Origin of the sequence: Streptomyces caatingaensis (genome assembly GCF_001187435.1) — a bacterium.
Classification (GTDB): Bacteria; Actinomycetota; Actinomycetes; order Streptomycetales; family Streptomycetaceae; genus Streptomyces; species Streptomyces caatingaensis.
On sequence record NZ_LFXA01000017.1, the window covers coordinates 173015 to 288357 of the forward strand.

Annotated in this window: 95 protein-coding genes, 1 tRNA gene and 5 pseudogenes (2 of these 101 running past the window's edge); 60 read left to right on the plus strand and 41 right to left on the minus strand. The window is 72.4% G+C overall.

Annotated elements, in window-relative coordinates:
* From AC230_RS23140 to AC230_RS23155, 4 genes are all read right to left on the minus strand, one after another.
* On the minus strand, positions 1-119 hold the start of the coding sequence (locus AC230_RS23140; RefSeq protein WP_049718273.1) for an Hsp20/alpha crystallin family protein. It extends 304 nt beyond the left edge of the window; 119 of the gene's 423 nt are visible here — the first part of the coding sequence; its start codon is at positions 117-119; its stop codon lies off the left edge, out of view.
* Between the two features lie 113 nt (positions 120-232).
* Positions 233-1207, minus strand: a complete 975-nt coding sequence (locus AC230_RS23145; protein WP_049718274.1) for a hypothetical protein — start codon at positions 1205-1207, stop codon at positions 233-235.
* Positions 1208-1221: 14 nt separating this feature from the next.
* Positions 1222-2088 carry a siderophore-interacting protein gene (locus tag AC230_RS23150; RefSeq protein WP_049718275.1) on the minus strand — a complete coding sequence of 289 codons (867 nt, stop codon included), beginning with the start codon at positions 2086-2088 and terminating at the stop codon, positions 1222-1224.
* Positions 2089-2153: 65 nt separating this feature from the next.
* Complete coding sequence (locus AC230_RS23155; RefSeq protein WP_198535618.1) at positions 2154-3059, minus strand: 5'-3' exonuclease; 906 nt, start codon at positions 3057-3059, stop codon at positions 2154-2156.
* Positions 3060-3297: 238 nt separating this feature from the next.
* On the opposite strand from AC230_RS23155, the gene AC230_RS23160 reads away from it, so the two are divergent.
* Genes AC230_RS23160 through AC230_RS23170 form a run of 3 tightly spaced genes read left to right on the plus strand, consistent with a single transcriptional unit; the run spans position 3298 to position 6895 of the window.
* Positions 3298-4326: a quaternary amine ABC transporter ATP-binding protein gene (locus AC230_RS23160; RefSeq protein WP_049718276.1), complete on the plus strand. Its 1029-nt coding sequence runs from the start codon at positions 3298-3300 to the stop codon at positions 4324-4326.
* A complete protein-coding gene (locus tag AC230_RS23165; protein ID WP_049718277.1) occupies positions 4319-6121 on the plus strand; it encodes an ABC transporter permease/substrate binding protein in 1803 nt (600 codons plus the stop codon). The genes AC230_RS23160 and AC230_RS23165 overlap by 8 nt, the downstream gene beginning before the upstream one ends.
* 33 nt (positions 6122-6154) lie before the next feature.
* Positions 6155-6895: a helical backbone metal receptor gene (locus AC230_RS23170; RefSeq protein WP_049718278.1), complete on the plus strand. Its 741-nt coding sequence runs from the start codon at positions 6155-6157 to the stop codon at positions 6893-6895.
* Here AC230_RS23170 and AC230_RS23175 read toward each other — a convergent pair.
* A complete protein-coding gene (locus AC230_RS23175; protein ID WP_049718279.1) occupies positions 6822-7970 on the minus strand; it encodes a TDT family transporter in 1149 nt (382 codons plus the stop codon). The genes AC230_RS23170 and AC230_RS23175 overlap by 74 nt on opposite strands.
* A 70-nt stretch (positions 7971-8040) precedes the next feature.
* Between AC230_RS23175 and AC230_RS23180 the strand changes: the two genes are divergently transcribed.
* The 3 genes and pseudogenes from AC230_RS23180 to AC230_RS34030 all read left to right on the plus strand — a co-directional run.
* Positions 8041-8985, plus strand: coding sequence for a LysR family transcriptional regulator (locus AC230_RS23180; protein WP_049718280.1), 945 nt, complete (start codon positions 8041-8043; stop codon positions 8983-8985).
* 596 nt (positions 8986-9581) lie between these two features.
* The gene (locus tag AC230_RS23185; RefSeq protein ID WP_049718281.1) at positions 9582-10094 is read left to right on the plus strand and encodes an RICIN domain-containing protein; all 513 of its coding nucleotides are present in this window, start codon (positions 9582-9584) and stop codon (positions 10092-10094) included.
* Positions 10095-10594: 500 nt separating this feature from the next.
* Positions 10595-10933, plus strand: a pseudogene (locus AC230_RS34030) (GNAT family N-acetyltransferase); the annotation flags it as partial.
* Positions 10934-10955: 22 nt separating this feature from the next.
* Here AC230_RS34030 and AC230_RS23190 read toward each other — a convergent pair.
* Positions 10956-11702 (minus strand): gamma-glutamyl-gamma-aminobutyrate hydrolase family protein, encoded by a 747-nt coding sequence (locus AC230_RS23190; protein WP_049718282.1) that lies wholly within the window; start codon positions 11700-11702, stop codon positions 10956-10958.
* A 236-nt stretch (positions 11703-11938) separates the two neighbouring features.
* Positions 11939-12667, minus strand: a complete 729-nt coding sequence (locus tag AC230_RS23195) for a FadR/GntR family transcriptional regulator (RefSeq protein ID WP_049718283.1) — start codon at positions 12665-12667, stop codon at positions 11939-11941.
* A 108-nt stretch (positions 12668-12775) separates the two neighbouring features.
* Here AC230_RS23195 and AC230_RS23200 point away from each other — a divergent pair, with 108 nt between their 5' ends.
* From AC230_RS23200 to AC230_RS23225, 6 genes are all read left to right on the plus strand, one after another.
* Positions 12776-14143: a glutamine synthetase family protein gene (locus AC230_RS23200; RefSeq protein WP_049718284.1), complete on the plus strand. Its 1368-nt coding sequence runs from the start codon at positions 12776-12778 to the stop codon at positions 14141-14143.
* Positions 14144-14154: 11 nt separating this feature from the next.
* The gene (locus AC230_RS23205) at positions 14155-15525 is read left to right on the plus strand and encodes an aldehyde dehydrogenase family protein (protein WP_049718285.1); all 1371 of its coding nucleotides are present in this window, start codon (positions 14155-14157) and stop codon (positions 15523-15525) included.
* 57 nt (positions 15526-15582) lie between these two features.
* Positions 15583-16374 (plus strand): 3-oxoacyl-ACP reductase, encoded by a 792-nt coding sequence (locus AC230_RS23210; RefSeq protein WP_049718286.1) that lies wholly within the window; start codon positions 15583-15585, stop codon positions 16372-16374.
* A 104-nt stretch (positions 16375-16478) separates the two neighbouring features.
* Complete coding sequence (locus tag AC230_RS23215; RefSeq protein ID WP_049718287.1) at positions 16479-17762, plus strand: HAD family hydrolase; 1284 nt, start codon at positions 16479-16481, stop codon at positions 17760-17762.
* A gap of 124 nt (positions 17763-17886) precedes the next feature.
* Positions 17887-18300 carry a hypothetical protein gene (locus tag AC230_RS23220; protein WP_049718288.1) on the plus strand — a complete coding sequence of 138 codons (414 nt, stop codon included), beginning with the start codon at positions 17887-17889 and terminating at the stop codon, positions 18298-18300.
* A gap of 13 nt (positions 18301-18313) precedes the next feature.
* Positions 18314-21058, plus strand: coding sequence for a KGGVGR-motif variant AAA ATPase (locus AC230_RS23225; RefSeq protein WP_241833350.1), 2745 nt, complete (start codon positions 18314-18316; stop codon positions 21056-21058).
* Between the two features lie 78 nt (positions 21059-21136).
* Here AC230_RS23225 and AC230_RS23230 read toward each other — a convergent pair whose 3' ends face one another.
* Complete coding sequence (locus AC230_RS23230) at positions 21137-22354, minus strand: alanine racemase (RefSeq protein ID WP_049718289.1); 1218 nt, start codon at positions 22352-22354, stop codon at positions 21137-21139.
* Positions 22355-22535: 181 nt separating this feature from the next.
* Between AC230_RS23230 and AC230_RS34035 the strand changes: the two genes are divergently transcribed.
* The 4 genes from AC230_RS34035 to AC230_RS23250 all read left to right on the plus strand — a co-directional run bounded on the left by AC230_RS34035 (position 22536) and on the right by AC230_RS23250 (position 26580).
* Positions 22536-23345, plus strand: coding sequence for a hypothetical protein (locus tag AC230_RS34035; RefSeq protein ID WP_053161353.1), 810 nt, complete (start codon positions 22536-22538; stop codon positions 23343-23345).
* The gene (mycP, locus tag AC230_RS34040; RefSeq protein ID WP_049718290.1) at positions 23342-24487 is read left to right on the plus strand and encodes a type VII secretion-associated serine protease mycosin; all 1146 of its coding nucleotides are present in this window, start codon (positions 23342-23344) and stop codon (positions 24485-24487) included. Before AC230_RS34035 ends, mycP begins: the two co-directional genes overlap by 4 nt.
* Positions 24488-24917: 430 nt before the next feature.
* Complete coding sequence (locus AC230_RS23245) at positions 24918-25673, plus strand: SseB family protein (RefSeq protein WP_049718291.1); 756 nt, start codon at positions 24918-24920, stop codon at positions 25671-25673.
* 76 nt (positions 25674-25749) lie between these two features.
* On the plus strand, positions 25750-26580 hold the full coding sequence (locus tag AC230_RS23250; RefSeq protein ID WP_049718292.1) for an aquaporin: 831 nt from the start codon (positions 25750-25752) through the stop codon (positions 26578-26580).
* Here the strand turns inward: AC230_RS23250 and AC230_RS23255 are convergent.
* Positions 26577-26954, minus strand: coding sequence for a DUF1844 domain-containing protein (locus tag AC230_RS23255; RefSeq protein ID WP_049718293.1), 378 nt, complete (start codon positions 26952-26954; stop codon positions 26577-26579). The two genes, AC230_RS23250 and AC230_RS23255, sit on opposite strands and share 4 nt — an antisense overlap.
* Positions 26955-27323: 369 nt before the next feature.
* On the opposite strand from AC230_RS23255, the gene infC reads away from it, so the two are divergent.
* The 10 genes from infC to AC230_RS23305 all read left to right on the plus strand — a co-directional run bounded on the left by infC (position 27324) and on the right by AC230_RS23305 (position 38054).
* The gene (infC, locus tag AC230_RS23260) at positions 27324-27959 is read left to right on the plus strand and encodes a translation initiation factor IF-3 (protein WP_078871516.1); all 636 of its coding nucleotides are present in this window, start codon (positions 27324-27326) and stop codon (positions 27957-27959) included.
* 124 nt (positions 27960-28083) lie between these two features.
* On the plus strand, positions 28084-28278 hold the full coding sequence (rpmI, locus tag AC230_RS23265; RefSeq protein WP_030017691.1) for a 50S ribosomal protein L35: 195 nt from the start codon (positions 28084-28086) through the stop codon (positions 28276-28278).
* A gap of 96 nt (positions 28279-28374) precedes the next feature.
* A complete protein-coding gene (rplT, locus tag AC230_RS23270; protein WP_004944290.1) occupies positions 28375-28761 on the plus strand; it encodes a 50S ribosomal protein L20 in 387 nt (128 codons plus the stop codon).
* Positions 28762-28864: 103 nt separating this feature from the next.
* Positions 28865-29719: a TrmH family RNA methyltransferase gene (locus AC230_RS23275; RefSeq protein WP_049718295.1), complete on the plus strand. Its 855-nt coding sequence runs from the start codon at positions 28865-28867 to the stop codon at positions 29717-29719.
* 39 nt (positions 29720-29758) lie between these two features.
* Entirely contained in the window at positions 29759-30874 is a 1116-nt protein-coding gene (locus tag AC230_RS23280) for a sensor histidine kinase (RefSeq protein ID WP_049718296.1), read from the plus strand.
* 142 nt (positions 30875-31016) lie between these two features.
* On the plus strand, positions 31017-32135 hold the full coding sequence (gene pheS / locus AC230_RS23285) for a phenylalanine--tRNA ligase subunit alpha (RefSeq protein WP_049718297.1): 1119 nt from the start codon (positions 31017-31019) through the stop codon (positions 32133-32135).
* Complete coding sequence (pheT, locus tag AC230_RS23290) at positions 32135-34642, plus strand: phenylalanine--tRNA ligase subunit beta (RefSeq protein ID WP_049718298.1); 2508 nt, start codon at positions 32135-32137, stop codon at positions 34640-34642. The genes pheS and pheT overlap by 1 nt, the downstream gene beginning before the upstream one ends.
* 194 nt (positions 34643-34836) lie before the next feature.
* The gene (locus tag AC230_RS23295; protein ID WP_049718299.1) at positions 34837-35985 is read left to right on the plus strand and encodes a PP2C family protein-serine/threonine phosphatase; all 1149 of its coding nucleotides are present in this window, start codon (positions 34837-34839) and stop codon (positions 35983-35985) included.
* A 142-nt stretch (positions 35986-36127) separates the two neighbouring features.
* Positions 36128-37465 carry a tetratricopeptide repeat protein gene (locus AC230_RS23300; protein WP_049718300.1) on the plus strand — a complete coding sequence of 446 codons (1338 nt, stop codon included), beginning with the start codon at positions 36128-36130 and terminating at the stop codon, positions 37463-37465.
* Positions 37466-37523: 58 nt separating this feature from the next.
* Positions 37524-38054, plus strand: a complete 531-nt coding sequence (locus AC230_RS23305) for an NUDIX hydrolase (RefSeq protein ID WP_049718301.1) — start codon at positions 37524-37526, stop codon at positions 38052-38054.
* Between the two features lie 9 nt (positions 38055-38063).
* Here the strand turns inward: AC230_RS23305 and AC230_RS23310 are convergent, their stop codons facing one another.
* A complete protein-coding gene (locus AC230_RS23310; protein ID WP_049718302.1) occupies positions 38064-38321 on the minus strand; it encodes a hypothetical protein in 258 nt (85 codons plus the stop codon).
* Positions 38322-38478: 157 nt separating this feature from the next.
* Positions 38479-39336: a 3-hydroxybutyryl-CoA dehydrogenase gene (locus tag AC230_RS23315; protein WP_049718303.1), complete on the minus strand. Its 858-nt coding sequence runs from the start codon at positions 39334-39336 to the stop codon at positions 38479-38481.
* A 158-nt stretch (positions 39337-39494) separates the two neighbouring features.
* On the opposite strand from AC230_RS23315, the gene AC230_RS23320 reads away from it, so the two are divergent.
* A complete protein-coding gene (locus AC230_RS23320; RefSeq protein WP_049718304.1) occupies positions 39495-40739 on the plus strand; it encodes a glycoside hydrolase family 10-like protein in 1245 nt (414 codons plus the stop codon).
* A gap of 9 nt (positions 40740-40748) precedes the next feature.
* Here AC230_RS23320 and AC230_RS23325 read toward each other — a convergent pair whose 3' ends face one another.
* Together AC230_RS23325 and AC230_RS23330 are read right to left on the minus strand one after the other, a co-directional pair.
* Positions 40749-40949, minus strand: coding sequence for a DUF1918 domain-containing protein (locus AC230_RS23325; RefSeq protein ID WP_049718305.1), 201 nt, complete (start codon positions 40947-40949; stop codon positions 40749-40751).
* 27 nt (positions 40950-40976) lie between these two features.
* Positions 40977-41960 carry a DMT family transporter gene (locus tag AC230_RS23330; RefSeq protein WP_049718306.1) on the minus strand — a complete coding sequence of 328 codons (984 nt, stop codon included), beginning with the start codon at positions 41958-41960 and terminating at the stop codon, positions 40977-40979.
* Here AC230_RS23330 and AC230_RS23335 point away from each other — a divergent pair.
* The 3 genes from AC230_RS23335 to AC230_RS23345 all read left to right on the plus strand — a co-directional run bounded on the left by AC230_RS23335 (position 41959) and on the right by AC230_RS23345 (position 45537).
* A complete protein-coding gene (locus tag AC230_RS23335) occupies positions 41959-43401 on the plus strand; it encodes an aminotransferase-like domain-containing protein (RefSeq protein WP_049718307.1) in 1443 nt (480 codons plus the stop codon). The two genes, AC230_RS23330 and AC230_RS23335, sit on opposite strands and share 2 nt — an antisense overlap.
* 148 nt (positions 43402-43549) lie before the next feature.
* Positions 43550-44131 carry a TetR/AcrR family transcriptional regulator gene (locus AC230_RS23340; protein WP_049718308.1) on the plus strand — a complete coding sequence of 194 codons (582 nt, stop codon included), beginning with the start codon at positions 43550-43552 and terminating at the stop codon, positions 44129-44131.
* An 80-nt stretch (positions 44132-44211) separates the two neighbouring features.
* Entirely contained in the window at positions 44212-45537 is a 1326-nt protein-coding gene (locus AC230_RS23345; RefSeq protein ID WP_078871517.1) for an MFS transporter, read from the plus strand.
* A 207-nt stretch (positions 45538-45744) separates the two neighbouring features.
* Here AC230_RS23345 and AC230_RS23350 read toward each other — a convergent pair whose 3' ends face one another.
* The 3 genes from AC230_RS23350 to AC230_RS23360 form a co-directional block, all read right to left on the minus strand.
* Positions 45745-46185 (minus strand): GNAT family N-acetyltransferase, encoded by a 441-nt coding sequence (locus AC230_RS23350; protein ID WP_241833351.1) that lies wholly within the window; start codon positions 46183-46185, stop codon positions 45745-45747.
* Positions 46186-46271: 86 nt separating this feature from the next.
* Positions 46272-46766 (minus strand): GNAT family N-acetyltransferase, encoded by a 495-nt coding sequence (locus tag AC230_RS23355; protein ID WP_049718842.1) that lies wholly within the window; start codon positions 46764-46766, stop codon positions 46272-46274.
* Positions 46767-46799: 33 nt separating this feature from the next.
* Positions 46800-47000 (minus strand): hypothetical protein, encoded by a 201-nt coding sequence (locus AC230_RS23360; RefSeq protein WP_049718843.1) that lies wholly within the window; start codon positions 46998-47000, stop codon positions 46800-46802.
* Positions 47001-47157: 157 nt separating this feature from the next.
* On the opposite strand from AC230_RS23360, the gene AC230_RS23365 reads away from it, so the two are divergent.
* Positions 47158-48333: a sensor histidine kinase gene (locus tag AC230_RS23365; RefSeq protein WP_049718309.1), complete on the plus strand. Its 1176-nt coding sequence runs from the start codon at positions 47158-47160 to the stop codon at positions 48331-48333.
* Positions 48334-48478: 145 nt separating this feature from the next.
* Here the strand turns inward: AC230_RS23365 and AC230_RS23370 are convergent, their stop codons facing one another.
* Positions 48479-49726, minus strand: coding sequence for an IS110 family RNA-guided transposase (locus AC230_RS23370; protein ID WP_049718310.1), 1248 nt, complete (start codon positions 49724-49726; stop codon positions 48479-48481).
* Positions 49727-50327: 601 nt separating this feature from the next.
* On the opposite strand from AC230_RS23370, the gene AC230_RS23375 reads away from it, so the two are divergent.
* Complete coding sequence (locus AC230_RS23375) at positions 50328-50930, plus strand: response regulator (protein WP_241833376.1); 603 nt, start codon at positions 50328-50330, stop codon at positions 50928-50930.
* Positions 50931-50975: 45 nt separating this feature from the next.
* Here the strand turns inward: AC230_RS23375 and AC230_RS23380 are convergent, their stop codons facing one another.
* A complete protein-coding gene (locus tag AC230_RS23380) occupies positions 50976-52208 on the minus strand; it encodes a beta-ketoacyl-[acyl-carrier-protein] synthase family protein (RefSeq protein ID WP_078871520.1) in 1233 nt (410 codons plus the stop codon).
* Between the two features lie 181 nt (positions 52209-52389).
* On the opposite strand from AC230_RS23380, the gene AC230_RS23385 reads away from it, so the two are divergent.
* Positions 52390-52989 carry a TetR/AcrR family transcriptional regulator gene (locus AC230_RS23385; protein WP_049718313.1) on the plus strand — a complete coding sequence of 200 codons (600 nt, stop codon included), beginning with the start codon at positions 52390-52392 and terminating at the stop codon, positions 52987-52989.
* Here AC230_RS23385 and AC230_RS23390 read toward each other — a convergent pair.
* Entirely contained in the window at positions 52958-53353 is a 396-nt protein-coding gene (locus tag AC230_RS23390) for a hypothetical protein (protein ID WP_049718314.1), read from the minus strand. The two genes, AC230_RS23385 and AC230_RS23390, sit on opposite strands and share 32 nt — an antisense overlap.
* A gap of 207 nt (positions 53354-53560) precedes the next feature.
* On the opposite strand from AC230_RS23390, the gene AC230_RS23395 reads away from it, so the two are divergent.
* Complete coding sequence (locus tag AC230_RS23395; protein ID WP_049718315.1) at positions 53561-54595, plus strand: zinc-dependent alcohol dehydrogenase family protein; 1035 nt, start codon at positions 53561-53563, stop codon at positions 54593-54595.
* A 6-nt stretch (positions 54596-54601) separates the two neighbouring features.
* On the opposite strand, the gene AC230_RS34050 is transcribed toward AC230_RS23395, so the two are convergent.
* Positions 54602-54814: a monooxygenase family protein gene (locus tag AC230_RS34050; protein WP_422125626.1), complete on the minus strand. Its 213-nt coding sequence runs from the start codon at positions 54812-54814 to the stop codon at positions 54602-54604.
* Positions 54815-54824: 10 nt separating this feature from the next.
* On the opposite strand from AC230_RS34050, the pseudogene AC230_RS34055 reads away from it, so the two are divergent.
* Positions 54825-55331: pseudogene (locus tag AC230_RS34055) on the plus strand (MerR family transcriptional regulator); the annotation flags it as partial.
* A 48-nt stretch (positions 55332-55379) separates the two neighbouring features.
* Here AC230_RS34055 and AC230_RS23410 read toward each other — a convergent pair.
* Positions 55380-56036 (minus strand): TMEM175 family protein, encoded by a 657-nt coding sequence (locus AC230_RS23410; protein WP_049718316.1) that lies wholly within the window; start codon positions 56034-56036, stop codon positions 55380-55382.
* A gap of 136 nt (positions 56037-56172) precedes the next feature.
* On the opposite strand from AC230_RS23410, the gene argC reads away from it, so the two are divergent.
* The 6 genes from argC to AC230_RS23440 all read left to right on the plus strand — a co-directional run bounded on the left by argC (position 56173) and on the right by AC230_RS23440 (position 62169).
* Positions 56173-57201 carry an N-acetyl-gamma-glutamyl-phosphate reductase gene (gene argC, locus AC230_RS23415; RefSeq protein WP_049718317.1) on the plus strand — a complete coding sequence of 343 codons (1029 nt, stop codon included), beginning with the start codon at positions 56173-56175 and terminating at the stop codon, positions 57199-57201.
* Positions 57198-58349 (plus strand): bifunctional glutamate N-acetyltransferase/amino-acid acetyltransferase ArgJ, encoded by a 1152-nt coding sequence (gene argJ / locus AC230_RS23420; RefSeq protein WP_049718318.1) that lies wholly within the window; start codon positions 57198-57200, stop codon positions 58347-58349. Before argC ends, argJ begins: the two co-directional genes overlap by 4 nt.
* A complete protein-coding gene (gene argB / locus AC230_RS23425) occupies positions 58346-59254 on the plus strand; it encodes an acetylglutamate kinase (RefSeq protein ID WP_049718319.1) in 909 nt (302 codons plus the stop codon). Before argJ ends, argB begins: the two co-directional genes overlap by 4 nt.
* Positions 59251-60438, plus strand: a complete 1188-nt coding sequence (locus AC230_RS23430; protein ID WP_049718320.1) for an acetylornithine transaminase — start codon at positions 59251-59253, stop codon at positions 60436-60438. The genes argB and AC230_RS23430 overlap by 4 nt, the downstream gene beginning before the upstream one ends.
* 59 nt (positions 60439-60497) lie before the next feature.
* On the plus strand, positions 60498-61043 hold the full coding sequence (locus AC230_RS23435) for an arginine repressor (RefSeq protein ID WP_049718321.1): 546 nt from the start codon (positions 60498-60500) through the stop codon (positions 61041-61043).
* A gap of 79 nt (positions 61044-61122) precedes the next feature.
* Positions 61123-62169, plus strand: coding sequence for a hypothetical protein (locus AC230_RS23440; protein WP_049718322.1), 1047 nt, complete (start codon positions 61123-61125; stop codon positions 62167-62169).
* Here AC230_RS23440 and AC230_RS31435 read toward each other — a convergent pair.
* Together AC230_RS31435 and AC230_RS23445 are read right to left on the minus strand one after the other, a co-directional pair.
* The gene (locus tag AC230_RS31435) at positions 62108-62299 is read right to left on the minus strand and encodes a DUF397 domain-containing protein (protein ID WP_078871522.1); all 192 of its coding nucleotides are present in this window, start codon (positions 62297-62299) and stop codon (positions 62108-62110) included. The two genes, AC230_RS23440 and AC230_RS31435, sit on opposite strands and share 62 nt — an antisense overlap.
* On the minus strand, positions 62296-63117 hold the full coding sequence (locus tag AC230_RS23445; protein WP_049718323.1) for a helix-turn-helix domain-containing protein: 822 nt from the start codon (positions 63115-63117) through the stop codon (positions 62296-62298). Before AC230_RS23445 ends, AC230_RS31435 begins: the two co-directional genes overlap by 4 nt.
* Before the next feature lie 142 nt (positions 63118-63259).
* Here AC230_RS23445 and AC230_RS32730 point away from each other — a divergent pair, with 142 nt between their 5' ends.
* Together AC230_RS32730 and lepB are read left to right on the plus strand one after the other, a co-directional pair.
* A complete protein-coding gene (locus tag AC230_RS32730; protein WP_049718324.1) occupies positions 63260-63574 on the plus strand; it encodes a hypothetical protein in 315 nt (104 codons plus the stop codon).
* Positions 63575-63666: 92 nt separating this feature from the next.
* Positions 63667-64416 (plus strand): annotated as a pseudogene (gene lepB / locus AC230_RS23455) (signal peptidase I); the annotation flags it as partial.
* Positions 64417-64962: 546 nt separating this feature from the next.
* Here lepB and AC230_RS32735 read toward each other — a convergent pair.
* The 4 genes and pseudogenes from AC230_RS32735 to AC230_RS23475 all read right to left on the minus strand — a co-directional run bounded on the left by AC230_RS32735 (position 64963) and on the right by AC230_RS23475 (position 70067).
* On the minus strand, positions 64963-65367 hold the full coding sequence (locus tag AC230_RS32735) for a hypothetical protein (RefSeq protein WP_157868645.1): 405 nt from the start codon (positions 65365-65367) through the stop codon (positions 64963-64965).
* 521 nt (positions 65368-65888) lie between these two features.
* Positions 65889-66589, minus strand: a pseudogene (locus AC230_RS23465) (IS5 family transposase).
* An 84-nt stretch (positions 66590-66673) separates the two neighbouring features.
* A complete protein-coding gene (locus AC230_RS23470) occupies positions 66674-67189 on the minus strand; it encodes a DUF2247 family protein (protein WP_049718327.1) in 516 nt (171 codons plus the stop codon).
* A 16-nt stretch (positions 67190-67205) separates the two neighbouring features.
* Entirely contained in the window at positions 67206-70067 is a 2862-nt protein-coding gene (locus AC230_RS23475; protein WP_241833352.1) for a polymorphic toxin-type HINT domain-containing protein, read from the minus strand.
* A gap of 139 nt (positions 70068-70206) precedes the next feature.
* On the opposite strand from AC230_RS23475, the gene AC230_RS23480 reads away from it, so the two are divergent.
* Positions 70207-70590, plus strand: coding sequence for a hypothetical protein (locus AC230_RS23480; protein ID WP_049718328.1), 384 nt, complete (start codon positions 70207-70209; stop codon positions 70588-70590).
* Positions 70591-70596: 6 nt separating this feature from the next.
* Here AC230_RS23480 and AC230_RS23485 read toward each other — a convergent pair whose 3' ends face one another.
* The 4 genes from AC230_RS23485 to AC230_RS23500 all read right to left on the minus strand — a co-directional run bounded on the left by AC230_RS23485 (position 70597) and on the right by AC230_RS23500 (position 82959).
* Positions 70597-70857: a GNAT family N-acetyltransferase gene (locus AC230_RS23485; protein ID WP_241833353.1), complete on the minus strand. Its 261-nt coding sequence runs from the start codon at positions 70855-70857 to the stop codon at positions 70597-70599.
* Between the two features lie 362 nt (positions 70858-71219).
* A complete protein-coding gene (locus AC230_RS23490; RefSeq protein ID WP_049718329.1) occupies positions 71220-71612 on the minus strand; it encodes a hypothetical protein in 393 nt (130 codons plus the stop codon).
* Between the two features lie 21 nt (positions 71613-71633).
* Positions 71634-78512 carry a polymorphic toxin-type HINT domain-containing protein gene (locus tag AC230_RS23495; RefSeq protein WP_479683275.1) on the minus strand — a complete coding sequence of 2293 codons (6879 nt, stop codon included), beginning with the start codon at positions 78510-78512 and terminating at the stop codon, positions 71634-71636.
* Positions 78513-78648: 136 nt separating this feature from the next.
* Complete coding sequence (locus AC230_RS23500; protein WP_198535594.1) at positions 78649-82959, minus strand: LamG-like jellyroll fold domain-containing protein; 4311 nt, start codon at positions 82957-82959, stop codon at positions 78649-78651.
* Positions 82960-83187: 228 nt separating this feature from the next.
* On the opposite strand from AC230_RS23500, the gene AC230_RS23505 reads away from it, so the two are divergent.
* Complete coding sequence (locus AC230_RS23505; RefSeq protein ID WP_049718331.1) at positions 83188-83673, plus strand: MarR family winged helix-turn-helix transcriptional regulator; 486 nt, start codon at positions 83188-83190, stop codon at positions 83671-83673.
* 17 nt (positions 83674-83690) lie between these two features.
* Here AC230_RS23505 and narI read toward each other — a convergent pair whose 3' ends face one another.
* The 4 genes and pseudogenes from narI to AC230_RS23525 all read right to left on the minus strand — a co-directional run bounded on the left by narI (position 83691) and on the right by AC230_RS23525 (position 90248).
* Positions 83691-84377 (minus strand): respiratory nitrate reductase subunit gamma, encoded by a 687-nt coding sequence (gene narI, locus AC230_RS23510; RefSeq protein WP_049718332.1) that lies wholly within the window; start codon positions 84375-84377, stop codon positions 83691-83693.
* A 16-nt stretch (positions 84378-84393) separates the two neighbouring features.
* Positions 84394-84972: a nitrate reductase molybdenum cofactor assembly chaperone gene (gene narJ / locus AC230_RS23515; protein ID WP_049718333.1), complete on the minus strand. Its 579-nt coding sequence runs from the start codon at positions 84970-84972 to the stop codon at positions 84394-84396.
* A complete protein-coding gene (gene narH / locus AC230_RS23520) occupies positions 84969-86561 on the minus strand; it encodes a nitrate reductase subunit beta (protein WP_198535595.1) in 1593 nt (530 codons plus the stop codon). The genes narJ and narH overlap by 4 nt, the downstream gene beginning before the upstream one ends.
* A gap of 1 nt (position 86562) precedes the next feature.
* A pseudogene (locus AC230_RS23525) lies at positions 86563-90248 on the minus strand (nitrate reductase subunit alpha).
* Between the two features lie 1008 nt (positions 90249-91256).
* Here AC230_RS23525 and AC230_RS23530 point away from each other — a divergent pair.
* The 8 genes from AC230_RS23530 (at position 91257) to AC230_RS23565 (ending at position 103295) form a co-directional block, all read left to right on the plus strand.
* Positions 91257-93842: a M4 family metallopeptidase gene (locus AC230_RS23530; RefSeq protein ID WP_338399827.1), complete on the plus strand. Its 2586-nt coding sequence runs from the start codon at positions 91257-91259 to the stop codon at positions 93840-93842.
* A 174-nt stretch (positions 93843-94016) separates the two neighbouring features.
* Positions 94017-95297: a DegT/DnrJ/EryC1/StrS family aminotransferase gene (locus AC230_RS23535; protein WP_049718335.1), complete on the plus strand. Its 1281-nt coding sequence runs from the start codon at positions 94017-94019 to the stop codon at positions 95295-95297.
* The gene (locus AC230_RS30460) at positions 95294-96301 is read left to right on the plus strand and encodes a ParB N-terminal domain-containing protein (protein WP_053161355.1); all 1008 of its coding nucleotides are present in this window, start codon (positions 95294-95296) and stop codon (positions 96299-96301) included. The genes AC230_RS23535 and AC230_RS30460 overlap by 4 nt, the downstream gene beginning before the upstream one ends.
* A 34-nt stretch (positions 96302-96335) precedes the next feature.
* Entirely contained in the window at positions 96336-96623 is a 288-nt protein-coding gene (locus tag AC230_RS23545) for an acyl carrier protein (protein ID WP_241833354.1), read from the plus strand.
* Positions 96620-98275 carry a (2,3-dihydroxybenzoyl)adenylate synthase gene (locus AC230_RS23550; protein ID WP_049718336.1) on the plus strand — a complete coding sequence of 552 codons (1656 nt, stop codon included), beginning with the start codon at positions 96620-96622 and terminating at the stop codon, positions 98273-98275. The genes AC230_RS23545 and AC230_RS23550 overlap by 4 nt, the downstream gene beginning before the upstream one ends.
* Before the next feature lie 111 nt (positions 98276-98386).
* Entirely contained in the window at positions 98387-99178 is a 792-nt protein-coding gene (locus AC230_RS23555; RefSeq protein WP_049718337.1) for a thioesterase II family protein, read from the plus strand.
* On the plus strand, positions 99175-100368 hold the full coding sequence (locus AC230_RS23560) for an NAD(P)/FAD-dependent oxidoreductase (protein WP_049718338.1): 1194 nt from the start codon (positions 99175-99177) through the stop codon (positions 100366-100368). The genes AC230_RS23555 and AC230_RS23560 overlap by 4 nt, the downstream gene beginning before the upstream one ends.
* Positions 100365-103295, plus strand: a complete 2931-nt coding sequence (locus tag AC230_RS23565) for a type I polyketide synthase (protein WP_053161357.1) — start codon at positions 100365-100367, stop codon at positions 103293-103295. The genes AC230_RS23560 and AC230_RS23565 overlap by 4 nt, the downstream gene beginning before the upstream one ends.
* Positions 103296-103334: 39 nt before the next feature.
* Here the strand turns inward: AC230_RS23565 and AC230_RS23570 are convergent, their stop codons facing one another.
* Positions 103335-103850 carry a CGNR zinc finger domain-containing protein gene (locus AC230_RS23570; protein ID WP_049718853.1) on the minus strand — a complete coding sequence of 172 codons (516 nt, stop codon included), beginning with the start codon at positions 103848-103850 and terminating at the stop codon, positions 103335-103337.
* 25 nt (positions 103851-103875) lie between these two features.
* Between AC230_RS23570 and AC230_RS23575 the strand changes: the two genes are divergently transcribed.
* From AC230_RS23575 to AC230_RS23595, 5 genes are all read left to right on the plus strand, one after another.
* The gene (locus AC230_RS23575) at positions 103876-105318 is read left to right on the plus strand and encodes an MFS transporter (protein ID WP_049718339.1); all 1443 of its coding nucleotides are present in this window, start codon (positions 103876-103878) and stop codon (positions 105316-105318) included.
* 153 nt (positions 105319-105471) lie between these two features.
* Positions 105472-106500 carry a PLP-dependent cysteine synthase family protein gene (locus AC230_RS23580; protein ID WP_157868647.1) on the plus strand — a complete coding sequence of 343 codons (1029 nt, stop codon included), beginning with the start codon at positions 105472-105474 and terminating at the stop codon, positions 106498-106500.
* Positions 106501-106502: 2 nt separating this feature from the next.
* Entirely contained in the window at positions 106503-107156 is a 654-nt protein-coding gene (gene epsC, locus AC230_RS23585) for a serine O-acetyltransferase EpsC (RefSeq protein WP_078871528.1), read from the plus strand.
* 38 nt (positions 107157-107194) lie between these two features.
* Positions 107195-107722: an allene oxide cyclase barrel-like domain-containing protein gene (locus tag AC230_RS23590; RefSeq protein ID WP_049718340.1), complete on the plus strand. Its 528-nt coding sequence runs from the start codon at positions 107195-107197 to the stop codon at positions 107720-107722.
* A 516-nt stretch (positions 107723-108238) separates the two neighbouring features.
* Positions 108239-109546 carry an NsdA family TPR-like regulatory protein gene (locus AC230_RS23595; RefSeq protein ID WP_078871529.1) on the plus strand — a complete coding sequence of 436 codons (1308 nt, stop codon included), beginning with the start codon at positions 108239-108241 and terminating at the stop codon, positions 109544-109546.
* A gap of 28 nt (positions 109547-109574) precedes the next feature.
* Here AC230_RS23595 and AC230_RS23600 read toward each other — a convergent pair whose 3' ends face one another.
* Together AC230_RS23600 and AC230_RS23605 are read right to left on the minus strand one after the other, a co-directional pair.
* Positions 109575-110582, minus strand: coding sequence for a FecCD family ABC transporter permease (locus tag AC230_RS23600; protein ID WP_049718341.1), 1008 nt, complete (start codon positions 110580-110582; stop codon positions 109575-109577).
* Positions 110579-111613, minus strand: coding sequence for a FecCD family ABC transporter permease (locus AC230_RS23605; protein ID WP_049718342.1), 1035 nt, complete (start codon positions 111611-111613; stop codon positions 110579-110581). The genes AC230_RS23600 and AC230_RS23605 overlap by 4 nt, the downstream gene beginning before the upstream one ends.
* 119 nt (positions 111614-111732) lie before the next feature.
* Here AC230_RS23605 and AC230_RS23610 point away from each other — a divergent pair, with 119 nt between their 5' ends.
* Positions 111733-112725, plus strand: a complete 993-nt coding sequence (locus AC230_RS23610) for an ABC transporter substrate-binding protein (RefSeq protein WP_049718343.1) — start codon at positions 111733-111735, stop codon at positions 112723-112725.
* Positions 112726-112783: 58 nt separating this feature from the next.
* Here the strand turns inward: AC230_RS23610 and AC230_RS23615 are convergent.
* From AC230_RS23615 to AC230_RS32740, 3 genes are all read right to left on the minus strand, one after another.
* Positions 112784-112857: transfer RNA gene (locus AC230_RS23615), tRNA-Pro, on the minus strand.
* A gap of 84 nt (positions 112858-112941) precedes the next feature.
* A complete protein-coding gene (locus AC230_RS23620) occupies positions 112942-114309 on the minus strand; it encodes a hypothetical protein (protein WP_053161361.1) in 1368 nt (455 codons plus the stop codon).
* A gap of 85 nt (positions 114310-114394) precedes the next feature.
* Entirely contained in the window at positions 114395-114748 is a 354-nt protein-coding gene (locus tag AC230_RS32740; RefSeq protein ID WP_157868648.1) for a hypothetical protein, read from the minus strand.
* Between the two features lie 160 nt (positions 114749-114908).
* Here AC230_RS32740 and AC230_RS23630 point away from each other — a divergent pair, with 160 nt between their 5' ends.
* Positions 114909-115343, plus strand: partial view of an argininosuccinate synthase gene (locus tag AC230_RS23630; RefSeq protein ID WP_049718345.1) — the start only. Its footprint extends 759 nt past the window's final position; only the first 435 of its 1194 coding nucleotides appear in the window; its start codon is at positions 114909-114911; its stop codon lies off the right edge, out of view.

A 115343-nucleotide genomic window follows, 5' to 3' on the forward strand; every position in this document is an offset into this window, starting at 1 on the left:
ACGAACTCGTCACCGGAGCGGTAGGCGTCCATCGGCATGGCCGCGGGCCGTGCCGTCGTGCCGAACAGCTGCTGGGCCAGCCGGTCGAAGTCGCGGAACGGGTCGGTGCGCATGAGCATCACGGGTCATCTCCTTCCGTGCGTCCTTCTCTGGCGGATGCCCTCTCCTTCCTCGTGTATAGCTCGGCTGAGGAAAGTTGACAAGAGGGGGCTCAAGATTTCTCCGGAGAGGGTTACCAGGTGTCCGCCTCGCGCTCGCGCCTGCGGCGGCGGGCCACCAGGAAGTAGGTCACGGAGGCCGCCACCAGGGCGGCCGCGGAGGAGACGCCGATCACCGCGGCGGTGCCGAAGCCGGAGCCGCCGTCGTGGCCGGCGCCGGAGTCCTCGTCGGGGGCCGTCTCGCTGGTGCGGTCGACGACCTCCTTGTAGGAGCGGGGGCCCGCGCAGAAGTCGCGCTGGGCCGGGTCCATGGCCTTGGGGACGGTGAGCCGGACCGAGGCGAGGGGCGAGTCGGTGTCGTCGTCCGCCGTCAGGTCCACCGCGTAGGTGCCGGGCTGGATGTCGCAGCGCACCATGCCGGCGAGCCGGGTCCACCGGCCTTTGCCCTTGCCCTCCTTGAAGCGGTCGGTGGCGCGCTTGACGGGCGTCACGAAGGCGGGGGAGCGCAAGGTGAGGGCGTCGTGGGCGTCGAGCGTGGTGCGGTCGGCCGTGATGGTGAAGACGGCCTCGCTGCCGCGCTGCGGCGCGCGGCCGGGGTCGGGGGAGAGCTCCAGGCCGGGGACCTCGGCGGGCGGCGCAGCGTCGTCGCACGCGGCCGCCGCGGTGCCGGTCACCGTCAGCCGGGTCTCGGCGGCCGGCTTCTTCGCGCCGTCGAGGCGGACCGTCAGCGGATACGCCCCGGGCCGGGCCCCGCAGCGCACCCGCGCCTGGGTGTGGATGACCGCTTCGTCCGCCTTGTTGTGGCCGAAGTGCCGCTTGGTGATCTCGACCCCGCGGCTCAGGGCGGGCGACTCGACCAGGACGCGGGAGGTGTGGTCCGCGACCTCGTCGCGGAGGGAGACGGTGAGGTCGACGGTCCCGCCGGGCCGCGCGGGGTCGGGCTGGTTGACGACGGTGTCGTCGAAGTCGGCCGCGGCCGTGGCGGCGGAACCGAGCAGCAGCGCCGCCGCGGTCAGACCGGCGAGGGATATCCGTGCGGGTGAAGGCATGGGCCGACCCTATGTCAGCCCGCCTCGGCGGCCGCCCCCTCCTGCTCGGCCTCGATGCGCCGGTTCCACTCCCGCTTCGACGCCTGCCAGCCGTCCTCGTCGTGGCCCCGGCGCCAGTAGCCGGAGACCGACAGCCGCTCGCGCGGGATCCCGCGGTCCAGGCGCAGATGGCGGCGGAGCTCCTTGACGAACCCGGCCTCGCCGTGGACGAAGGCGTGCACGTCGCAGCCGGCCGGCAGGCCGAGCGCGCGCACCGCCGCCACCAGCTTCTCGCCGACCGGCGCGGTGCCCCGGTGCAGCCAGACCACCTCGATGCCGGGCGCGAGATCGAGCTTCTGCTCCTCGCCCGCGTCCGCGACCTCGACGAAGGCGTGGACGACCGCGTCCGGCGCCTCGGCCGAGAGCCGCTCCAGGGCCGCGGCGATCGCCGGCAGCGCGCTCTCGTCGCCCACGAGCAGATGCCGGTCGGCGGCCGGGTCGGGGGCGTAGGCGCCGCCCGGGCCCTGGAAGAGCAGCTCGGCGCCCGGCTCGGCGCGGGCCGCCCACGGCCCGGCCAGCCCCTCGTCGCCGTGCACGACGAAGTCGATCGCCAGCTCGCGGGCCGTCCGGTCGAAGGAGCGCACCGTGTAGGTGCGGGTGCGCGGCCACTGGTCGCGCGGCATCCCCGCGCGGACGGCGTCGATGTCGAACGGCTCCGGGTAGGCGACCCCCTCCAGCGGGAAGAGCAGCTTGACGTAGTGGTCCGTGTACGCGCCCGCCCCGAAGGCGTCCAGCCCCTCGCCACCGAGCACCACCCGCACCATGCGCGGGCTCAGCCACTCGGTGCGCACCACGTGCGCCCGGTGCAGCGGGCGCTTCTTCGGGACCGGACGGTCGGTCATGGAGTCTCCCCTGGGGCCCCGCGGGCCCACCGCATCTAGGACTTAGGTCTGCCTAACCTAACACCCTACCCAGGAAGGGCGGTCAGCAGCCGCTGCAAAGATCCACCCAACCCCCACCGCTCCGCGAGCACCTCCAGCGCCCGCGCGTCGCGCGGCACCCGCGGCAGCGCCGCGTCGAACGGCGGCAGCGGGACGTCGTCCGCCACCCGCACCACCTTCGGCGCCACCGCCAGATACGGCCCGGCCTCGGCCAGCCGCCGGCGCTGCGCCGGGGTCAGCTTCGCCGCCGGGTCGTCCACGGCGGCCAGGATCCCCGCCAGGTCGCCGAACGCGTCCAGCAGCTTCGCCGCCGTCTTCTCGCCGATGCCCGGCACGCCCGGCAGCCCGTCGCTCGGGTCGCCGCGCAGCAGCGCCAGGTCCGCGTAGCCCGGCCCGTCCACGCCGTACTTCTCCCGCAGCACCGCCCCGTCCACGAGCTGCAGCGTGCCGACGCCCTTGACCGGATAGAGCACCCGGATCCCGCGCGCGTCGTCCACGAGCTGGTAGAGGTCGCGGTCGCCGGTGACGATGTCCACCGGGCCCGCCGCCCGGGCGGCCAGCGTGCCGATCACGTCGTCCGCCTCGTACCCCGCCGCGCCCACGCGGGCGATCCCGACCGCGTCCAGCACCTGCTCGATCACCGGCACCTGCGGCGACAGCGTGTCCGGAACCTCCTCCTCGTCCGGGCCCTCCGGCACCTCCTCGGCCACCCGGTGCGCCTTGTACGACGGGATCAGGTCCACCCGCCACTGCGGGCGCCAGTCGGCGTCCATGCAGGCCACCAGGGCGTCCGGGCGGTGGTCCTGCACCAGGCGGGCGATGAAGTCGAGCAGGCCGCGCACCGCGTTCACGGGCGTGCCGTCGGGGGCGCGGACCGACTCCGGCACGCCGAAGTAGGCGCGGAAGTAGAGGGAGGCGGTGTCGAGGAGCATCAGGCGTCGTGGCGTCACGGCACCGATCATGCCCCACGCCACCGACACGTCCCGGCCACGGGTGTGAAGTGGGCCACTGTTCCGTTTGCCCCGAAGCATCCCGGGCAGGCGCGGCCCCGGAGCGAACCCGCCCGTGGTGTGCACGGTGTCCGGGGACGCGGGCCGGATGCCCGTACCGCTCCACGGCCGCCCGCCGGGGGGGAGGCGGGCGTCACCAGGTTCGACCCGTGAGGTGTATGTGTCCAGGCTGAAGGCCGAGCATCTGTACAAGGTGTTCGGCAGACGACCCGAAGCCGCGGTCAAGCGGCTCGAAGGCGGCGCGAGCCGCGACGAGCTGCGCGCCGACGGCACCACGGCCGCCGTCATCGACGCCTCGTTCGAGGTGCAGGCCGGCGAGATCTTCGTGGTGATGGGTCTCTCCGGCTCCGGCAAGTCCACGCTGCTGCGCATGCTCAACGGCCTGCTCGACCCCACCTCGGGCAGCGTCTGCTACGACGGCCGCGACCTGACCGCGCTCACCCCGCGCGAGCTGCGCGACGTGCGCTCCCGGAACATCAGCATGGTCTTCCAGCACTTCGCGCTCTTCCCCCACCGCAGCGTGCTCGAGAACGCCGCCTACGGCCTGGAGGTGCGCGGCGTGCCGCGCGTCGAGCGCGAGCGCCGCGCGGCCGAGGCCCTGGAGCTGGCCGGCCTCGCCGGCTGGGAGCGCTCCTGGCCCGACGAGCTCTCCGGCGGCATGCAGCAGCGCGTGGGCCTCGCCCGCGCGCTGGCCACCGACGCCGACCTGCTGCTGATGGACGAGTCCTTCAGCGCCCTCGACCCCCTGATCCGCCGCGACATGCAGGACCAGCTCCTGGACCTCCAGAAGCGGCTCAAGAAGACCATCGTGTTCATCACCCACGACCTCAACGAGGCCATGCGCCTGGGCGACCGCATCGCCGTCATGCGCGACGGCCGCATCGTCCAGAACGGCACCGCCGAGGACATCCTCGTCCGGCCCGCCAACGACTACGTCGCCTCCTTCATCCAGGACGTGGACCGCTCGCGGGTGCTCACCGCCGGTTCCGTCATGACCGAGGGCGCGGTGGACGCGGCCACCACCACGGTGGGCGCGGACACCCCGCTCGCCGACCTCTTCGGCCCGCTCGCGCAGGGCACCCCCGTCGCCGTCAGGGGCGACGACGGCGGCATCGCGGGGGTGGTCACCCGGGAACGGCTGCTGGCCGCGCTCGGCGAGCAGCCGGCGGAGGTGACCGCCGGTGCCTAGGATCAACCTCGGCTCCTGGGCCAAGAGCGCCGTGGACTGGCTCCAGTCCCACCTCTCCTGGCTCTTCGACGCCATCAGCACCGTCCTCACCGGGATGTACGACGGCGTCCACGCCGTCCTCTCCGCCCCCGACGCCCTCCTCATGGCGGGCATCCTCGCCGTCGTCGCCTGGTGGCTGCGCGGCCTGGCCGCCGCCGTCCTCGCCTTCGCCGGCCTCGCCCTGATCGACTCCTTCCGGCTGTGGGACCAGGCGACCTCCACGCTCTCCCTGATCCTCGTCGCCAGCGTGATCACGCTCGTCCTCGCCGTGCCGCTGGGCATCTGGGCCGCGCGCGACCGCCGGGTCAGCAAGGCGCTGCGCCCCGTCCTGGACGTCATGCAGACGATGCCCGCCTTCGTCTACCTGATCCCGGGCGTGATGTTCTTCTCGATCGGCCCCATGCCGGGCCTGATCGCCACCATCGTCTTCTCGATGCCGCCCGGCGTGCGGATGACCGAGCTGGGCATCCGGCAGGTGGACGGCGAACTCGTCGAGGCCGCGCGGGCGTTCGGCACCACGCCGCGCGACACCCTGCTGCGCGTCCAGCTCCCGCTGGCGCTGCCCACCATCATGGCGGGCGTCAACCAGGTCATCATGCTCGCCCTCTCGATGGTCGTCATCGCGAGCATGGCCGGCGCGGGCGGCCTGGGCGAGGCCGTGTACTCGGCCGTCACCCAGGTCGACATCGGCGCCGGCGTGGAGAGCGGCCTCGCCGTCGTCGTCCTCGCCATGTACCTGGACCGGATGACCGGCGCGCTGGGCACCCGCGTCTCGCCGCTGGGCCGCCGCGGCGCCGCCAAGGCGGCGTCCGCCGACCGCACCCCGGCCTTCCTGCGCTACCGGCCCGGCACCGCCGTCGCCACGGTCGGCGTCGTCGTCCTCGCGCTCGTCGCGGGCGGCATGCACCTGGTGCGCGGCGGCGACCGCGAGAGCGTCGCGGCCGGGAAGGACATCGGGCGGGGCAAGACCGTCAGGATCGGCTACTTCCCGTGGGACGAGGCCGTCGCCTCGACCTACCTGTGGCAGAACGTCCTGGAGGCGCGCGGCTACAAGCCCCAGGTCAAGCAGCTCGACCCGGGCCCGCTCTACACCGCGCTGGCGCAGGGGCAGATGGACGTCCAGTTCGACTCCTGGCTGCCCACGACCCACAAGCAGTACTGGGACCGCTACGGCGACAAGCTGAGCGACCTGGGCACCTGGTACGGCCCGACCTCGCTGGAGCTGACCGTCCCGTCGTACATGAAGGACGTCAACTCGCTGGAGGACCTCAAGGGCAGGTCCGGGGAGTTCGGCGGCAAGATCGTCGGCATCGAGGCGAGCGCCGGCATGATGGGCAAGCTCAACGGCAACGTCCTCAAGGACTACGGGCTCGACGGCGAGTACAAGGTCGTCTCGTCCTCCACGTCCACGATGCTCGCCGAGCTGGACCGGGCGCTGAAGAAGAAGGAGCCCATCGTCACGACCCTGTGGTCGCCGCACTGGGCCTACGGCACCTACGACCTCAAGAAGCTCAAGGACCCCAAGGGCGCCTGGGGCAAGGGCGAGGAGCTGCACTCCATCGGCAAGAAGGACTTCGCCAAGGAGTTCCCGCGCGTCGCGGAGTGGGTGAAGGGCTTCAAGATGTCCGAGAAGGACCTCGCCTCGCTGGAGGCCGAGATCCAGAAGGGCGGCAAGGGCCACGAGAAGGAGTCCGCGGGCCGCTGGCTGAACGCGCGGCCGGGGCTGCTGGACAAGATGGCGCCGGTGACCTCCTGAGGCACGGCTCATGACGCGGCGTACGGTGGGACGGTGAGCAGCCGTCGTACCGTACGCCGCGTCGTCTCCCTGGTGCCCTCGCTGACGGAGGCGGTGGCCGCCACCGCGCCCGGCCTGCTCGTCGGCGCCACGCGCTGGTGCGCGCACCCGCCCGGGCTGGACGTCGTCCGGGTCGGCGGCACCAAGAACCCCGACGTCGCGCGGATCGCCGCCCTCGCCCCCGACCTCGTCCTCGCCAACGAGGAGGAGAACCGCGCCCCGGACCTGGCCGCCCTGCGCGCGGCGGGGATCGAGGTCCTGGTGACCGAAGTCCGCTCCCTGGAGCAGGGGTTCGCCGAGCTGGCGCGGGTGCTGGCGGACGGGTGCGGGCTGGCGCCGCCGGGCTGGCTGGCGGACGCGCGGGAGGCCTGGCGGGACGTGCCCGCCGTACGGCCGGCCGTGCGGGCCGTGGTGCCGGTGTGGCGCAGGCCCTGGATGGTCCTCGGCCGCGACACCTTCGCGGGCGACCTGCTGGCCCGGCTGGGCGTCCTGAACGTGTACGAGGGGCACGCGGAGCGTTATCCCCGCGTGCCCCTCGGCGAGTTGACCGCCTGCGGCGCCGACCTGGTCGTCCTGCCCGACGAGCCGTACCGCTTCGGGCGCGACGACGGGCCCGAGGCGTTCCCCGCCCTGCCCGCCGCGCTGGTCGACGGGCGTCATCTCACGTGGTACGGGCCGTCGTTGACGGCGGCGCCGCGGGTGCTGGGCGAGGCGCTGCGAGCAGCCGTCCGCTGAACAGCCCGGCCAGCGTGCGCACTCCGGCGGCCGCCCAGGCGGCGGCCAGCAGCACGTACAGGGCCACCGCGAGCCAGGTGAAGGCGTGCAGTCCGGTGTGGCGGGCGAGCGCGGCGGTGCCCGTCACGCACGTGCCTATGGGGAACGTGAACGCCCACCACGTCATCGCGAAGCCCATGCCGCGGCGGGCGGCGCGGACCACCATCGCCGTGGCGAACGCCAGCCACAGCAGGGCGAATCCGGTCACCGGCACGCCGTAGAGGACCGCGAACGCGGCCATGCCCGCCGGGTACGGGGCCGGGAGCGCGTCCCCGACGGCGTCCGCCAGGTTGTTGACGGCCGTCGTCGACTGGCCGAGCGGGCCGAGGACGAGGAACAGGGTGGGGGTCAGGGCGAGCGGCAGCGGGCCGTGGTGGACCAGCCGGGAGAACACCAGCGGCAGCAGCACCATCGTCATCAGCAGGCTCAGGCCGAACATCGCGTAGCAGCCCAGGAGCAGGGCCTCCCTGGCCTGGCCGGCCGGCAGGTGACCGGCCAGCGCCGGGCCCAGCGCGGCCGACACCATCGGCGCGACGACGGGCAGCAGCCACACGGGGGAGGCCGTGCCCGGCTCGACGCGGTGCCGGGTCACCATCAGGTACGGGATGCCGGCGGCGGCGACCAGGCCGGTGACCGTGCCCGCCGTCCACAGCACGGCGTCCACGGCGACGGCCGCGCCCTCGCCGATCACGCCCGCCCCGACCGAGAGCGTCGTGCCGCCCACCGCGAGCAGGGCCATCGCCGGACAGCCGTAGAACGGGGCCACGGCCGGGTCGGCGAGGTGGCGCCGCGCCTGGTCGCGGTGGCGTGCCCAGTGCGCCGCCCGCGCGGCGAGCAGGGCCGCGAGGGCCACCGCCGACAGCGCCCACACCGCCCGCAGCGCCACGGCGGGCGGCGGCGACGGCAGCGCGGCGCCCGCGCTCGCGACGATGGCCGTGCCCATGACGGTGGCGTACCAGTTGGGGCCCAGGTGGCGCACGCCGGGGCGAGGGGTGCTCGTCGCCGGGCGCGCGCGGGGCGGGGTGAGGGTGCTCATGTGACCACTCTCGTCCGGCGGGACGCCTCTCACCAGGGACGATTCTGCTATGAGGCCATAAGCTGGACTGATGAGCGAGTCCCCTCCCGTCGCCGGCCGGGTGCCCGACCTCGGCTCGCTGGAGCTGCTGCTGGCCGTGGCCCGGCTCGGCAGCCTCGGCCGGGCCGCCCGCGAACTGGGCATCACCCAGCCCGCGGCGAGCGGCCGGCTCCGCGCCATGGAACGCCTCCTCGGCGTCGCCCTCGTCGAGCGCTCCCCGCGCGGCTCCCGGCTCACCCCCGCCGGGGTCCTCGTCACGGACTGGGCCCGGCGCGTCGTCGAGGCGGCGGAGGCCTTCGACGCGGGCGTGCAGGCGCTGCGCGGGCGCCGGGACTCGCGGCTGCGGGTGGCCGCGAGCATGACCATCGCGGAGTACCTGCTGCCCGGCTGGCTGATAGCGCTGCGCAGCGGGCGTCCCGACACGGCCGTGTCGCTCTTCGCCGGCAACACGGCGGCGGTCGCGGAGCGGGTGCTGGCCGGGGCGGCGGATCTCGGGTTCGTCGAGGGGCCGGAGGTGCCGGCCGGGCTCGACGGGGCCGTCATCGGGCGGGACCGGCTGGTGGTCGTCGCCGCGCCGGCCCACCCGTGGGCCCGCCGGCGGGAGCCCGTGGGGGCGGACGAACTGGCGGCCACGCCGCTGGTGCTGCGCGAGCGGGGGTCGGGCACCCGCGCCGTGCTCGACGCGGCGCTCCCCTCCCCGGCCCGCCCCCTCCTGGAGCTCGCCTCCACGACGGCCGTCAAGGCGGCGGTCGTCAGCGGAGCCGGCCCTTCCGTGCTCAGCGAACTGGCGGTGGGGGAGGAGCTGGCCGGGCGGCGCCTGGTCGAGATCCCGCTGCGCGGGGTTCCGCTCCGGCGCGACCTGCGCGCCGTCTGGCCCCGCGGCCACCGCCCCGCGGGCCCGGCCCGCGACCTCCTCACCCTGACCCGCCCCACCTCGACCCCACCGGGCGCCTCCGCCGACCCCGCTCAGCCTTGACGTGGCTCCTGGGGCGCCCCGGCCCGGCCTCGCGCGGGGGCGGGGCTGCTGCTTGCGACGACCTGGGGCCGGCCGTGAGCCTTGCCGGGGCTGCGCCCGGCTGGGCCTTGACGGGGACCGAGCCTCCTGCACCCCGCTGGGACAGCGCCCCTGGCCCCGACCGGGGCCCCCGCCCCGGACCCCTGCCCCGCCCCGGCGCACCCCGCGACCAATGGTCGGCCCCCCGGCCCCTCAGCCCGAGAGATCGCGCCACCGGAGCGGGCGGGCGGAATCGGACGAGGGGTGGGCGGGGGTGAGGGGGGAGGGTGTCCGGAAGGGGGTGGGCTTCGGGGCGGAAGGGGGGAGGGGCATCCGGGGCGGTGGAGGGCGGGCCGTCGTGCGCGGGAGCACATGGCCGTCGCGGAAGCGGAATTGTCGCCACCGGGAGAGTGGCCGCTTCGCGCACTTGCCAGGGGCCTGGCATGCGCGGGAATGCAAAAGGGTTTAATCCGGGACTTTCAAACCGTCGAGTGACCCGATTCCTTCTGGTTCGCCGGTAACGCGAGCGCCTAGCTTTGCTGCCGCGAGTCAACGACTCCCGAGAGAAAGGTCGAAACGTGTCGGCACCACGGAAGTTCGCACTCGTTCTCGCGACGGCCGGCCTGGCCGCGGGCGGATTCGCCGCCACCGCCGGTTCCGCGCATGCCGCACCGCAGGCGCACACGTTCAGAGCGTCGGTCCAGAACTACGCCGACGACACCAACCTCGACGAGTACTACGGCCACCAGCGGGGCGCCGTGGTGCTCACCCGCGACGCGCGGGAGGCCTACCAGGTCTTCACGTTCACGAGCGTGGGCAACCCGGCCTCGGGCAAGTACACGATCAAGGGGTCGCACTTCGGGCTCTGCCTGGCCGCCAAGGGCCCGGGCCAGCAGATCCAGCAGGAGGCCTGCGACGTCAACAAGCTGTCGCAGCAGTGGAAGGCCGGCACGGTCGAGCAGCCGACCAGGATCGAGAGCGTGAAGTTCCCGGGCCAGGTCCTCCAGGGGAACGGCCTCGACCGCTCCGTCGTGACCAACCAGTACACGGCCCGGTCCAGCCAGCTCTGGACCCTGTACACCAAGGACTGAGCCGGCCCGGCCTCCCCGTCCGGGGGCCCGGTGCGGAACGCCGCACCGGGCCCCTCCCGCGTCCCGCCGCCAGGGTCGGCCGCATGAAGGTGATCTCCCTCGGCTTCCGCACCGACCTGATGCTGCGGACCATGGCCGGCTCCGCCGTCGATGACCGCCCGGACCACCTGGTCGTCCGCACCCCGGACAACCCCGCCTTCCGCTGGGGGAACTTCGTGCTCTTCGACCGCCCGCCCGGCCCGGGGGACGGCCTCCGCCAACAGGCCGTGTTCGAGGCCGAGTTCCCCGGCGCGCCGTACGTCGCCCTCGGCGCGGACGGTACGGAGGGGGACGCGGGGGACCCCGCCGAGACGGCCCGGCTGGGCATCACCGCCGAGGTGAGCACCGTCCTCACGGCCGACCGCCTCGCGCCGCCCTCCCGTCCCCTCCCCGCCGGCGCGGAGATCCGCCCGCTGGCCGGCGACGACGACTGGGCGCAGGCGCTGGAGCTGCGCCGGGCCATGGACGAAGGCGCTCAACCACCCGCAGGGCACCGCGAGTTCACCGTGCGCCGCGTCGCGGAGGCGCGGCGGCTGTGCGAGGCGGGGCACGGCGCCTGGTTCGGGGCCTTCGTGGACGGGCGCCTGCGCGCCGGGGCCGGCGTCCTCGGGGACGGCGGCGGCACGGCCCGCTACCAGAACGTCGAGACGCACCCCGGCTTCCGCGGCCGCGGCCTGGCCTCGCACGTCGTCCACCGGGCCGGTGCGCGGGCCCTGTCCCGGCCCGGCACCCGCACCCTCGTGATCGTCGCCGACCCCGCGTACCACGCGATCCGCGTCTACCGGGCGCTCGGCTTCGCGGACGCGGAGCGCCAGGTGCACCTCACCCGCCTGCCGCGGGAGCAGCGGACCGGCCGCGCCGCCGCCCCGCCATCTCCACCAGCCCGCGCACCAGCCGCAGATCGTCCCGCATCTCGGGGTGCCACTGCACCCCCACCGCGAAACACCCCTGGCCCCAGGGGTATTCGAGCGCCTCGACGGTCCCGTCCTCGGCGTGGGCCGAGGCGATCAGGCCGGGGCCGACCTTGCCGACGCCCTGGTGGTGATGGGTCGCCACGTCGCACGGCGCCGGCATCAGGTGCGCGGTGACGGTCCCCGCGACCGGCTCGACGAGATGGTCGGCGAAGTCGCCCACCCGCGGGTTGTGACCCTTGTGGCCCACGGTCTCCGGGAGGTGCTGGTTGAGCGTCCCGCCCGCGTGGACGTTCATCAGCTGCATGCCCCGGCAGATGCCGAGCAGCGGGACGCCGCGCTCCAGGGCCGCCGCCAGCAGGGCCAGCTCCCAGCGGTCCCGCTCGGGGACGGGGGCGGCGGTACGGGGATGGGGCCGCTCGCCGTAGAGCGCCGGGTCCAGGTCCTCGCCGCCCGCCAGCACCAAGCCGTCCAGCCGCTCGGCCACCGCGCCGGCCAGGGCCGGGTTGTCGGGCGGCAGGAGGACCATCAGCCCCCCGGCGCGCTGGACATACCGCGCGTAGGCGGTCGGCAGCAGGGAGCAGTGCCGGTCCCAGACGCCTCCCCAGCGGGCCCGGGTGGAGTAGGTGGTGACCCCGATCAGCGGCTGGCCGGTCAATGTGCTCGCGTCCTCTCCTGGCGGCGGGGGCTCGGCCGGCCGCGCGGCGGCGGCCGGAGCGCGTGCGACCGTCGACGGCCGGTCAAAGGTCGCCCTCCATACCATTGCTGCCCGGCGGGCCGCGGCGCAACCCCCGCGCGCCACGCGCCCCTTGCTCACCCCGGGAAGCCCCGCGCACCACGCGGCCGGCCTGCGCGCCCCCTCCGTCGTCCAACGCGCCCCGGCCCGGCCCCCGTTCAGCCCAGGAACCCCCGCACCAGCGCCGCCGTCCCCGCGCAGTGCTCGCGCATCACCTCCCGCGCCCCGGGCGCGTTCCCGGCCAGCACCGCCGCCACCAGCGCCGCGTGCTGGCGCTGCGAGTGCTCCAGGTTGCGCACCAGCAGCGGCATGCAGTCCAGCAGACCGTTGACGGACGCCCGGACCGCCGCGTAGTGCGCGGCGAGCGAGGGCGAGCCCGACAGCTCGGCCAGCGTCAGGTGGAAGAGGGTGTCCTGGCGGCGGTAGCCCTCGGGCGGCGCGTCGCGGGTCGCGGCCAGCGCCGCACGCAGCCGCGCCGTCTGATCCGCCGTCAGGTCGCGGGAGGCGCACAGTTCGGCCGCGCCCAGCTCCAGGACCTCCCGGAAGCGCAGCGTGTCCTCGATGTCGATGCCCGACACGTCGGGCGCGGCCGGGCGCGGACACACGAACGTCCCGCCGTACCGGCCGCGCCGGCTCTCCACCAGGCCCTGCTCGTGCAGCACCTTCAGCACCTCGCGCAGCGTCACCCGGCTGATCCGCAGCCGCTCCGCCAACTCGCGCTCGGCGGGCAGGCGTTCCCCCTCCGCGACCAGGCCCAGCCGTATGACCTGGAGTATCCGCTCCAGCGCCGCCTCGAAGCCGTGGCCCGCGTGGACCGGCCGCAGCACCGGTGACAGCCGGTCGGCGGCCGCGCCGCCGTGCGAAGGCCCGTCCGTCCGCCCGCTCATCGGCCCCCTTCCCAACCAATGGTCTACCGGCATACCTTAAATCTCCGGTCGCACCACCAGGACCCGTACCGCCAGGACCGTCAGGGAAGCGCCGACAGGGAGGCCCCCGTGGCAGACCGCACGCCCCCGCTCACCGTCGGCGAACTGCGCCGCCTCGTCGACGCCGGGGAGATCGACACCGTCGTCCTCGCCTTCACCGACATGCAGGGACGGCTCCAGGGCAAGCGGTTCGCCGCCCCGTTCTTCCTCGACCACGTCCTCGAACACGGCGCGGAGGGCTGCAACTACCTGCTCGCCGTGGACGTCGACCTGCGCACCGTCGACGGCTACGCCATGGCCTCCTGGGAGCGCGGCTACGGCGACTTCGCCCTGCGCGGCGACCCGGCGACCCTGCGCCGCACCCCCTGGAACCCCGGCACCGCCCTGCTCACCGCCGACCTCGCCTGGCACGACGGCTCGCCCGTGGCCGCCTCGCCCCGGCAGATCCTGCGCCGCCAGCTCGACCGGCTCGGCGAGTACGGATGGACCGCCCTGGCCGGCACCGAGCTGGAGTTCATGCTCTTCAGGGACACCTACGAGCAGGCCTGGTCGGCCGGCTACCGCGGCCTCACCCCGGCCAACCAGTACAACGTCGACTACTCCGTCCTCGGCACCGGCCGCGTCGAGCCCCTCCTGCGCCGCATCCGCAACGAGATGGCCGCCGCGGGCCTCGTCGTCGAGTCCGCCAAGGGCGAGGCCAACCTCGGGCAGCACGAGATCGCCTTCCGCTACGACGAGGCGCTCGTCACCTGCGACCAGCACTCCGTCTACAAGACCGGGGCCAAGGAGATCGCCGCCCAGGAGGGTGTGGCCCTCACCTTCATGGCCAAGTTCGACGAACGCGAGGGCAACTCCTGCCACATCCACCTCTCGCTGCGCGACGAGGCGGGGCGGCCGGTCCTCGCCGACGACTCCGGGCCGTACGGGATGTCGTCCGTCATGCGGCACTTCCTCGCCGGACAGCTGGCCGTCCTGCGGGAGTTCACCCTCCTCTACGCCCCGAACATCAACTCCTACAAGCGCTTCCGCGCCGCGTCGTTCGCCCCCACCGCCGTCGCGTGGGGGCCGGACAACCGCACCTGCGCGCTGCGCGTCGTCGGCCGCGGCGCCGCCCACCGCTTCGAGAACCGGCTGCCCGGCGGGGACGTCAACCCCTACCTCGCCGTCGCCGGCATGATCGCCGCCGGGCTGCACGGCGTGGAGAACGAACTGGCGCTCCCCGACCCCGTCACCGGCAACGCCTACACCGGCGACGCGCCGCACGTGCCCGGGACGCTGCGCGAGGCCGCCGGACTGTGGGAGAACAGCGCCGTGGCGCGGGCCGCGTTCGGGGACGAAGTCGTCGAGCACTACCGGCACATGGCGCGCGTCGAGCAGGAGGCGTACGACACGGCCGTGACGGACTGGGAGCGGTTCCGCTCCTTCGAGCGCATGTGAGGACGTGAGTGGTGGATCAGGAGACCCTGGAGGTTCTGAACCCCGCGACCGAGGAGGTCGTCGCCACCGTGCCCGCCGCGACGCCGGACGACGCCGACGCCGCCGTCCGGCGGGCCGCGGCCGCGCAGCGCGGGTGGGCCGCGCTCGCGCCCGGCGACCGGGCGCGGCTGCTGCGCCGGTTCGCGGCCGTCGTGGACGAACACATCGAGGAGCTCGCGGCCCTGGAGGTGCGCGAGGCCGGACATCCCGTCGGCAGTGCCCGCTGGGAGGCGGGCAACGTCCGCGATCTGCTGGACTACGCGGCCGGCGGCGCGGAGCGGCTGCTCGGGCAGCAGATCCCCGTCGCCGGCGGCCTGGACGTCACCTTCCACGAGCCCATCGGCGTCGTCGCCGTCGTCGTCCCCTGGAACTTCCCCATGCCGATCGCCGCGTGGGGCTTCGCGCCGGCGCTCGCGGCGGGCAACGCGGTCGTCGTCAAACCGGCGGAGACGACTCCGCTGACCGCGCTGCGGCTGGCCGGACTGGCCCTGGAGGCCGGGCTCCCGGACGGGGTGCTCCAGGTCCTGCCCGGCACGGGGGCCGTGGCCGGGGACGCGCTCGTCGTCCATCCCGGGGTGGGGAAGGTCGTCTTCACCGGCTCCACGACGGTGGGCCGGCGCGTCATGGCGAAGTGCGCGGAGCGCGTGAAGCGGGTGACCCTCGAACTCGGCGGCAAGAGCGCGAACATCGTCTTCGCGGACGCGGACGTCGAGCGGGCCGCGGCCGCCGCGCCCGCCTCCTTCCTCGACAACGCCGGCCAGGACTGCTGCGCGCGCGGCCGCATCCTCGTGGAGCGGCCGGTGTACGACCGCTTCCTGTCGCTCCTGGAACCGGCCGTGCTCGGGGTCGTGGTCGGCGACCCCGCCGACCCCTCGACCGGGATGGGGCCGCTGATCTCCGCGGCGCAGCGGGAGCGGGTGCGGTCGTACGTCCCCGAGACCGCGCCCGCCGTCATCCGCGGCGCGGCGCCCTCCGGGAAGGGGTTCTGGTACCCCGCCACGGTCGTGGAGTGCTCCCCGGGCTCCCGGGCGGCCCGCGAGGAGATCTTCGGCCCCGTGGCCGTCGTCATCCCCTTCGCGGACGAGGCGGAGGCCGTCCGCCTGGCCAACGCGACCGACTACGGCCTCTCCGGCTCCCTCTGGACGCGGGACGTCTCCCGCGCCCTGCGCGTCTCCCGCGCCCTCCAGGCCGGCAACCTGTCCGTCAACTCCCACAGCAGCGTCCGCTACGCGACCCCGTTCGGCGGCTTCAAACAGTCGGGGCTGGGGCGGGAGTTGGGGCCCGGGGCGCTGGCCTCCTTCACGGAGCTGAAGAACGTCTTCGTGGCGGTGGAGGACGCCTGATCCCCCCGGTCCGGCAACCCCTCCCCGGTCCGGCAGTCCCGGCAGAAAGGGAACGACTTGAGCACCGAGACCCCCACCCCCTACAGCCGCCGCCTCCCCGGCCGCACCGCCGTCGTGACCGGCGCCGCCGGCGGCATCGGGCTCGCCACCGTCCGCCGCCTCGCCGCCGAAGGCGCGCACGTGGTCTGCGCGGACATCGACGAGAAGGCGGGCCGGGCGGCGGCCGACGAGGTCGGCGGGCTGTTCGTCCGGACGGACGTGACCGACCAGGAGCAGGTGGAAGCCCTCTTCAGGGCGGCGGACGACACCTACGGGTCGGTGGACGTCGCGTTCAACAACGCGGGCATCTCACCCCCCGAGGACGACTCCATCCTCACCACCGGCCTCGACGCCTGGCGCCGCGTCCAGGACGTCAACCTCACCTCCGTCTACCTCTGTTGCAAGGCCGCCCTGCCGTACATGCGCCGACAGGGCAAGGGCTCGATCATCAACACCGCCTCGTTCGTCGCCGTCCTCGGCTCGGCCACGTCCCAGATCAGCTACACCGCCTCCAAGGGCGGCGTGCTCGCGCTCTCCCGGGAGCTGGGGGTGCAGTTCGCCCGGGACGGGATCCGGGTGAACGCCCTGTGCCCGGGGCCGGTGAACACGCCCCTGCTGAAGGAGCTGTTCGCCAAGGACCCGGAGCGGGCGGCCCGCCGGCTGGTGCACGTGCCGGGCGGCCGGTTCGCCGACCCGGAGGAGATCGCCGCCGCCGTCGCGTTCCTCGCCAGCGACGACGCGTCGTTCGTGAACGCGGCCGACTTCCTCGTGGACGGCGGCATCTCGGGGGCCTATGTAACCCCCCGGTAAGTGCCCGGAGGTAGGGTCCGTGATCAGATGTCGGGGCCGGTGCGTGCACGAAGCGTCGGCCCCGCGATCAGAACCCGTCCCTACGAAGAGCACAAAGAGAACGCATGCGTAAGAAGTACGCCACCGCCGTCGGCTTCGTGATCACCGCAGCCCTCGCCGCCTCCGTCCCCGCCGCGTCCGCGGCCCCCGCCGCCGGGACGGCCCGCGCGGCCCGCGCGCACTGCCCCCAGCTCGACAAGAACATCAGTTGGTTCGGCACCAACCGCGCCAAGCTCCAGCGGATGATCGACGAGCGCGGCACCTGCTCCGGCCGGACCGGCGGGCCCCGCCCGGTCGCCGCCTTCGACTGGGACAACACCGTCGTCAAGAACGACATCACCGACGCCACCCTCGCCTGGGCCCTCAAGCACGACAAGATCCTCCGGCCCAGGAGCTGGAAGGACACCAGCAAGTGGCTGACCCCGGCCGCGGACCGCGCGCTGACCGAGGCGTGCGGCACGTCCGTCCCGGTGGGCAAGCCGCTGCGCACCTCGAAGAACGTCCGCTGCGCCGACGAGATCTTCGAGATCCGCGAGAAGTCGAGGACGATGGCCGGTGACGCCGCCTTCGCGGGCGACTGGAACCACCGCCGCACGGTCCCGGCGTACGCCTGGATCCCCCAGCTGTTCTCCGGCCACACCCCGGCCGCCCTCGGCTCGTTCGCGAGCAAGGCCCGCGCCGAGCAGCTCGCCGCCCCGGTCGGCAGCAAGCAGACCGTCGGCACCCACACCATCGCCGGCTACGTCCGCTACTACGACCAGCAGAAGGACCTCATCCGCACGCTCAAGGCGGCCGGCTTCGACGTCTACATCGTCTCCGCCTCCTCCGAGCCCATCGCCGAGGCCTGGTCCGGCGGCGTCGGCCTCGACAAGGCCCACACCATCGGCATCCGCAGCATCGTCAGGAAGGGCAAGCTCACCCCCGGCATCAAGGGCTGCGGCGACGTCAAGGACGGCATGGGCGAGGCCCTGCCGTACATGGACGGCAAGCGCTGCATGATCAACGAGCACATCTTCAAGATCAAGGGCGCCAAGGCCTGGAAGAAGCAGGACTTCGCCCACCGCATCGCCCTCGGCGCGGGCGACGCCGACACCGACGTCACCTTCGTCGACGACGCCACCGGCGCCCACCTGGCGATCAACCGCAACAAGGCCGAGCTGATGTGCCGCGCCTACGACAACGAGGACGGCCGCTGGGTCGCCAACCCCATGTTCATCGACCCGATGCCCCGCAAGTCGGGCACCTACGCCTGCTCCTCGACGGCCTACACCCGCCCCGACGGCACCTCCGCACCGCTGCGCCGCCACGACGGTTCCGTCATCCCGGACCAGGTGGACGCGGCCGCCTGAGGCCGTTCCCGCCCGGCCGCCTGTGCCTCCTGAGGGCGCAGGCGGCCCAATTCCCCCACGGCTTCTGCAAGTTGATTCGGCAATATCAACTGGTGATCCCATGCTCTGATGACATGATGGCAGCATGGTGCTTCAGGTAGGGGTGAGAGCGCTTCAGAGGAGGCGTGATCAGTTACGGGGCAGTGCGGAGGCGATCAACCCGGCCGAGGACATGGCTACGGTCTGTCTATTACTCTTCTATGCAGCCGAATGTGGCCTCAAGGAGAGGCTCCTTGCGCGGCGCGGGCTCAGGGACTCCTCAGGGATCGAACCCACACACGATTTGAGGCGGCTCGCCAAGGAGCTTCGCCTACCACGCTTCGTCGGCGAGCACCTCGACCGGCTCCAGAGCTGCCGTCTGCACCCGCACGTACGCGGCAGCGTTCCCATGGCTGATTTGCACCAGGCGTGGCGATATGGTGCCAAGCTGGATGCAGCGGACGAGAAGCACGCCCACGAGGCACTCCGTACTCTGATCACCTGGTGCGAGCAGGACTGAGGAGCCACGAGTTGTGACCGAGCTGATGGAGCCGGAGGGGCTGACGCCCCCTAAGCATCTGTTTACTTGGGTGGATGTGGATGAGCACTTGGCTCATCTGGCGGCTGCCGGTCAGTGGCCCAGGTGGCTCCTGGCGGCGGACGGCTGGTGGGACGGATTGGAGTTGGTCGTCCGCCCCGGCGTGGACACTGCGCAGGTAAAGGATTGGCTCGACCGGGCCTTCGGCGTAGGTTCGACGGAATGGCGCGATGATGGACTCATGCTGGGACTCGACGATCCCCGGACAGCGGAGTTCACGGGGATGCCGGTGGTGCTCAGCCTGGAGTCGTCAGGCGACAGCGGCCAGCCGCGACGTCTCCCCCTGCTCAGGGAAAAGCACATCACCCCGCAACTGGCGGACCCCCTGGAGAGGCCTTCTTCCGAGCGCTTCGCCGATGACGTGCAGCTGGTCGCCTTCCACTCTTTCAAAGGCGGTGTCGGGCGTACGGTCCACGCCGTCGCCATGGCCGACGCCGTCGCGCGGCGGGGTGGCAATGTCCTTTTGGTGGATGCCGATTTGGAGGCGCCAGGCATCACATGGATGCACCGGGCCCAGGGTGGTCAAGTCGAGTTCTGCTACGAAGACTTCCTTGCTCTCTTGCAAGGGGCGGAGGACTGCGGCTGGACAGCGGCCGTCAACATCGCGGCAGCATATCTCCCGAACCAGCAGGTAGGCCGTTACGCCGGCAACGGACGTATTACAGTCGTCCCTACGAGCCGCAGGTCTGTGCTCGGTCCTCCGGCGATCGAGCCCGCTGACCTTCTTACCCCCCATCGCTCGCCCTATTTCCTCACAGAGGCATTGGCCGCGCTCGCTGCACGCGTCGGCGCTGACACTGTTGTCGTCGACCTCCGCGCCGGTGCTTCCGAATTGTCCGCTCCGGTATTGCTCGACCCCCGCGTACAGCGGGTATTCGTCACTACGCTGAGCCATCAGTCACTTGCTGGCACAAAACGCCTAGTCGAGCAATTGGGGCGCCGAGCGCCGGCCTTCCAGGGTAGGGACCCGGCCAGTGCTGTGATCATTACGCAGTACCGACCGGATGTCCATGCCGCTCAGGCGGACAAGGCGCGAGAAGAACTCGGGGGTGCTCTCCTCGCGGCGTTGACTGCCTCTGGCGAACCCAGCCAGGCAGTCACCGATGAGGTGGCTTCGAGTGTCCTTTCTCAGCCGGTTCTGAGTCCGTTTCGTGAGGAGCTGCTGGCGCTGCCCTCGTCATGGGACGCCGTTCTACGCATACTGGACACATGCAAGGTGGGCGATGTTCTGGAGCCCCTTGTTCCGACCCCGGTATCGCTTGTGTCCGTTCCGTCCGGCACGGTGGCCCCGGAGCAGGTCGACTACGAAGTTCTTCGCAAGAGGCTTACCGATACCGCAACACGGTTCATCCACGCGGAGCGGGAAGGGCTGTCATCCGCCAGTGGCTTCCTCGTCACTGATCCGTTCCGCAGACTTTTGGGGGACCATCGTACGGAGGCTCCACTTGCCTTGGTAGTTGGTGCCAAAGGTGCGGGAAAGACCTTCATGTACGCCAAGGCCTGCGCGGCCCGCACATGGGCGCGGTTCGCTGATCAATCCCAGGTCGAAGGGGTCAGCTTGGACGCCCCGGTGATTCCTGTGCTCGAATCCGTCAACCTGGAATATCGCGATCACGACCTGACCCCACAAGACCTGAGGGATTCCTTTGTTCTGAGCCGCGGTGGTGCAGAGGCGAAGGCAGGGACCACCGATGGCATCCGTGACAGATTGAAGGGCGGGTTGTCGTCCCTGGACAGTCAGGATGAGCTCGGCTGGCGACGTCTATGGCTGGAGTGCCTGGCCGATGCAGCCGGTGTGTTCCCGGAGGACGGTTCAAGCGCGGAGAAGGCGCTGACCGAACTCGGTAGGCATGCCCGGGCGGTATTTGTCATCGACGGACTCGAGGATCTCCTCCAATCGCTGGACAGTGAAGTCAAGCGCACCGCGTTGCGCGTGCTCCTGATCGATGTGGTCGGCTGGCTGCGGTCCTTGCGGGGGCGTCCCCTCGGACTGGTCGTCTTCGTCCGCCAGGACTTGGTCACCCGGGCCGTGCGTCAGAACAGCGGTCAACTGTTGGGGCGGTACGATCCCTACGCACTGCGGTGGGACAAGGAAGAAGCGTTGCGACTGGCTCTGTGGGTCGCCTCGCACGCCAAGGCTCTTCCGGTGCCGATGCCCAAATCGGAGATCTCCGAGCTCTCTGAGGAAAAGGTTGTGGAGGCGCTCATCCAGCTCTGGGGCTGGAAAATGGGCACAGAAAAGTCCAAGGAGGCGCGATCTCATCTTTGGGTGCCAGCGGCTCTGGGTGATTTCCGGAACCAGGTCCAGGCCCGGGATGTGGTCAAGTTTCTCGCTGAGGCGGCACGCCTGTCCCTTCGGCAAACGACTTGGGAAGACCGCGTGCTGGTGCCCAGTGCGATGCGTAACGCACTACTGGAGTGCAGCAAGAACAAGATTGCCTCGATCCAGATGGAGAACCAGGAAGTCGGTGAACTGCTCGCCAGGTTGCAGGACAAGCAGGCGGTGAGTGTGCCCTTCGAGCTGGCGACGGTGGGACTGACTACGGAAGAGGCCGATTTTCTCGTGGACTCCGGGGTCTTTGCCCGGGGCAAGGACGGCCGCTACTGGGTGGCCGAGATCTACCGGCACGGTTTGGGCTTCAGCAGTGAACGCCGGGCGAGGGTGCTCTGGCGCCGCTGATTCAAGTACAGGTGGGTGCGGCGGCCTGCTGTGCTCCCATGGGGTACCGGCCGGCCTGGCCACTGAACTGACGAGCCGTCAGAGGAACGTACGTCCCTCGCCCCGGTACGTCGGCACCGTCGCCACCACCTCGTCCCCCTCGACCAGGTGCAACGCCGCGAAGCGCTCGCACAGTTCGCCCGCCTTCGCGTGGCGGAACCACACCTTGTCGCCGATGAGCAGGTCGTCCGCGGCATGGCCCAGGAGCGGGGTCTGGACCTCGCCGGCCCCCTCCCGGGCGGACAGGCGCAGGCCCTCGGGGAGGCAGGGCGCCGGCAGCCGGTCGGGGCCGGCGGCGCCGGAGGCGAGGTAGCCGCCGCCGAGGACGGTGACCACGCCCAGGCCCGGCCGGCGGACGACGGGCAGGGCGAAGAGGGCCGCGGGCCGGGCCCGGAAGGAGGTGTAGTGGTCGAAGAGGCGCGGGGCGAACAGCCCGGAGCCGGCCGCCACTTCCGTCACCGCCGCCTCCGCCGCGGTGTACTGCACGCTCCCCGTGCCGCCGCCGTTGACGAACTCCGGCTCCGCGACCTCCCGTACGGCCCGTACCGCCGCCGCCCGCCGCGCGGCCAGTTCGCGCCGGGCCACGCGCTGCATCGCGCGGACGGCCGCGGAGTACAGTGGCCGCCCCGCCACCGCGTCGGCCACGCCCGCCACATGGGCCTCGTACGCCATCAGCCCCACCAGGCGGAAACCCGGGCGGCGGACGACGGCGCGGGCCAGCGCGGCGAGGCGGTCCGGGTCGTGGACGGGGGAGCGGAGCGCCCCCAGGCGCACCCGGCCGCCCAGGAGGCGGAGTGAGACGTCCAACTCCAGACATATACGGATCTCCTGGCGTCCGGTGCGGGCGCGGTCGATGAGCGAGAGCTGCACGGGGTCGTCGACCGTGACCGTGACCGCCCGCGCGAGGCGGGCGTCCGACGACAGCTCCGCGAAGCCGGCCCGGTCGGCGGACGGATACGCGAGCAGCACGTCGTCGAAGCCCGAACGGGCCAGCCACAGCGACTCGGCGAGCGTGTGCGTCATCACCCCCGCGAAGCCGCCGTGCTCCAGCACCCGCTCCAACAGGGCCCGGGACCGCACCGACTTGGTCGCCACCCGGACCGGTTTGCCCCCCGCCCGCCGCACCAGGTCCGCGGCGTTGGCGTCGAAGGCCGGCAGATCCACCACCGCCAGCGGGGCGTCCAGCCGGGCGGTGGCCCGGTCGTAGCGGGCCCGGTCGGCCGAGGGGCCGGTGGCGTGTGCGAAGGCGGGAGTCATGGGGCGCAGCCTGCCAGAGCCGGTTACCCCTGGGTAGGGGTGTGCGCGCCGCGAATGGCCCCCGCGGGGCCGTCCCCCGTAGAGTGGGCGCGGCACTACGGGGGTGCCCGGACGCGACGGAACCGGCCTGCCCCGCAAGGCAGTCGGAGTCCAGGGCGCGAGCCGGGCGGGGGAGCAGAGGGTGACCACCGAAGTCGAGCGGGTGCGGACGGCGGTGCCCCCGCGCCCCACGTGCCCGCCGGCCACCGCCCCCGCCCCGCCGGCGCGCCGCACGGCGGCCGCCGCCGTCTGCGCCGTCCTCGGCCTGGGCCTCCTCGGCGGTGCCGCGGTGGGCGGATGGCTCACCGCCCCGCCGTCGCGGACGGCCGCCGAGGCCGCCTACGAGCGCGGCGGCACGCTCTGGTCGGAGGTGCCGGTGGACGACCTGTTCCCGCGCACCGTGCACGCCGCGGACGCCGGGCCCGGCGGCGCGAGCCGCGACTGGACGCGGCTGGGCGTCGCACCCGACGGCGACTGCGCCTCCGCCCTCGACCCCGCCCTGGCCCGCGCCCTCCAACCGGCCGGCTGCCGACGGATGTTGCGCGCCACCTACACCGACGCCACGTCCACCACCGTCACCACGGTCGGCCTCCTCGTCACCGCGGCGGACGGGGCCGGCATGCGCGCCCTGCGCTCCCGCGTCGCCGCCGGACGCCTCGACGAACGCACCGACATGCTGCCCCGTCCGTACGCCCCGCCCGGCACCGCCGCCGAACGCTTCGGCGACGCCCAGCGCGTGAGCTGGTGGCTCACCGTGCGCACCGACCTCCCCCTGGTCGCCTGGGCCGTCACCGGCTTCGCCGACGGCCGCACCGGCACGCCGGCCGAGCCCGCCCGCCGGGCGGTGGCCCCCGGCGCGGCGTCCGTCGCCGCCCAGGCCGGACTCGGCCACGAGGCACGGGAGTTGGGCACCCGCGTCGAGTCCGCCTACCGAGCGGCGGCGCGGCGGTGAGGCGCGCCCTGGCCGCCCTGCTGCTCGCCGCCGGCCTGGCCGCCGCCGGGGCCCGGCCCGCCTCCGCCGACATCATCCGCGCCCAGGAGTGGGGGCTCGACGCCCTGAACGTGCGGGAGGCGTGGCGCACCACCCGCGGCGCGGGCGTCACCGTCGCCGTCCTCGACACCGGCGTCGACGCCACCCACCCGGACCTGCGCGGTCGCGTCCTGCCCGGCAAGGACCTCGTCGGCTTCGGCGCCGAGCGCGGCGACCGCTCCTGGGCCCGGCACGGCACCGCCATGGCCGGGATCGTCGCCGGGCGCGGCCACGGGCCGGGGAACGGCGACGGGGTCGTCGGCGTCGCCCCCGAGGCCAGGATCCTCCCGGTGCGGGTGATCCTCGAGGAGGGCGACCCCGCCCGCTCCCGGGCCCGCGGCGGCCGCGGCAGCGCCCTCGCGGAGGGCATCCGCTGGGCGGCCGACCACGGCGCGGACGTCATCAACCTCTCCCTCGGCGACGACAGCGCCACCGCGCACCCCGATCCCGGGGAGGACGCCGCCGTGCGCCACGCGCTCGCCAAGGGCGCCGTCGTCGTCGCCTCCGCCGGCAACGGGGGCGAGCACGGGGACCGCGTCTCGTACCCCGCCGCGTACCCCGGTGTCATCGCCGTCACGGCCGTCGACCGGGCCGGCGGGCGGGCCGCCTTCTCCACGCGCCGGTGGTACTCGGCCGTCGCCGCGCCCGGCGTCGACGTCGTCATCGCCGACCCCGACCGGCGCTACTACGCGGGGTGGGGCACGAGCGCGGCCGCCGCCTTCGTCTCCGGGGCCGCCGCCCTGCTGCGCTCCGCGCACCCGGGGCTGAGCCCTTCGCGGGTGCGCGAGCTGCTGGTGTCGACGGCGCGGGGTGGGCCGCCGGGAGGACGTGACGACGCGGTCGGGGCCGGCGTCGTCGATCCCGCGGCGGCGATCGCGCGGGCCTCGACGCCGCAGACCCGGCTCCGCGCCGAGGACCCGCCCTTCTTCGGCCCCGGCCCCCACCGGCCGTCTCCCCCACCGGCCGGGCGGCGCCGCCCCCTGGCCTGGGGGGCGGGGGCGGCGGGCGCGGTCCTGCTGCTGGCAGCGGTCATCCTCCGCCCGCGCCGCCGCCCCACCCCCTGAGCCCGCCACCCCGCCCTTTCCCCTGTCCCCTGTCCCCTGTCCCCCGGGGCTGCGCCCCTCGGCCCCCTCCGCTCCGCCGCGCGCCGGGCGGGGGCTGCGCCCCCGCACCCCGCCCGGCGCCCGGCCCCCGGGCATCGGCACCCCGCTCCGCCCGGTGGGCGGGGCTTCGCCCCTCCACCCCACCGGGGGCTGCGCCCCCTGGACCCCGCTCCGGGACACCGCCCGGGCCTTGCGAGGTGGGCCCGGAACCCGGTCCCCGGGCGTCCGCACCGCACCCCGCGCTCGGCGGGGCTTCGCCCCTGCACCCCACCGGGGGCTGCGCCCCTGGACCCCGCTCCGGGGCTCCCCCCAGCCCCCGCTCCGCCAAGGAAGAACCGGGCGAACCAACCCCCCACCCACCCGCCACCCCCACCCCCGATACCCTCACCCCGTGGCCCTCAAGAACATCCCGGACCCCGGTTTCTCCGACGACGACGGCTCTGCCGACCCTGCGCTTGCCGAGGCGCTTGCCGTGTGGGCGGCGGAGGGGAGGGGCGAGGCCAAGGTGGCGGCCGAGGGGAGGGTTCTCGGGGCGCTCAAGGGGGCGCGGCTGCTGGTGCCCGTGGTCGCCGTGCTCGGGGAGGCCGAGACGGGGCCCGACGGGCTCAAGCGGGAGAAGACGAGCGATATGGCGGTGCCCACGCTCCAGGCTCCGGACGGGCGCCGGGCCCTGCCGGCGTTCACCTCGCTGGAGACGCTCGCGCGCTGGCGCGCGGACGCCCGCCCCGTGGCCGTCCCGCTGCACCAGGCGCTCCAGGCCGCCGCGCACGAGAAGGCGGACACGATCGTCCTGGACCTCGCGGGCCCGGTCACGTACGCGCTGACCGGCCCGGCCCTGCTCGCGCTCGCCGAGGGCCGCACGACCGCGGACCCGCTCGCGGACCCGTCCGTCACCGAGGCGCTGCGCGCCGTCCTGGCGGCCGAGGCGGGCGTCGTCCGGGCCCACCTGGTGCCCGGGCAGCAGGACGCCGACGGCACGCTCGCCCTGGCGCTCGCCGACGGCGCGCCGCCCGCCGAGGTGGCCCACCGCGTCGCCGGCGCCCTGGCCGCCGACGAGGTGCTGCGCGCCCGGCTCGTCCGCGGCCTGGACCTGGCCCTGCTGCCGACGGGCGCGCAGGTCCCGGGGGAGCCGCTCTTCAGCCGCTGAGGCAGGCTGAACAGGCGCCCGGGGGCGGACCGTCCGACAATGCGAGGAAGGTCCACGAGATCCCCGGGAGGACGCCATGGACGCCAGGCTGGACCCCCTGAAGCTCGACCCCGTGGAGATCCGGACGGTGGCGGCCGAGTTCATCGGCACGCTGCTGCTGGTCTTCTTCGCCGTGGGCTCCGCCGTCCTCGCGGCGGACTACATCGGCGCCCTCGGCATCTCCCTGGCCTTCGGCTTCACTCTTCTGGCCCTCACCTACACCCTGGGACCGATCTCGGGGTCGCACCTCAACCCCGCGGTGACGCTCGCGATGCTGCTGGAGGGCCGGGTCGCCCTGCGCACGGCGATCGAGTACTGGATCGCCCAGCTCGTCGGGGCCATCGCCGGCGCGGCGCTGCTGCTCCTGCTGGCCAAGCAGGTTCCGGGGCTGAACGTGGACGGCGCCTTCGGCACCAACGGCTACGGGGACCGTTCGGCGGTGCACATCAACACCGGCGGCGCGTTCCTCGCCGAGGTCGTCCTGACGTTCCTGCTGGTGTTCGTGTGGCTCGCCGTGACGCACAAGGTGGCCGTGGTGGGCTTCGGCCCGCTGGCCCTCGGGTTCGTCCTGGCGCTGGTCCACCTGGTCGGCGTCCCGCTGACGGGCGCGTCCGTCAACCCGTTCCGGAGCCTGGGACCGGCCCTCTTCGCGGGCGGCGGGGCCCTGTCCCAGCTGTGGCTGTTCATCGTCGCGCCGCTGATCGGCGCGGTGCTGGCCGCCTTCGCCCACCAGGTCGTCCAGCCGCACGGCGCGCCCGTGCTGATCGCGGACGAGCGCGCCCTGGGCGCCCACCGGGCGGCGGAGCACCCGCCGGCCCCGGGCGAGCCGACGGAGCCGACGGAGCCGCCGCGGTCGGCGGAGGGCTAGCCGAAGACCGGCCCGGTGTACTTCTCGCCGGGCCCCTGACCGGGTTCGTCCGGCACGACCGACGCCTCCCGGAAGGCCAGCTGGAGCGACTTGAGCCCGTCGCGCAGCGGACCGGCGTGGAAGTTGCTGATCTCGGTGGCGCTCGCGGTGACCAGACCGGCCAGCGCCGTGATCAGCTTGCGCGCCTCGTCCAGGTCCTTGTGCTGCTCGCCCTCCTCGGCCAGGCCGAGGTTGACGGCGGCCGAGCTCATCAGGTGGACCGCCACCGTGGTGATCACCTCGACCGCCGGCACGTCGGCGATGTCGCGGGTCATGCTGTCGAAGTCGGGGGCGGCCTGCTCGGCGGCCTGCTCGGGGGCCTTGGCGTCACTCATGGGCGACACGATACGTGCCGCCGGAGAACCGGTTCGGCGTGGGTGTTTGTCACGGGTTCGCACCCCTGCTCCCCGGCTGGTAAAGTGGTGAGTCGACCGGTCGGTCATTCACGTGCCCGACCCACAAGTGGAGGCTCCGCACTCCCACCTCGCTGGCTTCCGGTCGGCAGGTCTCCGGTCAGACGGTCCCCATCGTTCCGTACGGACGATGGAGCCGTCCGAGATGCGCCCCGCGGCTCACCGTGGTGGTGCTCCGGTTGTCAGGAGCCCCGCCTGTGTCCCGTCCGGGGCCTTTTTCATGCGGTCCATGAAAAGAGCCCGGCGCGGTTGGTCTTTACGAAACGTTACGCGGCAGCCCGCCAGGCGGCCGTGTGGTGCTACCGAGGAGGATCCATCAGCGCCGAGCCCCGCATCAACGACCGGATTCGCGTTCCCGAGGTGCGACTTGTCGGTCCCAGCGGCGAGCAGGTCGGCATCGTGCCGCTTGCCAAGGCCCTGGAGCTTGCGCAGGAGTACGACCTCGACCTGGTCGAGGTGGCGGCCAACGCCCGCCCGCCGGTCTGCAAGCTCATGGACTACGGGAAGTTCAAGTACGAGTCGGCCATGAAGGCCCGTGAGGCGCGCAAGAACCAGGCGCACACGGTCATCAAGGAGATGAAGCTCCGGCCGAAGATCGACCCGCACGACTACGACACCAAGAAGGGTCACGTCGTCCGGTTCCTCAAGCAGGGCGACAAGGTCAAGATCACGATCATGTTCCGGGGTCGCGAGCAGTCCCGGCCCGAGCTGGGCTACCGACTGCTGCAGCGCCTCGCGGAGGACGTCCAGGACCTGGGTTTCGTCGAGTCGAACCCCAAGCAGGACGGGCGCAACATGATCATGGTCCTCGGTCCGCACAAGAAGAAGACCGAGGCGATGGCCGAAGCCCGCGAGGCGCAGGCGGCCCGCAAGGCGGGACGCGCGGGCGCCTCCGGCGCGGACGCCGAGGAGTCCGCAGAGTCGTGACTCCGGGGCGCTCGCGCCCCGGTTCACCCGGGGCCGCCGGCCCCGGACACCTACGAACACAGCTGACGCTCCCGTACGCCCGCACCACGGGCGGGGAGCGCCACCGACGAGGAGAAATGGCGCGATGCCGAAGAACAAGACGCACAGCGGTGCCAGCAAGCGCTTCAAGGTCACTGGCTCCGGCAAGGTCATGCGCGAGCGCGCCGGCAAGCGCCACCTGCTCGAGCACAAGTCGTCCCGTGTGACGCGTCGCCTCACCGGCAACGCCGAGATGGCCCCGGGCGACGCCGCGAAGATCAAGAAGCTTCTCGGCAAGTGAGCCCGGGCGCGCACCGCGCCTGAGTTCGAGACCGGGACCCATTCGTTTCCGGGCCGTGTGGTGATCAACCACGGCCCCGCTACAAGGAGTTAACAAGTGGCACGCGTCAAGCGCGCAGTCAACGCGCACAAGAAGCGCCGGGCGATCCTGGAGCAGGCCAGCGGTTACCGCGGCCAGCGCTCGCGCCTGTACCGCAAGGCCAAGGAGCAGGTCACCCACTCGCTGGTCTACAACTACAACGACCGCAAGAAGCGCAAGGGCGACTTCCGTCAGCTGTGGATCCAGCGCATCAACGCCGCTGCCCGCCAGAACGGCATGACCTACAACCGCCTCATCCAGGGTCTGAAGGCCGCCAACATCGAGGTGGACCGCAAGATCCTGGCCGAGCTCGCGGTCAACGACATGAACGCGTTCGCCGCGCTCGTCGAGGTCGCCCAGAAGGCGCTGCCGGCCGACGTCAACGCGCCGAAGGCCGCCGCCTGAGCCACCGAGCCACCAGGCTCCCGCCCGGACCCGCAGGCCCCTCGGCCTGCGGGTCCGGCTGCTGTACGGACCGCTCCCAGGAAACGAATCGAGCCACCGCCACATGGGCACCCCCGAGCTGATCTCCCCCCGTTCCCCCCGCGTCGTCGCCGCCCGCCGGCTGGCCAAGCGGAGCTTCCGGGTCAAGGAGCGGCGCTTCCTGGCGGAGGGCCCGCAGGCCGTGCGCGAGGCGATCGAGCACCGCGGCGCCGGCGGCCCCACGCTGCTGGAGCTCTTCGCGACCGCGGACGCCGCCGAGCGGCACACGGAGATCGTCGGCGCGGCGCGGGCGGCCGGGATCCCGGTGCACCTGGCGGCGGACGCCGTCGTCGCCGACCTCTCGCAGACCGTGACCCCGCAGGGCCTGGTCGGTGTCTGCCGCTTCCTGGACAGCCCCTTCGAGGAGATCCTGGCCGCCCGGCCGCGGCTGGTCGCCGTCCTCGCCCACGTCCGCGACCCCGGCAACGCCGGCACCGTGCTGCGCTGTGCGGACGCCGCCGGCGCCGACGCCGTCGTCCTCACCGACGCCTCCGTCGACCTCTACAACCCCAAGTCCGTGCGGGCGTCGGTCGGTTCGCTCTTCCACCTGCCGGTGGCGGTCGGCGTGCCCGTCGAGCAGGCGGTGCGCGGGCTGGCGGGCGCCGGCGTGCGGATCCTGGCCGCCGACGGCGCCGGCGAGCGCGATCTGGACGCCGAGCTGGACCGCGGCGCCATGGGCGGCCCCACCGCCTGGGTCTTCGGCAACGAGGCGTGGGGGCTGCCGGAGGAGACCCGCGCGCTGGCGGACGAGGTGGTGCGCGTCCCCATCCACGGCAAGGCGGAGAGCCTCAACCTCGCCACGGCCGCCGCGGTGTGCCTGTACGCCTCGGCCCGTGCGCAGCGCGCGTCCGGAGGGTGCCGCTCTGTTACTTCCAGCTAGTAGGGTGACGCCCCTGGGGCTCGGGAGGGGGCGTCGGGTGTGAGTGGGACAACTGCCGTGGACCGTACGTCCGGAGCCGTCGCCTTCGGCGGCGCGGGTGCGCCGCTGCACCCCGACGACCTGCCCGACGGCCTGGTCGTCGCCGACGCGTCGGGCCGTGTGGTGTGCTTCAACGCCGCAGCCGCCCGCGTCACCGCCCTGCCGGCCGAGGAGGCCCTCGGGCGCCCGCTGGAGACCGCCCTCCCGCTGGAGGACCTGGACGGGCGCCGCTGGTGGCGGCTGACCGACCCCTACGGCGGGCTCTCCACCCGCACCGGCCAGCCCGAGCGCAACCTGCTGCTGCCCGGCGGCCGCGAGGTGCTGGTCTCCGCCCGCTACGTGCGCGAGCGGCCCGGCGGGCCCGTGGTGCGGCTCGTCGTCCAGCTGCGCGGCACCGAGGCGCGCCGCCGCACCGAGCGCAGCCACGCCGAACTGATCGCCACCGTCGCCCACGAGCTGCGCTCCCCGCTGACCTCCGTCAAGGGCTTCACAGCCACCCTGCTGGCCAAGTGGGAGCGGTTCACCGACGACCAGAAGCGGCTGATGCTGGAGACCGTGGACGCCGACGCGGACCGGGTCACCCGGCTGATCGCCGAGCTGCTGGACATCTCCCGCATCGACTCCGGCCGCCTGGAGGTGCGCCGCCAGCCCGTCGACATGGCCGCGGCCGTGCGCCGGCACGTCGCCGCGCAGACCGCCCGCGGCCAGCGGCCCGACCGCTTCCTGGTCAAGGTGGTGGAGCCGCTGCCGCCGCTGTGGGCCGACCCCGACAAGATCGACCAGGTGCTGGGCAACCTCCTGGAAAACGCGGTGCGGCACGGCGGCGGAACCGTCACCATGGAAGTGGCACCGGCCACCACGAGCGCCGGCGCGGAAGGAACGGCGGTCACCGTGAGCGATGAGGGCCCCGGCATCCCGGAGGGGGCGATGAGCCGCGTCTTCACCCGCTTCTGGCGGGGCAGCAAGCGCGGCGGCACCGGCCTGGGGCTGTACATCGTCAAGGGCATCGTCGAGGCCCACGGCGGGACGATCACCGTCGGCCGGGCCGAGCGCGGCGGCGCCCGGTTCCGATTTACCCTGCCCGTGGGCGCCCCGGCCTTCCTCGCGCAGAGCTGAGGCCCCGGCCCCTCGGGCTCATCAGGACCCCCACGCCCCTTAGACTCGACCTTTGGCACCTTTTTGGCACCAAGTCGTCCGGGCGAAACCGCGCGGCGTCACCGCCGCGGTCCATGCCAGCCAGTCGGAAGCACGGGAAGAGATGTCGGCACCCAACAAGTCGTACGACCCTGTCGAGGTCGAGGCACTGAAACCGGAAGAGATCGAGCGCATGCGGGACGAGGCGCTCGCCGCCTTCGCCGCCGCCGGTGACCTCGACGAACTGGCGCAGGCCAAGACCGCCCACACCGGGGGCACCTCGCCGCTCGCCCTCGCCAACCGCGAGATCGGCGCCCTGCCGCCGCAGGCCAAGGCCGACGCCGGCAAGCGCGTGGGCATGGCCCGCGGTGCCGTCAACAAGGCGCTGGCCGCCCGCCAGGCGGAGCTGGAGGCGGAGCGCGACGCCCGCGTGCTGGTCGAGGAGGCGGTGGACGTCACGCTGCCGTACGACCGCGTGCCGGCCGGCGCCCGCCACCCGCTGACCACCTTCATGGAGCGCGTCGAGGACGTCTTCGTGGCCATGGGCTACGAGGTCGCCGAGGGCCCCGAGGTCGAGGCCGAGTGGTTCAACTTCGACGCCCTCAACTTCGAGCCGGACCACCCGGCCCGCGCCATGCAGGACACCTTCTTCGTGGCCGGCCCCAAGAAGACCGAGTCCGGCGTCGTGCTGCGCACCCACACCTCCCCGGTGCAGGTCCGCTCCATGCTCGACCGCGAGCCGCCGCTGTACGTCGTGTGCCCCGGCCGCGTCTACCGCACGGACGAGCTGGACGCCACCCACACGCCGGTCTTCCACCAGATCGAGCTGCTCGCCATCGACGAGGGCCTGACGATGGCGGACCTCAAGGGCACCATTGAGCACATGGTGCACTCGCTCTTCGGCGAGGGCCTGACCACCCGGCTGCGGCCCAACTACTTCCCGTTCACCGAGCCGTCCGCCGAGCTGGACATGCAGTGCTACGTGTGCCGCGGGGAGTCCGTCGGGAACCCGGAGCGCCCCTGCCGCACCTGCTCCAGCGAGGGCTGGATCGAGCTGGGCGGCTGCGGCATGGTCAACCCGCGGGTGCTCGTCGCCGCGGGCATCGACCCGGAGAGGTACAGCGGATTCGCCTTCGGGTTCGGCATCGAGCGGATGCTGATGTTCCGCCACAACGTCGAGGACATGCGAGACATGGTCGAGGGTGACGTGCGCTTCACCCGGCCGTTCGGGATGGAGATCTGATGCGCGCCCCGCTTTCCTGGCTGCGGGAATACGTCGACCTGCCCGCCGGCGAGACCGGCCGTGACGTGCAGGCCAAGCTGGTGGCCGCCGGTCTGGAGGTCGAGCGCGTCGAGCAGCTCGGCGCCGACCTCACCGGCCCGCTGGCCGTCGGCAAGGTCCTCACCATCGAGGAGCTGGAGGGCTTCCGCAAGCCGATCCGCTTCTGCACCGTCGACGTCGGCACCGCCAACGGCACCGGCGAGCCGCAGGAGATCGTCTGCGGCGCCCGCAACTTCGCCGTCGGCGACAAGGTCGTCGTGGCCCTGCCCGGCGCCGTCCTCCCCGGCGACTTCGCCATCGCCGAGCGCAAGACCTACGGCCGGATGTCCCGCGGCATGATCTGCTCCGGCGACGAGCTGGGCATGGGCGACGACGGCTCGCACGGCATCATCGTCCTCCCGCCGGAGGCCGAGGTCGGCAGCGACGCCGTCGAGCTGCTGGAGCTGCGCGACGAGGTCCTCGACATCGCCGTCACCCCGGACCGCGGCTACTGCCTGTCCATGCGCGGCATCGCCCGCGAGACCGCCACCGCCTACGGGCTCCCGCTGCGCGACCCGGCCCTGCTGGACGTGCCCGCGCCCAACTCCTACGGCTACCCGGTCTCCGTCGCCGACCCGGCCGGCTGCGACCGCTTCACCGCCCGCACCGTCACCGGCCTCGACCCCGAGGCGCGCTCCCCGATCTGGCTCCAGCGCCGGCTCCAGAAGGCCGGCATGCGCCCGGTCTCCCTCGCCGTCGACGTCACCAACTACGTGATGCTCGAACTGGGCCAGCCGCTGCACGCCTACGACCGCTCCCGCGTCACCGGGACCATCGGCGTCCGCCGCGCCGAGCCCGGCGAGAAGCTGACCACCCTCGACGGCACCAAGCGCGTCCTGGACGCCGAGGACCTGGTCATCACCGACGACACCGGCCCCATCGGCCTGGCCGGCGTCATGGGCGGCGCGAACACCGAGATCGCCGACGCCGCCGAGGGGGGCAGCACCGAGGTCGTCATCGAGGCCGCGCACTTCGACGCCGTCTCCATCGCCCGCACCGCCCGCCGCCACAAGCTGTCCTCCGAGGCGTCCAAGCGCTTCGAGCGCGGTGTGGACCCGCAGGCGGCCTCCGCCGCCGCCCAGCGCACGGTGGACCTGCTGGTGCTGCTCGCCGGCGGCACCCCCGAGGCCGGCGTCACCGAGTTCGCCGCGCCCAGCGCCCCCCGCACCATCGCCGTGCGCGCCGACCACCCCGACAAGGTGGCCGGGGTCGAGTACGGCCGCGAGACCGTCGTCCGCCGCCTCCAGGAGGTCGGCTGCGACGTCTACGGGCAGGACGAGCTGATCGTCACCGTCCCCAGCTGGCGCCCCGACCTCACCGACCCCAACGACCTCGCCGAGGAGGTCATCCGGCTGGAGGGCTACGAGAGCCTGCCCTCCACCCTGCCCAAGCCGCCCGCCGGCCGCGGTCCGACCGCGCGCCAGCGGCTGCACCGCCGCGTCGGCCGCGCGCTGGCCGGCGCCGGCTACGTCGAGGCCCTCACCTACCCGTTCCTCGGCGACTGGGCCCTCGACCACCTGGGCCTGGAGGCCGACGACCCGCGCCGCCTGACCGTGCGCCTGCTCAACCCCCTCTCCGAGGCCGAGCCCGCGCTGCGCACCACCCTGCTGCCGGGGCTGTTCGCCGCGCTGCGCCGCAACGACAGCCGCGGCGAGCACGACCTGGCGCTCTTCGAGACCGGCCTCGTCTTCCGGCCGACCGGCGAGGAGCTCCCGGCCCACCGCCTGCCGGTGGACCGCCGTCCCACCGACGAGGAGATCGCCTCCCTGGACGCGGCCCTGCCGCACCAGCCGCGCCGCGCCGCCGTCGTCCTGGCCGGGGCGCGGGAGCGCGCCGGCTGGTGGGGCCCGGCCCGCCCGTCCTCCTGGGCGGACGCCGTCGAGGCCGGCCGTACCGTCGCCCGCGAGGCCGGCGTCGAGCTGATCGTCCGCCAGGACCAGCAGGCGCCCTTCCACCCGGGCCGCTGCGCCGCGCTGCTCGCCGTGGTCGACGGCGAGGAGGTGCTCGTCGGCAACGCCGGTGAGCTCCACCCGCGCGTCATCAAGGCGTTCGGGCTGCCCGAGCGCACCTGCGCCATGGAGATCGAGCTGGACCGCCTGGAGAAGGCCGCCACCGGCCCGGTCGAGGCCCCGCGCATCTCCACCTTCCCGGTGGCCACCCAGGACGTCGCGCTCGTCGTCGACGCCTCGGTGCCGGCCGGCCAGGTCGAGGCCGCCCTGCGCTCCGGCGCCGGCGAACTCCTCGAATCCCTGCGGCTGTTCGACGTCTTCACCGGCGAACAGCTCGGTGAGGGCAAGAAGTCGCTGGCCTACGCGCTGCGCTTCCGCGCCGCCGACCGGACGCTGACCGCCGACGAGGCGTCCGCCGCCCGCGACGCCGCGGTGGCCGCCGCCGTCGAGCGCACCGGCGCGGTGCTGCGCGGCGCGTAGCCGTGCGGCCGTGAACGGCAGTTGAGCCGAGGGGCGCCCCGGACCACCGGGGCGCCCCTCGCGCATCCCACGCCCCTGGGGCCCCTTCCCCGCCGAGGGTCACTCAATGGGGTGGAAAACCGGGCACGGGCCGTTGCCCACGGGGGCGCGCTCGCGAGAATCGAGCGCGTCATCGCGCTAGGGGGAGCCACGGAATGATCCGTACCAGGGCGGCGCGCCACCGGCACGGTGCGGTGCTCGTGCTGCCCGGGGTGTGGGTCGCCGCGGTGGTCACCTGGGAGCTGCTGAGCCCGCTCGGCACGCACTTCGTCCAGCTCCTCGCCGCCGCACCGGCCATCGCCTGCGCCGGCACCGGACGCCGCCAGTGCGTCCTGCTCGGCGGCGGCTGCGCGCTGTTCGCACTCGTCCCGCTGGGCCCCTCGGAACCGGGCGGCCCGGACGTACGCCTCGGCACCTGCTGCGCCATCCTCGTCGTCGTCGCCGCGTCCTACCTCACCAGCCGCCGCGGCCTGCGGCTGACCCGCGAGGTGGAGCGCCTGCGCGAGATCGCCACCGCCACCCAGCACGCGCTGCTGCGCCCGCTCCCCGCGCGGCTCGACGGGCTGGCCCTGGCCGGCGGCCATCTCTCCGCGAGCGAGGGCGCCCTCGTCGGCGGCGACCTCTACGAGGCGCTCGCCACCCGGCACGGCGTCCGCGTCGTCATGGGCGACGTCCGCGGCCACGGGCTGCCCGCCCTCGCCACCGTCGCCGCCCTCCTCGGCAGCTTCCGCGAGGCCGCCTACGACGAGCCGTCGCTGCCGGGGGTACTGCGGCGCCTGGAGCGGGCCTTCCAGCGGCACCTGGGCGCCGGGGAACCGCCGCCCTCCGGCGAGGACTTCGCGACCGTCCTGCTGCTGGAGATCCGGCCCGGGACGGAGGTCGTCGCCCTCAACTGCGGCCATCCCTGGCCGCATCGGGTCGTGCGGGAGCCGGGCGGGGGTGCGCGGGCGCAGCTCCTCTGCGGGGACGATCCCCTGCCGCCGCTGGGCCTCTTCCCCCTGCCCGCCGAGCCGCCGGTGCGGGCCCTGGCCCGGCTGCTGCCCGGGGAGTTCCTCGTGCTGCACACGGACGGGGCGGAGGACGCGCGGGACCGCACGGGGGTCTTCTTCCCGTTCGCCCGCGCCCTGGCCGAGGCGGCCCGGGGCGCGGCCACGGGGCCCGCCGTGCTGGTGGACCGCGTCCGCGCCGCCCTGCTCCGCCACACGGGCGGAGCGCTGACCGACGACTTCGCCCTCCTCGCCCTCCGCAACGACCGCCCCCGCGCCCCCTTGGCCCTCCCCCCGGGCGAGCTGGCCCGGACGTAGCGTGGCCCAACCCCTCCCCGGGAGGGGGCACCCCCACGGGCCCCACCGGGCCCCCACAAGCCAAGCCCCGCGCAGCGGTTCGCACCCCGTGCGAATCCGCTTCCGTTACGCTGAGTCCACCGAGCGCACACGGAGGGCGGCAATGGAGCCCAACACTCTGCTCGACGCGATCCTGGACGAGGCGGGGATATCCCACGCCGGCCTGGCGGCGCACGTCAACGCGGCCGGCCGCGCCCGAGGTCTCGCGTTGCGCTACGAACACACCGCCGTGGCCCGCTGGTTGAAGGGCCAGCGCCCGCGCGGCCAGGTGCCCGACCTCATCTGCGAGGTCCTCGGCGAGCGCCTGCACCGGCCCCTGACCCTCGACGACATCGGCCTGGGCACCCCCGGCACCCCGCGCGTCCCCGGCACCCCCCTGTCCGGCTTCGTCGAGCGGGCCACCGCCCTGTGGCGCTCCGACGAGCAGCAGCGCGAGCACGTCGTCGCCGCCCCGGCCGTCACCGGCACCCACGCCGTGATGCCCGTCTGGGAGTGGGAGAACCCGCCCGAGGACGCCGATGTCTCCCGGCGCGGCCTGACCCGCGTCTCGATGGAGGACATCGCCATGCTGCGCGCGGCCCGCACGCACTACGAGCAGATGTACCGGAAGGCCGGCGGCGTCGCCACCCGCGCCCGGGTCGTCGGCTTCCTCAACGCCGAGGCCGCCCCGCTGCTGCGCGGCAGCTACTCCGACGCCACCGGCCGCCAACTGCACCGCGCCACCGGCGGGTTGGTGGCGGTCGCCGGCATCTGCGCCTACGACTCGGACGCGCACGGGCTGGCCCAGCGCTACTTCCACCAGGCGCTGCGCCTGGCGAAGGCCAGCGGTGACCGCGGCCTGGGCGCCTATGTGATCGCCCTGCTCGTCAACCAGTCCCTGTTCCTGGGGGAGTACCGGCAGGCCGTCGCCTTCGCGGAGTCGGCGCTGCGCTCCGGCGGACCCCATCTGACCCCGGCGCTCACCGCCGACCTCTACGCGATGCAGGCCAAGGCGTACGCCCGGCTCGGGGACGGCGCCGGGGCGCTGGCCTGCATCCGCCGCGCGGAATCCGCCGCCGAGCGCATCCACCGGGGCCAGGAGCCCGCCGAGACCGGCTACGTCCAGCCGGGGCTGGTCAACGTCCAGGTGGCCGAGGCGCTGCTCAGCCTGGGGGACCTCGGACCCGCCCGTGAGCACGCCGACCGGGCCGTCGACACCCCGGCCCACGACCGGGGCCGTGTCCACCGGCTCGCCATGCTCACGCACATCGAGCTGCGTCAGGGAGACGCGGACAAGGCGGTGGCCACCGCTCAGGAGATGACCGAGCAGGCGAGGGGCATGGAATCGCAGCGCTTACGCGACCGGCTCCGGGCGGTGCGGGAGCACCTGATCGAAAGCGGGTGCGCGGCCACCGCCGAGGCCGCCGAGATGATCGACGGGGCGCTGCGCGTGCCTCTGTGAGGACCCTTGTGAGGGCGACGCCCGGGTAGGTGGCCACCTCGGCGGAAGGTGGCAACACGTGCGTTGGAAGAATCTCAAGGAACTGACCGTCTACGAGAACCGGTGGTTCCGGGTCAACCTCGCGGACGTCGAACTCCCCGACGGCCGGCATCTCGACCACTTCCTGATCCGGCTGCGCCCGGTCGCGGCCGCCACGGTGGTCAACGCGGCCAACGAGGTCCTGCTGCTGTGGCGGCACCGGTTCATCACCGACAACTGGGGCTGGGAGCTGGCCGCCGGGGTCGTCGAGGACGGCGAGGAGACCGCCCGGGCCGCCGCCCGGGAGATGGAGGAGGAGACCGGCTGGCGGCCGGGCCCGCTCAGGCACCTGATGTCCGTCGAGCCGTCCAACGGGCTCACCGACGCCCGGCACCACATCTACTGGTCGGACGAGGCGGAGTACATCGGTGACCCGGAGGACGGCTTCGAGTCGGACCGCCGCGAGTGGGTGCCCCTCAAGCTCGTCCCGGACCTGATCGCGCGGGGCGAGGTGCCGGCCGCCAACATGGCGGCGGCCCTGCTCCTGCTGCACCACATCCGGCTCGGCTGAACCCGGTGGTCACCGGCCGGCGGCCTGCCAGACGGCCAGCGCCAGGGCCGCCAGGCCGGTGAGCGCGGCGAGCGACGGCAGCGGCCACTTGTCGTGCTCCAACGCCCGTACCCGCTCGGTCATTTCGGTGATCTCGCGCTCCGTCTGATCACTGCGCTGGGTGAGCAGGGCGAGGTGCCCGTCGATGCGGACGACGCCGACATCGACCCTGCGCCGGAGCTCCGCGAGCTCCCCCGACTTGGCGGCGTGCTCGGGATGGCTGGTCACGGTCCGTACTCCTTCCGGGTCTTCCCCCGTGCTGGCTGACACGACGAGTCAACCGCGGGGAAGCCCGGGAAGGGAGCGTGTGCGGAGGGTGAGTTGGTGCCCTCCGCGCACACACCGTGTGAACGGGCCCGCGCGGCGGGGCCGTTCACCGCCGGGCTCAGTACGTGTAGAAGCCCGCCCCCGACTTGCGGCCCAGCCGGCCGGCGTCCACCATCCGCTGGAGCAGCGGGGGAGCGGCGTACAGCGGCTCCTTGTACTCGGCGTACATGCTGTCCGCGACCGAGGCGACGGTGTCGAGGCCGATGAGGTCGGAGAGCTTGAGCGGGCCCATGGGGTGGGCGCAGCCCATCTCCATGCCGTTGTCGATGTCCTCGCGGCTGGCGATGCCGGACTCGAACATCCGGATGGCGGAGAGCAGGTAGGGGATCAGCAGGGCGTTGACGATGAAGCCGGAGCGGTCCTGGGCGCGGATCGCGTGCTTGCCCAGTACCTTGCCGACGAGCTCCTCGGCGCGTGCCACGGTCTCCTGCGAGGTGGTGAGCGCGGGGATGAGCTCGACCAGCTTCTGCACCGGCGCCGGGTTGAAGAAGTGGATGCCGATGACCCGGTCCGGGCGCGAGGTGGCGACGGCCAGCCGGACGAGGGGGATGGAGGAGGTGTTGGAGGCCAGGATGGCGTCCTTGCGGGTGACGACCTGGTCGAGCACCTGGAAGATCTCGGTCTTGACCTGCTCGTTCTCCACGACGGCCTCGATGACCAGGTCGCGGTCGGCGAACTCGCCGAGGTCGGTGGTGAAGCTCAGCCGGCCGAGCGCCCCGTCGCGCTCCTCCTCGCTGATCTTGCCGCGCTCGGCGGCCTTGGCCAGGGAGTTGGTCAGCCGGGTGCGGCCCAGCTCCAGCCGGTCGCCGGTGGTCTCGGCGACCTTGACGTCCAGTCCGGACCGGGCACACACCTCCGCGATGCCCGCGCCCATCTGGCCGCAGCCGACCACTCCGACGCGTTCGATGTCGCTCACAAACGTGCCCTTTCTGATCCTCGCCGACCGGCGGCGCGCCGATGCCCCGCCTCGGGGAGACGTTACTCCGCGTCCTGCCGTAAAGGGCGCCCCGGGGAGGGCATGCTGGGCGCTCGGGGTGTGACACATCCGACAAGGAGTGACCAGCAATGGGACGTATGACGCGAAGACGGTTCACGGCGGCCGGCACCCTGGCGGCCGCGGCCTTCGCCCTGGACGTGCCGCGGGTGTCCGCGGACGGCCGGAGCGGCCGCGGCGAGCGGAAGGCCGCGGCCGGCACGGAGTTCCGCGGCATGTGGGCCGCGACCGTGGCCAACCTCGACTGGCCCTCGAAGCCGGGGCTCTCCCCGGACCGGCAGAAGCGCGAGCTGCGCGCGCTCTACGACGCGGCCCTCGCCCGGCGGCTCAACGTCGTCATCCTCCAGATCCGGCCGACCGCCGACGCCTTCTGGCCCTCGCGGTACGAGCCGTGGTCGGAGTACCTGACCGGCCGTCAGGGCCGCGACCCCGGCTGGGATCCGCTGGCGTTCGCCGTCCGCGAGGCCCACGACCGGGATCTCCAGCTGCACGGCTGGTTCAACCCGTACCGCATCGCCAACCACACCGACCCCGGACGCCTCGTCCGCTCGCACCCGGCCCGCGTCCACCCCTCCTGGGCCGTCCCGTACGGCGGCAAGCTCTACTACAACCCCGGCCTGCCGGAGGTGCGCCGCTTCGTCCAGGACGCGATGCTGGACGCGGTCTGGCGCTACGACCTCGACGGCGTCCACTTCGACGACTACTTCTACCCCTATCCCGTCGCGGGCAAGGAGTTCGACGACACGGCCGCCTGGCGCGAGCACGGCCGGGGCTTCCCCAGCCGGGCGGCCTGGCGGCGGGACAACATCGACCGGCTGGTGCGCGAGACGGGTGAGCGGATCAAGAGCCGCAGGAAACACGTGCGGTTCGGCGTCAGCCCGTTCGCCGTGTGGCGCAACAGGTCGACGGATTCCCGGGGTTCGGACACCCGGGCCGGGGTCCAGACCTACGACGACCTCTACGCGGACACCCGCACTTGGGTCCGCGAGGGGTGGATCGACTACATCGTCCCCCAGGTGTACTGGCACATCGGCAACTCCGCGGCCGACTACGCCAAGCTCGTCCCCTGGTGGGCGAAGACCGTGCGCGGCACGGGCGTCGACCTCTACGTCGGCGAGGCCCTCTACCGCCAGGGCGCCTCCGGTCAGCCCGCCCCCTGGCAGGACCCGGCCGAACTCTCCCGCCACCTCACGCTGGCCCGGCGCCACACCGAGGTGCGGGGGAACGTCTACTTCTCGGCCCGGCAGGTGGCCGACGACCCCGTCGGGGCGATGGCGCGCGTGGTGCGGGACCACTATCCGCGCCGCGCGCGCCCGCCTCGCTGAGCGTCGGTGTCAGGCGGTACCGGTCGCCTTGCGGTGGTCGACCACCGAGTCCGGGCCGGGGGACATGATCGTCTCGTGGCCGTTCTCCGCCCGGACCCGGTACGGCGGGTTCCCGTCGCGGCCCAGCACCTCGACGATCTCCACGACGTGGTCCTTCTGCCCGACGATCCTGCCGTGCACGACCAGTTTGTCGCCCTTGCTCGCATGCATCGGCGGTGCCCCTTTCATCAGGTCTCTTCAGGACTGACGGGGAACTGAACGGGATACGTCCAAGTCTAGGTTCGCGGACGCGGCCGGGCTCGGTCTACGGTCCGATCGGGTCGGCGACCCGGCCCGCTGCGTCACCGCGATGCACGCCAGCACGGCGACGGCGGCGAGCGGCGCCGCCGGGCCGATCCGCTCCCCGAGCAGGGTCACCGACCAGACCAGCGTCAGCAGCGGCTGGGCCAGCTGGAGCTGCCCGGCCCGGGCGACCCCGGTGAGGGCCATCGCCCGGTACCAGACCCACATGCTCACGAAGGTGGAGAAGCCCAGCCAGAGCATGCCGGCCGTGGCCTGGCCCGTGAGGCGGAAGGGCTCCAGGGCGAGCGCGACCGCCGCGCCGGCCAGCGCCAGGGGCAGGCTGAACACCAGCGCCCAGCCGATCACCTGCCACCCGGGCAGCTCCCGGGCCAGCAGACCGCCCTCCGCGTAGCCCGCGGCGCACACCAGCAGGGCGGCGAAGAGGTACAGATCGCCGGTGCCGGGACGGCCTCCGCTCTGGTACGCCGCGAAGGCGACGACCACGGCGGCGCCCGTCAGCGCGGCGGCCCAGAAGGCGGCGGAGTGCCGGGCTCCGGTCCGTACGGCCGCGTACGCGGCGGTGGTCACCGGCAGCAGGCCGACGACCACCGCCGCGTGCGAGGTCGTCGAGGAGCCCAGGGCGAGCGTCGTCAGCAGCGGGAAGCCGACGACGACGCCGGCCGCGACGACAGTCAGTGGGACGAGGTGGCGCCGGTCCGGCAGCCGCTCCCGGCGGGCCGCCAGGAAGCCGGCCGCGACCAGGCCGCCGAGCACCGCCCGGCAGGCCGTCACCGACCAGGGGCCGAGACCGTCCAGCGCCCAGACGGTCGCCGGAAAGGTCAGCGAGAACATGCCCACGCCGAGGAGGGCGAGGAGGGTGCCGCTGCCGCCGCGCACCGCTATCGCACCGCAGTGAGTAGCGCTATCTTGTGCTGTCATGCACGAGCGTAGCAGTGTGGCCGAACTCGCCGGGATCCTCCGTGGGGAGCTCGACCGCTACTCACCCGGTGAGAAGCTTCCGTCGAGCCGGTCCCTCGTGGACCGCTTCCGGGCGAGCCCCGTCACCGTCTCCCGCGCCCTGGCCGTCCTGGTCGCCGAAGGGCTGGTCACCACCCGGCCCGGGGCTGGCGCCTTCCGCGCGGAGCCGGCGGCGGCCGCCCTCGCGCCGCGTGGCGACACCTCCTGGCAGCAGGTCGCGCTGAGCGCCGAGCCGGGGGACCGGACGGTGCCCCGCTCCGTGGAGGCCGGCCGGGTGCTGGCCGCGTTCACCCCGGCCCCGCCGGGTGTCATCGACCTCTGCGGCGGCTATCTGCACCCCGCCCTCCAGCCCGAACGCGCCCTCGCCGCCGCGCTCGCCCGGGCCGGGCGCCGTCCCGGCGCCTGGGAGCGGCCGCCGCTGGAGGGCGTCGGCGCGCTGCGCGCCTGGTTCGCCCGCGAGATCGGCGGGCCCGGCGGTACGGTCACCGACGCCGATGTGCTGATCACCGCCGGCGGGCAGAGCGCCCTGACCACCGCCCTGCGCGCGCTCGCCCCGCCCGGGGCGCCGGTGCTCGTCGAGTCGCCGACCTACCCCGGCGTCCTGGCCGCCGCCCGGGCCTCCGGGCTGCGGCCGGTGCCGGTCCCCGTCGACGCCGACGGGGTGCGGACGGATCTGCTCGCCGACGCCTTCCGGGCCACCGGGGCGCGGGTGTTCTTCACCCAGCCGCTGTTCCAGAACCCGACCGGGGCCGTCCTCTCCGCCGCGCGGCGGCGCGAGGTGCTGCGGCTGGCGCGGGCGGCGGGCGCGTTCGTCGTCGAGGACGACTTCGCCCGGCGGCTCGCGCACGAGGACGCGCCGCCGCTGCCGCCGACGCTGGCCTCCGAGGACCCCGACGGGGTCGTCGTCCACCTCTGCTCGCTGACGAAGTTCACCTCGCCGAGCCTGCGGGTGGGCGCCCTGGCCGCGCGCGGCCCCGTCTTCGACCGGCTGCGCGCCGTCCAGATCGTCGACAGCTTCTTCGTGCCACGGCCGGTGCAGGAGGCGGCGCTGGAACTGATCGGCTCACCGGCGTGGGCGCGGCACGGGCGGGCGGTGGCGGGGGAGTTGCGGGTGCGGCGGGAGGCGCTGCTGGGTGCGATGCGCCGCGAACTCCCCTCCGCCGGAGTGGACTTCGCCCCACCCGGCGGATTCCATGTCTGGGCGCGGCTGCCCGACGGCATGGACGAGGCGGGGGTCGTCGCGGCGGCGCTGCGCGAGGGGGTGGCGGTGGCGCCGGGCCGCCTCTACTTCGCGGCCGAGCCGCCGGCGGCGTATGTGCGGTTGTGTATGGCGGGGGTGGGGGGAGTCGGGGAACTGGGGGAGGGTGTGAGGAGGTTGGGGGTGGCGATGCGGAGGTGTTGAGAGGGCAGGGCCTCACTCCCAACCTCGGCGTCGGCGGCGCGACGGACCTCGACGGGAAACTCGGCGAGGCGCTGCGCCACTGGTCCGGGAAGCCCGCAGGCGTGGGCGTTTCTTGAACGAACGGTTCGATTGGGGTAGCGTCCCCGGCATGGGCAGGACCAAGCAATTCGACCCGGACGCGGCGCTCCGCTCCGCGCTGGAGCTGTTCTGGCGCAAGGGCTACGAAGCCACGTCCCTGCAGGACCTGGTGGACCACCTCGGCGTCAACCGGGGCAGCATCTACGCCACCTTCGGCAGCAAGCACGCCCTCTACCTGCGGGCCCTCGACCGCTACTGCGAGACGAAGGGGGACGTGGCCATGGGGGTGCTGAGCCGGCCCGGGTCCGCCCTGTCCGCCGTGCGGGACCTGATCCGTCTGTACGCGGCCGAGTCGCTGGACGACCCCGACCGCAAGGGGTGTCTGGTCACCAACACCGCCGTCGAGCTGGGGCCGCACGACCCCCGGGCCGGGCGGCGCGTGGAGGCCGCGCTGACCGAGCTGGAGACCTCGCTCGCCGGGGCCCTGGTCCGGGCCCGTGAGCAGGGCGAGCTGGGGGAGGGCGCGGATCCCCGCGCCCTCGCCCGCTTCCTCGTCACCTTCCTCCAGGGTCTGCGCGTCGTCGGGAAGACCGCCGACGCGCGGCGCCGGCTGGACGACGCCGTGGAGTCGGCGCTGGCCCTGCTGCGCTGACCCGTCCGTGCCGGCACCGCCCCCGGAGCGCTCCGGGGGCTTTCTTCGGCCCCTTTACTGGAACGATCGGTTGGAAAAAAATGTCCTCAACGAAGGATGTCGTCCCCCGCCCCGTCCACGTCCTCGCCCTGGGCATCTTCGCCATGGTCACCAGCGAGTTCGTCGTCGCCGGGCTGATGCCGCAGATGGCCGAGGGGCTCGGCGTCTCCGTCCCCGAGATCGGCTACCTCATCACCGCCTACGCCGCCGCCATGGCCCTCGGCGGCCCGTTCCTCACCGTCGCCCTCCTGCGGCTCCCCCAGAAGACCGCGCTGTACGCGCTGTTCGCCGTCTTCCTCGCCGGCAACGTGCTGGCCGCCACGGCCACCGGCTACGGCGTGATGATGGCGGCCCGCGTCGTCACCGGCGTCGCCGCCCAGGCGTTCTTCGGCATCGCGCTCTCGATCGTGCCCCAGCTGACGGCACCGGCCGTGCGCGGCCGGGCGGTCGGCGTCGTCATGAACGGACTCATGCTCGGGACGCTCCTCGGCCTGCCGCTCTCCACCCTGATCGGCGAACACCTGGGCTGGCGCGCCGCGTTCTGGGCGATCGGCCTGCTGACGGCGGCCGCCGCCGTGGCCACCGCCGTCGGCGTGCCCGGCCTCGGCCGCTCCGAGGGCGGCGGCGACGTCCGCCGGGAGCTCACCGTCTTCCGCAACCCCCGGCTGTGGCTGGTGCTGTCCACCAGCACCCTGATCATCGGCGCCACCTTCGCCGCGTTCAGCTACTTCCACCCCGTCCTCACCGAGGTCACCGGCTTCGGCACCGGCGCCGTGGCGCCGCTGCTGATCGCCTACGGTGCCGCCACCGTGGTCGGCAACACCGTCGTCGCCCGCCTCGCCGACCGCCACACCCTGCCCGTCCTGGCCTGCGGACTCGCCCTCAACCTGGCCTTCCTCACCGGCTTCGCGCTGCTCGCCCACCTCGCCGTCCCCGCGGTGGCGTGCATGCTGGGCATCGGCCTCGTCGGCGTCACCATGAACCCCGCGATGATCGTCCGCGTCCAACGGACGGCCAACGCGCGCCCGTTGGTCAACACCGTCCACTCCTCCTTCATCACCTTCGGCATCATCATCGGCTCCTCCGCCGGCGGACTGGCCGTCGACCGCACCGGACTGCGCGGCCCCCTGTGGATCGGCGCCGCCATGGCCGCGCTGGGACTCCTCACCCTCGTCCCCGACCTCGCCCGCGGCCACGGGCGGCGCCGGGGCGTCCGGTCGACGGGGACGTCCGGCGCGCCGTCGGGGTCACCCGGCGCCACCTCGGCCGACACCGAGCAGAAGACCATGCTGCGCCCGCCCGCCGACACCGACCCCGACCCGGCCGTCGCCCTCTGCGCCACCACCGTGCGCTCCGCGTCCGAGTAGATCCCGCAGGTGCGGCATCGACGTGCCGTCCGCGGGCGGCAGAGACCGGCCGCCCGGGGCGATCACCGCGCCCCGGGCCCCGGCAGGCCGCCGCACACCGTCCCGCGGTGACGGACACGCGGTCCGACGGCGCGTCCCCCCGCGTGCCGTCGGCGGCCGTGCCGCTCCCGGGTCCGCGGAGGATCCGACCGCAGGGGCGGCGGACGGTCAACGCGACGTCGGCGCGAGCGACTTGACGAGGTGGACGTCCTCGTGGCCAGCGGGGCCCGGCGTCCGGCCGGTCTCGGTGTAGCCGTGGCGCCGGTAGAAGTCCGGGGCCTGGAAGGTGAACGAGGAGACGGTCACGCGGTCGCAGCCGCGCCGCGCCGCCTCCGCCTCGGCGGCCCGCAGCAACCGGCCGCCCCAGCCGCCCGCACGGCTGTCGGGGCGCACCCAGAGCAGCTCCACGAAGCACACCCCGCCCCAGGTCCGCGCGGTCAGCCCGCCGATCAGCTCCCCGTCCGCGTCCGTCACCTTGACGGACAACGTGCCGCGCCCGGCCGCGCCGGTGGCCGCGTCGTTGAAGGCCACCAGCTCGTCGGTGAGCCGGGCGGCCAGCTCCGGGTCGTGATCGCCGGTGATGAGGGCGAGGGCGTCGTGGGTCGTCACGCGGCGGAGTATGCCAGCCGGTCCCGGAGCCCAGCACCCCGTTTTTCCCGGTGAGTTGTACGGGAGCGGCAAGGGAGTGGCACGGGCTACAGCCCCCGGTACATCACATGCAGCCCCACGAACCCCGCCCGCGGATGCCGGAACGCGCCGGGAACTGTCCCCACCACCTCGAAGCCCAGCGACCGGTACAGCCCCACGGCCACCACGTTGCTCTCCACCACCGCGTTGAACTGCATCCCGCGGAACCCCTCCGCCCTCGCCCACCCCAGTGAGTCCTCCACCAGCGTCCGCCCCACGCCCCGGCCCGCCGCCGCCGGGGCGACCATGTAGCTCGCGCTCGCGATGTGGGAGCCGTTCTCCGGGCGGTTGGCGCCCATGCTCGCGGTGCCGAGGACGGCGCCCGACGCCTCGTCGACCGCGACGACCGCCCGGCCCGGCGGCCGGCGGAGCCACAGCTCCCGCGCGTCGTCCGGACCGAGGTCCAACGGGTACGGAAACGTCTCGCCCGCCGCGACGATCTCGCGGAAGAACGGCCAGACGGCGGGCCAGTCGTCCCCGCCCGCCTCTCGGATGCTCGGCATGCGCGGCATCATGCACGCCGGACACCCCGCCCGTCACCGGGATTTCGCCTCCGCCAGGGCGCCGGCCGCGACCCCGACCACGATGAACACCACGTTCGCGTACACCTCGTACCCCTCGGGCGTCACATACCGCAGGAACCCGAAGAGCCGGAACCCTCCGATCCATTCATGGACCAGCCCGGCCAGCCCGCCGACGATCAGAACAAAGCTCACGAAGCCCAGCACCTTCTGCATGGCGGAGACGCTAGGCGGCCGCCCGGGTGCCGCGCGTCGGACCATGGCAGCCGGCCGGGCGACCGGAGAACGAGAGCGGGGGCCGGGCTGTCGTCCGAAGGTATCGGTCTCCGGCGCAGGTCCCCGCACGCCCGCCACCGCGCCGTACATTGCGGACATGACCCGCTCCACCTCCCGCGACCGCGCCGCCGACCTCGGCTTCTTCCTCTTCGCCGCCGTCTTCTCGGTGCTCACCGCCGACAACGCGCTGGCCGGCCGGGAGCTCTCCCCGGGGGCGCTCCTCGCCGACCAGCTCACCGGCGGGCTCGCCTGCGCCGCGCTGTTCCTGCGGCGCCGGCTGCCGGTGCAGCTCGCCGCCGCGCTGCTCGTCGCGGGCAGCTTCTCCCACTTCGTCACCGGCCCGGCCCTCGTCGCGGTCTTCACCGTCGCCGCCCACCGGCCGCCGCGCGTCACCCGCTGGATCGCCGTCCTCGCCGCCGCGCCCGGCCCCCTCTTCCTCCTGCGGCAGTCCGAGCTGAGCACGACCGCCGTCGCCTCCGGGATCACCTACTACGCGCTGGTCACCTGCGCCTTCGGCTGGGGCCTCTACATCCGCTCCCGGCAGCGGCTCGTCGCCGAACTGCGCGAACGCGCCGAGCGGGCGGGCGAGGAGGCGCGGCGCCAGGCCCGCGAGGACATCGCGCGCGAGATGCACGACGTGCTCGCCCACCGGCTGTCGCTGCTGAGCGTCCACGCCGGGGCGCTGGAGTTCCGGCCGGACGCCCCGCCGGAGGACGTCCGCCGCGCCTCCGCGATCATCCGGGCCGGCGCCCACCAGGCCCTGGAGGACCTGCGCGAGATCATCGGCGTCCTGCGACTGCCGGCCGGGGAGGACGCCCCCGAGCGCCCCCAGCCGACCCTGGCCGACCTTCCGCGCCTCGCCGACGAGTCCCGCGCCGCGGGCACCGAGGTGGACCTCTCCCTCCGGGCCGACCGCTCCGCCGAGCCCCGCGCCGTCACCGGCCGCACCGTCTACCGCATCGTCCAGGAAGGCCTGACCAACGCCCGCAAGCACGCCCCCGGCGCACCCGTCTCCGTCACCGTCTCCGGCGCGCCCGGTACCGGCCTCACCGTCGAGGTCCGCAACCCCCTCGTCCCGCACGCCCCTTCCTCCCCCGTCCCCGGCGCGGGCCAGGGCCTCACCGGCCTCGCCGAACGCACCCACCTGGCCGGCGGCCGCCTCGAACACGGCCGTGGAGAGGGGCGGTTCGTCCTGCGGGCGTGGCTGCCGTGGGAGGCGGACGGAGACGCTCCGGCCGTGGCCCCGGCGGGGGGCGCGGCGGGGCGCGGCTGACGGGCGGGCCCCGCCGCGCCGGATCCCGGTGGAGTGAGCCCGGCGCAGTGAGCCCGGGGGAGTGAGCCCGGGGGGTGCGGGCCCGCGGCCACACCGCGGCCCACCGCCCCGGAACCCCCTATAGACACCTCGCGACGCTAAGGCGTCAAGCCGCGGCGGCGAGCTCGGTGGGGAAGGCGGTCTGCTCGTCGAACAGCACGCCGTTCTTGAGACAGTGGTAGAGCTGTCCGATCATGCGGTTGAAGAGATTGCGTTGGGCAGCAGCGTGCCAGTCTCCCTGCTCTTTGCGGCGCCGATAGTGGGCCATGGCCCCGGGCGATGCTCGTAGGGAGGCGAAGGCCCAGAGGTATCCGGCGTGGTTGAGGCGGTCGTTCTTCACCCACCGCCGGGTGATGCTGGACTTTTTCCCGGACGCGCGGGTGATGGGCGAGGCACCCGCGTATGCCTTGAGGCCGCGGGCGTCGGCGAAGCGTGCCCGGTCGTCCCCGATCTCGGCGAGCACCCGGGCGCCGAGCTGGATGCCGAGACCGGGGAAGCTAGTGATCACTTTGGCGTCCGGGTGCTGAGGGAAAGCCTCTTCGACTGCCTCGGCGAGGCCGTCGGCGGCGGTGCAGGTGGCGTCGAGCTGGACGAGGAGGGCGAGCATCTGCTTGCCGAGTGCGTCCTCGACCAGCTGTGGCTGGTGGGCCCAGTCGGCGCGGAAGACCTCGCGGAGCCACTCGGCTTCGGCGTCGATGCCGCGCTGGCGGCCAGCGCGCTTGAGAGCGGCGGTGATCTGCGGGCGCGTCAGCCGGGCCGCCCGGGCCGGGGTCGGGGCGGCCTTGAGGAGCTCGCGGGCCTCGGGACGGCACAGGCCGTTTTGCCAGACGCCGAACGCTTCGAGGGCGGCCGGGTAGTACTCGCGTAGGAGTGAGCGGAGCTGGTTGGCGAGCTGCTGGCGGTTCCAGGTCGCGTCCTGCTGGGCGCGGGCGAGCACGGCGACGGCGCGGGCCAGGTCGCTGTCGCCGGGCAGGGGGCGGTGGGCGTGCATGTCCGTGCGGAGGATGTTCGCGAGGACGAGGGCGTCGCCGGGGTCGGACTTCTTTCGGCTGACGCTGTGGCGGTCGCGGTAGCGGGCGGCGGCCATCGGGTTGATGGCGAAGACTTGCCGCTTGCCGGTCCGCAGCACGGCGACCAGCAGGCCGCGGGACGTCTCGATCGCGACAGGGATCGGGGTCTCCTCTGTGTCGCCGTACTCGGCGAGCAGGTCCAGCAGGATCCGGTAGCCGGCCGCGTCGTCGGTGATATGACGCTTGGCCAGCAGCTGTCCGCTGTCGTCGACCAAGGCGACGTCATGGGTGCGTTCGGCCCAGTCGATACCGCAGTAGATCAAGAGTGCTCCTCCCCTGAGCATGAGTGTTTGCGCTGGTCACGAGCGCATGCGGGCCACGCAGCGACCTAATTCCAGGACTCGGCCAGAGGACCGGTCCGCCACCTCGCTAGCCGTTCGTGGCACCAGCGCGCCACGCGGGCCTCGGTCTAGACGGGAGCTCGGTAGCGGCTCGGGCGAATTGAGAGGTCACCGCGCGGCGGGCTCGCACCACGAAGATCAACGAGCGAGCAGAGCAGGTGGTGGCAGCCGCGAGAACGCCGAGCGTTGCCGATCTGTACCGAGGCGTCGAGGGCCAGGCCATGCGAAGACATCCGCCCGGCGCCCACGCGACCGCCACCACCACGAGTGCCGGGGCTGCCCACACGGTCTATAGGTAGACCTCACAGGCCGGGCTCAAGAAAGGTGTCACAGCCCCAGCACTCGAACGACCGGGTGAAGCCCTCGGGCGTCACCGCGACCGCTAGAAACGAATTAGGCTGAAACCGCCCGAGGGCGAACCCCCGGCAGATCAGCCCGACTTCCTTCCCAGGCGGACCGAGTGACAGAGCACGCATCCGACCCCGAGCCCATCCGCGTCCTCCTCGTGGACGACGACCCCCTGGTGCGGGCCGGGCTCCGGCTGATGCTCGGCGGCGCGCCGGAGCTGGAGGTCGTCGCGGAGGCGTCCGACGGCGGCGAGGTGGCGGCGCTCGTGGAGGAGCACGCCCCGGACGTCGTCCTGATGGACATCCGCATGCCGACGGTGGACGGCCTGGCGGCGACGGAGGCGCTGCGGGCCCGCCCCCGCGCCCCGGAGGTGATCGTGCTGACCACGTTCCACACCGACGAGCACGTCCTGCGCGCCCTGCGGGCGGGCGCGGCCGGGTTCGTGCTCAAGCACACGCCGCCGGCGCAGATCGTGGACGCCGTACGGAAGGTCGCCGCGGGGGAGCCGGTGCTGTCGCCGGCCGTCACGCGGCAGCTCATCGAGCGGGTCTCGGGCGGCGGCCGCGACGCCCGCCGGGAGCGCGCCGCCCGGGCCCGCGACCGGCTCGCGGCGCTCGCGGAGCGGGAGCGGGAGGTGGCCCGGGCGGTCGGCCGGGGCGAGTCCAACGCGGAGATCGCGGCGGGGCTGTACATGAGCGTGCCCACGGTGAAGACCCACGTCTCCCGCATCCTCACCAAGCTGGGACTCAACAACCGGGTGCAGATCGCGCTCCTCGTCAACGACGCGGAGGACGTCTGAGCGCACCGCGCCGGCCCCGGCGACCGGGGCGTTCGAACGGGGCGCTCAGCGCACGGCGGTGAACACCAGCGACGCGTTGTGCCCGCCGAAGCCGAACGCGTTCGCCACCGCCGCCCGCGCCCGCACCGCCCGCGCTTCGCCCGCCACCACGTCGAGTGCCACCTCGGGATCGGGCGCGTCGAGGTTCGCCGTCGCCGGTACGACGCCCTCGCGCAGGGCCAGGACCGTGGCGACCGCGCCCAGCGCGCCCGCCGCGCCGAAGAGGTGTCCGGTCATCGACTTGGTGGCGGTCACCGCCGGGTGCGTGCCGATGGCCTCGGCCACCGACCGGGCCTCCGTCAGGTCGCCCAGGGGCGTGGACGTCGCGTGGGCGTGCACGAGGCCGACGTCCCGCGCGGACAGTCCCGCGTCCGCCAACGCGCCCCGCATCGCCCGCACTTGGCCCTCCGCGTGCGCGGCGGTGATGTGGTACGCGTCCGAGGTGACCGCCGCCCCGGCCAGCCCCGCGTGCGCCCGGGCCGAGCGCGCCGCCGCGAAGGAGGCGCGCTCCAGCACGACGACGGCCGCGCCCTCGCCGATGACGAACCCGTCCCGGTCGCGGTCGAACGGCCGCGAGGCGCGCGTGGGTTCGTCGTTGCGCGTGGAGTGCGCGCGGGCCTGGGCGAAGCCGGCCATCGGCAGCGGGCAGACGCACGCCTCCGTACCGCCCGCCACGACCACGTCCGCCCGGCCCAGCCGGATGAGGTCCAGGCCCTGCGCCAGGGCCTCGGCCCCGGACGCGCAGGCGCTCACCGGTGTGTGGGCGCCGCCCTTGGCGCCGAGCTCGATGCTCACCCAGGCGGCCGGGCCGTTCGCCATCAGCATCGGGACCGTGTGCGGGGAGACCTTGCGCACCCCGGACGCCTCCAGGACGTCGTCCTGCCCCAGCAGCGTCAGGGCGCCCCCGGTGCCCGTGCCGATGACCACGGCCAGCCGTTCCGGATCGACCTCGGGACGGCCCGCGTCCGCCCACGCCTCGCGCGCGGCGATCAGCGCGACCTGCTCGCAGCGGTCCATGCGGCGCGCCTGGACGCGGTCCAGGACGTCCGTCGGCTCGACCGCGAGCCGGCCGGCGATCCGCACCGGCAGGGACTCCGCCCAGTCCTCCTCGATCCGGCCGATGCCCGACCGCCCGGCCAGCATCGCGGACCAGGTCGAGGCCGTGTCCCCGCCCAGCGGCGTCGTGGCCCCCAGACCCGTGACGACCACGCCGTCCGCCTCCGCGCTCCCTGCGCTCACGCCTCGCACCCTTCTGCCCGTCGTTGGTGAAACAGCTGTTGCTGAAACAGTCGTACCATAAACCCCGCAAGGCACGGGGTCCGCAAGGCACGGAGTCCGTACGGCGAAGGGGCTGTGCAGCGAAGAGTCTGTGCAGCGAAGAGGCCGTGCAGCGAAGAGAAGCGAAGGAAGAGGGATCCGGATGGGACGACCCGCCGACCCCGGCCGGCGGAAGCGCACGCTCGCCCGCGCGGCCGACTACGTCCTGGCCAACGGCCTGGCCGGGCTGAGCCTGCGCCCGCTCGCCGCCGCGCTCGGCACCAGCCCGCGCATGCTGCTCTACGACTTCGGCAGCAAGCAGGAGCTGGTCGCGGCCGTCCTCGCCGAGGCCCGCCGCCGCGGCGCGGCACGCGTCGCAGAAGAGCTGCTGCCGGGGACGGCCACGCCCGAGGAGCGGCTGCGCGGCATCTGGGCCTGGATCAGCGCGCCCGAACGCGCCCCGTACGTCCGGCTGTTCTTCGAGGTCCACGCCGACGCCATCGCGCACCCGGAGAACTACGGGGAGCTGGGCGACGTGGTCGCCGAGTGGTGCGACACCCTCGGCGTCACCTTCCGCGACCTCGCCGACGGGCCCGCCGACACCGTCACGCCGACGATGGTCATGGCGCTGGTCCGGGGCCTGCTGCTCGACCTCGCCGTCACCGGCGACCGCGAGCGCGCCGACCGCGCCGTCGAGCGCTTCGCGGCGCTGCTGGCGGCGGGCGGCCCGCTCACATCCCCATCGGCGGGATCCGGGACTTGACCCGCTCCACGGCGATGAAGCCCCGTCCGGCCCGCGCGTCCCGGTCGACCGTGCACGCGTAGTCCCGGCCGCGCGCGCCCCGCACCGTCCCGCTCGGCCACACCGTCCCCGGCGGACCGCAGACGGCCGTCACCGCGACCGGCGCGTCCGTCATCCGGTACGAGAAGGACGCCGTGCCCGACTCCCCGGGCAGCCGGTCCGTCCCCACGCCGAACGTGTCGCTCTCCCCGGGCCGCAGCACGTGCCCCGTCTCCGGCGCCCGGTCGAAGCCGCCGGAGACGGACCGGGCGGTCAGTTCCAGCGAGTGACCGGTCCGGTTGGTGACGGTCACCTCGTAGTGCTCGTGGTGGTGGTGCGTGTCCATGCGTCCAGGGTCGGCGAACGCGGGCGCGCCCGCAGTCCGGCGGCCGGTGGAACGGCCGGTGGAACGCCGGGGAGAACGCCCGGGGGAACGCCGCGGGCACGCCCGGGGGAACGCCCGGTGCCTCCGGGGCCCGCGTGCGGCCCGGCACCGCCGGTGCGAAGGTGGAGGGACGGGCGATCACGCCACCGCCGACCACCGGACGAGCCCATGAAAGCCACCCTGATCTACGGGGCCGGCGACATCCGCGTCGAGGAGGTCCCCGACCCGCGCGTCCAGCACCCCACCGACGCCGTCGTCCGCGTCCTGCGCACCTGCATCTGCGGCAGCGACCTGTGGCCCTACGCGTCCCGCCCCGCGACCCGCGAGGGCGACCGGATCGGCCACGAGTTCCTCGGCGTCGTCGAGGAGACCGGCGCCGACGTCTCCCGGGTGAAGCGCGGCGACATCGTCGTCGCCCCCTTCGCCTACGCCGACAACACCTGCCGGTTCTGCGCCGAGGGCCTGCACACCTCCTGTCCCAGCGGCGGCTACTGGGCCACGGACGGCGTCGACGGAGGCCAGGGCGAGGCCGTCCGGACCCCCTTCGCCGACGGCACCCTCGCGAAACTCCCCGTCGGCGAGGACTCCGAGCTCCTGCCCTCCCTCCTCACCCTCTCCGACGTCTTCTGCACCGGCCACCACTGCGCGGTGACCGCCGGCGTCGGCCCCGGCACCTCCGTGACGGTCGTCGGCGACGGCGCCGTCGGCCTCTGCGCCGTCCTCGCCGCCCGCCGGCTCGGCGCCCGGCGCATCCTCCTCATGGGCCGCCACCGCTCCCGCACCGACCTCGGCCGCGACTTCGGCGCCACCGACGTCGTCCCCGAACGCGGCGAGGAAGGCATCGCCCGCGTACGGGAGTCGACCGACGGCGACGGCACCCGCGCGGTCCTCGAATGCGTCGGCACCCTGCCCGCCCTGGAGACGGCCTTCGGCGTCGTGCGGGACGGCGGCGTCGTCAGCCGCGTCGGCGTCCCCCAGTACGAGGACGGCCCCGTCGGCCCGTCCATGTTCCAGCGCAACCTCACCCTCACCGGCGGCGTCGCCCCGGCCCGCGCCTACATCGAGGAGCTCCTCCCCGACGTCCTCGACGGCACCGTCGACCCCGGCCGCGTCTTCGACCGCACGGCCGGCCTCGACGAAGTCCCGGACGGCTACCGGGCCATGGCGGACCGGGAGGCGCTGAAGGTGCTCGTCCGGCCGTGAGCCCGGTCAGCCGCCCAGGGCCTCTGCCGGCCGTCCCGCGCCGCCGGCCCCGCCCGCCAGCCGCTGCGCCGCCCGCTCCCCGCGCCGGCCCACGGGCTCGACCCCCCGCACCTCGGCCAGACCGGCCGGCGGCATGTCGACGTAGACGGACTCGTACGCACCGGCCGGGACGACGTACGTCTCGTGCCAGATCCCGACGGCGCCCCCGCTGCTCCGCACGCGGCGGTTTCTGCGGCGGCTGCGCCTCGTGCGGGCACTGATCCAGATCGGCGGGGTCCCGGTGGCCGCCGCGCGTGAGGTGATCGCCGCCGCGGAGGACGAGTCCCTGGACCACCACCTGCGGCTCGGCGCGGCGACCCGGGCGCTGCCCTGCCCCGAGGAGCCCGCCGAGGACGACCCGGCGGTCGAGACCGCCCGCCGCTCGGTCGCGGCCCTGCTGGAACGGCTCGGCTGGTCCGCCGACCCCGGCCCCGGCCTGCGCAGCCCCGCCCGCCGGCGGCTCGTCGACTCGGTCGCCGCCCTGGTCCGGCTCGGCTACCCCTGCGGCGTCGACCAACTCCTGCCCTACGGCCGCCTGGCGGCCCGACTGGCGGTCACCGACCTCGACCTGGTCGAGGCCCAGCCCACCCCCGCCGGCCAGATCGAGGCGGCCGTCGCGCTGACGGTGCTGTACGAACCGGTGCTGCTGAGCCTGCGGCGCATGGCCCACGCGGAGGAGTCGGCCCGGCGGTTCTGAGCCGCTGTGACCGGGCACGCGCGCTGCCCGGCCGGCCGGTCGCCCCGTTCAGATGCGGCGATGCGTTCGGATCCGCCCGCGGATCGCGTGCTTGAGAGGGATCGACACGAGCCAGGTCCACAGCCCTGCCCGGGAAGAGACGGCGAAGGCCATGACCACCGACGCCGCGCAGACCAGGAAGACCGCCCCCAGCTCGGTGACGGTGACGCGTCCGACGCGGTCGGGGACCGGCCGGGCCTGCAGGCCGCTGCGCCGCCAGACGGTCAGGAACACGGCCAGGTGCAACAGGCTGATCAGGGCGATGACGGCCGCGTAGGCGGACACGGCCAGGGGTTCCCGGCCGCCGTACTCGGACAGCAGCGCGGTGGGGAACGGGACCAGGGCCACCGCGCCGAGGCCGGCCAGCGTCAGGCGCACGGTGAGGATGTCCACCCGCCGCACCTGCTGGAGAAGCCACCGCTGATCGCGCCACAGGGCGGCGAGGACGGCGAAGCTGAGGGCGTAGGCACCGAGGTGGGGCCACACCTGGCGCATCGCGTGCCGGAAGCCGGGCTCGCTCAGCCCGCCGGGGACGGAGAGGTCGAGGACGAGGAGCGTCATGGCGATCGCATAGATCCCGTCGGACAGGGCGACCAGCCGCTCGGGGCTCTCCGCTCCCGCCGCCTCGCCGCGGTCCGCCACGCCACCCGCACCGGTCCCAGCCATGCCGGCCACGCTAGGACGCGCCCACGCCGACCGCCCGCGGCCACGCCTCGGCGTCACCCGATCTCGGGAGCCGTGCATTGCATAAAACTTCTTTGCTTCGTATAGTCATGCCATCACCGAGGAGGCGTGAGGCGAGATGGCAATACGAGCGGCAGTCGCCGGAGCCAGTGGGTACGCGGGCGGGGAGATCCTCCGTCTGCTGCTCGGGCATCCCGGGATCACCATCGGCGCCCTGACCGCGAACTCCAGCGCGGGCAGGCCGCTCGGCGAACTGCAGCCGCACCTGCCGGCGCTCGCCGGCCGGACGGTCGAGCCCACCACGCCCGAGGTGCTGGCCGGGCATGACGTCGTCTTCCTGGCGTTGCCGCACGGTGCTTCGGCGGCGCTCGCGGCCGAGCTGGGTCCGGATGTGCTGGTCGTGGACTGTGGGGCGGATTTCCGGTTGGTGGACGCGGGGGAGTGGGAGCGGTTCTACGGGTCCGCGCATGCGGGGACGTGGCCGTACGGTCTGCCTGAACTGCCGGGTGGGCGTGAGGTGTTGAGGGGGGCGCGGCGGATCGCGGTTCCCGGGTGCTATCCGACGGCGGTGTCACTGGCTCTGTGGCCCGTGTACGCGGCCGATCTGGCGGAGCCGGAGGCCGTGGTCGTCGCGGCTTCGGGGACCTCGGGGGCGGGCAAGGGGCTCAAGCCCCATCTGCTCGGCAGCGAGGTGATGGGGTCGATGACTCCGTACGGTGTCGGGGGTGCGCATCGGCATACCCCGGAGATCGTGCAGAACCTGTCGGCCGTCGCCGGGGAACGGGTCGGCGTCTCCTTCACCCCCGTGCTCGCGCCCATGCCACGCGGCATCCTCGCCACGTGCAGCGCCAAGGCGCGGGACGGGGTGACGGCCGGCGCCGTGCGGGACGCCTTCGAGAGGGCTTATGGCGACGAGGTGTTCGTGCGGTTGCTGCCGGAGGGGCGGTGGCCGTCGACGGGTGCGGTGGTGGGGTCGAACGCGGTGCAGGTGCAGGCCGTGCTGGACGAGTCCGCCGGGCGGATCGTGGTCGTCAGCGCGATCGACAATTTGACGAAGGGCACCGCGGGTGGCGCGGTGCAGAGCATGAACATCGCCCTCGGTCTTCCCGAGGGGCTGGGACTTTCCACCATGGGAGTGGCGCCATGAGCGTGACGGCAGCGCAGGGGTTCACGGCGGCGGGGATCGCCGCCGGGATCAAGGAGAGCGGCGGCCTTGACCTCGCCCTGGTGGTCAACCAGGGGCCCCGGCTGGCCGCCGCGGGTGTCTTCACCGCCAACCGCGTCAAGGCCGCCCCCGTCCTGTGGTCCCAACAGGTGCTCAGGGGTGGGCAGGTCGCCGCCGTCGTCCTCAACTCCGGTGGTGCCAACGCCTGCACCGGACCGGAGGGCTTCCGGGACACCCATGCCACCGCCGAGAAGGCCGGCGAGGTCCTGGGCGTGAGCGCGGGCGAGGTCGCCGTCGCGTCGACCGGGCTCATCGGCGTCCGGCTGCCGATGGACAGGCTCCTCCCGGGTATCGAGAAGGCCGCCTCCGAACTCTCCCCGCACAGCGGCGAGAAGGCCGCCATCGCCATCAAGACCACGGACACGGTGCACAAGACGGCCGTGGCGAAGGGTGACGGCTGGACGGTGGGCGGTATGGCGAAGGGGGCGGGGATGCTCGCCCCCGGGCTGGCCACGATGCTGGTGGTCCTGACCACCGACGCGGATGTGGACGCGGCCGGGCTGGACGAGGCGTTGCGCGGTGCGACGCGTACGACCTTCGACCGGGTCGACTCCGACGGCTGCATGTCCACCAACGACACGGTGCTGCTGCTGGCTTCGGGCGCGTCCGGGATCACTCCCGCCCCCGAGGCGTTCGCGGAGGCCGTCCGGGCGGTGTGCGACGACCTGGCCCGTCAGCTCATCGGTGACGCCGAGGGCGCGAGCAAGGACATCCGCATCGAGGTGATCAACGCCGCGAGCGAGGACGACGCCGTCGAGGTCGGCCGCTCCATCGCCCGCAACAACCTCCTCAAGTGCGCCATCCACGGCGAGGATCCCAACTGGGGCCGGGTGCTCTCCGCGATCGGCACGACCTCCGCCGCCTTCGACCCGGACCGGCTGAACGTCGCGATCAACGATGTCTGGGTCTGCCGCAACGGCTCCGTCGGCGACGACCGCGACCTCGTCGACATGCGCTACCGCGAGGTACGGATCACCGCCGACCTCGCCGAGGGCGACGCCTCCGCCGTCATCTGGGCCAACGACCTCACCGCCGACTACGTCCACGAGAACAGCGCCTACTCCTCATGAGCACTCCCACCCGGAAGCACACCGCCCTTCCCAAGGCGCAGATCCTCGTCGAGGCGCTGCCCTGGCTCACCCGGCACCACGGCAAGACGGTCGTCGTCAAGTTCGGCGGCAACGCGATGGTGGACGACGGGCTGAAGGCCGCCTTCGCCCAGGACGTCGTCTTCCTCCGGCACGCCGGACTGCGCCCGGTCGTCGTCCACGGCGGCGGCCCGCAGATCAGCGCCCAGCTCGAACGCCTCGGCATCGCCTCGGAGTTCAAGGCCGGATTGCGGGTCACCACGCCCGAGGCGATGGACGTCGTCCGCATGGTCCTCGCCGGACAGGTGCAGCGCGAACTCGTCGGCCTGCTCAACCGGCACGGCCCCCTCGCCGTCGGCCTGACCGGCGAGGACGCCCACACCATGAGCGCCGGCAAGCGCTACGCCCAGGTCGACGGCGAGCGCGTGGACATCGGCCGCGTCGGCGAGATCACCGCCATCGACACCGGCGCGATCGAGGCCCTGCTCGACGACGGGCGCATCCCCGTCGTCTCCTCCGTCGCCCGCAGCTCCGACGACGGTCACGTCTACAACGTCAACGCCGACACCGCCGCCGCCGCGCTCGCCGCCGCGCTGAACGCGGAGACGCTGATGGTCCTCACCGACGTCGAGGGCCTGTACGCGGACTGGCCGCACAGCGACGAGGTCATCAGCCGCCTCACCGCGAGCGAGCTGGAGGCACTGCTCCCCGAGCTGTCCAGCGGCATGGTCCCCAAGATGGAGGGCTGTCTGCACGCCGTCCGCAACGGCGTCGGCACGGCGCGGGTGATCGACGGCCGCGTCCAGCACTCGATCCTGCTGGAGATCTTCACCGACGAGGGCATAGGCACGATGGTCGTGCCGGACGGGCAGGGGGACACCCGATGACGAACAACACCGAACTGACCGAGCGCTGGCGGGGCGCCCTGATGGACAACTACGGCACCCCGCGCGTGCCCCTCGTCCGCGGCGAGGGCAGCACCGTCTGGGACGCGGACGGCACCCCGTACCTCGACCTCGTCGGCGGCATCGCCGTCAACGCGCTCGGTCACGCGCACCCGGCCGTCGTCCGCGCCGTCTCCGACCAGATCGCGACCCTCGGCCACGTCTCCAACCTCTTCGTCGCCGAACCGCCCGTGGCGCTCGCCGAGCGGCTGCTCGCCCTCGCCGGCCGCCCCGGCCGCGTCTACTTCTCCAACTCCGGTGCCGAGGCGGTCGAGGCCGCGTTCAAGATCGGACGGCGGACGGGGCGCACGCACATGGTCGCCGCGCAGGGCGGCTTCCACGGCCGCACGATGGGCGCCCTCGCCCTGACCGGACAGCCCGCCAAACAGGGACCGTTCCTTCCGCTCCCCGGCGAGGTGACCCACGTCCCGTACGGTGACACCGACGCCCTGCGCGCCGCCGTCACCACCGACACCGCCCTCGTCGTCCTCGAACCCGTCCAGGGCGAGAACGGCGTCGTCGTCCCGCCCGCCGGCTACCTCGCCGCCGCCCGCGAGATCACCCGCGCGACCGGGACGCTCCTCGTCCTGGACGAGATCCAGACAGGTATCGGCCGCACCGGCCACTGGTTCGACCACCTCGCCCAGGGCGTGGAACCGGACGTGATCACCTTGGCCAAGGGCCTCGGCGGGGGCCTCCCCATCGGCGCGACCCTGGCCTTCGGCGCCGCCGCCGGCCTGCTGACCCCCGGTCAGCACGGCTCCACCTTCGGCGGCAACCCCGTCTCCTGCGCCGCCGCCCTCGCCGTCCTCGACACCCTCGCCGCCGATGGCGTCCTCGACGGCGTCCCGCGGAAGGGAACACTCCTCCGTGACGGGATCGCTGCGCTCCGCCACCCCCTCGTCGACCACGTCCGTGGCGCGGGCCTGCTCCTGGGTATTGTCCTTTCCGAGCCCCTCGCACCGGACGTGCAGCGGGCGGCGCAGGAAGCCGGCCTCCTGGTGAACGCGGTCGCACCCGATGTGGTGCGGCTGGCTCCACCGCTGATCATCACGGAAGATGAGGTGGACGCGTTCCTCCGGGCACTGCCCGGCGTCCTCGACGCCGCCTCCGCCGTCACCGCGTGAGGGGCGCGGCGGGACGAAGACGTCCCCAGCAGAACGACGATCCGGAGACTGACGAGACGATGACCGAGGCGCCGCAGGAGACCGAGCCCGTTCACAGCGGACAGGCCGTGCCGCAGACCCGCACCGCGCGCCACCGCCGGATCGTGGACATCCTCAGCCGGCAGGCCGTCCGCTCCCAGAGCCAGCTCGCCCGGCTGCTCGCCGACGACGGCCTGACCGTCACCCAGGCCACCCTCTCCCGCGACCTCGACGAGCTCGGTGCCGTCAAGATCCGCAACACGGGCGGTGAGCTCATCTACGCCGTCCCCTCGGAGGGCGGCGACCGCACGCCGCGCGCGCCCCTCGGCGAGTCCGCCACGGAGGCGCGCATGGCGCGGCTGGCGGGCGAGCTGCTGATCTCGGCGGAGGCGTCCGCCAACCTGGTCGTGCTCCGCACCCCGCCGGGCGCGGCGCAGTTCTTCGCCTCGGCGATCGACCAGGCGGGCGTCCACGAGATCATCGGGACGATCGCGGGTGACGACACGGTCCTGCTGATCAGCCGTGACCCGGTGGGCGGCCAGGCGCTGGCCGACCACCTGCTGCGGCTCGCCCAGAAGGAACGCTGACCCTCGTCGACGGAAGTCGCACCGACCGTAGACCTTCGGCGCTTCCGCACGCCGGGGCCGCCCGGGAACCCTTGAGACCATGACGGCCCTCCGCGCAGCCCCGGCCGTGGGGCTCTTCCTCCTCGCCCCGCTGATCGGCGAATGCCTGCTGGGCAACCTGACCGTCCCCGAGATGGGCTTGCTCCTGCCGCTGCTCGCCCCGATGTACGGGGCGGGCGCGCTCCTCGTACGCGAATGCGCGCGCCGGGCGGGACGCGGCCACGGGGCGATGCTGCTCCTGGGCGTCGCCTACGGGCTGATCGAGGAGGGCCTCGTCGACCAGATGCTCTTCAACCGCCACTACGCCGGCCACGACCTGATGGGCGCCACCTGCATTCCCGGCCTCGGCGTGGGCGGTTGGCTGACGGTGTCCGTGGTGACCATGCACGCCGTGTGGAGCACGAACGTCGGCATCGTCATTGTGGAGTCGCTGCTTCCGGCGGAACGGGCGGACGGGCCGTGGCTCGGGCGGACCGGGCTCGCGGTGACGGGGCTCGTCTTCGCGGGCGGCTGCGCGCTGGTGTGGTACGGCAACTACACCGACGAGCGATTCGTCGCCTCCCCCTGGCAGTTGGGCGCCACGGCTGTGGCGGTCGTGACGCTGGTCCTCTACGCCCTGGCCCGTCCCCGGCCGCGCCCCCGCGCCGCCACTGTCTCCCCCTGGGTCCTCGGCACCGCGACCCTCATCGCCGGCAGCCTCTTCCTCTTCACGGACTCCCTCCCCGGCTGGTGGTCCGCCACCGCGGCCCTCGCCCTCGTCACCGCGGCCGCCGTCATCGGCCACCGGTGCGCGTGGAGCCCCTGCCATCGGCTCGCCCTGGCGGGCGGGGCGTTGCTCGCTTACGCGTGGACCGGGTTCTTCGAGGTGCCGGAGTCGGCGGCCGGAGGGAAGGGGGCGGTGGACTACGCGGCGAACGGGGTGCTGGCCGCGGGGGCGGTGGTGGTGCTGGCGGTTGCGGTGCGGCGGGTCGGCCGTCGGGGGGAGGGTGTGCCCCAGCCCCTCCCCCAGAGGGGGCACCCCCAGGTCACCGTTTCTTCGCCCGGAGGGCGTGGAGGAAGGTGGTCCAGGGGGACGGGGTCGCGGTGATGCAGGGGGAGGGGGTGGCGTGGTCCAGTTTGCTGTCGCGTATGCGGATCGGGCCGGGGCAGGTGTCGGCGATCTCCACGCATTCTTGTATGTTGTCGCTGTACGAACTCTTGCGCCAGGTTGCACTCATGAGTACTGATCCTGAATTACCTTGTGGATGAAGTCCATTGACGCATGGGTGCTCAAGGAGTCCGCATGCAGCTGGTCGTAGTAGTTGACCAGCTGTGAGACCTTCTTGGGGTTGGTGACGAAGCACCCGTCCTCGTAGTCGTCCCTGAATGCGGCGATGCGGCCGTCGGCAAGTGTCCACAGCAGGACTCTTCCTGCTTCCGATACGACGACGCGGTTCTCGCTGAACGGCAGCACCTGGAGTCGGATGCGAGGTTGCTCGGCCATCTTGAGCAGGTGCAGCAACTGGTTGCGCATGCCCTCCCGTGAGCAGACACGCCGGTACAGCGCGGATTCGTCCATGATGCACCACAGCCAAGGCTGAGTCTCGCTGCTGAGCACGGCTTGACGAGCCATACGCGCCGCGACCTTTTCGTTGAGGTCCCCGCCGAAGAAGGCGGTTCCACTGCCGAGAATCGCTGCGGCGTACTCTTCCGTCTGGAGCAGCCCCGGTGCGACGAACGAGAATTGCTGGATCTTCCGCGCCTGTGCCTCGACGTCGGCGATCTCCTCGGGCCACTTCTTGTACCAGGCGCGCTTGAGGAAGGGGTGCACCTCCAACAGGATGCCCCCGTCGGGCAGCACCTCCGCCAGCAACTCCACGATATCCCTGGGCGGAACGTCCTCCGCCCGCTCGAACTGGGCGATCCGGCTCCCCGAGAGCCGGACCTCCTCACCCAGCTTCGCCTGCGTCCAACCCAGCGCTTCGCGCAAGTCGCGGATCTTGCGCCCGAACCACTCGTTCAGATTCGTCGGTTCGGTCCGCTTTGGTGCGGGCACGTGCGTTCGCCCCTCCGTTGAAGCCGGGAAACCCTGCAACCGGCCCGGCTCTTCTACAGCAGTTACCACTGGTGACGCTACCGCTGCGCACAGATGCTTGGAAGGCGATCCGGAACGAACGACCCCCCGAGAGGTACGAACCATGACCATGCCCTCGCCACCCCAGCGCACCCCCGCCGTGGGCGAGTTGGTCCACGACGCGCGCCGCGACCGCATCGGCGAGGTCACCGCCACCACCGCCGGCCGCCTCCACCTCCGCGCCCTCTCCGGCGACGAAACCTGGGAGGCGCTCCCCTGCGACGTCCAGCCCACGGCCCCCGCCCCCTGGCCCTTCCGCTGCGAGCGGTGCCAGCAGATCCGCCGGGAGCGGTCGGCCGCCTTGCAGACGGGGGACCTGCGGCTGGCGGTGGTGCTGACCGAGACCATGGGCATCCACCTGCGCCAGGCGCACGCCTGATAGCAGCCCTGGACGTGCGGTCTGTCGGTCCGTCGGGAACTCCCGTTCGTTGTGGGGTCGAAGAGGTACGGTAATCGACCAGGGAGACGGGCGTGAGCAATGTGACGGAGGGGGCGCGGCCCAAGGGAGAGGGTGATCCAGGGGATCAGTGCCCACCGGATGCCCCCAAGTCCCGGAAGCGCTCGCGGTCTCGGCGGACTTCGCGGTCTTCGAAACGCCGCCCTCTGTGGAAGGAGCTCCCCGTCCTCGCGGTGGTGACCCTCGTGCTGGCGCTTGTCATCAAGACCTTCCTGGTGCAGGCGTTCTCCATCCCCTCCGGTTCGATGCAGAACACTCTGCAGGTGGGGGACCGTGTGCTGGTCGACAAGCTCACCCCGTGGTTCGGCTCGACACCGCAGCGTGGCGAGGTCGTGGTCTTCCACGACCCGGAGGGCTGGCTCAAGAACGAGCCGACACCGCATCCGAACGCCCTGCAGAAGGCTCTCGGGTACGTGGGGCTGATGCCGTCCGCCGATGAGAAGGATCTGATCAAGCGGGTGATCGGGGTGGCGGGAGACACGGTCGAGTGCCACGGCACCGGCCCGCTGAAGGTCAACGGCAAGCCGCTCGCGGAGCCGTATGTCTACGACGGCAATACCCCGTGCAGCGTCGACGAGCGGGGCGGCCAGTTCACCATCACGGTTCCTCCGGGAAAAGTGTGGGTGATGGGCGACCACCGTCAGGCTTCGGAGGACTCCCGCTACCACCAGGGTGACAAGAACCGGGGCATGGTCCCGGTGGGGGACGTGGTGGGCCGCGCCGTCACCGTAGCCTGGCCTCCCACCCACTGGAGCACCCTGCCGACCCATGCCGGCCGCTGACGCTCCAAGAGTTCAACCTGAGTAAGGGGTAGCGCATGGACTGGATCACTGCCGAAGAAGAGTGCGTCGTGGTCAACGCCTGTGAGTAGTCTCCGCTGTTCTCGATCCTGGCGGACTGGGCTCAGAGCGAAGATGAAGAGGAATGGCGACGCCACGTCCCGACGTTCACTGAGATCATTTCTTGCTGGTCCGAGAGAGGCTGGGTCATGGTGCATGTGGGACCGCAGATGCCGGCTTGGGACGAGGGTGAGGTGGTCGAAGGGCTTGAGCTTGACCAGCTGCTGCGAGACCCCGCGAGCTGGGAGTACAGGGAATCTCCCGTGATCGGTATCTCCCCCGGCAAGAACTTCCAAGAAGTCACCTCTCCTCCAAATGAAAGAGGTTCACTCCTGTGAGCGGTTCCGGCGATTCGCAACCCGCGCTGCGGGAAGCAGGTCACTGTCGATGAGTCGCGGAGCGATTCTGTTGCGCGACGGCTGAGCGGTAATTCCCCGTGGCAGACAGGGCGGCCGCTCAGTCGTTTCATGGTCAGCAACCATGATGCTGTAGGTCGAACACGTTCTGGTCTTCCAAATTTAAGTCCCAGGTTTTCTCCAGGCTTGCCTTTGCCGAGTTGGCTGCTGTCCGTAGGTTTCTCCACTCGGATGACGTTTCGAGGGCGGCGTCCGTGTAGACGGAACCTGGTGAACTGTCTAGAGAATCCGCAGCTTCAGCGACTTCCAGCAGTGATAGGTAGTCCTTCCTTGTAAGTGAGCCATCGCTCAACCTGGCACGAGCTACATGCAGTACGTCATCGAGTTGGAGTAAGAGCTCATCTGCTCCTACCCTTGTTTCCTGCAGATACTGCGCTTGATGGCCTGGAGTCGCGCCGAGCAGATTCAGAACGGCCAAGGTCCACAGATGAAACTCTGCCAGCTTTCGCTCATTGCTCATCCGATGCTCTCCTCTGCGTCATCAGGGTCTGCCTGACCTGCTCTCTGCATTGCTGCCAGCACGTTTCATGCTTACCCGGCTGCTGTAGATCGCCAGTCCCAAAGAGGTTCACGGAGAAAGCGTGCTAGAACTTCTTCGTACTCGACCAGTTCGCCGTAGTTGGTGTCCAGCAAGCCCGATGCCCCCTGGAGTATCGCGCGGAGGAGGCCGCGAATGCAACGCACTCCAGAATATTCGAGCAGGATCGCCTGAAAGCCTCCGTCGAATCTATGAGAGATTTCGTCTAGCTCATCCTTGTCGAACCCTCTAAGGACGCCCTCGGATGTGTCTACGCCGAATCTGTACTCCCCTCGATCGAGTCGATCGGAGGTCGCCCCCTGGGTGTAGATGCCGGCATTTTGGATCCGCATCGCAATCCGTTGGTGGTCCTGCGGGGGGCTGAGGAGGACGATAGTGGGTCGCATGGATGGTCGTCCTGTCCTTGGTGGTGGCCAGTATCCCGATGGAGCTGAGACCTTGTCTCACGTGGTGAGTTTGGCGAGCTTCTTTGCGGCGAGGCCGAGGAAGGCGGGGAAGTGGGATCCTTTGCGTTCGTATCGGACGGTGAGGCGGCGGCAGCCGAACAGCCAGGAGATGGACCGCTCGATCTTCCGGCGGTGCCGGCCGAGCCGTTCGGAGGACTCGATGCCGGGACGGGCGATGCGGGCGAGGATGCCGCGTTGACGCAGCCGGCGCAGGTGTTCCTTCGAGCAGTACGCCTTGTCGGCACGGAGTTTGCCGGGCCGCCGGCGGCGTGGGCCGCGTCGGGAGCGCACGGCCGGGATCCCGAGGGCGAGGGGCTTGAGGGCCAGGCTGTCGTGCGTGTTCGCGGCGGACACCGCGACCGCGAGCGGGATGCCCCGGGCGTCGGTCAGGACGTGCAGTTTGCTGGCGGACTTGCCCCGGTCGACCGGATTCGGCCCGGTCAGCGGCCCCCCTTCTCGCCCGCACCGAAGCGGCATCGACGATCACCGACGTCCAGTCGAGTTCACCCCGGGCTCCAAGTTCGTCCAGTACCCCCCGGTGCAGCCGCCGCCACAGCCCCGCCTGGGTCCAGACACTGAACCGGCGGTGTGCCGTCCTGGCGGGCCCCCGAACGTCGGCGGCAGGTACCGCCACGTGGCAGTGCTCCGGTTCCTGCAAGGTGGGGACTTGCGTCTGGCCGCGGCGCTGACGGAGGCAAAGGGCGTTCATCTGCGTCAGGTGCATGCGTGACGGCGCTCCTTGGGGGCCCGCTGGAATCGGCGGGTCCCCAAGGAGTAGGGCCTTATTCGCTCGCGCGCAACCGCTTCATGGGTTCCCTTTGTGCGAGTGATTGGCTCCATCGTGCAAGAAAATTGGACAAAGCTTTCTCACCTAGCATCGGGTGCAGGTGCGCCGGCTTCCCTTCCTCAGGGTAGAGGACGTAAATCATCGCGTCTGGGTATCCCAGATCCGCCCAAATCGAGTCGAGCGCTTCGAATTTCTCCACCGGATCACGAATCTCGCCTACCGTGGCAGACGTAAAGTAGTACTGCCAGATTTTACTTGACTCTTTGTGCTCGTACTTGGCTAGTTGAAGTGCAAGGTGTCGAATTTGATCCACCTCATCCGAGAGGAGCATGGTAATCTCCAGCTCCTCTGGGGTAAGGGGGATGTAATTTCGACCCAGTGCATCGATCACCCTGGTCAGGAGGTGGGTGTCGATGAGTTCGTTGCGGTACCCGTAGGCGAGTTCCCCGGGGTAAGGGAATCCTGGATCCAGGAAAGAATCTGCATTGAATCTGGGCCATACCTCGCGCATACGTTGTCTCCTCCGATCATCGGCGAGGTTCGAATGCCTCGTGTACGAGAACGCCTCGCGGATCTACGATCCAGTGAAATTTTCCACTATTGCCATTGACCTCGCCAGGCACAGATACATGGGGCATTGTGTCTGGGTTCATCGGATCTCTCTGTGCTTGGCGCCAGACGGTTCCATGCTCGGCGATCTGATCCTGCATGTATATCGGAGCCCGATGGTATGGGTCCGACTTTTTTGCTGCGGAGCTTGCGCGAGGCGCGCTTTGAATAATCTCCTGAGCCTCTGCCGCTGTGGGTAAATGATGCATGCCCGGCGCAACAGTGCAGTTATGAACCAGGACAGGAGCTTCGCCGGCCAGCACATGGTACGTGTGGACGCCGCTGACCGTGAGGTCGAGGGTGTGCTGCTGCTTGATGAAGCGTCGGGTGGCTTTGACCCGAAGGGTCTCGCCCTTGTCGGTGCGCAGGTGGGAACCCGGGCGGAGACTCCCGGCGTCGACCCACTTCTTTTCGGTCGCTTCCCAGAACGGGTGGTTGTCCGTGGCGATGATGCTCGCCTCGCCCCGATCCGTTTCGACTGTCAGGTCGGTGAAGTCCTTGTCGTGCGCCGTGTCGAACGTAGCGACGACTTCGCGTGCCGTCAGTTTGCCCGTTTCCGGGTCTGCTGCCAGGACCTTGTCGCCGGTCTTCACCTCCTCGATGGGTTTGCTTCTGCCGTCCTCAAGCAGGACTTCGGTGCCGGATGTGAAGCTGTGGAGGCATGGGCTACCTCGCCCACCTCGCCCACCGGCCCGAGAGCCGCCCCCCTGGCCGCGGGCGGTGCCGCCTTCCACTCCGGGGGTTCCCCAAAGCGCGACTCCGGCGAGGAAACCTTCCTTCCACGAAGAAACGCTCTTGGGGCAGCTGACGTAACCGCAGGCGAGGTAGGTGAGGTACCGAACCCGGCTCAGCGCCGTATCCGCCTGTGGTCCACCGCTGTAGATTGCGTCGCTCCAGCAGTTGATCGACTCGCCCATGCAGGATCGGGCGATCTCCTGGTAGAGGACCTCTTGGAACTTTTTCTTTTCTTTCCATTTGACGGGGACTTCAACGCCCGCGTAGACGACTTCCATGCCTCGCGAGGCCGGGGCTGGCTCCCATACTCCTGACTCGCTGCCACCGCTGTCGCCGTCGTCACCGCCGCCATCATCGGAGGATGAGGACTCACCCGGCATCCGTTGGTCATATCCACCGTCCGAGCGCCGCGTGCACTGCATCCCCGGGATGAGCCAGCAGTCCGCCGGCGCGAGGCCCGAAGGGTCGGACAGTGTCGCAGGGTTGTTGTGGGCGTACGCGTAGCCCTGGTTCTGCTGGGGGTCGCCCAGGTCCATGAGGGGATCGACGCTGATGAACCGGCCGATGCTCGGGTCGTATTCGCGGGCCCCCAGATGCGTCAGGCCCGTTGCCGTGTCATTCGTTCCGCCGACGAAGCCCTTGGTGCCGGGCCAGTTCTTCGGCTGTTCTCCGCGCGGCGTGCCAAAGGGCGTGGTGCGGCGGTGGGTTGCCGACTTGCCCTTTCCATCGATGGCGAGTTGGCCCGTGCCGAGGTGGTCGCCGACGACGAATGAGCCGCTGCCGTCGTCGTTCTGGACGGCCTGGACGCCGTTGCCCAGGTCGAGGTAGCGGGTCGCCTTGGGCGTCTTGGAGCCCTTGGCGAGGGTGATCTCGGTGAGGCCGAGGTAGAGCGTAGTCTCCGAATCCGTACGGCCGATCAGGCGTTGGCCTTCAGTGTCGTAGAGATAGGAGGCGTTGTTGGCCGGCTTGTCGTCCTTGAACTGGACGGCCTTGGCCAGGTGCCCCTCGGCGTCCCAGTCCAGGGTCTGCTTGTCGCCGCCGATGGTTCGGGCCGTCGTATTGCCGATGGGGTCATAGGCGTACGAGTCCTTGGCCGTTCCTGTCGGGGAGGTCGTGTTCACCGCCGTCAGCGTGTGCGGCTGCGGGCCGCCGGCCGGCGGGTAGGAGTAGGTGCGCTTGATGTCCTTGGCGCTGTCGCCTCCGACATCGTGACGGGTCTCCGTGAGACGGTTGCCCGTCCTGTCGTAGGTGTACGAGTTCCAGTACGGGGCCGGGCCGCCGATCAGTTTGCCGTCCGGAGCACCTGTGCACGAAGGCGTGGACTGGGTCCATTCGTCCGTGACGCGGCGCAGGTAGTCATAGGTGAAGCACTGGGTGTCCATGCCACCGGACGCGGCGTCGGAGACGGCGCGGACGTTGCCGGTCTCGTCGTATGTGTACGTCGCGGCCTTGTCCACCGTCGGAGCGTTCTCGCGGTCGACGCGCGTGGTGGACAGGCGTTGGGTGCCCCACTCGTAACCGTTGGTGAGCTGGGTGAAGTTGCCGCCGCCGGTGAGCTTCGCCTGGAGCGGCTTGCCCGTGAAGCTGTAGCTGGTGACGCTCGCCTTGAGTCCGCCGGAGCCGATGACCTCGGTGGGGCGGAGCAGCTTGTCGTAGGTGTAGACGACGCCGTCACCGGACAGAGCCCCCGCCTTGGGGAGCATCATGCCCTGAACGCTGCCGGAGGGGTTGTACGTGGTGCCGAAGAGGTACTCCCCGGCCAGCGGGCCTTCGTTGGAGGGGATCTCCACGATCGATCGCGTGATGCGGTACAGGGAGTCGTATTCGGTGACGCGGTTGGTGTAGGCGTTGCCGTTCTCGAAGCGGGTCGAGGAGGCGGGCTTGCCCTTGCCCCGGCTGACCGAGTCGTACGTCCACTCGGCGAGTTTCGTGCCGTTGGCCGAGCCCTCGTGGAGCTCGGTCTTGCGGCCGAGGTTGTCGTACGCGTAGTAGAGCGTGTTCTTGCTCTTGCGCGCGTTTGCGTCACGAGCACACCTGACGTCCATGGGCAGCTGGGAGGTGTCTGGGGCGCTCGCACTCGCATCGAGCATCGGATCGCTGAGGGCTCCAGGCTCAGCGATCAATGCGGTTGCCGAACAATCACCTCGCGGCCGATCCTGGGCCCTGCCGAGCGAGGAGGACAGGATGGGGCTCGTGCTGTTCCCAGGAGATGGCGACATGAACAGCCCGGATGTCTCCTGGTCCTACAGCGACTTCGGTGCGTTCAGGAGATGGTTGGCGCAGGCCGAGGGGGTCAACCTCGCCGAGATGTACGGCTTCGGCGGGGAGCGCCCATGGAACAGCGTCTCCACCACGCTTCAACCGTTCCTCGATCACCGGGACGACGGCGGACCCAACCTCACACCGGCTCAATGCGCGGCAATGCTGCCTTGCCTGGAAGCGATCGTCGGCCAGGAGCAACAGGGCGACAGAGATCCGGCCCTCGGCCGGCGCTTTGACGAGGCCCGCCAGTTGATCGTCGTCATGAGGCTCTGCCTGGACAAGAACGTGCAACTCATCTTCGGCTGACTGCCGTCACTTGGCGGCGCATAGGTCCCGGACGTACCAGTCGAGCCGTGCGCCGTCTCCGCCGTAGGTCTGCTTGCTGAAGGTGAATCCCGCCCGCCGCGCGACTGCGGCGGATGCGGGGTTCGCCGGCTCCACCTGGATCACCGCCTCCTCCCCGCCCTCACCGGCCGCGTATGGGGACGCCAGGAGGACCGCGCGCGTGGCCAGGCCGCGCCCCCTCCAGGACGGGTAGAGGCCGTAGGCGACATTTACCTGGCCAGGAGCCAAGCCCTACTCGGCGAACCGCACCAGAGCCGCGGCGCACCATCGGTTTCCGACGCGGGACATGACGCGACTGCGTCGGCCGGACTGGTGGAGCGGTGACGTGCAGTCCTCGACATCCTTCGCGGCGTGAGCGGGGCGAAGGTTCCGTGTAACAGTAAAGCCTCGATGTCGCGGCAAAGAGGAGAGCCCGGCTGATCCGAGATCAGCGGGGCTCTATTCGCAGCAGTCGTCATCCACTGGCGTTGCCGTGACTGTTGCCGTGAAGCAATGCAGGAGCCCCACCGCATCGCGCTTCGGCAGGGCTCCTCGCACGCAGTCGACTTGGGCTCGGTAGCGAGCAGCTGACTACCGAGCTGAAGCGCTGATCAGATTACGTCGACTTCATAGCCGTACTGCTCTTTTACGTTCTCCGCCATTTCGCGGCCGGCGATACGAGGGATCTTCCGCTCCCACCAACCGCGACCCCCCTTCATCTCGAACCCTTGATCCAATAGATTGGCGAACTTTTCATCCGCTCGATGGATCTCCGATTTGAACCATTCCAGCTCGGGGGTCTCTCTGACTACGGAGTCGTCAATTACACGCTGAAGGAAGCTGCGGATCGACACGTCGTCCCAGTACTCGAAGAGAGTGCCTTCGTAGCCTTCCGTGCAGTCGTCGACAAACTCTGACCACTCTTCGATGGCACGATGTGGCGTCAGCCTTGGAGATCTTCCGAGATCTCCGGCCAGTTCCCTGAATCTGTCAAGGAACAACATTGCGCACCTCTTTCGTGAACATCATCGATATCTCATCGTGGCTCGACGAAAATAGGCGAGACCCTCCGTCGGCCGGAAGAATGTCGAGATACTGCCACTGCTGTTCATGTACCCGTAGTACCCTGTGTTTGGATCGAAGCGATGCATACCGCCGCTTGCAGTATTTACGCTGATTGCCGAGTCTGGCCCGTCGCCGCTCATGAAGTCGCGAGCGGCTTGCCTGTATGCCTTCCTGCCGCCTGGGCGATCGAACTCCGGCATGTCGGCTTCTACGGCACGTGGTTCGCGTTGTTTTCCCTTCTTGAGGCGTATGTCCACCCCCTTGACGTGCTTCGCGTAGTGGGCTGCCGCAGACAGGTCCGAGTTGAAATCCGGGCAATTATGGGCCAGTACCGGGGTCGTCCCAGCCAGCACATAGTATGTGTGGACTCCGCTGACCGTAAGGTCATGAGTGCGTTGTTGCTTGACGATGTGCCGCGTCGATTTGACCCTGAGAACTTCGCCCTTGTCGGTGCGCAGATGAGATCCTGAGTGGAGGTCACCCGCGTTGACCCACTTCTTTTCGGTCGATTCCCAGAACGGGTGCGTGTCCGTGGCGATAATGCTTGCCGCACCCCGTTCTGTTTCGACTGTCAGGTCGGTGAAGTTCTTGTCGTGCTGGGTATCGAACGTGGCAACGACCTCGCGCGGCGTCAGTTTCCCTGTCTCAGGGTCCGTTGCCAGGACCTTGTCGCCCGTCTTCACATTCTCGATGGGCTTGGTGTCGCCATCCTCGAGCAGGACTTCAGTGCCGGGCGTGAAGCTGTGCAGGCAGGGACTTCCTCCTGCTCCCTTTCCCTCGCCCCTGAGGCGGCCGCGCATGCCGCCCATCCCATGTTCGAGCTCGATCATCGCTCCGGCTGCCAGGCCGTCCTTCCACGAAGACACGCTTGAAGGACAGCCCTCGGTAGTCATGCAGGCGATGTACTTCGCGTATTGGACCCGGTTGAGGGCCGAATCCGCCATCGCACCACCGCGGTATATGGCGTCGCTCAGGCAGTTGATCGATTCGGCGCCGCAGAAGTTGGCGATCTCTTGGTAGAACGACTCCTGGAACTTCTGCTTGTTCTTCCACTTGACGGGGACTTCGACGTCCGCGTAGATGACCTCCATGCCGCGGCTGGCAGGTGATTCCTCCCCGGACGATTCACTGGCGCCACTGTCGTAGCCGCCGCTGTCGTCATCGTCCGAGGACGAGGACTCACCCGGCATTCGTTGGTCGTAACCACCGTCCGAGCGCCGCGTGCACTGCATCCCAGGGATGAGCCAGCAGTCCGCCGGCGCGAGGCCCGAGGGGTCGGACAGCGTGGCCGGGTTGTTGTGGGCATAGGTATAACCCTGGTTCTGCTGGGGGTCGCCCAGGGCCATGAGCGGGTCCACACTGATGAACCGGCCAATGCCCGGGTCGTATTCGCGGGCCCCCAGGTGCGTCAGCCCCGTCGCTGTGTCGTTCGTGCCGCCGACGAAGCCCTTGGTGCCCGGCCAGTTCTTCGGCTGCTCGCCGCGAGGAGTGCCGAAGGGCGTGGTGCGTCGGTGAGTTGCCGACGCGGCCTTCCCGTCGATGGCGAGCTGACCCGTGCCCACATGGTCGGCGACGACGAACGAGCCGCTGCTGTCGTCGCTCTGGACGGCCTGGACGCCGTTGCCCAGATCCAGGTAGCGAGTGGCCTTCGGGGTCTTGGAGCCCTTGGCGAGAGTGATCTCGGTGGAGCCCAGGTAGAGCGTGGTCTCCGTATCCGTACGGCCGATCAGCCGTTGGCCGTTGGCGTCGTAGAGATAGGAGGCGCTGTTGGCGGCCTTGTCATCCTTGAACTGAACGGCCTTGGCCAAGTGGCCCTCGGCGTCCCAGTCCAGGGACTGCTTGTCACCGCCGATCGTGCGCGTGGCCGTATTGCCGGTCGGGTCGTAGGTATAGGAGTCCTTGGCGGTTCCCGTCGGGGCGGTGGTGTTGACCGCCGTCAGCGTGTGCGGCTGCGGGCCGCCGGCCGGCGGGTAGGAGTAGGTGCGCTTGGTGTCCTTGGCGCTGTCGCCGCCGACGTCGTGGCGGGTTTCGGTGAGACGGTTGCCCGTCTTGTCGTAGGTGTACGAGTTCCAGTACGGGGCCGGGCCGCCTATCAGCTTGCCGTCAGGAGCACTGGAGCAGGAGGGTGTGGACTGGGTCCATTCGTCCGTGACACGACTCAGGTAGTCGTAGGTGAAGCACTGGGTGTCCATGCCACCCGACGCGGCGTCGGAGACGGCGCGGACGTTGCCGGTTTCGTCGTACGTATACGTCGCGGCCTTGTCCACTGTCGGCGCGTTCTCGCGGTCGACGCGCGTGTTGGCCAGGCGCTGCGTGCCCCACTCGTAACCATTGGTGATCTGGGTGAACTTGCCGCCCCCGGTCAGCTTCGCCTGGAGCGGCTTGCCCGTGAGGCTGTAGCTGGTGACGCTCGCCTTGAGCCCGCCGGAGCCGATGACCTCCGTGGGGCGGAGCAGCTTGTCGTAGGTGTAGACGACGCTGTCGCCCGACAGGGAGCCCGCCTTCGGCAGCCCCATGCTTTGAATACTGCCGGAGGGGTTGTAGGTCGTGTCGAAGTAGTACTCGCCGGCCAAGGCACCCTCGCTGGAGGGGATCTCGAATCTGGACCGCGTCACGCGGTAAAGGGAGTCGTACTCGTCGACGAGGTTGGTGTAGGCGTTGCCGTTCTCGAAGCGGGTCGCGGAGGCGAGTTGGCCCTTGCCTCGATTGACCGTGTCGTACCTCCACTCGGCCAGCTTGGTGCCGTTCGCCGACCCCTCGTGGAGTTCGGTCTTGCGGCCCAGATTGTCGTAGCCGTAGTAGAGCGTGTTCTTGCTCTTGCGGGAGTTGGTGACGCTGATCAGCTGGCCCCGGTCGTCGTATGCGCTCGTGCTGGCGCCCTTGTCCGGATCGTCCGAGGAGATCTGGCGACCGAGCTGGTCGTAGGAGTACGACCAGGAATTGCCCGCCGGGTCGGTGAACTTGGTCAGCTTGCCCGTGGGGCCGTACGTGTAGCGCGTGATGTCCGCGTCCGCGTCGGCACTGCGCTCGTGGAGCTGGCGGAGTTCCGTCGTCTGACCGCGGGCGTCGATGACGGTGGTCGTGGCCGTGGAACCGACGGGCGGAATCACCGTGGTGCGGTCACCGCCGTAGATGGTGCGTGTCGTGGACAGTACGGTGCCTGCGTCGCTGTTTCCGGCGATCTGCTTTGTCTCGGTCGCCCGGCCGAGACCGTCGTAAGCGGTCCAGGTCTGGGACTCCACCTTCAGGGCGTCGTCCGGGGCGAAGAGACTCGTGGCAGGGGCACCCAGGGCGTAGTACGTGGCGAACGCCTTGGTGGTCAGGCCGCGTTCGTCGTAGAACGTGTCGGTCAGCAGCCGGCCGCCGTCGGGGCCGGGTGCCTGGGTCTGGCGGGGGCGCAGGAGGCCGTCGTAAAGGGTGTACGACGTCAGCTGGCCGTAGTTGTCGTTGAGCGTGCGGGTGGCGACCGCCGTCGGCTTGCCCTCGGTGATGAAGTAGGCGAACTCCAGGCTGGGCGCGCCGCCCGCTGCCTTCGGCTTGTTCGGGAGCCAGACCTTGGTGCTCCGGCCGAGCGCGTCGTAGTCGAAGTCGGTTCGCCGGTCGTTGGCATCCGTCTTGCTCAGCGGCTGACCGCGCAACGGATCGAGCGTGGCAGTGCTGGACCAGGCGGTCGACGGGTCCCCGGCCTTGGCCGGAGGCGCGGTCGTGGTGACGGTGTCGGGGAAGCCTGTGCCGGGGGAGTACGCGGTCGTGGTGGTGCGGCCGTCCGTCCGTTTGGTGACGGAGCGGCGCTCGCCGGACGAGCTGTCGAAGACGACGTCGGCCGTGAGGTCGGTCGCCGTCAGCTCCCGGCCGTAGCCGTCGAAGGTCTTCCCGGACTCCAGGTAGAGCGCCTGCTTTCCGTCGTCCTTCTTCAGCGTGGCCACGCTGGTCGCGTCACCCTTGGAGGGAGCCGCTCCGTAGGTCCCGCCGTCGTACGCTGTGCGCACGTCAGAGATGACTGCCTTGGTCCGGTCCACTGACGATGCCTTGTCGCAGGAGGCGGCGACGGTCACCACTCGCGACGGCAGGCTGAAGATGTTCGCGTCGGGGTTGTCCGCGTACGTGGTCTGGGTGCATCGGTCGTCGGAATCCGTCTCCGTGTCGCCGAAGTCGTCGGTCTGCTTGGCCCGGCCCGTCTTGTCGTCGTACTCCGTTGCCGTACGGGTCTGCCGCCACTTCTCACCCGCCCCGTTGTCGAGCGACGTGTAGGTGCGTGACGCATCGGAGCCGGAGAAGTTCGCCGTGATCGTGCCCCAGGACCGGTCGCGCTTGGCGGTTTCGTGGTGCCAGGGTCGGCTGAGGGACTTCGACAGGATCTTCCCGCCCGGGCCCGAGTACGTCTCGGTGCGGTACGTGAAGCCGGCCGCCGACTCGTGGTCGGTGATCGGCCCGCCCTCCTCCTGGCTCTGGAGGACGCTGACGGACTTCTTCCCGCCGTCGGAGTCCTTCCTGTCTCCGTCCATGCCGCGCAGGAAGTAGGTGTCCTCCTGGGACTTCATCGCGCCTGCGCCCTGGCCGCCCTTCTGGACGCGTACGTGTCCGTACCCGCGCCACTGGGACCAGGTCTTGAACTTCTCCTTCGTCAACCCGTCGTCATCGTCGAAGTGCCAGGCGGCATCGTCGAGATAGTCGTAGCGTGTGACCTGGTCAGGGGCTCCACCCGTGCGGTCGGTCGCCGCGACGGCCTCGACCACGTACTTGTTGAACCACTGCTTGGTGGGGTCGTCACTACTGCTGCCGCCGATGAACTGGGGGAAGCAGCGCGTGGTGTTGGACTCGGGAGTGGGGAGCTTCGCCCAGTCGCACACCGGCTGGGAGTAGACGACGTCCGTCTGCCCGCCCGTCTCATCCGAGATCGTGGAGAGGCGCTCCTTGATGAACGGTGCCTTCCCGTCCCCGGTCTTGTCCAGGCGGTTGGGCCGCTGGGTGTAGGCGAAGGTCGTCTTCGGCAGAGTGATGGCGGGGCTGGCGGACTGGCCGGTGTGCTGGATGGAGTCCAGCAGGAGCTGGTAGTCGATGTCCGCCGTGCCCCAACGGTGGCTCAGCTTCCAGGAGTCGACGGGCGCGTACTTGCCGTCACTCTTCAGGACACTGGTGGAGACGTCGGTCAGCCGCTTCCGCGTCCAGAACGAGGGCGAGAAGCGGCCCTTGTCGCACTCGGTGCCCGCCTTGCAGTTCAGGTCCCACGGAGTGTCGTACCAGTACGCCTTCTTGTCGTCGATCGTGTTCTCCGCGCAGGTCACCTTGTCCTTGTCTTGCGGGAGACACCGCTCGGCGTTGGAGAAATCGACCTTCGCTAGCGGCTTGGCGTACAGGTCGGCGGACTTCAGCCCGTACTCGATGCGCTTGAGGTAACCCCCGCGCACATACGGGGTGTCGGCCTTCTTCTCCAGGTCCCGGCCGTAGGAGTTGGTCTCCTTGCCGTAGTAGTAGCCGACCGCGTTGCCGTGCCGGTCGACGGCGTAGTCGAGGTTCCAGCGCCATGCCTGCTGGCACCACGAATCCTTGAAACCGCTCTTGTGGCAGGGCTCGCCCGAGTTGTTCCCGTAGACGGGTACGGTCCAGGTGGAGTCGGTGGTGTCCTTGCCCTTCGCCCAGCCGTTGAGTTTGTGGTAGCCGAAGTAGTAGCGGGTGCCGCCCGGAGTGGTCAGCCGCCAGTACTCGTTGTCGTTGTCACCGTTGTCGTGCTCGCTGCCGGAGAGCCTGGCGATTCTGGTGCCGTCGTCGTTCCGTAGCCTGTATTCGTTGCCGCCGGCCGGGACGAGCTCGCCGGCCTTGCCGTTGAAGGAGATGAAGGCGTTGTCGTAGGCCCAGCAGAGATCGCCGGGCTTATTGCCGTCGTCGTGCTTCTCCCCGTCGTCGTAACAGGGCTTGTAGCGGCGCTCGATGAACCCGGGCCACATGTCGAAGCCGTCGCCCACCCAGGACGACTGGTTGTTGGTGTTTCCGGTACGTCCGTCGATGGCGGACGAGGAGTAGGTGAGCCCGATGTTGGGCTTCAGGCTGCCGGGCACGTCCGGCACCGGAATGTTGTAGGACCAGCTGAAGGCACCGCTGCTCAGGTCGGTTTTCCAGGTCGCCGAGGCGGACAGGGGGGTGGCCTTGTAGTCACCCTTCTCGCCCGAGGCCGCCGGGGCCGCGGCCAAAACGGTGGCGCTCCCGGCTCGGAGACCGATCCGATCGGCGGTCAGTATCTGCTTTTCGGTGTCGTTCTTCGTGGCGAGAGGCTTGGTGGTCCTGCACGCGGCCTTGTCCGGGGAGGTGATCGCGCAGGATGGAAGCTCCACGAGCCGCAAACGCGACGCGTATCCGCCGCCATAAGCCTGTGCGTAACTGGAGTAGTCGACACGCACGCCCGTGGTCGTGGGCGCTGCGGTCCTGGCGCTGCTCTTCCCGGATTCCGCAGTGATGACGAACAGGGGTCCGTCGATTTTGGCCCTGCGGCTCGCTTCCGGCTCCAGGACCCGGACCCCGGCCTTGGCGGGAGAGGCGCTCTGCTTGACCGCCTGCCGACCGGCCACGGCTGTCAGTTCGGCCACGGCTTTCCCGCTCCCGCTCCAGGTGGCCCTGGGAGCCTGCCGAGGTGTCGTGGGAGCTGGATCGACCTTGCGCGGCTTGCTGCCGACTTCCTTGCCCGCTACGGGCGTTCCCGGCGATGGTGCTCCGGGAAGACTGCTGCCCGCGACCGCCGCCGAAGCGGCCACACCTTGCAGCAGAGACCCCACCAAGACGGTGGACACACCCAGTGCCACGCGTCTGTGCCATGGGGTAATACGTATTCCGGCCTTGCCTTTCATCTCTCGTCATCCCTCGCTGAGGCAGCGCGAACACACCGTTCGCGCTGCGAGTGCTGCGGAATTGATCTGCGGACGGCATTGCAATGAACAAAGGGGTGAGGAGCCCGGCCGTCGCGGACTCCCCACCCATGGCGTGTCAGTCGTTGGGAACCTGAGTGGGAACATCGTGCTTACTGGCAGCGAGCTTCTTGACCTGGGCGTCGCTCAGCGCTCCCTGGAAGGCCCAGACATCGTCGACCTGGCCCGACCAGAACTCCGTGGCGGATCCCTTCATCATCGCCCGCCCCACGTGCAGGGCCTTGGTCGCGCCGAAGGATGTGGCATTGCCCGACCGGGAGGACCGGTCGGCGCACTTCGCACTGTCGGCGTCCGCAGGGCACGAGAACTCCTCCAGCACTCCGTTCACATACAGCCGGAGTTCGTCCGAGAAGCCGTCGTACACCAGGGCCAGGTGATTCCAATCCCCCGCATCCTGATACGCCCTGTGGTCCACCGTCGTGATCATGACGTCCTTCTCCGCGTCCTTCCCGGGGAGCGTCACCTGCCACCGCCCGTGACCATCACCGGTGCCCTTATCGCCCGGGAGGTAACGGACCGCGAAAGCGTTCTGCGACTTGCCTTCCGCACTCATCACGGTCATGGCACGACCGGGCTTGTCCGCCACGCGCTGCGCCCACGCGGTCATCGTGAAGCTGCCGCTGGTGTCGACAGGGACGCCATTGGTGAAGGCTGTGGAGTTCGTGCCGTTGAGCTTGAGGCTTCCCTTGTCGACACGCCCCGCGCCGATGGCGGCATCCCCGGTGAGCGTCATGTCGTGCCGCGACGCACGCTTGTCCGGAAGGGCATCCGGCGAGACCACCGGGCTTCCCGATGCCGCCTCGAACTTCCAGCGGCCCTTGACGAGGGGACGCTGTTTGACGAGCTGCCGAACCTCGTGCAGCGACACCGGGCGGTCATAGACGCGGAGTTCGTCGATCTCACCGGGGAAGAAGTTGTCCTGCTTCCCCGAGTACGCACCGGCGCCGATCTGCAGTTGCCTGTCGGCGTACCAGGAGGCGGCCAGCGGCTCCGACCCGGCTTCAACTCCGTTGACGTAAAGGGTCAGAGTCCCCGCGACGATGTCGCGGACACCGGCGAGATGCGTCCACTCACCGCCCTGCGGTGCCGCCCCCGCGTTCTGAACCACCTTGTTCGACGCGGCATCGGGAGTGTCCTGCGTATGCTGGTTCAGCACCCACCGGTCGTAGGAGGGCGAGTAGTAGAGCTCGACACCGCTCGCATGGGTTCCGGCCTGGGTGACGACCACCGCCGTATGCGTCGGCTTGTCCTTCGGCAGCCGCACCCAGGCGGAGACTGCGAACGCACCCATGGTGTTGAAGTGGGGTGCGTCCACGGTGGCGTAGTCGTGCGCTCCGTCCAGGGAGAGCGCCTTGCCGTCGACGCCGTCGGCCCCCGGCTGCGGGCTGCCGTGGAAGACCGCCGGCATGACGTCCGCGCGGCCGGTCACCTCCTTGGCACCGGCGGCCTCGTCCAAGGGGAACATTGCGCGCGCCGGGCGTCCCGGACCGCGGATGTGCTCCTTGGCGTAGAGCCGGGACACCTCGTTCGCCGAAGCCGGCTTGTTGAAGATCTCCAGCTCGTCGATCTGCCCGGGGAAGAAGGCGTTCGGCTTGCCGTTGGACGACGATGCGCCGATCAGCAGACCGCGGCGCGCGTCCCAGGGCGTCTTGTAGGAAACCGCGGCCTCCTGCTGGCCGTTGACGAAGAGCCGTAGCTCGTCGTCACCGCTGTCGTAGACACCGACCAGGTGCGTCCACTCCCCGGGCTTCACTCCGCCGGGCTTCTTCTGCATGACCCTGACGGGCAGCGCGCCGTCGGTGTCCGACGCGAACTGGCTGAAGGCCCACCGGTCGTAGTCCTTGGAGTAGTACAACGAGAATCCGGGGGAGTGATTGCCCGGCTGGGTGGCGATGGCCGCCGGCTCCGACGGCATCTTCGACAGCTTCGCCCAGGCGGAGACCGTGAAGCCACCGGACGTGTCCACGATGGGAACGTCGGTCTCGGCGAACGCGTCCGTGCCGTTCAGCGACAGGGACTTGCCCATGACACCGTCGGCTCCCGTGACGGCGCCGCCGTGCAACTCCGCGGCCCGCGCCGGGGCGCTGCCCTCGGCCTGCTTCGCGTCCGGGCCGTCGTCCATCGCCCACGTAGCCCGTTCCGGCTGGCCGGCGCGCACCTTGTAGCGGTAGGTGTAGGGCTCGCTCATATTGCCCACGGCGTCGAGGGCTTGGACGGTGATGAAGTTCAGGCCGGAGTCACCGGGAAGTGCCTTGATCGTGCGCGCGGCTCCTTCCGTGGTGCCGAGCGTGTTCTTCGGAGTCGCGTCCCCGTTGATGCCGTAGATGTACTTGGTGATCTCCTTGCCGGCCGGACCGACCGTGAAGGAGCCGTACCGGCCCACCCCGTCGTACCAGGGATCGTCGTCGTCACCGGACGACCCCGGCTTCGACTCGGGATAGTCGGCGGACGCCATCTTCGGCGCGGGCAGAACCTTGGGGTCGCGGACGAAGTAACAGCCGCTCGGTGAGCCGGCGTACGACCAGGGGGAGTATCCGCGCCGGTCGTAGGAGCGCACGTACCAGTTCACCGGGGTGTTGACGGTGATGTTGGACGGGAGCGAGACCGCGAAGTCGGAACCGGACTTCTTGAACGAAGTCAGTCCCGGCTTCCAGCGCGCGATCGTTCCCTTGCCGTCACCCGCGTCCCACTCGGCCTGGAACTCGACCGCGACGTCGTCACCGTCCGGGTCGGTCACGTGGTTGGCGTAGATCTTGCCCAGGCTCCGGACGTGGACCGCCTTCTCCGGGACCCTGCACTTGCCGCCGTACTCCATCGACAGCTGCGACATGGCGATCTGCGGCGGCGTCTGGTTGTACTGAACGCGCAGATAGGCCCGGTCGGCGAAGCGCTTCCAGGCGTACGTGTCGCTCTCGTCCGACGCACGCAGACCGAAGGTCACCGAGGACCAGGACTTGGCAGCGGCCTCCTTGACCGTGTCGAGAACCTTGAACTCCGCGTCTCCGGCGGCGCAGCCCTCGAAGCCATAGGCGAAGTCGTACTCCGCCAGCTTTTTGATCCAGAAGTCGGACGAGTCCTGGGAGTTCCAGGTGGTCGAGGAGTCGATGCCCTTGGTCCGCCAGAGTTGTACGCCCTTCTTGGTACATGAGGCGGCCCAAGTCTCGGGTACGACGAACTCCGCCGAGAGGATCGTCTTGCCCGCGAACCTGGACGTCGGGATCTCGTAGAAGAGGCGCTTGGTGTCCCCCGGGTTGCAGTGGTACCAGTCGCAGTAGCCCATGCCGGCGTCCTTGTTGCCGTTGAACTTCCACTGCGGTGCGTTCGCCCAGTACTTGGAGGCCATGGTCCACGCGGCCGAGCGAGGTGAGTACCACTGGGGATCGATGAACACCGGGTAGACGGTGTCGGGCCCGGTCAGCACTTTCTTGTCCGGGGTCAGTACCAATTCCCGACCGCCGTCGGGTACATCCACGCCCACGCGGGCCAGTTGGCCGGACTCGCCGGGGCCCGGGTCCTGCCGACCGTTCCCGCCGGCGGGTACAGCCTTCCGGAGGGACGGCTTGCGCAGTGCTGTTCCTGGCTGGTTCGAGGAGACGGCACCGGGACTGGAGTCCCACATCATCGGGGTCGGCGCCTCGAAGACTGTTCCTCCTGCTCCCTGGTCGACTGCCGTGAGGCCACCTTGCGGGGTCTCCTGGACTGCCACGCCCTCACCCGCCATCTTCAGGCGGAGCTGCGAGAGTTCCGGATTCGCGGCGGCCTTCGCCGACTTCACCACCAGCAGCTGGGTGAAGCCGTCCACCTGGGCGGTGAGCCGGAGATCGACGTCCGGCAGGACGTCGGGGTAGGTGGCCGTGTCTCCCTCGAGCCGTGGAGCCGGAAGCTTGGAGGGCCATTCGAGAGCCAGCTTGCGGCCGGCCTTGTCGAGCTTGACCAAAGAAGTGTCGCCACCTCCGGAGAACGAGACTCCGACGGTGGCGAAATGTGGCGAGACCGAACCCTCGGCCGTTCTTTCCAACGCGACGTCGACGGGCCGCCATTCACCATCGACGTGGGCACGCACCGGGCGCAGATACTCCCGCGTCTCCAGCGTGCCGTCGGGCTTGGCGACCACGTCCCAGCTCTCCCCGCGCTGGGAGGCCACCTCGATGTCCTTGCCCGATCGCTTCGCCTGCGCGAGCGCCTCGGCTTCCGAGTTCGCGGTCCCGATGTCGCCCGGCTCTCCGGGCATCGCAGCGGTGTGCCCCGATGGCGTCGCTACGGCCGCAGTCGCAGGTGTGGCGCCCGATAGCGTGCCGGTGATCAGCGCCAGACCGAGCCCGCAGGCGACCGCCGCGCCGGAGGCACGCGTCTGTGCACGACGAAACATCCCCCCATCCCTCCCCAAAGCTTGTACACGTCAAGCAACGGCAAGTGACGGTAGAGGTACATGGCGCGTTTGGTCCACACCTGAGATGACTCCGTATTTACGGCTGATGCGGGCTGTTCGCGACAATCTCCAATGTGTCAAGTCTCACAGGAATTGACGTGGATCAGTCCATTCCGGAAAGCCCCGTGGCCGCGCCAACCGCCCGCGCGACGGGTATAAGAGATCCCCATGGAGGAGGCCGAGGAGATCACGCTCGTCATCATGGCGATCTCGCGCGTGCTGGTGGGGATGTCGGCGCGGGCGCTGGCGGGGGCGGATGAGAGTTTGACGTTGACGCAGTTGCGGACGTTGGTGGTGCTGGAGGACTGCGGGCCGTTGAAGTTGGTGGGGCTGGCGCGGGTGTTGGGGGTGAATCCGTCGACGGCGATGCGGATGGTGGACCGGCTGGAGGGGGCCGGGCTGGTGGAGCGGAGGGTGAATCCGGAGAACCGGCGGGAGGTCACCGTGCGGCTCAGGGAGGACGGGGAGGCGCTCGTGCGGGAGGTCATGGGGCGGCGGAGGGCCGAAGTGGAGGCGCTGGTCGCGCGGTTGACGGACGAGGAGCGGGCCGGACTCGTGCCGGGGCTGCGGGCGCTGGCCGGGGCGGCGGAGGAGATGGGGCTGGTGGGGCGGCCTGTTACGGGGGACGCGGGGGATCGGTTGCCCTTCGGGTGAGGACGGGCGAGTGGCCGTCATGTGCGGGCGCGGGAGCGGTAGATGATGTACGGGCGGACGGCGTAGCCCAGGGGGGCCGCGAAGGCGTGGACGAGGCGGCTGAACGGCCAGAGGGTGAAGAGGGCCATCGCCAGCAGGGCGTGCAGGCGGTAGACGAACGGGGCGTGGGTCATCGCCGGGACGTCCGGGTCGAGGGCGAAGAGGCTGCGGAACCAGACCGAGACGCCCCGGCGGTAGTCGTAGGGGTGGGCCGCGGCGCCGGTCGCGGTGGCTGTCAGGCCGGCGAGGAGCACGGCCGAGAGCAGGGGGTGGAGGAGCAGGTCCGTGCGGAGCGTGGCGCGGCGGACGGAGGGGGTGGACAGGCGGCGGTGGAGGAGGAGGGCGAGGCCCGCGGCGGTGGCCAGGCCGGCGGCGCCGCCCACCAGGAGGGAGGTGAGGTGGTAGGTGTGCTCGGAGACCCTCAGCGCCTCCGTCCAGGACTCGGGGATCAGGAGGCCCGTGAGGTGGCCCGCGATGACGAAGAGCAGGCCGTAGTGGAAGAGGGGGCCGCCGACCGACAGGAGCCGGGACTCGTGGAGTTGGGAGGAACGGGTGGTGAAGCCGAAGCGGTCGTAGCGGTAGCGCCAGGCGGAGCCGGCGAGGAAGAGGGTGAGGACGAGGTAGGGGAGGACGCCCCAGAGGGCGGTGTCCAGGGGGTGGTTCATGGCGGTGGCGGTCTTTCTAGAGGCCGACGGACTCCGACGGGGGGCCGGCCTGGGCCAGGTGCCGGACGCGGGAGAGGTCGCCGGAGGTGGGGTCGGGGAGCGTGAGGAGCACGGCGCGGACCACGTCCGCGTAGGGGCTGGTGTGCTTCGTCAGGGCCGCGTGCAGCAGTTCCAGCGCCGGGCGGTGCTCGACGAGCAGGGCCCGGCCCGGCTCGGGGCAGCGGGCGGCGAACTCCAGGACGGCCGGGAGGAAGTCGGGGAGTTCGCCGCCGGCCGGCTCCCAGCCGTGGGCGCGGTAGAGGGACTTGAGGCGGACGAGGGAGGCGCCGCGGCGGCGCGTGTCGCCGTCGGTGTAGTACGTGAGGTGGAGGGTGCGGCGGCGGCTGCGGTCGAACGTCGTGACGTAGCGGGCGGCCAGGTCGAGGACGGGGACGGCGGCCGTGGCGCGGCAGAAGTCCGCGAGGAGGCGCGCCGGTTCGCCGGGGACGGCGGGGTGGAGGGCGTCCTCGACCAGGGCGCAGCGGGCCGGCCAGTCCCGCTCCGGGTAGGACAGGAGCAGGGAGGCCGCCTGGCGGACGGTGGACGCGGCGGTCACCGGCTCGTCCCCCGGCGGCGGGGCGGGAAGAGTCCGGCCGTGTCGCGGCCGTTCCAGGTGAGGAGGTTGGCGCGGCCGGCGGCGGGCTCGCGGAGGGCGGACGGCGGGGCGTGGAAGGCCTCCTCGTCCGGGAGCATGCCGGGGCCGCCCTCGGCGTCCAGGCTGCAACCGGACACCGGTTGCGGCTCCGGGGAGCCGGCCGCGTACGTCGTCGGGACGACGTAGCGCTCCTCGTACTTGGCGAGGGCGAGCAGGCGGTACATGGCGTGCATGCTCCGCTCGTCCAGGCCGACGCTCGCCGCGATGCGCGGGTCCTGCGGCTCGCCGAGGTTGACGCGGCGCATGTGGGAGCGCATGGCGGCGAGCCGGCAGAGGGCGGCCTCGACGGGGGCCGGGTCGCCGGCGGTGAAGAGGCCGGCGAGGTACTCGACGGGGATGCGGAGCGCGTCGATGGCGGCGAAGAGGTTCGCGGGGTCCTCGCCGTCGTGCCCGCTGCCGCTGAGCGCGTCGACGACGGGGGAGAGCGGCGGGACGTACCAGACCATGGGCAGGGTGCGGTACTCGGGGTGGAGGGGGAGCGCGAGCCGGTAGGTGGAGATCAGGGCGCGGACCGGGGAGCGGCGCGCGGCGGTGATCCAGTCGTGCGGGATGCCGGACTCCTCGGCGGCGCGGGCGATTTCGGGGTCGTCCGGGTCGAGGAAGCAGCCGAGCTGGGCGGGGTAGAGGTCCTTCTCGCCGGGGACGGCGGCGGCCTCGCCGACGCGGTCGGCGTCGTAGAGCATGACGCCGAGGTAGCGCAGCCGGCCGACGCACGTCTCGGAGCAGACGGTGGGTTCGCCGGCCTCGACGCGCGGGTAGCAGAAGGTGCACTTCTCGGCCTTGCCGGTGCGGTGGTTGAAGTACACCTTCTTGTACGGGCAGCCGGAGACGCACATGCGCCAGCCGCGGCAGCGGTCCTGGTCGACGAGGACGATGCCGTCCTCGATCCGCTTGTAGAGGGCGCCGGAGGGGCAGACGGCGACGCAGGACGGGTTGAGGCAGTGCTCGCAGATGCGCGGCAGGTGGAACATGAACGCCCGCTCGTACTCCAGGCGGACCGTGTCGTTCATGGCGCGCAGCACCGGGTCGCCGGCGAGGTGTTCCGGTCCGCCGCCGAGGTCGTCGTCCCAGTTGGGGCCCCAGGTGACGGCGGTGGGGCGGCCGTCGGTGAGGGAGCGGGGGCGGGCGGTGGGGACGTCGTCGCCGAGCGGGGCGGACAGCAGCTCGTCGTAGTCGTAGGTCCAGGGCTGGTAGTAGTCGTCCAGGGCGGGCAGTTCGGGGTTGGCGAAGAGGCGGGCGAGGCGGCGGGCGCGGCCGCCGGTGCGCGGGACGAGCCGGCCGTGCCGGAGCTCCCAGCCGCCGCGCCACTTCTCCTGGTCCTCGTAACCGCGCGGGTAGCCCCGGCCGGGGCGGGTCTCGACGTTGTTGAACCACACGTATTCGGTGCCGGACCGGTTGGTCCAGGTCTGCTTGCAGGTGACCGAACAGGTGTGACAGCCGATGCACTTGTCCAGGTTCATCACCATGGCGACCTGTGCCATCACGCGCACGTCAGTACTCCACGTTCTGCGGGCGCCGCCGGATGGTGGTGACGGCGTCGCGCTGGTTGCCGGTGGGACCGTAGTAGTTGGGGGCGAAGGACAGCTGGCCGTAGCCGCCGATGAGGTGGGTGGGCTTGACCAGCAGCCGGGTGAGCGCGTTGTGGACGCCGCCGCGGCGCCCGGTGGCGTGCGACTTGGGGACGTTCACCAGGCGCTCCTGCACGTGGTACATGAACACCGTGCCGGGCGGCATGCGGTGGGAGACCACGGCCCGGGCGACGACGACGCCGTTGGGGTTGACGGCCTCGATCCAGTCGTTGTCCGCGGCCCCGATGGCGGCGGCGTCCTCGACGCTCATCCAGATGACGGGCCCGCCGCGGGCGAGGGTCTGCATCAGCAGGTTCTCCTGGTACTCGGAGTGGATGGACCACTTCGAGTGCGGGGTGAGGTAGCGGACGGTGACGGACCGGCCGTCGGCGTCCCCGCCCGGTGACGACAAGGGCGGCCGGTAGACGGGGAGTTGTTCGCCGAGCTCCGCCATCCAGTCGTGGTCGAGGTAGAAGTGCTGGCGGCCGGTGAGGGTGTGCCAGGGCTTGCGGTGCTCGGTGTTGACCGTGAACGGGGCGTAGCGGCGGTCGTGGGCCTCCTTGCCGGACCACTCGAAGCTGGAGCCGACCTGGACGGGCCGTTCCTGGGTGTCGGAGAAGACGACGCGCCGCCCGGCGACCTCCGTGCCCAGCTCCCTCAGGCCGGTGGCGGGCCCGCAGCGGCGGGCCAGCGCGTCGAAACCCTCCGCCGCGAGGCGGCCGTTGGTGGTGCCGGAGAGGGCGAGGATCGCCTCGCACAGCTTGACGTCGGTGTCGAGCCGCGGCCGGCCGGCGGCGTCCGTCCCGCAGCGCTCGGCCAGCCAGCGGACCTCGGGCCCCGGGCGCACCGTGACGCCCTTGACGGTCATGCCCGCCTCCTCGCACAGCGGGCCGAGGGCGGCCAGCCGGTCGGCGACGGCGGTGTAGTCGCGCTCGACGAGCGTGAGGACGGGCAGGTTGCGGCCCGGCCGCGCCGGGGTGTCCGGCGCGCGGCAGTCGGGGACGCGCCCGCCGGGCTGGGCCGTCTCGCCCGGGGTGTCGTGCTGGAGGGCCGTGGCCACCAGGTCGTACGCCGTGTCCAGCCGGCCCTTCGCCAGTTCGGAGAACTTCTCCGCCAGGGCGTGGAAGGTCTCGAAGTCGGTGCGCGCCTGCCAGGGCGGGTCGATCGCGGGGGAGAAGGCGTGCACGTAGGGGTGCATGTCCGTGCTGGAGAGGTCGTGCTTCTCGTACCAGGTGGCGGCGGGCAGGACGAGGTCCGCGAAGAGCGTGGTGGAGGTCATCCGGAAGTCGAGGGCCAGCAGCAGGTCGAGCTTGCCGCGCGGGGCCTCGGGGCGCCAGCGCACGTCACGGGGGCGGGCGGCGGGCGGGGCCTCCTCGGCGGTGGCGTTGTCGCCGGCACCGAGCAGGTGCCGCAGGAAGAACTCGTTGCCCTTGGCGGACGAGCCGATCAGGTTGGCGCGCCAGACGGTCAGCACACGCGGCCAGTTGGCGGGCGCGTCCGGGTCCTCGGCGGCGAAGCGGAGGCGTCCGGCCGCGATCTCGTCGGCGGCCCACTCGGCGGGCGGCCTCCCGGAGGCGCGGGCCGCCGCCCCACGTCGAGGGGGTTGGCGTCGAAGGCCGGGCAGGACGGCATCCAGCCCAGGCGCGCCGACTGGGCCACCAGGTCGGCGGTGTGCCGTCCGGCGAACAGCCCTTTGCCGGTGGGGGAGGAGAGCGCGTCCGCGCCCTGCCGGTCGTAGCGCCACTGGCCGGTGTGCAGGTACCAGTACGGGGTGCCGGCCATCTGGCGGGACGGCCGCACCCAGTCCGCGGCGGTGGACAGCTGCTGCCAGCCCGTGTACGGGCGGACCTTCTCCTGGCCCACGTAGTGGGCCCAGCCGCCGCCGTTGACGCCCTGGCAGCCGGTGAGGAGCAGGAGGGAGAGGAAGGCGCGGTAGATGGTGTCGGAGTGGAACCAGTGGTTGGTGCCCGCGCCCATCACGATCATCGCGCGGCCGCGGGTCGCGGCGGCGGTACGGGCGAACTCGCGGGCGATACGGGTGGCTTGCCCCGCCGGGACGGAGGTGATCGCCTCCTGCCAGGCGGGCGTGCAGGGCGAGGACGCGTCCTCGTAGCCGGTGGGCCAACTGCCGGGGAGGCCGTCGCGGCGCACGCCGTAGGCGGCGAGGAGCAGGTCGAAGACGGTCGTGACGGGGCGGCCGGCGACGTGGCGGACGGGGACGCCGCGGCGGACGGTCGCGGGGCCGTCCCCGCCCTCGTCGAAGCGGGGGAGCAGGACCTCGGCCGTCCGCGCCCCCGGGGCGAGCAGGGTCAACGCGGGCTTGACGGCGCCCAGTTCGAGGTGCCAGCGGCCCTCGCCGTCCGCCGTCCAGCGGTCGCCGAGGGTGCCGGCGGGGGCCGTGGGGCGGTCGGTGACGGCGTCGAGGAGGACGGGCTTCCAGGCGGCGGCCTCGTCCTCGTCCCCGAGGTCCCTCGCCGTGAGGAACTTCCCCGGGACGCGGGTGCCGTCGGGTCGCGCGTCGAGCGAGACGAGGAAGGGCAGGTCCGTGAAGCGCCTCACATAGTCCGTGAAGTACGGGACGTGCCCGTCGACGAAGAACTCCCTGAGGACGACGTGCCCCATCGCCATCGCCAGAGCGCCGTCCGTCCCGGGGTGCGGGTGCAGCCACTCGTCGGCGAACTTCGTCGCGTCCGCGTAGTCCGGCGAGACCACGATCACCTTCTGGCCGCGGTAGCGGGCCTCCGCCATCCAGTGCGCGTCCGGGGTGCGGGTGACCGGCACGTTGGAGCCCCACAGCATCAGGTACGCCGCGTCCCACCAGTCGCCCGACTCGGGGACGTCGGTCTGGTCGCCGAAGACCTGCGGCGAGGCGATGGGCAGGTCCGCGTACCAGTCGTAGAACGACAGCATCGGCGCGCCGATCAGCGCCATGAAGCGGGCGCCGACGGCGTGCGAGGCCATCGACATCGCCGGGATCGGGGAGAAGCCGGCCAGGCGGTCGGGGCCGTGGGCCGCGATCGTGTGGACGTGCGCCGCCGCGGCGATCTCCAGGGCCTCGTCCCAGCCCACGCGCACGAGCCCGCCCTTGCCGCGGGCGGCCTGGTAACGGCGGCGGCGCTCCGGGTCGGAGGTGATCTCCGCCCAGGCCGCCACCGGGTCGCCGAGCCGTTCCCGCGCCTCGCGGTACATCTCCAGCAGGACGCCGCGGGCGTGCGGGTGGCGCACCCGGGTCGGCGAGTAGGTGTACCAGGAGAACGACGCGCCCCGGGGGCAGCCGCGCGGCTCGTACTCCGGGCGGTCCGGGCCGACGGTCGGGTAGTCCGTCTGCTGGGTCTCCCAGGTGATCAGGCCGTCCTTGACGTAGACCTTCCACGAGCAGGATCCGGTGCAGTTGACGCCGTGCGTGGAGCGGACGGTCCTGTCGTGTGCCCAGCGTTCGCGGTAAGGGGTGTCGTTGACGCGCTGGTCCGGCCGGAAGACGGCTCGCCGGTCGGGTGTCGTCGCCGCCCTCGCGCCCGCCGGGCGCAGGGTGCTCCCCGCCCGCAGCAGCCGCTCCGTCGCGGCGGCGGCCGCCTGCTCGGCCCTCCTGCGGGCCTGACGACGTGCCATCGCGCTTCACCTTCCGCGTCGTGGTGCGCTGTCTTCCGCTTGGTTGCGCCTCCACGATCTCGCTTCGGGGGCGGGGGGGCGGGGGTGGTTTGGGAGAGTTGGGAATGCCTATAGAGATTTTTTCTTGCAGTTTGCAATGATTGCGTTGGGCATATGCCGTGCCGTTGCGGCTTCGGGGGGGGGCGCCCCAGCCCCGCCCTTTCACCGTTTCTCCCGGGGCTCCGCCCCTCGGCCCCGGCACCGCGCTTCGCGCGCTGAGCGGGGGCTCCGCCCCCTGCACCCCTGCACCCTGCGAGGCGCCGGGCGGGCTGGGCGGGGATGCCTGCGGAGGCCCGCGACCGCGCTGGGGGCGGGGGCTGGGGCCTTACCGCGCTGGGGGAGCGGGGGGCTGGGGTCTTACCGTGCTTGGCGGGGTGAGTGGGGCTGTGTCACTACTGTGCTCGGCGCGGTGAGTGGGGCTGTGCCCTCGGGTCGGGCCGGGGTGGGTTTCGCGCAGCGGCGGGGATCTGGTGCGTGCACCCCGACTGCGCTCGGCGCGGCGAGTGAGGGGCTGCGCCCCAGGCATCGGGTTCTCGTGCGGGTGGGCTGAGGGCTGCGCCTTGGCGTCGGGTCCTCGTGCGGTGGGTCGAGGGCTGTGCCCCGGCATCGGGGCCTCGTGCGGCGGGGCGAGGGTGGCGAGTTCGGCGCGGGGCTGCTGGGCGGCGGGCTGTGGGGGTCGAGCCCGCCGTCGGATCGGGGGGGGGCTGCGCCCCGGCGCCGGCTTGCCCGGGTGGTGCGGCAGGGCGTCCGGATGCGAGGTGTGCCGCTTCGGGGATTCCCGGGGGCGTCCGGCAGGGAGGCAACCGCCGGTCTCGGCGCCGGAGTTGATCAGGGGGCCGAAACCCGACCCGTGGGCGCGTCCGACCCTTTGAAGTGGCGTGAGGTATGCCGATTGCATATGTGTCGTTCCCACGACGGCGACGGCGACGGAGGCGGATCATGCATACGTCCGGCAGGAGAAGATCCCGGGTGCGGAGACGACTGGCCGGTGCGGCGGCGCTGTTGGGCGCCGCCGCACTCGTCGTTTCGGCGGTGCCCGCGGCTGCGGATACCGCGGAGCCGGATACGGCGGCCGTCCGGTATCTCGCCGCGGAGAAGGGGCGCCCGGAGCGGGACTTCACGGTGGTGGGCAGTGCGGGCGGGACCGTGCGGGTGCAGCAGCGGCACCGGGGGGTGGACGTCCTCGGCGGGCAGTATGTGGTGCGGATGGGGCGGGGGCGGACCGTCACCGGCACCTCGGGGCGGTACTTCGGGGGGCTGACCGTCGGTACCGAGCCGGAGATCGACGCCGGGACCGCCGTCGCCCGCGCCGTGGAGGCCGTCCGGAAGGGCGACGAGGAACTCACCGGCACCGACCGGGGACTTGTCGTCCTGCCCCGGGGCGCCGGGGTGCTGACGCGGCACGTGACCGTGCGGGGCACCCGCACGCCGGTGCTGTACGAGGTGTACGTCGAGGCGCGGTCCGGATATCCGGTCCTCCGGTACAGCGGAATCCGGACGTTCGGCGGGCAGCGGGCGGCGGGGCAGCGGGCGGCGGGGCAGCGGGCGGCGGTGCAGCCGGCGGCAGGGCGCCCCGGCGCCGCGGCGGCCACCGCGCGGGGGTCGGGCGTGCGGCTGGACGGGAGGACCGTCGAGCTCGGCGTCGAGCGCGACGAGGCGCGCGACGCGTACGTCCTGCGCGACCGTTCGCGGCTGTCCGGCGGCGGCGCGGTCACCACGTGGGACGCCAAGGGCCGCTACGTCTGGGAGCTGGCCGGGGAACGGCCCGAGGGCGTCCGGGAGTTCGGCTCGCCGACCCCGGCCTTCGGCGCGGCGGCGACCGAGGCGGGCGCGGTGGACGCGCACTGGGGCGCGGGCAAGGTCGTCGACTACTACCGTGACGTGCTCGGCCGGAACGGCGTCGACGGCCGGGGCGGCGACGTCGACTCCGTGGTGGGGCTGGGGCGGGACTCCTACGCCGAGTCCCTCTGGGACGGCACCAAGGTGATCTACCAGGGCGGTGCCGGCCGCCGCGTCGGGGCCGCCGCGCTGGACGTCGTCGGCCAGCAGCTGACGTACGGCGTCATCGGGAGCACCGCCGGACTGGTGCCCGTGGGGCAGTCGGGGGCGCTGGAGACCGCGATCGCCGACTACTTCGGCAAGGCGGTCGAGACGGACGTCTCCGGCCGGCCCATGGACGCGCCCGACTCGGGGCTGATGGGCGCGTCGCTGTGCCCCGGCGAGTCGCCGCGCGCGTGTGCCGCCCGCGACCTCGACGACGGCCGGACGACGTCGAAGTCGTTCCTCGGCGTGACGATCGCGACGGACAACGGCGGCGCCCACCTCAACTCGACGATCTTCTCGGGCGCGCTGTGGGACATGAGGAAGGACCTGGATCACGCACTCGCCGACCGGATCGTGTACCGGGCGCTGACCGCGTACCTGACGCCGCTGGACGGCTTCACGGAGGGGCGGAACGCCGTGCTGGCCGCCGCGCGTGAGCTCGGGGCGGGCCCGGCGCACCTGCGCGCCGTGGAGCGGGCGTTCGACGCCCACGGCATCGTCCCCGGCTGGGAGACGGCCATCGGCGTGGACTCCGACCCGCTCCTCGGCAGGGTCGCCACGGACGGACGCTCGGCCCCCGGCGCGGGCGGCGGCTGGTGGGCCGCCTCCGCGTCGGACGAGAACGGCTCGGAGCCGTACTCGGTGTGGGCCGGGCGGCTGGACGGCACCGGCGAACGGAAGCTCGTCAGCCCCAACGACGGCCGCTACCAAGTCGATCCGGTCACGGACGGGAAGACGGTGGTGTGGAAGGCGTACAGGGGGCGCGCCATCGACGTCCTCGCGCGGCCGCTGGCCGGCGGTCCGGTGCGGACGCTGTACACCTGGGCGCGGACCGAAGGGTCTCTCGGCTCCCTCGGCGTGGACGGGAGGACCGTGGTCTTCTCGACGCGTGCCTACAAGACCCCGGGCCGGGTCGTGTACGTACGGATGGGGGAGGCGGACCCGGTCGTCGTCCGGCCGGCCGCGCCGGGCCGGTGGGCGTCCACCGAGAGCCCGTCCGCGGGCAACGGCCGGATCGCCTACGTGGACTGCTCGGGCGGGCGGTGCGACCTGAAGCTGGTGGACCCGGCGAGCGGCCGGACGTCCACGGTGACCGGTACGGACGGCGGCAGTCCGGGGACCGCCCTGACCTCCCGGTACGTCTACTGGCTGGGACGGCCCGACTGGGGCTCGGGGCTGGCCGCCGTCCGCCGGGCCGACCTCGACGGCACCGGCGTCGTCGACATCAGCCCCGCGACGGGCAAGGACGCCCTGGCCGCCGGTCACTTGACCGCGTCCGAGGACGCGGTGACCGTCGGCGCGGCGGCGGCGCCGGGCGCGACCGGACACGAAGCCCTGGGCAAGGTCTGGCAGTTCGCCCCCGACGGGAGCCGGCGGGACCGCGTCTCCTGCAACCGCGGCGAGCAGCTCCTCCCCGCGGCGGCGGGCGGCCGCCGGGTGGTCTGGCTCGACGCCACCACCGGCTCCACCGACCTGGTCACCCGCGCCCGCCCGGCGGGCCGCTGCGCCTGACAACGCCCCGGCGCGCGCCGAAGGGCCGACCGTCCGGCGCGCGCTGACCAGGGGCCGACCGGCCCTGACCCAGTTGACCCAGCTGACCGTCGCTGACCCTTCAAACACCGGCGGGGCGCGCCGTTTCATGGTCGCAGCGGGCTGACCGGTGAGTGAGACGAGCTGGGAGATCTGATGACGGAGCGGAGTTACGTCGTGCCCTGGGGGAAACGGGGCGGCATTCTGGGGGAGGCGGAGGCCGCGGTGCTGGCCGAACTCGTCCGCGACGACACGCCGTTGTCGCTGGGGACGTGGCGGGAGCGGTTCGAGCAGTCCTTCGCCGGGCTGGTCGGCAGCGAGCACGCCGTCACCGCGACCAGCGGGACGGTCGCCCTCGAACTGGCCATCAGGATGCTCGACCTGGAGCCGGGCGACGAGGTGATCGTCACCCCGCAGACCTACCAGGCCACCGTGCAGCCGCTGCTGGACTACGACGTCACCGTCAGGTTCTGCGACATCGACCCGGCCACCCTCAACATCGACCCCGCCGCCGTGCGGGCCCTGATCACGCCGCGGACCAAGGCGCTGCTGCTCGTGCACTACGGCGGCTGCCCGGCCGAGATGGACGAGATCATGGCGCTGGCCGACCGGCACGGGTTCCTGGTGCTGGAGGACTGCGCGCACGCCCTGGGCGCGCACTACAAGGGCCGCGCCCCGGGCTCGCTGGCCCACATCGCCACCTTCAGCTTCCAGAACGCCAAGAACATCACCACCCTCGGCGAGGGCGGCATGGTCACCTGCGACCGCGACGACTGGGCGGTGCGGCTGGACCGGCTGCGCTCCAACGACGTGGACGCGGAGCTGGAGAAGGCCGTCCCCGCACCCGGTTCCGACCGGGCGATGGAGCCGATCGTGCTGCCTTGGATGAAGTACTCCGCGTCCGTCTACAGCGACTCGGTGCGCCGCCTGCGGTACGCCGGGACCAACGCCACGATGTCCGAGGCCGCCGCGGCCGTGGGCCTGGCGCAGCTCGGCCGGCTGGACGCGGTGACGGAGGCGCGGCGCGCGATCGCCGCGCGGCTGGACGAGGTGCTGGAGCGGTACCCGTTCATGCGGCCGCAGGCGACGCCCGCGTACAGCGCCCACGCCCACCACCTCTACACCTGCTTCGCGGACCGGCAGGAGGTGCGCGACCAGCTCGTGCTGGCCCTGGACCGGCGCGGGGTGGAGATCCAGCTCCGCTACTTCCCGCAGCACCTGCTGCCCGAGTGGCGGCACCGCGGCCACCGGGCCGGCGAGTGCCCGGTGGCGGAGCGGCTGTGGTTCGAGGAGCACCTCAACCTGCCCTGCAACCCGCGGCTGAGCGGCTTCCAGGCCGACTACCTCGTGGAGGCGCTCGACGAGTCGCTGGCCGAGATCGGCGGCGGCCCGTCGGCACCGGCCCCGGCGGTCCTGGCCGCCGTCCGCGACCGGTGAGCCCCGCGCCGCCGGCCGCCGCCGTCGCCGGACCCCCGCGCACCCGGCTGCCGGCGCCCCCGCCGGCCGACGGGCCGGTCGCCGTGCGGATCAGCGCCCTGGACCTGTCGGGGTCGCCCCGGCTGACCGGGTGCGACGCCGACCACGTGCGGGCGCTGGCCGAGGCCGACCCCGCCGGGCTGCCGCCCATCGTGGTGCACCGCGCCACGATGAAGGTGCTCGACGGCGTCCACCGGGTGCAGGCGGCCGTCCTGCGCGGCGAGTCCGAGATCCGCGCGGAGCTGCTGTGCGGCCCGGAGAAGGAGAGCTTCGTCCACGCCGTGCGCGCCAACACCGCGCACGGGCTGCCGCTGAGCCTGGAGGACCGCAAGGCGGCCGCCCTGCGGATCCTGCGCGAGTACCCGCACTGCTCGGACCGCTCGCTCGGAGACGTCGCCGGGCTGTCCGCGCGGACCATCGCCCGGCTGCGGCGTTCGACCGCGAACGGGCCGCGGTCGAACGACGGGCGGCTCGGCCGCGACGGCCGGGTGCGGCCGGCGAGCACCGCCGAGGGCCGGCTCCGCGCCGGCCACCTGCTGCGCGAGCACCCCGGGGCGTCCCTGCGCGACGTCGCCCACCGGGCGGGCATCTCGCTGGGCACCGCCCAGGACGTCAGCCGCCGGCTGCGCAGCGGCCTGGACCCGCTGCCCGACCGGCTGCGCGCCGACGCGGCGGCGGTACGGGGGCGGCCGGAGGCCCACGCCCGCGCCGCCGCGCCCGAGGCCCCCCGGCCGCCCGAGGGGCTGGCCTTCCTGCGCCAGGACCCCGCGCTGCGGTCCTCGGACGCCGGGCGGGCGCTGATCCGGCTGCTGTCCGCCCACGAGGCGGTGCTGGCCACGGGCGCCGGCCCCGCGTCCGCCGCCGCCGTCCCGCCGCACTGCGTCCCGGCGGCGGCCGAGGCGGCGCGCGCCTGCGCCCGCGCGTGGGCCCGGTTCGCGGACGAACTGGCGCGGCGCGAGCCGTAGTTCCTTCCCCCTCTGTTCTGCCTGAGGAGCCACTTTGCCGACCAACGCCTCGACCAACGCCTCGACCAACGCTGCGACGAACGCCTCGATGGAGGACGTCCACCGCGTCCTGACGGACATCGGGCTCGACCCCGCCATCCTGGAGGAGGCGGGCCCGCACGCCCGGCTGCGCGCCGAACTCGGGCTCGACTCCGTCGAGACCACCGACCTCCAGCTCGAACTCGGGAAGCGGTTCGGCCTGGACATCGACCTGTGGGACCGCGAGGACTACACCCTGGCCGACCTCGCCGGGCGGATCGCGGCCGCGGGGAGCCGGCCGTGACGACCGCACTCGACCCGCGCGTCCCGGCCGTCGCGCCCGAACGGGCCGCGCGCTACCTGGAGTCCGGGGCCTGGACGGACGAACTCGTCGGCGACCGCGTCCTGGAGCGGTGCCGTACGGCGCCCGACAGCCTCGCCGTGATCGACGGCGAACGGCGCGTCACCTACGGGGAACTGGGCCGCTCCGTGCACGGCGCGGCGGCCCGGCTGCGGGCGCTGGGCATCGGGCCCGGCGACCGGGTGGGCGTCCAGCTGCCCAACTGCTACGAGTACGTCGTCCTGGTGCTCGCCCTGCTGCGGATCGGCGCGCCGCCGGTCCTGATCCTGCCCGCCTTCCGCGAGCACGAGCTCGACCACATCGTCTCCGTCACCGAGCCGGTGGCCCTCGCGGTGGAGGCCGGCGGCCGCCGGTCCGACGCGCTCGGCACGGCGCGCCGCCTGCGGGAGCGGCGGCCGTCGCTGCGGCACCTGCTGGTGCGCGGGGGCGGGGACGGCTGCGTCGACCTGGCCGGACTGTGCCGGGCCGACGGCCCGGTGACGCCGTACGACGAGCCGGGCGCGGCGCCCGGGGACACGGCCGTCTTCCTGCTCTCCAGCGGGACGACCGGCCTGCCCAAGGCCATCGCCCGCACCCACCAGGGCTACGGGTACATGATCCGTTCCGCCGTGGAGGTCGCCGGGGTCTCGCAGGACACCGTCAACCTCGTGGTGATGCCCGCCGAGCACGGCTTCGTCATGAACTGCCCCGGTCTGCTGGGCACGTTGTCGGCCGGCGGCCGGGTCGTGCTCTCCTCCCCGGCCAGCGCCCGGCGCGCCCTCGAACTCGTCGAGCGGGAGGGCGTCACGCACAGCACCCTCGTCCCCACGCTCGTCCTGCAGTGGATCGCCGCGGCCGGGGAGTCGCCCGGCGTCGATCTGTCGAGCCTGCGCGTGGTGCAGGTCGGCGGCGCGCGGCTGGCCGCCGACACGGCCGCCGCGTTCCGCTCCGCGCTGGGCGCGACCGTGCAGCAGTGCTACGGGATGAGCGAGGGGCTCCTGTGCTTCACCCGCCTCGGCGACCCGCCCGCGATCACGGACGGCACGCAGGGGGCCGCCCTGTCCCCGCTGGACGAGATCCGCGTCGTGGACGAGGAGGGGGCGGACGTGGCGCCCGGCGCCATGGGGGAGTTGCTCACCCGCGGCCCGTACACCGTCGCGGGCTACTACCGCAACGCCGACGCCACGGCCTCCGCGTTCACGGAGGACGGCTTCTACCGCACCGGTGATCTCGTCCGCGTCGACGGTCACGGCAACGTGATCGTGGAGGGCCGGGTCCGGGACGTCATCAACCGCGGGGGCGAGAAGATCTCCGCGGAGGAGCTGGAGGCCGTGGCGCGGCGCCATCCGCGGATCGCCGACGCGGCGGGGGTGGCGGTGCCGCATCCGCTGTACGGCGAGGTGGTGTGCCTGTACGTCGTGCGGGACGGTCCGGACGACGGCGGGGACCTCGACCTGCCGACGGTGCGGCGCTTCCTCGACGGGGAGGGGCTGGCCCGCTACAAGCTGCCGGAACGCCTGGAGACGGTGCCGGCGCTGCCGCTGACCGGCATCGGCAAGGTCGACAAGGCGGCGCTGCGGCGCGACGCGGCGGAGCGGGCCGCGGCCGGTTCGTAGCACGTCCCCGCCGCGCGGCCGCGCGGGCGACGGCGAGACGGGGTTCCCTCCGGGGGAGGGGGCCCGGGCACAACTCCCCCTCCGCACCCACCCCAAGGAGCACGCACACCGATGACCTGGATCAAACGCCTCCCCGGGGACGCCGTCCCGCGGCGGCAGCTCGTCTGCTTCCCGCACGCCGGCGGCACCGCGTCCTTCTACCGCCCCTGGCGGGCGGCCCTGCCCCCGGACGTCGAACTGCTCGTCGTCCAGTACCCGGGCCGGGAGGACCGCCTCACCGAGCCGTTCGCCGAGAGCATGGACGAGCTCGTCGCGGGCGTCTCGGCCGAACTCCCCGCCGAACTCGACCTCCCCTTCCGCTTCTTCGGGCACAGCATGGGCGCCCTCGTCGCCTACGAGACCACCCGGCAGTGGGAGCGCATGGGCCTCCCGGAGCCCGGACACCTCGTCGTCTCGGCCCAGTACGCCCCCGACGCCCTGCCCGCGGGCGACATCCACCTGGGCACGGACGACGACGTGCTCGCCGAGGCCGAACGGCTCGGCGGCACCGGGCCGGAGGTCCGCCGCACCCCCGAACTCGCCTCCCTCGTCGCCGCCCTGGTCCGCGCCGACTACCAGGTGCTGGAGACCTACCGGCCCTCCGACGGCGAGCCCGTCGGCGTCCCGCTGACGGCGCTGGGCGCCAAGGACGACCCCGAGGTCCGCCCGGAGGACGTCGCGGGCTGGTCGGCGTTCACCACGGGCGCTTTCGCCCTCCGGCTGTTCCCCGGCGGCCACTTCTACCTCCGGGACGACCCCCGGGGCCCCCTCTCCGCGCTCTCCTCCCCCTCCCCCTCCTCCCCCTCCTCCTCCCTCTCCGACACCGCGGAACCCGCGACCGAAGAAAGGCACGTACGTTCATGAGCGGCACCGAAAGCTATGACCTCGTCGTCGTCGGCGGCGGCCCGATCGGCCTGTCCACGGCCTGGCACGCCGTCCGCCGCGGCCGGCGGAGGGTCCTCGTCCTCGACCGGCACGGCTTCTTCAACGAGCGCGCCGGATCGAGCGGCAGCGAGCGCCACTGGCGCCTCCAGTACACCCAGAAGGACATCTTCGCCCTCACCCTCCAGACCCGCCCGCTCTGGCGGGAGCTGGAGGAACTGACCGGCCGCAAGCTGATCCACGAGGTGGGCAGCCTCTGGTTCGGGGACGTCACGGTGCCCACCAACGAGGGCCACATCGCCGACACCGCGAAGGCCATGGACGAGATGTCCGTACCGTACGAGTGGCTGAGCGGCAAGGAGATCGAGAAGCGGTGGGGCTTCGCGCACCTGCCCGCCCACTTCGAGGGCTTCCTCCAGCGCGACGGCGGCGCCATCGACGTCCGCGGCACCCTGACCGCCCTCTACCACCTCTCCCAGGAGCAGGGCGCGGTCCTGCGCGGCGGCGAGACGGTCCTGGAGGTCGCGCCCGACGCGACCGGCGTGACCGTCCGCACCGACCGCGCCGCCTACCGCGCCGACAAGGTCGTCCTCGCCAACAACACCCAGGCCAACGACCTGATGGCGCCGTGGGGGAGCGGCACGCTCGACATCCACCTCTACGAGATGGCCCTCGTCTCGCTGCGCCAGCGCGACCGCGCCGAGCGGCCGTTCTGGTTCGCCTTCCAGCCGCCCACCGACGAGGACACCAACCTCTTCTACGGCTTCCCGCCCAATCCCTGGTCGCTCAGCGACGAGGTGCGCCTCGGCCCGGACTTCGAGGTCAACGCCCTGGAGCACGCGGACCGGGCCACCGGCCGCCCGGACCCCCGGCACGTGCGCCGCGTCACCGACTGGGTCCGCGCCCACATGCCCTGGGTGGACCCCGAGCCGACCGCGACCGGCACCTGCCTGGCCGTCCTGCCCGGCGACCCGGCCCGGCAGTTCTACCTCGGCACCGCCGAGGAGCTGGTCGACGGCGGCGACCGCGTCGTGGTCTGCGCGTCCGGCTGGGCGTTCAAACTCGTCCCGCTCTTCGGCCGGATCTGCGCCGAACTCGCCCTCGACGGCACGACCGCGCACGACATCGCGCGCCACGCCCTCACCGGCCTGGTGCCCGGGACACCCCGGTGAGCGGCGGGGACATCGCCGTCGTCGGCATGGCGGCGCGCCTTCCGGGCGCGCCCGACGTCGACGCGTTCTGGCGGAACCTGCGCGACGGAGTCGAGTCGATCACCGCCCTCGACGAGGACGACCTGCTCGCCGAGGGCATCGACCGCGCCACCTTCGAGCGGCCGGAGTACGTGCGGGCGGCGCCCCTGCTGGACGGCCACGACCTGTTCGACGCCCGGTTCTTCGGCTTCAGCCCCCGTGAGGCGGCGCTGCTCGACCCCCAGCAGCGGGTGTTCCTGGAGTGCGCCTGGCACGCCATGGAGGACGCCGGGCTGGACCCCGGACGGGCCGGGCGCGGCGGGGTGTTCGCCGGCGCCAACATGTCCGCGTACTGGATGTCCAACCTGCTGGGCGGACGCCGGATCGTGCTCGACTCGGACATCTTCGAGCTCCAGATCCACAACGACAAGGACTACCTCGCCACCCGCACCGCCCACGCCCTCGGTCTCACCGGGCCGGCCGTCAGCGTGCAGACCGCCTGCTCCACCTCGCTCGTCGCGGTGCACGAGGCCGTCCGGTCGCTGCGGGCGGACGAGTGCGACACGGCGCTCGCCGGCGGCGTGTGCGTCCGGGTGCCGCACCGCGCCGGCTACCTCGCCGAGCGCGGCATGGTCCACTCCCCGGACGGCCACTGCCGGCCCTTCGACGCGCGGGGGGCGGGCACCGTCTTCGGCAACGGCGTCGGCGTCGTCGTCTTGCGGCGGCTGGACGACGCGCTCGCGGCCGGGGACCGGGTCCTGGCCGTGGTCAAGGGCTCGGCCGTCAACAACGACGGCTCGGACAAGGTCGGTTACACGGCCCCGAGCATCACCGGACAGGAACGGGTGGTGCGCGACGCCCTGCGCGCCGCCGGCGTCTCCGCGCGCGGCGTCACCGCCGTCGAGGCGCACGGCACCGCCACCCCCATCGGCGACCCGATCGAGATCAAGGCGCTGACCCGGGCGTTCCGCGAGGACACCGACGACAACGGCTTCTGCGCCGTCGGCGCGGTCAAGTCCAACATCGGCCACCTCGAAGCGGCCGCCGGCATCGCCGGGTTCGTCAAGGCCGTCCTCCAGCTCCGGCACCGGCAGCTCGTCCCCACCGTCCACTTCGCCGAGCCCAACCCGCGCATCGACTTCGCGGCCACCCCGTTCCGCGTCCAGCGGGACCTGCGGCCCTGGGACGCGGGCGAGCACCCCCGGCGCATCGGGGTGAGCGCCTTCGGGATCGGCGGCACCAACGCCCATGTGATCCTGGAGGAGTTCACCGCGGCCCCCGAGCCCGTACCGGCCGACGGGCCGCAGCTGCTGGTGCTGTCGGCGAAGACCCCCGAGGCGCTGGAGGAGTCCGCCGCGCTCCTCGACGAGCGGCTCGCCGCGCCCGACGCCCCGGATCTCGCCGACGCCGCCTACACCCTGCAGACCGGGCGGCGGGCCATGCGCCACCGGCGCGCCGTCCTCGTGCCCGCCGGGCCGGGAGGCGACCGCGCCGGACGCGTCGTGCGCCAGGCCGACGCGGGCACCGGGCGGCCCGGCACGGTGTTCCTCTTCCCCGGCCAGGGCGCCCAGTACCCCGGCATGGGCGCCGAACTGCATGCCGCCGAGCCGGTGTTCGCCGGGCACCTCGACCACTGCGCCGAGGCCCTCCGCCCCCGGCTCGGCTTCGACCTGCGCGAGCTGCTGCTCGACCGCGACGCCGACCCGGCGCGGCTGACCGCGACCGAGGTCGCCCAGCCGGCGCTGTTCGCCGTCGAGTACGCGCTCGCCCGGCTGCTGGAGCACTGGGGCGTCGTGCCGGACGCCATGGTCGGCCACAGCCTCGGCGAGTTCGTCGCGGCCACGCTGGCCGGGGTGTTCACCCCCGAGCGGGCGCTGGAGCTCGTGGCCCTCCGGGGCCGGCTGATGGGCGCGCTGCCGCCCGGGGCCATGCTCGGCGTGCAGTGCGACGAGGAGACGCTGCGCCCCCTGCTGCCCGACGGGCTGTCGCTGGCCGCCGTCAACGCGCCCGGACTGTGCGTCGTCTCCGGCCCCGGGCCGCTGACCGAGGAGTTCGCCGCCGCCCTCGCCGGACGCGGCGTCGGCACCCGGCGGCTGCACACCTCGCACGCCTTCCACTCGGCGATGACCGAACCGGCCGTCGCGCCCTTCACCGACGCGGTACGGGCCGCCGGGCCCGCCGCCCCGGCGCGGCCGTTCGCCTCCTGCACCACCGGCGAGCCGATCACCGACGCGCAGGCGACGGATCCCCGCTACTGGGGCGAGCACATCCGGCGGCCCGTGCGGTTCGCGGACGCGCTGCGCGGCGCGCTGCCCGGCGGCCGCGCCACCCTCGTCGAGGTCGGCCCCGGCACCACGCTCACCTCCCTGGCCAAGGCCGTCACCGCCGGGCGGCGCGGGATCACCACCGTCCGCACGATGCCGCGCCCCGGGGAGGAGGGGAGCGAGCGGGAGACGCTGCTCCTCGCGGTCGGGGACGTGTGGCTGGGCGGGGGGACGGTCGACTGGACGGCGCTGCACGGCGGTTCGCGCCCCAGGGCGGCGTTGCCGGGGTATCCGTTCGCCCGCGAGCGCCACTGGATCGGCCCGGGGCCGGCCTCCGCCTCCTCCGTCACGGCCCCGGCCTCCGGGCAGCGGGCCTCGCGGCCGGGCGGGCTGCGGTCGGCCTACGCGGCGGCCCGCGGCGACGTCGAGAAGCAGCTCGTCTCCGTCTGGGAGGAGTTCCTGGAGTACGAACCCATCGGCATCCACGACGACTTCTTCGAGCTCGGCGGCCACTCGCTGCTGGCGGCCCGCATCGCCAACCGTGCGGCGGAGGCCCTGGGGGTGCCCGTCCCCATGCGGGAGCTCCTCGCCCACCCGACGGTGGCGGGGCTCGCGGCCCGGCTGACGGCGTCGTCGGAGGGGTGAGCCGGCGGCGCCCCCTCCGGGGCAGGGCCCGGGGCGGATTCACCCCCGCCGCGCCCGATGGCGCCGCACCGCGTCCCGGTTGGCGCACCCGTGCGAGCAGTACCGCTGCCGGCCCGCCCGCGTGAAGTCCGCGAACGCCCGCCCGCACTCCGCCAGCGCGCACCGCCCCAGCCGCCGCATCCCCCGGCCCGTCAGGTGCAGCGCCGTCCCTATGCAGGCCGCCGACTTGAGCACCCCGGCGGGCCCCAGGCCGTCGTCGCGGTAGTGGATGTGCCAGCCCCCGCCGGCGTGGTCGGTGAGCCGGGGATGTGCTGTGGAGTCCGCGAGGAGCGCGTTGAGGAGGGCGACGCGCCGTGCGTCGCTCTCCGCGTCGACCACCCCGGCCCACCGCCCGAGGAACTCCAGCACATCGGCCAAGTCGGCCTCACTGAAGGGCTGTTCGGCCATCCCCGCCTCCCGGCACCGCCGCGCCAGCTCCTCGGCGGTCGACGGGGGGTCGTTGGTGAGCTCGACCACAAAGCGGACGGGGTCCTCCCCGTAAGGGTTTAGCTGCATAAGCCCATTACAGCAGAGTGGGCGCATGACCTCACCAGACCCCGTCCGGAAGGGCAGGTGGCTCCCCCTGGTGGCCACCTGCCTGGGGACGTTCCTGCTGCTCGTGTACACGACGATCGTCACCGTCGCCCTCTCGCACATCGCCGACGACCTCGACGCGAGCTTCGGCTCGCTGCAGTGGATCGTCGACGTCTACACCCTCGCCCTCGCGGGCCTCCTGATGGGCATGGGCTCGCTCGGCGACAACCTGGGCCGCAAACGGCTGTACGTGACCGGCCTGGTCGTCTTCACCCTCGCCACGCTCGCCTGCGGCCTCGCGGGGAACGTCCAGACGCTCGTCGCCGCCCGGGCCGTCCAGGGCGTCGCGGGCGCCGCGATGTTCGCGACGCTGCTGCCGCTGATCGGCCTCACCTACAGCGGCACGGACAAGGCCAAGGCGTTCGCCGCCTGGGGCGCGGTGGCCGGGGCGTCCGCCGGTGTCGGCAACATCGCGGGCGGGATGCTCACCCAGTTCCTCTCCTGGCAGTGGATCTTCCTGGGGGCGGTACCCGTCTGCGCGCTGACCATCGCCCTCTCCGTCAAGGTGCTCGACGCGGACGCCCGCACCCCGACCCGCGTCGACTGGGCGGGCATCGTCACCTTCACGCTCGCCGCGATCGGCATCATCTTCGGCTTCATCCGCGGCGGCGAGAAGGGCTGGTCGGACCCCGCGACCATCGGCGGCTTCGGCGCCGGCGCGGTGCTGCTCCTGGCGTTCGTCCTGGTGGAACGGGCCTCGGCGCACCCGATGCTGCCGCTGGAGCTGTTCCGCAAGCCCGCCTTCGACGGGATGCTGCTGTCGGCCGGCGGCTACTACCTGGCCGGGTACGCCTTCCTGCCGGTGATGTCGCTGTGGCTGCAGAAGAGCCTCGGCCTCAGCTCGTTCGCCACGTCGCTGGTCATCACCGTCCAGTCGGTGGCCTTCTTCGCCACCTCCGCCCTGCTCGGCAGCTCCCTGCACCGGCTGCCCGCCCGCTGGACCATCGGCGGCGGCTCCCTGATCGTCGGCCTGGGCAACCTCGCGCTGCTCATGGTGGGCCCGGACTCCTCCTGGCCGGTGCTGCTGCCCGGACTGGTGATCACCGGCTTCGGGGCGGGGCTGGTCTCGCCCGTCCTGCCGGCCGTGGCCATGGCGTCGGCCCCGCCCGAGCACAGCGGGGTGGCCTCCGCGGCGGCCAACTGCGCCCGGCAGTTCGGGCTGACGCTGGGCATCGCCGTCCTGGGCACGGTCTTCCACCACTACGTGCCGGGCACCGGCGCCGGGGCGTCGCCCGCCGCGTACGCGGACGGGCTGGGCGCCGTCTTCCTCCTCGGCGGCCTCGTCGGCCTGCTGGGCGGCGTGGTGGGCCTGTGGCTGCTGAAGCGGCCGGTGGCCGCGCCGGAGCCCGGACCGGCCCCGGCCGGGATGGGCACCGCCGAGGTCCGGTGAGGGCGCCGTATTCACCGCCCGATGTCGAACAGTTGACGGGGAATTGAGGTCGGCAGACGATCTGATCCGGATCCGGCCGGGGTTCTCAAGCCGTCAATTCGACGATCGCGCGCGACGCCGCGCGTGAATCGGTGAATCGAAGGGACCGTGTTCGTGACGGAAGTACAGCAGTCCGCGATCGATCTCTCCATCCCGCCGCCGCTGGACACGGCGGTCGAGGAGAGCGCCGCGCTCGCCGCGTATCCGGGCCTGCGCGCGTTCCGCGCCCGGCTGGGCGGCACCCCGCTCCTGGAGGTGCCCGGACCGCCCGGGGGCGCCCGGGTGATGGCCAAGTGCGAATTCGCCAACCCCTTCGGGTCGGTGAAGGACCGCACCGCCTACTCGCTGCTGTGCGCGGCGGTCGACGCCCACGGCGACGACCCGGCGCCGCTGCGGATCCTGGACGCCTCGGGCGGCAGCATGGCCCGCGCCCTGGCCCGGCTCGGCGCCCTGATGGGGGTCGAGGTCAGGGTCGTCGTCCCGGCGTCCGTGCCGGAGAGCCTGCAGGCCGAACTGCGGTCCGCCGGCGCCCGGGTGGAGCTGACCGACCCCGAGGAGTTCCTCCAGGGCATCATCCGGCGCAGCGAGGAGATCGCCGCCGAGGAGCCCGGCTGGACGCTGCTGTCCCAGCACCGCAACGTCGCCAACGTGGCGGCCCACGAGTTCTTCACCGGCCGGGAGATCATCGGCCAGCTCGACGGCGCCGCCCCCGCCTGCTGGGTGGCGGCGGTCGGCAGCGGCGGCACCCTCACCGGCGTCGCGCGGGCGCTGCGCTCCCGCTTCCCCGGCGTCGCGGTCGTCGGCGTCACCCCCGAGGAACTGCCGTACGGCACCGAACTCCCGCCCAACGGACTGGCCAAATTCGCCGGTGCCGGGGGATTCGGAAACGGTCTGCGGCAGCCGTTCGTCGAGCACCTGGTCCGCGAGATGCGCAGCGTTCAGGTGTCCTACGACCGGTCGCTGGACGGAACGCTGGAATTCCGGGAGCGGACCGGCCGGAAAATCGGCGCGTCCAGCGCCGCGAACTGGCTGACGGCCCGTGAAGTGGCCCGGGAATACGGTCCGGAGGAAACCGTCGTGACGCTCTTCGCGGACGCCGGTTCCCAGGAGGACTGGGCCCGGGCGGAGAGCCGGGGCCGCTGACCATGGACGCACCGCAGCAGCCCGCCGCGGGCTCCCGGCTCCGGCCGCTCCCCGACAGCTCCGCCGACCGGCCCGCCGGCCGCGAACCCGCCCTCGGCGTCTTGGCGCGGATGCGCGAGGACGTGGAGACCACCCTCGCCCGCGACCCGTCGATCATGACGAAGGCCGAGGCCCTGTTCCACTCCACCCTGCCGGCGGTCTGGCTCCACCGGGCCGCCCACCGGCTCTACCGGGGGAAGCACCGCATCGGCGCCCGGGTGCTGACCAGCGTGGCCCGGGTGCTGACCGGGGTGGAGATCCACCCCGGGGCCAAGGTCGGCCGCCGGCTCTTCATCGACCACGGCACCGGCGTCGTGGTGGGGGAGACCGCCGTGATCGGCGACGACGTGACCATCTACCAGCAGGTGACGCTCGGCGCGGTCGGCTGGTGGCGGGACAACCTGCGCGACGACGGCGAGCGCCGCCACCCCGTCGTCGGCGACCGCGTCACCCTCGGCGCCAACGCCACCGTCCTGGGCCCCCTCGTCATCGGCGACGACGCGATGCTGGGCGCCCACTCGCTGGTCCTCAAGGACGTCGGCCCGGGCGAGAAGGTCCTGGCCGAGCCGTCCGCCGACTGGCGGCCGCGCCGGGGCGGCGCCGAGGAACGCGCCTGAGACCCCGGTTCAACGAACCCCGTCCGGACGAAGGAGACATGAGCGAAATCCCGTCGGCCCTGCCGATCCCCTCCGCACCCGCCCTGTGCCCCCGCTGCCTCGCCGCGCTCGACGGGCCCGACCCCGCCGTCGCCACGGCCGCCGGGGCCGAGGGCTGCTTCGTGCGCACCCGTCTCGCGGAGCACGCCGACATCAGGTTCCACGTCGCCGGCACCCCGGCCGGTCCCACCGTGGGTGACCACAACTCCCATACGGACAAGCTCGCCGACGCCTCCGGCACCGTGCTGGGCACCATCACCGGCAGCGGCTGGAAGATCTACGAGCGGCCCTCCGACGGGCATGTGCTCTCCTACTACCGTGAGGAGATCGAGTTCGCGGACGGGACGATCCAGACCTCCGGCTGGATGGACTCCACCGCCGTGTGGGCGGGGGAGTGGCAGACCCTCCACGCCGTCGGCACCGGCGGCGCCTACCTGGGGCTGATCGGCGTCCGGCAGATCCGCCAGGAGATCCCGCGCGAACTGTTCCGGGCCAACATCGTGCTGTGCGCCGCCGGCGGCCGGTGAGGCCGGCGAACTCCCGGCGGGCCGCTCGGACTTGACGGATTCTTGGTCTTCTTCGTGGCCCGTGCGGCGGTTCCCGCCCGGCTTCCGGGGGCCGCCCGCATGACCGAGCGTCGCACGGTACTGTACGCAGGGTGTGCGCCGCCGGCCGGGCGGTCATGGCCAAGGATGACCCGTCCGCCGGGCTCCCGGGGGCGGCCGCGGCGCCGCGCGCCGCCCTCTTGCGCAGCCGGGCGGCCGGACGAGTCAGGCGCAAGCCCCCGCATCCTAGGGGATTTTCGGCCGAATCATCAGGAGGATTTGCCGTAGGAAATAAGTAAAGAACAATCGAACACGGACGGTGAGGGAATCCCTTTACCGTTGGCCAAGGCTGCCCGCAGCCCGTTAGGTTGCCAGTGCATCGTTCGCGAGAGCTGGAGGAACCGTGGGCCGCGGAGCTTCTGTTGGTCATGCACGGGGACGGTGGAACCATCTGTACCGCTGTCGCCCGAGCCGTTCGGCGCGCCGGGCGGTGCGGCGGTGAAACACGAGTCCTTACTGGCCTGTTGCCTGGAGCGGCTGTCCTGGTCACCGGACCGGCTGGCCCGTGAGATCAACCGGACCTGCGGTGCCGGCACCATCAGCGTCAAGGCCCCCTACAACTGGGTGAAGGGCTCCGTGCCCCGCCGCGGACTGCCGCACGTCGTCGCCCGGATCCTCTCCGAGCGGCTCGGAGAGCCGGTGACCCCCGGCGACCTGTGGCCCGACCGCTTCCCCGGAATGGCGGCAGCAAACACCCTCGATCCGGCCGTGGGCGCCTCGGTCACCCCCTTTCCCCCGCCCTCCGCCGAGGACGCCGTCACCGCCGCCGTGGACTGGCTGGTGGGCTGCCGCCCCCCGGTCGCCGCCCGCACCTGCGGCGAGGAGGTCGGCCCCGGCATCCCCGACGCCCTCGACGTCCGCGTGGCCCAGCTGCGCCGGCTCGACGACGACCGCGGCGGCCGCCTCGTCATGGACTGGGCCGTCCAGGAGCTGCGCTGGACCCGCCGGCTGGTCGCCGAGGGCAGCTACGACCACGAGACCGGACGGCGGCTGTACCGGGCCGGCGCCGAACTCGCCCAGCTCGCCGGCTGGACCGCCTTCGACCTCGGCATGCACGGCCACGGCAGCCGCTATCTGCTCGCCGCCCTGCGCTCGGCGCGCAACGCCGGCGACCGGGCGCTGGCCGCCTACGTCGTCTCGTCCCTCAGCTACCAGTCGATCTGGCAGGGCCAGGGCCGCCAGGCGCTGCGCCTCGCGCAGATCTCCTGCAAGGGCGCCGAGACCGAACCGGCGGGCGCCGGGCGGGCGTTACTGGCGAGCCGGCAGGCCAGGGCCTACGCGGCCGTCGGCGACGGCGAGGGCGTCGTCTCCTCGGTCGCCGAGGCGTGCGAGCTGATCCAGGCCGAGGAGACGGGCGGCAGCCCGCCCTGGAGCGAGTGGGTCACCCCCGCCGTCCTCTTCGCCGACGCCGGCCGGGCGTGGCTGGACATGGGCCGCCCCGACCGGGCCGAACAGCACCTCGTCCACGCCCTGGAGCTGTTCGGCGACACCCAGCCGCGCAACCGGCTGCTGCACTGGACGTCGCTGGCGGAGGCGCGGCTGGGGCGCGGGGACGTCGAGGGCGCGGTCGCCGCGACGGAGGAGGCGCTGGGGCTCTACGGGCAGGTCGCCTCGGAACGGGCGCGCCTGCGCCTGACCGGGCTGCGGGACGGCTTCGCCCGCTGCGACGGACGCGACGCCCGTCGTGTCGTCCAGCACATCACCCTGCTCCTCTCGGATGCCCGCCCCCTGGCGAACTGCGGCTGAGACGGCCGGGGTCCGGGCCCCCCGGGGCTCAGCCCCGGCGCGCCCGCACCCCCAGCAGCACCAGCAGATAAGGCCCCCCGACCACCCCCGTCACCACCCCCACCGGCAGCTCCACGGGGCTGAACACGTGCTGGGCGACCGCATCCGACACCAGCATCACCAACGCTCCCACCAACCCCGAAGCCCCCAACGCCGGCCCACCCCCGCGCACCAGACGCCTCCCCACCGGCCCCGCGACCAGCCCCACGAACGCCACCGGCCCCGCCGCCGCCGTCGCGATGGCCGCCAACGCCACGGCGGTGGCGAGCAGTCCCAGCCGGCACGGCTCCACCCGCACCCCGAGCCCCCGCGCCGCGTCGTCCCCCAGCGCGAGCATCCGCAACGGCCGCTCCAGCGCGAAGGCGAGGGGCAACAGGACCGCCAACGACCAGGCCAGCGGCGTCACATGGGACCAGCCGCGCCCGTTGAGACTGCCCGTCAGCCACAGCAGCACCTGCTGCGCGTCGTTCACCTTCGCCCGCGTCAGCAGATAGGAGATCACGCTGGAGAGCAGCGCCGCCGCGCCGATGCCCACGAGGACCAGGCGCTGCCCGCTCACCCCGCCCCGCCAGGAGACGAGGTAGATCACCGCGGCGGTGACCAGCGCCCCGACGAGCGCCCCGGCGGAGACGGCGAGGCCGCTCAGCCCGAGGAGCAGGAGGCAGGAGGCCGCCGCCGCGCTCGCCCCGGAGGTGATGCCGATGACGTCGGGGCTGGCCAGGGGGTTGCGCATCAGGCTCTGGAAGACGGCGCCGGCCGTCCCGAACGCCAGCCCGGCGAGGAGCCCGGTGAGCACCCGGGGCAGCCGGATGTCGAGGACGAAGAGCTGGTTCTTCCACTCGGCGTGGCCGCGGAAGGCCCCGATCACCTGGCCCGGAGGGACGGCGAAGTCCCCGAGGGCCAGCCCCGCGCAGCCCGCCACCAGGACGGCCAGCGCCAGCACCACGGCCACCTTCCGGCCCCTGCGCACCTCGTGCCGCAGTCCTGCGGTGCTCACAGCGCCCCCATGCGGCGCCGGCGGGCGAGGGCCATGAAGAAGGGGGCGCCGATCGCCGCGGTGACGATGCCCACCTGGAGTTCGCCCGGCCGGATCACCAGCCGTCCGGCGATGTCGGCCAGCAGCAGCAACGCCGGGGCGGCGAGCATGGAGTAGGGCAGCAGCCAGCGGTGGCCGGGCCCGGTCAGCAGCCGTACCGCGTGCGGGACGGTCAGGCCGACGAAGCCGATCGGCCCGGCCATGGCGGTCGCCGCCCCGCAGAGCAGGACCACCGCCACGGCGCCGGTCAGCCGTACCCGGCCGACACGGCGGCCGAGCGCGGTGGCCAGGTCGTCGCCGAGCGCCAGCGCGTCCAGCGACCGGGCCAGGGCCAGGGCCACCAGCGCGCCGACGGCCACGAACGGCGCGGCCTGCGCGACGACGTCCTCGTCCCGCCCGGCCAGCGAACCCACCTGCCAGAAGCGGAACTGGTCGAACGTCCCGACGTCCAGCAGCAGCACGGCGTTCGTGGCCGAGGACAGCACGGCGGTCAACGCCACGCCGCCCAGGGCGAGTTTCAGGGGTGTGACCCCTGCCCCGCCCAGTGAGCTCACCGCGTACACCACCGCCGCGGCCACGGCCGCGCCCGCCAGCGCGAACCACACGTAGCCGGACAGCGCGGTGACCCCGAAGACGTTGATCCCGAGCACCACGCCCAGCGCGGCACCGGAGTTGACGCCCAGCAGCCCGGGGTCGGCCAGCGGATTGCGGGTCAGCCCCTGCATCACCACCCCGGCGAGCCCGAGGGCCGCGCCGGCCAGCAGGCCGACGGCGGTCCGCGGCAGCCGCAGCGAACGGACGGCCAGGTGGCGGGAGTTGTCCGGGTCGAAGTGGAACAGCGCGTCCCACACCGTACGGGCCGGCAGGGACCGGGCGCCCAGCATGACGCTGGCCACGGTCAGTACGGCCAGTACCACCAGGATCGCCACCAGGCCCAGAGCCAGGCGGCGCTTTCCGCGGGAGGGTCCGGTGGGCGGGGGACCGGACGCCATGCCGGGCCGCTGTGACTGAATGATCTCTTCCGGGGCATGTGACACACGGTCAACTATGGTTAGGCTTGCCTCAGTTCGCAAGGGACGGCCGGGGACGGCCGGGGAGGACGGAGCCTGGAGTGGCGGCAGCACTGCGTGGTTGGAGCCGACGGAGACTACTGGGGGCCGCGGCCACGGGCGCCTTCGCCGCCCTCACCGCGGGCTGCGCGGTGCCCAGGGCGCCCCGCCCCTCCGAACCGGCGCGCTGGACCTTCCGGGACGACACCGGCAAGGTCGTCACGGCCCCGCGCCGCCCCCGCCGCATCGTCGCCTACTCGACCGCCGCGGCCACGCTCTGGGACTACGGCATCCACGCCGTCGGCGTCTACGGCGCGCTCCAGACCCGCGGCGGCGGCGCCGACCCCACCGTCCTGGGGGCCGTGGACCTGGGCCGGGTCGCCGTCCTGGGCCGCACCTGGGGCCAGATCAACCTGGAGGTCTTCGGCGGCCTGTCGCCCGATCTCGTCGTGGACCCCCTCCAGTTCGGCGGCCACCACATCGACGCCAACGCCCTCGGCGTCGTCGGCGAGCTCGCCCCCGTCGCGTCCGTCGAGATCTACTCCTCCGGCATCCGCACGTCCGTCCGGCGCTCCGCCGAGCTCGCCCGGGCGCTGGGCGCGGACGGATTCGACGGCCGGCGGCGGGAGTTCGAGGCCGCGCGCGCCCGCCTCGCGAAGGTCGCCGCCGCGCGCCGCGACGTCTCCGTCCTCTTCGCCTCCGCCGACCCCGACGGCCTGCGGATCGCCCGCCGCGGCTGGCCGGTCATCGGCGACCTGGAGTCCCTCGGCGTCTCCGCCCGCGTACCGGACCGGGGCGAGAGCGTCTTCATGGAGAAGGTCTCCTGGGAGAACGCCGACCGCCGCCCCGCCGACCTGATCCTCCTGGACGTCCGCACCAGCAGCCTCCAGCGCGACCAGCTCCGCGCCAACCGCGTCTGGCGCGCCCTGCCCGCCGTCCGCGCCGGCCAGACCGGCACCTGGAACCCCGAGCCCGTCCTCAGCTACCGCGCGATGACCGGCGTTTACGACGAGCTGGCCCGCACCCTCGCGGGCGCGCGGCCACTGGCGGCCTGACCCGCCCCGGCACACGCCGAGGGGCCCCTGCCGTACGGCAGAGGCCCCTCGTGAACCGTCGGGACGGCGGGATTTGAACCCACGACCCCTTGACCCCCAGTCAAGTGCGCTACCAAGCTGCGCCACGTCCCGGTTCGCCCGGCCCCTCCGGTTTTCGTCCCGGTGGGGCGTGCAGAAAGAAAATATCCTGTTCCGGGCCGTGATCCAAATCCGGGGTCAGCGGGAGGCGCCGAAGAGCCGGCGGAGGAGCGTCGCGCGGGGTGCGGCCGGGGACTCCACGGCCTGCTCCGGCAGGGACTCCGGGGGCGGCCCGCAGGGGCCCGCGTCGCGGGCGGCGAGGGCGGTCAGGGCCCGGACGCGCAGCTTCGGGTCGGGGTCGTCGACGAGGCGGCGCAGGCAGCGGAGCCGGATCTCCGGGCGGTGGGCCACCAGCAGACGGAAGGCGGAGACGCGGACGTGCCGGGGGCGGTCTGCCGCCAGCCGCCCGTCCAGCCACTCCTCGGGGAGGAGCCGGACGGCCACGGGCTCCAGCGCGGTGGTGGCCTCGCGGACCACGGAGGGGGACGGGTCGTCCAGCAGCGGGACGAAGCGCTCCGGCTCACCGGCGCCCAGTGTCCGCAGCGCGGCGACCGTACGGGCGCGTACGGCCGGGCGCGGGTGGTCCAGCAGCGGCCACAGCAGCGCGGCGTCCGCGCGCGTCCCGCTCTCGCCCAGGCCGGCGGGGGCGCCGGGGAGGACGTCGGGGGCGGCGCAGGCGGCCCGGTACAGCGGCAGCGGGTCGACGCCGTGCTGCCGGAGCACCCACCGGGCGCAGGCGCGGACCAGCCCGGAGCGGTCGGCCAGGAAGCGGGCCGCCTCGTCGGTGTCCCCGGTCCGGCGGAGCGCGGTCACCCCGGCGGCGCGGACTCCCGGGTGCCGGGAGCCGAGCAGGGGGCGCAGCAACTCGCCGTCCTGCACCCGGGCCAGTGCCGCGTCCGCGCAGAGGTCCTGGACGACGGGGTCGCGGTCGGTCGCGGCGATGCGCGCGAGGCGGGCGGGGGAGAGGTGGTCCCGCTCGATGGCGACCCGGTGGCCGAACCGGCGCGCGCCCCGGTCCGGGCCCGCCAGCAGCGCGTCGATCAGCTCGGGGGAGCGGACGGTCTCGGCGAGCAGGTCGCGGGCGTGGCCGCCGTGCTTGCGGCCCGCCGCGCGCAGGGCCACGGCCGCACCGAGCGCCACGCCTTCCGGCGCGGCCGCCGGCAGCGCCTCGGCCAGCACCGTGCGCGCCTGCTCGCGCACCGGCCTGGCCCAGTCGGCGCAGCGCAGGACGACGATCGGCAGGAGGGCGGCGGCGCCGGGGTGCCGGAGGGCGGTCTCGCGGACGTACCCGCTGGAGTGGCAGAGCGTGATCGCGAACGCCGCGTCGCCGGGCGCCGCTTCGCCCCGGTGCAGCCAGGCCGTGGGCAGTTCCTCCCCCATCAGGTGCGTCCGCACGCCGCAGTCGAGGGCGACCCACGCCGTCGGATCGGTGGTGTCGAACGGGAGGGCGGCTCCCGATCGAGCGGCGTTCAGGGTGGCACGGGCCAGGTGGTGCTCGCGGCGCATGAGGGTGTATGCCCGTTTCGGTCGGTTCGATCGTGTGTGGGGCGATCGTAGGGCCGGGGCGGGCGGGGAATCGAACGGGTTTTGATCAGCCCTTGCGCTGGAAGCTGTCGGTCGGCATGCCGACTTGCTGCCGTCGGCCGGGCAGAGGGTGACCGTCTCGCCGTACGTGTACTCGGCCCGTGTTGCGCAGGAGTCGCCCTTCGGCCGCGTGAGCAGGGTGAACTGGCCGCGGAACGGATCGATGATCAGGAAGAGGGGAACGCCGACGTGCGATGCCGGAGGTTTCTGCGGCGTTCTGGACGCGGCGGATGGTCCACGTGTGGACGGTGCTCCGCGGTGTCACGACGATCTGGTCCCCCACCACTTCGATCTTGAAGCCCTCGAACCCCGTGAACGCGCGTTCCGCGGCCTGCCGCGCGAAGTCGTCCTGCACGGTCATGTCGAAAACCTCCCCTGTCGGGCACCGGATGCTCGCGTCGTAGAGCGCCCCGCCGACATCCACTCCCGACGCGATTCACTCTCCCGAGTCATTGACGAATCATGCGGCGCACTGCATAGTTATACCCATCACCGCATGCAATGCACGTAAGGAGAACCCCGTGACCGAGCGCGTCGTACTCGCCTACTCGGGCGGCCTGGACACCTCCGTCGCCATCGGCTGGATCGCCGAGGAGACGGGCGCCGAGGTCATCGCCGTCGCCGTGGACGTCGGCCAGGGCGGCGAGGACCTGGACGTCATCCGCAAGCGCGCGCTCGCCTGCGGTGCGGTGGAGGCGGAGGTCGCCGACGCCAAGGACGAGTTCGCCGAGGAGTACTGCCTCCCGGCGATCAAGGCCAACGCCCTGTACATGGACCGGTACCCGCTGGTCTCGGCCCTCTCCCGGCCGGTCATCGTCAAGCACCTCGCCGCCGCCGCGCGCAAGCACGGCGCGACCACCGTGGCGCACGGCTGCACCGGCAAGGGCAACGACCAGGTGCGGTTCGAGGCGGGGATCGCCTCGCTCGCGCCGGAGCTCAAGTGCATCGCCCCCGTG

Excerpts from the sequence above, each read along its gene's own strand:
- AC230_RS23145 (WP_049718274.1), bottom strand. The coding sequence starts at position 1,207 with ATGCCTTCACCCGCACGGATATCCCTCGCCGGTCTGACCGCGGCGGCG.
- AC230_RS23150 (WP_049718275.1), bottom strand. The coding sequence starts at position 2,088 with ATGACCGACCGTCCGGTCCCGAAGAAGCGCCCGCTGCACCGGGCGCAC.
- AC230_RS23155 (WP_198535618.1), bottom strand. The coding sequence starts at position 3,059 with ATGCTCCTCGACACCGCCTCCCTCTACTTCCGCGCCTACTTCGGCGTG.
- AC230_RS23175 (WP_049718279.1), bottom strand. The coding sequence starts at position 7,970 with ATGAGCACCCTCACCCCGCCCCGCGCGCGCCCGGCGACGAGCACCCCT.
- AC230_RS23180 (WP_049718280.1), top strand. The coding sequence starts at position 8,041 with ATGAGCGAGTCCCCTCCCGTCGCCGGCCGGGTGCCCGACCTCGGCTCG.
- AC230_RS23195 (WP_049718283.1), bottom strand. The coding sequence starts at position 12,667 with ATGAGCGGGCGGACGGACGGGCCTTCGCACGGCGGCGCGGCCGCCGAC.
- AC230_RS23215 (WP_049718287.1), top strand. The coding sequence starts at position 16,479 with ATGCGTAAGAAGTACGCCACCGCCGTCGGCTTCGTGATCACCGCAGCC.
- AC230_RS23220 (WP_049718288.1), top strand. The coding sequence starts at position 17,887 with ATGGTGCTTCAGGTAGGGGTGAGAGCGCTTCAGAGGAGGCGTGATCAG.
- AC230_RS23230 (WP_049718289.1), bottom strand. The coding sequence starts at position 22,354 with ATGACTCCCGCCTTCGCACACGCCACCGGCCCCTCGGCCGACCGGGCC.
- AC230_RS23250 (WP_049718292.1), top strand. The coding sequence starts at position 25,750 with ATGGACGCCAGGCTGGACCCCCTGAAGCTCGACCCCGTGGAGATCCGG.
- AC230_RS23255 (WP_049718293.1), bottom strand. The coding sequence starts at position 26,954 with ATGAGTGACGCCAAGGCCCCCGAGCAGGCCGCCGAGCAGGCCGCCCCC.
- rpmI (WP_030017691.1), top strand. The coding sequence starts at position 28,084 with ATGCCGAAGAACAAGACGCACAGCGGTGCCAGCAAGCGCTTCAAGGTC.
- AC230_RS23275 (WP_049718295.1), top strand. The coding sequence starts at position 28,865 with ATGGGCACCCCCGAGCTGATCTCCCCCCGTTCCCCCCGCGTCGTCGCC.
- pheS (WP_049718297.1), top strand. The coding sequence starts at position 31,017 with ATGTCGGCACCCAACAAGTCGTACGACCCTGTCGAGGTCGAGGCACTG.
- pheT (WP_049718298.1), top strand. The coding sequence starts at position 32,135 with ATGCGCGCCCCGCTTTCCTGGCTGCGGGAATACGTCGACCTGCCCGCC.
- AC230_RS23295 (WP_049718299.1), top strand. The coding sequence starts at position 34,837 with ATGATCCGTACCAGGGCGGCGCGCCACCGGCACGGTGCGGTGCTCGTG.
- AC230_RS23300 (WP_049718300.1), top strand. The coding sequence starts at position 36,128 with ATGGAGCCCAACACTCTGCTCGACGCGATCCTGGACGAGGCGGGGATA.
- AC230_RS23320 (WP_049718304.1), top strand. The coding sequence starts at position 39,495 with ATGACGCGAAGACGGTTCACGGCGGCCGGCACCCTGGCGGCCGCGGCC.
- AC230_RS23325 (WP_049718305.1), bottom strand. The coding sequence starts at position 40,949 with ATGCATGCGAGCAAGGGCGACAAACTGGTCGTGCACGGCAGGATCGTC.
- AC230_RS23335 (WP_049718307.1), top strand. The coding sequence starts at position 41,959 with ATGCACGAGCGTAGCAGTGTGGCCGAACTCGCCGGGATCCTCCGTGGG.
- AC230_RS23330 (WP_049718306.1), bottom strand. The coding sequence starts at position 41,960 with ATGACAGCACAAGATAGCGCTACTCACTGCGGTGCGATAGCGGTGCGC.
- AC230_RS23340 (WP_049718308.1), top strand. The coding sequence starts at position 43,550 with ATGGGCAGGACCAAGCAATTCGACCCGGACGCGGCGCTCCGCTCCGCG.
- AC230_RS23345 (WP_078871517.1), top strand. The coding sequence starts at position 44,212 with ATGTCCTCAACGAAGGATGTCGTCCCCCGCCCCGTCCACGTCCTCGCC.
- AC230_RS23355 (WP_049718842.1), bottom strand. The coding sequence starts at position 46,766 with ATGCCGAGCATCCGAGAGGCGGGCGGGGACGACTGGCCCGCCGTCTGG.
- AC230_RS23360 (WP_049718843.1), bottom strand. The coding sequence starts at position 47,000 with ATGCAGAAGGTGCTGGGCTTCGTGAGCTTTGTTCTGATCGTCGGCGGG.
- AC230_RS23365 (WP_049718309.1), top strand. The coding sequence starts at position 47,158 with ATGACCCGCTCCACCTCCCGCGACCGCGCCGCCGACCTCGGCTTCTTC.
- AC230_RS23370 (WP_049718310.1), bottom strand. The coding sequence starts at position 49,726 with ATGCTCAGGGGAGGAGCACTCTTGATCTACTGCGGTATCGACTGGGCC.
- AC230_RS23375 (WP_241833376.1), top strand. The coding sequence starts at position 50,328 with ATGCTCGGCGGCGCGCCGGAGCTGGAGGTCGTCGCGGAGGCGTCCGAC.
- AC230_RS23385 (WP_049718313.1), top strand. The coding sequence starts at position 52,390 with ATGGGACGACCCGCCGACCCCGGCCGGCGGAAGCGCACGCTCGCCCGC.
- AC230_RS23390 (WP_049718314.1), bottom strand. The coding sequence starts at position 53,353 with ATGGACACGCACCACCACCACGAGCACTACGAGGTGACCGTCACCAAC.
- AC230_RS23395 (WP_049718315.1), top strand. The coding sequence starts at position 53,561 with ATGAAAGCCACCCTGATCTACGGGGCCGGCGACATCCGCGTCGAGGAG.
- AC230_RS23410 (WP_049718316.1), bottom strand. The coding sequence starts at position 56,036 with ATGGCTGGGACCGGTGCGGGTGGCGTGGCGGACCGCGGCGAGGCGGCG.
- argC (WP_049718317.1), top strand. The coding sequence starts at position 56,173 with ATGGCAATACGAGCGGCAGTCGCCGGAGCCAGTGGGTACGCGGGCGGG.
- argJ (WP_049718318.1), top strand. The coding sequence starts at position 57,198 with ATGAGCGTGACGGCAGCGCAGGGGTTCACGGCGGCGGGGATCGCCGCC.
- argB (WP_049718319.1), top strand. The coding sequence starts at position 58,346 with ATGAGCACTCCCACCCGGAAGCACACCGCCCTTCCCAAGGCGCAGATC.
- AC230_RS23430 (WP_049718320.1), top strand. The coding sequence starts at position 59,251 with ATGACGAACAACACCGAACTGACCGAGCGCTGGCGGGGCGCCCTGATG.
- AC230_RS23435 (WP_049718321.1), top strand. The coding sequence starts at position 60,498 with ATGACCGAGGCGCCGCAGGAGACCGAGCCCGTTCACAGCGGACAGGCC.
- AC230_RS23440 (WP_049718322.1), top strand. The coding sequence starts at position 61,123 with ATGACGGCCCTCCGCGCAGCCCCGGCCGTGGGGCTCTTCCTCCTCGCC.
- AC230_RS31435 (WP_078871522.1), bottom strand. The coding sequence starts at position 62,299 with ATGAGTGCAACCTGGCGCAAGAGTTCGTACAGCGACAACATACAAGAA.
- AC230_RS32730 (WP_049718324.1), top strand. The coding sequence starts at position 63,260 with ATGACCATGCCCTCGCCACCCCAGCGCACCCCCGCCGTGGGCGAGTTG.
- AC230_RS32735 (WP_157868645.1), bottom strand. The coding sequence starts at position 65,367 with ATGAGCAATGAGCGAAAGCTGGCAGAGTTTCATCTGTGGACCTTGGCC.
- AC230_RS23470 (WP_049718327.1), bottom strand. The coding sequence starts at position 67,189 with ATGCGCGAGGTATGGCCCAGATTCAATGCAGATTCTTTCCTGGATCCA.
- AC230_RS23475 (WP_241833352.1), bottom strand. The coding sequence starts at position 70,067 with ATGGACGTCAGGTGTGCTCGTGACGCAAACGCGCGCAAGAGCAAGAAC.
- AC230_RS23480 (WP_049718328.1), top strand. The coding sequence starts at position 70,207 with ATGGGGCTCGTGCTGTTCCCAGGAGATGGCGACATGAACAGCCCGGAT.
- AC230_RS23490 (WP_049718329.1), bottom strand. The coding sequence starts at position 71,612 with ATGTTGTTCCTTGACAGATTCAGGGAACTGGCCGGAGATCTCGGAAGA.
- AC230_RS23495 (WP_479683275.1), bottom strand. The coding sequence starts at position 78,512 with ATGAAAGGCAAGGCCGGAATACGTATTACCCCATGGCACAGACGCGTG.
- AC230_RS23500 (WP_198535594.1), bottom strand. The coding sequence starts at position 82,959 with ATGTTTCGTCGTGCACAGACGCGTGCCTCCGGCGCGGCGGTCGCCTGC.
- AC230_RS23505 (WP_049718331.1), top strand. The coding sequence starts at position 83,188 with ATGGAGGAGGCCGAGGAGATCACGCTCGTCATCATGGCGATCTCGCGC.
- narI (WP_049718332.1), bottom strand. The coding sequence starts at position 84,377 with ATGAACCACCCCCTGGACACCGCCCTCTGGGGCGTCCTCCCCTACCTC.
- AC230_RS23535 (WP_049718335.1), top strand. The coding sequence starts at position 94,017 with ATGACGGAGCGGAGTTACGTCGTGCCCTGGGGGAAACGGGGCGGCATT.
- AC230_RS23555 (WP_049718337.1), top strand. The coding sequence starts at position 98,387 with ATGACCTGGATCAAACGCCTCCCCGGGGACGCCGTCCCGCGGCGGCAG.
- AC230_RS23560 (WP_049718338.1), top strand. The coding sequence starts at position 99,175 with ATGAGCGGCACCGAAAGCTATGACCTCGTCGTCGTCGGCGGCGGCCCG.
- AC230_RS23570 (WP_049718853.1), bottom strand. The coding sequence starts at position 103,850 with ATGCAGCTAAACCCTTACGGGGAGGACCCCGTCCGCTTTGTGGTCGAG.
- AC230_RS23575 (WP_049718339.1), top strand. The coding sequence starts at position 103,876 with ATGACCTCACCAGACCCCGTCCGGAAGGGCAGGTGGCTCCCCCTGGTG.
- epsC (WP_078871528.1), top strand. The coding sequence starts at position 106,503 with ATGGACGCACCGCAGCAGCCCGCCGCGGGCTCCCGGCTCCGGCCGCTC.
- AC230_RS23590 (WP_049718340.1), top strand. The coding sequence starts at position 107,195 with ATGAGCGAAATCCCGTCGGCCCTGCCGATCCCCTCCGCACCCGCCCTG.
- AC230_RS23605 (WP_049718342.1), bottom strand. The coding sequence starts at position 111,613 with ATGGCGTCCGGTCCCCCGCCCACCGGACCCTCCCGCGGAAAGCGCCGC.
- AC230_RS23620 (WP_053161361.1), bottom strand. The coding sequence starts at position 114,309 with ATGCGCCGCGAGCACCACCTGGCCCGTGCCACCCTGAACGCCGCTCGA.
- AC230_RS32740 (WP_157868648.1), bottom strand. The coding sequence starts at position 114,748 with ATGACCGTGCAGGACGACTTCGCGCGGCAGGCCGCGGAACGCGCGTTC.